The sequence below is a fragment of the Streptoverticillium reticulum genome (assembly GCF_047456005.1).
GTDB classification, from domain to species: Bacteria; Actinomycetota; Actinomycetes; order Streptomycetales; family Streptomycetaceae; genus Streptomyces; species Streptomyces reticulum.
This window is the reverse complement of sequence record NZ_CP179755.1, coordinates 4,588,966-4,701,795: the sequence shown is the minus strand read 5'-3', so window position 1 is coordinate 4,701,795 and position 112,830 is coordinate 4,588,966. Positions and strand designations below refer to the sequence as shown.

Genomic DNA, 112,830 nt, shown 5'->3' with positions numbered 1-112,830 from the left:
GCCTCCCGCGCCCGCCGCGCGGCACGGTCGAACAACGCCTGCTGCGCCTGCTCGCCCTGACGGACCGCGGCATCACGACGGACCCGCTCCTCGCGGACCACGTCCGCGCCGAGGCCCGCCGCATGGCCCGCCGCTGTGCCCTGGCCCTCGGCGACGCCGAGACCCCCGTCCGCGTACGCGGCCGCTGCCCGCACTGCGACTCCGTCTCACTGCGGGTGTTCCCCCACCGCGAGACGGTCCTCTGCATCAACCCCGGCTGCCGCTGCGCGACTCCGTCCTGCGCCTGCACGACGGACGACCGTCACCGGCACGCGTGGCCGCGGGACCAGTGGCAGCAGCTGACGGAGAAGATCACCGCCGATCTGGCGGAGCTGACTGCAGCACAGGACGACGAGGAGGGCTCGGCCCGATGACGACGCTGGTGACGGCGGCCATCGCCGCCCAGGAGGTGGCGGTGTCCCCGGATGCCGTCCGCAAATGGGTCCAGCTCAAACACCTCGCCCCGGCGGGCCGCCGGGGCCGCGCGCACCTGTTCCGCCTGGAGGACGTGTTCGCCGCGGAACGGGCGACACGGAGGGGGCGTGAGAGGGGGCCCTGTATATAGGGGTCACGTATAGGGGCCACGTGTACGGGGGTGACACCTCTGGGGATCGCTTGTGCTGGTGGGGGCCGGCTCCCTACGTTCGGGCGGTGTGGACGACACCGCGGCCGACGCAACTGGCCCCTCCCCACTCATCCCTCAGCCGGCAAGTAATCCGGAGGCCCTCCGGGCCGCACTCACGCTACTGGCCCCTCAGCTGCTGCCCGCCTTCGAAGCGGAGTGGGCGACTGCCCTGAAGCGAGCACGCGAAACGGTGAGTGCAGGCCCCCTGCACCAATTCATCGGGCCATGGGCAATGCACGTGGCCATCCAGCGGCACCCCGACCGAGCCGCGCGGCTGCGCGAGTTGGAAACTCGTGCCGCGGAAACCGACAGCCTTGACGAGGCACGCGCGATGATCTCCGAGATCGGCCGCATCCTTGACTTCGCTGCCGTCGAGGCGGGCATTGCGCAATATCCACGCCCACGCTGACCTCTTCCCCTGTCAGACTGCCCGGATGATCGTCAGACCCGCCCGCGAACAGGACGCCCCCGGATTCCTGGACCTGGCCGCCCAGGTCGAGACCTGGTTCGGCCCGATGGCCGAGGACCCCGGATTCCGCAGTGCCGTGGCCAAGAACATCCGGCGCGGTACGGCACTGGTGGCCTATTCCCCCGAACCAGGCCTACCCGCCCTCCTCGGCGGACTGCTCTTCGGCGCCAAGTCTCCTACGTACCACGTGCATTGGCTCGTCGTAACGGAGCAGGCGCGCGGCCGGGGCGTGGGCCGCGCGCTGATGGCGGAGGCGATGCGCAGGTTCGCGGACGACGGCCCCGGCACCGTCGAGGTCGTCACCTTCGGGGCCGACCACCCGGGTGCCGTGGCCAGTGGCGCCCGGGTCTTCTACGAGCGCCTCGGCTTCACCCCGGCCGAGCCGGCGGAACCGGGCCCGGAGGGCGGGTCGCGGCAGGTCTACCGGCGATCGGTGGATTGACGGGGGTCGGGCAAGTGCGGGCGCACGTCGCCCTGTTCGCCTCGCGCGTCGAGCGAGGTGAGCCCGTGCTCGACCATGCAGCTCGGACACGCATGGACACGTGCCGCCACCTGGTCCCCGTAGACCACCTCGACCGCGGTGGGCTGCGGCGTCGTCCCCTTGTGCCACGCGCACCATCCGCTCACCGCTCTGCCCCGATCAACTTCCGCAGCGCGTCGACGTCGCAGAGCCCCGCGCTGTCGTCCGGCGGCGTCAGCAACCAGTACGCACCGGGCGGCTCGGCCCGGTGCGGGGCGGGTACGCGGACGTAGCCGCGCGGATGGTCCTTGCCCAGGCAGTCGATGCCGGGCACGTGCCACGTGGTGCTCGTGCCCGGCGGTACGAGCACGGTGTAGCCGCGGTTCGGCCGGTCGACGATGACGGCACCGTCGATGCCGGCCACCCGGAAAACGCGCTCGACGGCGGCCATTTCACTGGTACCGGTGAGGCGGTGCACGACGTGGGCGGGCAGCAGGACCGCATCGAAGTGCAGGCCCGCCTGCAGGACGGCGACGGTGTCGCGCATCCATGCTTCCCGGGCCAGGTAGGGGTGCGTCTCCCTGGAGAGGAGCCAACGGCTGGCGGGGGCGTCCAGGTTCAGTGTCAAGTGAGACGAACAGTGGTCGTCCCGCGCCGAAACCAACGACCGAACGCGGGGCGTGTTCTCGTCCTTCGTGTCCATGCTCATGGCCGGAACGTAAAGATGAGGCCCCCACAACCGCGCTCCGATTGCGCGGCATTGCGCGAAGCTCAATGCTGTTGTCTCGGATTGCCTATCTGGAACTCAGCGCAGCCCTCGCACGGACGATCAGGCGGTGGGCCTGAGGGCCGTACACGGCCGCTTCGTTGAGCCGGTCCCAGGCACGCCGGTACAGGGTGACGTCATCGGACGATTCGAAGTGAAGTTCGGTATTGATCGTCTCGATGATCACGCGCGCGTCATCGAAGATCCAGAACCCGTGCTTGGGCGTAAGCCGGAGCGGAGCACCCAGTGGGATCACACCGAAGTTCACTCTGTCCATGCCGATCAAGCCCATGAGGCGATCAAGCTGCGCGGACATGACGTCGCGAGGACAGATCAGCGCATGCAAAGCGCCCTCCCACACCATGACATGGAAGGTCCTGCCAGCCTGATACAGCACCTCCTGGCGCTGCATCCGCGCTCGCACCGCTTCTTCGGTATCGCGCGGCGTCCTCATGAAGTCGGCGTTGTGCACAAGCAAGTGACGGGCGTAGTCCGGGGTTTGGAACAACCCGGGTATGACCGTTGCCTCATAACCTCGGACCGTCGAGGTGTTGCGGTACTCGACGACGTACCTCTCCTGCACGCCGCGGTGGCCGGAGGCGAGCTGGCGTCGCCACGAGCGTTGTTGCGACTCAAGCCCTCGTAACCGGGCTTTGAGGTCCTCGGCCTCGGCCGGAGCGCCGGCTCCGCAAGCCCATGCCTCCAGGTCTTCGGCAGTCGCCGTCTGTTTGCCGTGCTCCAGCCTGGACACCTTCGACGGCTGCCAGCCCAGGAGGGCAGCCATGCCCTTTCCGCTGAGCCCAGCCTCGGTGCGCAGCTCACGGAGCCGCGCACCGAGGGCTACTCGGCCAGCCTGGAAGTCTGTGCTCACACAGTCGAAGGTACCTGCGCCTGGAACTCCGCTGTGGCTACTGCGTAGTGCCAGGCAGCATCTCGCGCCTGGCAGGCGCGTACGACGCTGTGCGGGTCTTCGAGGACGCGCACCCCAAGCGTGTTGCCCTGATCGTCGATGACGAACCGGACGACGGTCCGAGAGTCGAACAGCCAGAAGTCGTAGTCGGGCAGACCCAGGCGCTCGGCATCGGCCCTGTACAGGTTTCGGATGTCCTCTCCGGCCTCGACGTTGCCGAGGCCGCTTGCGAGCAGGAATCGCTGCCCTTCGGTCGGTGGATTGTCGACGAGTCGCACCCTCTCGAACCGCTTGCCTTGCTTCGTCTGCGCCCGCACATTTGCGTGCCAGGAGCTGTCCGGGGTGTAGCCGAAGGCCTCTCCACGCTGGAAGCGCTCCCAGCTGGGGCTGAGTCGGTCCGAGGCATACCCGCGCTGGGTCTCCAGGCGCCAGGCCGTGTGCTCGAAGTCCTCGAAGAGATGCGTGATGTCGTCGAAGGGGACCAGCTCTTCCACGTCACTCCTTGGGGGCGAAGCGGGCAAGAAGCTCGCGCGGTACAACCACGAAAGTCTCGGTTTGCTTGACGTCGCGGAGCTGCGCGAGATGCTCGGGGTCGGTGAGGCGGTCGCCTTGGACGACGATCTCGCCCGTTTCCTCGATCTCGTACAGGGTAGGGCAGTTGCCGTGCTCGGACGTCGTACCGATGAACCTGAGCGCCATGGGTCCTGTCCTCTCATGAGACTGGCGAGACCAAAGAATGGCCTCCGAGCCAACCTCGTGCAGCCTGATTGCTCAAGATTGCCCAGACGAGGCCGACTCCTCCGATTGCGCGCAACGACGCAGAGGTCAAGGCTGACGTGCGTTCACCTCGACGGGTCCTGAAGCGGCTTGGCCTCCTACACCAACCCCACCCCACCTTGCAATACGTGACCCGCCAGTCACGCCCCGTGCGCTACGGTGCCACCAACAAAACGACCCCCGCGCTGGTTGCACCCGGCGCGAGGGTCTTCACCCACAAGGAATCAGAGGTTCCCTGGGATGCTCCGGCATGTTATCGCCCCTGCCCGCTTCTTCTCCCAAGTACCCAACGAGATCATCCGCCATCCGCGCCTCTCCTCTGACGCCGTCAGACTCCTTCTCTGGCAGCTCTCGCTCCCCGAAGGCGCAAACGAACCGCTGTACGAGTCCGCGAAGCGGGCCGGGATCAAGAAGACCGCATTCCTGCGCGCGAAGCGGGAGTTGGCGAGCGAGGGGTACCTGCACGACTGGCGCCGTCAGGACAGAGCAGGCCGCTGGTCGCGGTCGCAGCTCGTCTCCAACGTTCCGTTGACCGCCGAACAGGCCGTCGCCGTACGGGACACGGGGCAGCCGACCCCGCCCCCGACTCCGGCTCCCGCGCCGACTCCGGCTCCGACCGCCCCGGAACCGGCCGTCGGTGTGCCGAGCGCCCGGCCCGTCGGCCGTTCCCAGACCAGTAACACCAAGGAGAACACCCCCCACCCCGACCACCGCCGGGGCGCCCAGCTCCTCGCCGCCGCCGTCCACGGCGACCCCCGGCTCCGGCTCGGCAGCCGGGACGTGCGTCAACTCGCCCCGCTGGCAAGCGAATGGCTGGCGCGCGGGGCTACGCCGCAAGAGTTGCGCGAGGCGCTGACGTCCGGGCTGCCGGAGCCTGTCCACTCCCCCGCCGCGATCACGCGGGACCGGCTGCTGCGGAAGATGCCGGATCCGCTGCCCGAGCGGACCCGGCGGATCCCGGTCCCGGCCCCGGTCCCGCCGCCGGTCTCACCGGCCCCGTACGACACATCGGCCGCCGTCGCGGCCACCGAACGCGGCGCCGCCGCGGCGCGCGAGGCACTACGGCAGAGCCGCCTACTGCTGCACGGCTGACGAACGGCTGACTACTCGTCGCCCTTCCCCGCAGGCCCGCTCTCCAGCGCTCCCGCACCCCACGACGGCATGCGGTACACCTGCGCCCCGGCCGTGCCCGTGCGCTTCTCCTGCATGACCTCGACCGCTTCCTGCCACCCGCTGACGAAGCCACGGACCTCGGCGGCGTCGACGGCCTTCCCGGCGAGCTTCTGCACGACCGAGGTCAGCGCCTTGGCGACCTCGTCGGTGAAGGCCCCGGACTGCCCGGACTCGGCGGCCACTTCCACCGTGGCAGCCACGACATCCGCGAGCTGCTCGCTGCGCATGCTCACTGAGTGGTCCCTCCGCACATCCCGACCTGCTCGCTCATGCCACCCCCAGGTGCCGTCCACCGACTGATTTGCCCCCGCCAAGACTCGTCCGGTGCATCTGTACGGGATACCCGAGAGTGTGTGCGATCGCCCACTTAATCTATCCCGAGGGTCTGACACTCCGTCGCCACATGGGCAGCCGGCCGAAGCGGGGCCGGGGCGCGTGCTGCGAGGCCGCGCTACTTTCCCATGGCGAAGCGGAGCAGGCTGTCCCGGTCGCCCTGCTGGACGGTGCCGCGCTCGTTGACGACCTCCAGCTTCCAGGAGGCGCCGACGCGGTACGCCTTCGCGACGGCGATGGCGTTGCCGGCGCCGAGCAGCGACGGCCAGATGTCGGCAACCTGCGCCGTGCTGCCGCCGGTGCTGTCGTAGATCTTGAAGGAGATGTTGGCGGCGTGCTGGAAGTCGCTGCCCTTCTTGAAGGCGGCGCACACGAACACGATGACGGTCACCTGGGGCGGGACCTTGTCGAAGGTGACCTCGATGAGCTCGTCGTCGCCGTCGCCGCGGCCCGTCCGGTTGTCGCCGGAGTGTGTGATCCCGCCGTTCTTCAGCGGGTCGGTCACGTCCAGACCGGCGAACCGGACCGGTTCGTCGCCGCTCATGAGGATCGCGATCGCGTCGAGGTCGGTGCCACGGGCCTTGCGCAGTGCGCCCATCAGCCCGCCGCCGAGGCCGGCCGTGGTGTCCCACGAGGCACCGACGCCCATCTTTGTCACGCCGTCCAGGTCGGCTGCCCCGTCCGCCTTGGTCAGGGTGATCACAGCAGGGGTGTTGGGCGTGGTCACGGCGCGAACCCTTCGTCGTTTCCGGACGCCGTTTCCAGACGTCGTTTCCAGACACGGGCCGCACTCGGCCCCACTTCTACACAAAACGTAACACGCACATGATCATGGAAAGGAGGGGCCAAGGGGCTCAAAGAGCCCAAAGAGGCAAGGAGACAAGGGGTGGGAGACACCATGTGGGGACGCAGGCGGGCGCGGCGCGCGCAGGAGTACGAGGCGGCTGTCGCCGAGGCGCGGACCGATCTGGCGGAAGTCCTCCGCATCGCCGACGAGACGCACGCGGGCATCGCGGACGTCTTCGACAGGCTCCGTGACGCCTACGCCATGATCGAAGAACTGCTCGACCAGGGGGACGGCCTCCCGGCCAAGTCCGCACGGGCCCAGCTGGCCTGTCACCGGGAGGCGTGGGACGAGATCGAGGAGGGCATGGCTTCGTTCGTGGAGGCGCGGCGCGCCTGGCACGGCGACCGGCCCGATGCAGACCTCCTCGAACTGACCGAAGCGGCCGGGCACTTCGCCGATCATGCCTCCTCCTGCGCGGAGACCATGGAGGAGATGGCCGGCCTCATGAGCTCGTTCCACGACCTCTACCGGAACATGCTCGAACTCCGCGACAAGCTCGCCCCCATCCGCGACCGCGCCCACGCGGCCGTCGCCGCCGCCGCGAACGAACTCGCGTGGGCAGGACCCACGGCCCAGGGCAAGTTCGCCCTCGAAGTCCGCCTCCACACGGTCGGGGACCGGCTCCGGGAACTGGACGCGGGGCGGGTGGAGCTGGAGCCGGGGCGCAAGGTGACGGACTGGTACCGGGACGTCGAGGCGGAGATCGCGGAGATCCGCGAGGCGGTGCTGCGGCTGGGGTACTGACCGACCCCGTTCGAGCGGGCTCGCAACTCCTTGTTGCGCTCGCGCACAATCTCGTTCACAATAGATGCAGCGGCGGAGCTGTGCCCCCAACTCGGGTACGGCGTCCGCCGCTTGGCGTTGAGCCGCCAGTACGCCGGGCCACCTGCACGGCGGCGCCGTCGACAGCGACGGGCCGCAAGGCCGACCGGAGACGACTGCGCGGCTCGACCGCCTGCGCGCGACAGCGCGCCGAATTTCCATCTATTGAGCCCCTCATGGAGGGCGTATATAAAAATGGCCAATACAGCCAAAGCAATGCTCGATGAGGCTGCCAAGCACATCGGGTACAAGGAAGGGCCGAACAACGACAACATGTTCGGCCGTTGGTACGGCGACAACTACCAACCGTGGTGCGCGATGTTCGTCTCGTACTGCGCCAGCAAGTCGGGCAACGACGACATCATTCCTCACTACGAATCCTGCGCGGCAGGCGTCGACTGGTTCCAGAACCGCGGCCTGTGGAGCAGCACACCGTCCGTCGGCGCCATCGTGTTCTACGGCCCCGGCGGCGGGGACCACACCGAAATCGTCGAATCCTTCGACGCCACCACCATCACCACCATCGGCGGCAACACCAACAACGGCGATTCGCCCAACGGTGACGGCGTTTACCGCCACGAAAACCGAAGCCGCAGCAACCCCCGCATCTTCGGATACGGACACCCCAACTACAAGGAAGAAGAGGACATCGACATGCCGAAGCGCGTCAGCCTTGCCCGCAAGACCGAGCTCGTTCTGAAGCGGAACACGGTCACCCAGATCCCGTTCATCGACGAGTACTCCGACGGCGGCGACCAGCACCCCGACAAGGGCGGCCCGGCCTTCATCTCCAGCAACTCGGACTACATCGCCACCGCCGCGGCCACCCTCAAGGACGTCAAGCCCGGCCTGACGATCCAGACCCGCTTCAACGAGATCAACGCCAAGGGCGAGACCGTCAAGGAGGGTCCGATCGAGGAGCACCAGGGCACCGGTGGCAACACCTACATCACCCAGACCCGCGCCGGTGCCGTCTGCGACCCGGGCAACCGTGTCGTCTGGACGATCGAGATCATCAACGGCGACGTCGACCCGACCCTGACCTACGCCGAGGTCCAGGCCAACTACTGGCCGCGATAAGGCTCAGCGACTTTTCTGACTGAGCAATGGGGGGTGCCCCTGCATGCCTGCCATGCGGGGGCACCCCCTTACTCGCATTTCTCCCGAAAGGAAATCATCATGGTTTCGGTCAGTGACCTGCTGCCCTACCCGCTCACGTACAAGCAGGACGATTGGACCTTCGAGCCCGACCAGAAGAGCAATGCGCTGGCCATTCTCGATGAAGCACTGAAGGCCGGCCTCGGCCCGCGCGGCGGTGTCATCGGCGTCGCCACCGCGATGCAGGAATCCACGCTGCACAACGTCCCCGGCGGGGACCGGACGAGCGTCGGCCTTTTCCAGCAGCAGGAGTGGTGGGGCAGCTTCGATCAGCGCATGGACCCCCATTGGTCGTCCTGGAAGTTCTTCTCCGAGATGAAGAAGATCTGCCCGCCGAAGTTCGGCGCAGGCTACCTCACCTCGACCCAGCTTTGGGAGGTCGCCCAGGCGGTCCAGGTCAGCGGGTACCCCACCTACTACGCCAAGCACGAGAGGGCCGCGGCCCAGCTCGTCGCCGAGCTCTACAACAAGAACTTCGACGACGACGCCCCCAAGCGCGTCAGCCTCGCCCGCAAGGCGGACCTCGTCCTGAAGCGGAACACGGTCACCGCGATCCCGTTCATCGACGAGTACTCCGACGGCGGCAACCAGCACCCCGACAAGGCCGACCCCGCCTTCATCACGGGCAACTCCGACTACATCGCGACGGCTGCCGCGACCCTCAAGGACGTTGCCCCCGGCCTCACCGTCCAGACCCGCTTCAACGAGCTGAACGCCAAGGGCGAGACCGTCAAGGAAGGCCCCATCGAGGAGCACCCCGGCACCACCGGCAACACCTACATCACCCAGACCCGCGCCGGTGCCGTCTGCGACCCCGGCAACCACGTCGTCTGGACCATCGAGATCATCAACGGCGACGTCGACCCGACCCTGACCTACGCCGAGGTCCAGGCCAACTACTGGCCGCGGTGACGGCGATGAGCGAGGCCCTGCTGTCGTTCCCCGATGTGGAACGCCTCATCGTCGACAACCTCAAGTACCGGCCGGAGCTCGCGGGCGTCGTCGTCGACAACCGCCCACCGAGCGGATTCGACGGTACGCAGAAGGTGGTGCTGGTCTCCCGGACCGGTGGTGCCTGGGTGGACGACCTTCATCTCGACACGCCGATTGTCGAGATGGAGGTGTACGGCCCCGACAAGACCACCGCGCACGCCGTCTCCCTCGCCATGCGCGCCGCGCTGCTCCAGCTCCGCGGCACCGTCTACGGCACGGCCGTCGTGACCGACGTCGTCGAGACGGAGGCCGTGCGCTGGCTGCCGGACTACAACCGGCCCGCCGGCAACCGCTACCTCACGACGGTGCGCTTCTCCCTCCGCCCGGCGTGACGCGTACCCCTTTCCCCTTTTCCTCCCTCCTAGGAGTTCCTCATGTCCGGAATGAACCCGAGCGAGATCCGCGTTGCCGGCACCGGCCGCATCCTGATCGCCAAGGTCGGCACCGACGCCCCCGCCGACACCACCACCGAGTGGGGTGCCGCCTGGCACGACCTGGGCTACACCAGCACCGACGGCGTGAAGTTCGGCCGCAAGGGCAAGACCGCCAACATCGACACCTGGCAGTCGCTGACCCCGGCCCGCACGATCTACACCGAGCGCGAACTGACCCTGAAGTTCGGCATGCTGCAGCTGAACGAGGACACGCTGCCGTTCTTCTTCGGCGGCGGCGAGGTCGTCGAGACGGCCCCGAACTCGGGCCTGTTCAAGTACGAGATCCACAGCGACCAGGGCGAGGACGAGCGCGCGCTGGGCGTCGAGTTCAGCGACGGCGCGGACGTCCGCTACCGCTTCGTCGTGCCGCGCGGTCTGGTGACCGTCAGCGACGACATGGACCTCAACCGCAAGGGCGCGGTCAAGCTGGGCGTCACCTTCACGGCGATGGCGCCGAAGCCGGGTGCGGCGCTGGCGACGTGGCTGATGAAGGACAAGGCGTTCGCGCCGGCGGCGGCGCCGGCCGGCAAGTAACCGCCCGCACTTCCCCCCGAACCGGGCGCCGCCCTTCCCTGTCCCGGGGCGGCGCCCCACTCCCTTCTTCTCACCTCAAGGAGCAAGCCCCATGCCCGCTTTCGACGTCAACGCGGCCCGCGCCCAGCGCCTGGAGGCCCACGGCCGTTCGTGGTCCTTCGCCCTGGACGGCGACACCTTCGAACTCCCCACGGAGATCGGCCACCGCACGGCGCGCGCCCTGCGCGAGCTCGACGACAACGACGTGGACGGGCTGTTGGGCCTGCTGCTGGGCAAGGAGCAGTTCGCGCGCTTCGTCGAGCACGACGTGACGATGCAGGACATCGCCGCAATCCTGGAGGCGTACGGCAAGGAGACCGGGCTCGGCCTGGGGGAAGACTGAGCCTCGACGCGTTCGTAGACGAACACGCCGAGGCTCTTGAGGCCGATCTGCTGCGGCACTACGGCGTCGACTTGCTGGACTGGCACCGAGGGGCGCTGTCGTCGCGGCGGCTGATGGTGCTGGTCAAGCACATGCCGCGGGACAGTGCGGTGAACCGGGATCTGCACGGCGAGGCCGTGGAGTGGGATGCGGGGACGCACCTGCTGGCGGCGGCAGTTGACCACTTGGCTGTCGCCAACTGGATGACGGCGACGATCAACAGCGGTGAGGATGCCGAGCCGCTGGAGTACCCGGAGCCGGTGCCGAGGCCGACCTCTGCGGCTACCGAGGCACCGGACCTTGCCGAGACCGGAAGCGGAGAAAGCCCGGCTCCTGATCGTCTCCCCACACCGGATGAGCTTGCACGGTTCTTTTCCTGATTCCTGGCCACAGTGCCCAGTGCCGCCGAGCCGACGGGGCAAGGGCTAAATGAAGATCTTGTAGAAGAAGGCATGCATGGCGACCAGCAGCCCGATGCCGCCCCAAAGGTTCCGCCACGCCTCGGACTTCCTCGCGAGCTCACGCTCGGTCCGGGCGCGCTTGGGGTTCCGCGGATCGTACACAAGATCCACCACTTCGCCGTTGTCGGCCACGCGGCTGCCACGCAGAGGGGACCTGTACAGCACAAGGCGCCCCTCTCTGGTCTGAAACTCAAAATGCTCCGAGACCCGGTCCTCCGACCAATGTCCACCCGAACATTGCGCCTTCACCTTCACACCCACAGTGCGCAGACGGCGGTCGATCAGCAATGGCCGGACCCCAAAGGGAAGAACCAGGCCACCGAGGACGAACAACCACATGAACCCGTAAATAAACCATCCGACCACGGGAGGCCCTCCAAGATAAGGCGATCCAAATCTCCGGGATCGATCGACCCCGACCCGAGGAAAGAGCGCACCTCGACGTGTTCGCAGAAGAACTCGCCGAGGATCTCGAAACAGATCTGCTGCACTCAGCCGTCCCGGATCTTTGCCTGACCCAATCGGCTACTGCGCATCAACCCGATATCTTGACGACCCACAGAATCTGCGGAACCAGGAATATCAGCTCCAGGACAACCATTCCCCAGGTGAAAAAACGGCCGCCCGGTTCGCCGTCCAGCCAGTCAGCCACTCGAGCCTTTTTGGGATTTCTCGGGTCATAGACGAGGTCCACCTTGTCGCCCTTTGCGATGGGCAGCACATAGCTTGGATTTGTCTGGTGAAGGAACGCCGCCCCGTTGATCGAGTATTCGATGGAAGCAATCGATGCGTTGTCGTCCTGGGATATGGAAACACATCTTCCCTTCACCTTGATTCCGACCCTCTTCAGTCGCATAGCCCGCACCTTCGGAACGGCGACGAGGGCTATCAATAACACCAGCGGGATGAACAGCATCACAGTGACGATCACGCGAAATTGCATCGCAGATCAGACCTCGCTTCCCCAAGGAACCGTCAAGACAGCCGCATCCTACATCCAGAAACCGACGCCAACACAGAGGATCTGCTCGACAGGGAGAGACAGTGTCGGAACACAGTGACGAAAATCAGCTGCGCGTCGTCGACCCACCCAACCCGAAGAAGATGGCGGACCTTACCGACCCGCGCATCCCATGGTTCTTCAGCGAAGGCGATTGGGACACCTACAAGAGGAAGATCAACGGACTCAGCGTATCCGTTGATTACCTGAAAGCCGGATTCGGTGCGCTGGCACTTGGCTTCACGCCGGTGAAGATCGACGGCGCCCTTTTCAAGATGGACGAGAAGGGCATCAGCTTCGGCGGTGTTCAGAACAGGACTTGGCCCTGGGCGCGCGAAGGAAGCTCCTTCTGGCGAGTGGTCACCTCCAAGAAGGACTTAGCCAAATACGACGAGAAAAAGGCCAGAGAGCAGGCGCAGGAAGGCCTAAACTCAAAGCTCGAAAAAGAGGTCAGGCAGATCAAGAAAAGCCTGACCAAAAATGCCCAGGAAGCAAAAAAGGCGCATCTGCGGATAGACAAGATCCAGGACCGGCTCCGGGTGCAGCGGCAAGGGGTGCGCAAAGTTGCCGCACAGCCCAACGCCTCGGAAGGGAACCCGAGGCGTCTGAAGGGCACCGTGGATCAGGTCAAGGCGTTGGAACAACGCCTGAACACACTCATGGCGGCATTGGGGTAATGCGCCTCGATATTTCCGTCGACAGAGTTGAGGGAGAGAATGTCTCTAGTCCAATCCCTCGGCCGCGCCGGTGGCGCCGCCCGGGAGTTCAGAAGCAGGATCGATGCCGCTGGGAAGGCGGCTGGAGGGCTCGGCCGCCAAGCCGGCACCGCCAACACCAACGTCAGCAAGATCAAGACCTCCGCCCAGCAGTCCACCCGTGAACTCAAGGGCATGAAGACCGCCGCCGATCAGGCCGCCAAGTCCGTGGCCAAGGTCGGCAAGGAGGCCGGCAAGGGCGGCCCCGCCATGACGAAGTTCCAGGGCGGGCTCAAGAAGGCCGACGGCGGGGTCAAGGGGCTCAACAAGTCCATGAAGGGCAACGTCATCGGGATGCTGCTCGGGCTGCTCGCGCCGCTCATCGAGAAGGTCGTCGAGATGGCGTCCCGCTCGAAGGCCATGCAGAAGATCATGAAGGTCGCCTTCGACGTCATCGGCAAGGTCGTCGACACCGTCATGAAGGCCATCGGGCCACTGATGAAGTCCACCGGCGCCCTCATCTCCAAGGTGTGGAACGGGATCAAGGCCGCGATCCTGCCGATCGCGCTCTGGATCGGGTCGGCCATCCCCGACGCCTTCCACACGGTCAGCAGCGCGCTCTCCAGCGCCTGGGGCGGTCTCTCCTCCTTCGCCGGCTCCGTCTTCAACGGCATCCTGTCGGCCGTCAAGGCACCGATCAACGGGGTCATCGGGCTCGTCAACAGCGCCATCGGCGCCCTCAACGGCATCAGCGTCACCATCCCGGGCTGGGTGCCCTTCGTCGGCGGCAAGACCTTCGGCGTGCACATCCCGTCCATCCCCATGCTCGCCGAGGGCGGCATCGTCGCGCCGCGCAGCGGCGGCGTACCGGCGATCGTCGCCGAGGCCGGGGAGTCCGAGGCCGTCATGCCGCTGTCGAAGCTCGACCGGCTGCTGACGCGTACCGCCATCGAAGCGCGCCTCGCCGGCGCGGGAGCCGGTGCCCGGCAGTCCGCCGGTGCCGGGTTCCACATCGAGAACTACTACGCCACCCAGGCCGGCAGCCCCCAGGACACCGCCCGGGCCCTGATGTTCCTGGCCAAGGCCCGTGGGTGAGCCCCGTGCCCGCCGCCGCAGCTCTCCCCCGCGTCCGAAATCCCCTCGCCAACTCGGCCGGCGCGTTCCGCAACTTCGGTTCCGCACTCGGCCAGGCCGCCCGCTCCGTACAGACCAGTCAGCGGGCCATCGCCTCCTCCTCCCACGTCCTCGACCGCGTCAAACAGTCGGCAACGCAAGCAGGCACCGGCATCAAGCAGTTCGGTACCGGCGCCACCACCGCCGGCCGTGCCGCACAGGCCCTCGGCAAGCAGGCCGGCACCGCCAACTCCGGCCTGCTGAGGACCAAGAACGGCTCCCGGCAGTCCGCCCGCCTGCTCAAGAACATCAAGCGGCAGGTCGACGGCACCACCAAGTCCCTCGGCCTGCTCGGCAAGGGCGCCGGCAAGGCAGGCAACCTCGCCGGGAAGCTCGGTGGCCATCTCAAAATCGCCGGCGGCGTGATGAACGTCGTCAACCTGGTGATGAAGACGAACCCCTTCGTCCTCCTTGTCACCCTGCTCGCCCCGTTCGCCGAGCAGCTCATCGAGTTCGCCCTGAACTCCGAGCTCGGTCAGCAGCTGATGGAGCAGGTCTTCACCACCGTCGGATCCCTCATCGACGCCGCACTCACCGTCATCGTGCCCGTCGTCACGGCCTATCTCACGGTCGTCATCGGCTTCTGGAAGGGCGTCTTCAGCGTCGTCAAACCCGTGGCCAAGTGGGTGGGCCAGCACCTCCCCGGCGCGTTCCGCAAAGTCAGCTCCGCCATGGAAGGCGCCCTGCACGGCATGGGCGGCTTCCTCCGGACCGCTTTCCAGGCGGTCGCCGGTGTCATCAAGGGGCCGATCAGCGGGCTCATCGGCTTCGCCAACTGGGTCATCGACGGCCTCAACAGCATCAGCGTCAACATCCTCGGCAAGAAGTTCGACATCCACCTGCCGAAGATCCCGATGCTCGCCCAGGGCGGCGTCGTCCGCCCCCGCGACGGCGGCGTCCCCGTCATCCTCGCCGAGGCCGGTGAGGCCGAGGCCGTGTTGCCGCTGTCCAAGCTCGACCGGCTGCTCGCGCAGACGGCCGAGGCCGCCCGGGCCACCACCACCACGACAGCGGTCCCGCGCATCGACCACTACTACGAGCCCGCAGGCCGCGGCTCCCACGGCATCGCCGCGGACCTGCTCTTCCTCGCACAGGTACGGCAGAGACGACAGACACTCCAGACGAGAAGGTGAGGGCCAACTCCCCATGCCCCCAGCACAAATGAACACCGTGAACACCGACGCCGCCATCGAACCCCCCGGCTCACTGATCACCCAGGACGGGCAGATCCAGTGGGCCGGGCTTCTTTTCGGCCCCGGCACGCCCTACCAGATCGACGCCAAGGGCCTGACCGGCTGGGACGACCTCCCGGAGCTCGACTCCGCCGACGTGCCCAAGCCCGGCCAGCACGGCTCCTGGCCCGGCGCCCAGTGGGCGAAGCCGCGAACGGTCTCCGCGACCGTCTGGCTGCTGCCCGACCGCCCGGACCAGGCGCAGGCCGTCACCCAGGCCTTCCGCGCCGCCACGGGCGTGGGCAGCGGTGAACAGTGGCTGGCCGTGCGCCTGCACGGTCAGACGCTCGCCTGCCGGGCGCGCGTCGACCGCCGCGCGGCCACGACCGACCGCACGTACGTCACCCACGGCATCGCCTCCGTGTCGATCCAGTGGCTGTGCACCGACCCCCGCCGCCTCGGCGTCACCGAACAGCGCGCCCGGACCGCACTGCCCACGCCCGAGCCCGGGCTCCTGTGGGAGCCGGACAGCGGCCTGGAATGGCCCCTGGAGTGGGGTGCGGCCGGAAGCACCGGCACGATCACGGCCGTCAACGCGGGCGACGCCCCGGTGAGTCCCGTGATCGAGTTCCGGGGACCGGTCGAACTGCCCTCCCTCACCCGGCTCGGTGACGGTCGGCAGCTCGAGTACGACATCCAGCTCGCCGAGTCCGACGTGCTGACCGTCGACACCACGGCGGGCACGGTCACGCTCAACGGCACCGCCTCCCGGCTCTACACCGCCACCGCCCGCTCCACCCCGGAGCAGCTCTTCCAACTGGAGCCCGGCGCCACCTCGCTCGCCTTCCGCGCGGGCCCCGCCTCGGACGACTCCCGCGCCTCGGTGGCCGTCCGCTGGCGCGACGCCCACTGGTGACAGCGCCCCCGCTCCGTTCCCCCACCCCTTCACCACCCAACTCTCGGAGGACGAGATGAACAGCGTCCGCAGCGCATGGCTGCTCAACCGCACCGACGCAGGCGGCGGTCAGTCCCGCGTCGACACCCGGCTCGCCCCGCTCGGCACCATGACCCCGACCGGCGTGCTGGCCTCGCGCGACGGCGTGATCCCCGGTTCCCAGTACGGCAAGTACGTCATGGACGGCCTGTACGTCTTCGGCGACCAGGCGGGCATGACCGGCAAGATCGCGCCGGGCCGCGCCGTCGTCCAGAGCACCGAGCAGGCCGGCGCCTACCCGGTGACCGTCACCGACTACCTCCCTCTCGTCTTCGCGGACGGCGACGCGGGCAACCCGCGCGTCGACCTCGTCGTCGTGCGCGTCTACGACGCCCAGCAGGACGCCTCGAACCGCACCGAAGCCGTCATCGAGATCGTCCAGGGCGTTCCCGCCGCCACCCCGGCCGCGCCCTCGACGCCCGCCGGCGCCCTCGCCCTGGCCGAGGTGACCGTTCCCGCCGGCGCCTCCGCCGGCAAGGGCGGCATCAACTGGGACACCGCCGTCCGCGACCGCCGCCGCGCCACCGTCTCCGTGGGCGGCATCATCCCGCGCGGCTGGGGCCTGAACTTCCCCGGCGCCTACCCCGGCCAGTACCGCGACACCGGTGCGGGGCTGGAGCGCTGGGACGGCGCGCAGTGGAAGGCGTACCCGGAGCCGCGGCCGCGCTGGCAGGACTACACGCCCGAGTGGGGCGCGGACAACGGACCGAAACCGGTTCCCGGAAACGGCTCGCTGAACGGCCGGTATCTGCACGACGGCTCGATCGTCCACTTCACCGCGACGCTGAAGATCGGTTCGAGCACGAAGTGGGTCAGCGACAACGGCAATTGGTGGCTCTCCCTGCCGGTCCGCCCGACCGGCCCCGCCATCAACGGCCACTTCCGTGCGCGCCTCGGCAAGGGCTACTACACGGGAACCTGCTTCCTCGACTCCACCCGCCACGCGAACGGCGCCGCGTGCGGCTGGACGACGAGCAAGCTCACCGGCGAAGTTGCCGCCGACTGGGCGGACGGCAACTACCCGGAGACCGCCGCCGACGGCCAGTGGTACACCCTGTGGGGCAGCTACGAGGCCTCCCAGTGACCACGGCCGTCCAGCCCGCCTACCGCGCCCTGTTCTGCGACCTGCGCACCGACCAGGTCGTCGACAGCCTGCCGCTGACCGGCGTCGAGTTCGACGACTACATCGGCAAGGCCGGTTCGCTGCGCGCCACGGTCCCCCTCCCCGACCAGGCGCTCGCCCAGCGGGCCCGTACCGCGCTCCAGCCCGGCCGCACCGCGGTCTGGCTGGAGCGCGGCGGCGAGATCTGGTGGGGCGGCATCCTGTGGACCTGTACGCCGTCCGGCGACGAGCAGGGCCGGATGACGGCAGAGATCCAGGCGGGCACCTTCGACTCGTACCTGGACCACCGGATCCTGTCGAGCAGCCTCGAAGCCAAGGAAGCGGTCGACCAGTTCGACATCGTCCGTACGCTCGTCGACCACATCCAGGCACAGCCCGGCGGCGACCTCGGCATCGAGTACGGGACCGAGACCTCGGGCGTCACCCGCATCCAGAGCTACGCCTACACCGACGTCGCCCGCGTCCGGGAGATCCTGGACGGCCTCGCCGCCCATCAGGACGGCTTCGAGTGGCGGATCCACTGCTACCGCGACCCGGTCACCGCCCGGCGCGTCAAGCGGCTCCAGCTCGGCCACCCGCAGATCCACGTCGGCGCACAGGACATCGTGCTCGACCGGCCCGGGCCGCTGCTGTCCTACTCCCTGCCCGGCGACGCGACCCTGCAGGCCAACGTCTGGGTCGCGCGCGGGGATTCGGCCAACCGCAACCAGGCCGCGGACTCCGTCCCGACGATGTCCGAGCGGAAGGTGGCGATCGCCGACCTGGACGCCGGCTGGCCCCGGCTGGAAGGGACCTCCGACCACAGCTCCGTCAGCGACCGCGCGACCCTCAACAGCCTCGCCGACGCCGGACTCGGCCGCTCCCGCCGTCCTCAGCTCATCCCGGAAGCCACCATCCGGCTGGACGGGCGGCTGACCCCGGCCCATCTCGGTGCCACGGTCCGGCTGCGCATCACCGACCTGTGGCATCCGGAGGGGCTCAACGCCCGATTCCGGGTGGTGGGCATGACCGTGTCGCCTCCGGAACGCGCAAAGGCCGAGACCGCCAAGCTCTATCTGGAAGGAATCTGATGGCTGCCATACCTCTCGATCTCCTCGACCGCATCCGCGATCTGGAGCGTCAGGTGCGGGCCCTGATGGGCAGCGCCAACACCCGTCCGCGGATGGACGAGATCCAGGGCGGCCGGGTCGTCATCGGCGACGGCGGCTCGCTGACGGTGCGCACCCCCGAGGGCAAGGACCTCGCCTACGTCGGCCGGGTCTACCCCGACCGGCCGGGCGGCCAGTACCAGCAGGGTGTCGTCCTCAGGCGCGACGACGGCTCGCTGGCCTTCAGCGTGTGGACGGGCGACGCCGAGGACCTGCCCGTCCAGCCCATCCGGATGTGGGACCGCAACGGCAACATCATCTTCGCCGAGGACTCCAGGAACTTCGGCCTGGCCAAGCCGTTCATCCCGTATCCGCTGCCCACCCCCGAGAACACCGGCAAGTGGGAGTCCACCAGCTCCACCAACTGGACGACCCTGTACAACGGCAACGCCATCGTCCAGCACCCCAAGCTCTACTGCCTGATCGCCGCGACGACGGGGGGCGAGGTCCGGCTGCTGGTCAACGACCGCCAGGTCGGCCCGACTTCGAAGAGCACGCTGGAGTTCACCGACCTCATCGGCGCGGACTACGACAGCCACATCACCTTCAAGGTCCAGGCCCGCGCCATCGGCAGCAACAGCACCGTGTGGTGCTCCCCGCGCGCCCTCTACGGCGTTCTCTCCTGACCCGCTCCCCTCTTCAGCCTTCATCCTTCATCCGCACAACAGGAAGACACCTCCGTGCTCCCCAGTGCCATTCCCACCGTCACCGTGACCGCCCGCTACCTCTCCCCGGACGGCAACGCCCTCACCGGCAGCGTCGTCTTCGAGCCGCCCCCGCTGCTGACCCACAGCGCGAGCGACGTCATGCTCGGCGGCCCCGTCACCGGCGTGCTCGACGCCGACGGGCGGATCTCCGTCACGCTGCCCGCCACGGACACGCCCGGCATGAACCCGCAGAACTGGGCGTACTCCGTCACCGAGAAGCTGTCCGGGGTGCGGGGGCGTGCCCCGTACAAGATCCTGCTGCCGACCGCGCAGCCGAAGGCCGATCTCGCCGACATCGCGCCCACCGACCCCGGCACGCCCGACTACGTCGCCGTGGCCGGTCTCCCGGGCCCGCCCGGGCCGCCCGGACCGGCCGGCCCCGCCGGACCCGTGCGCTCCGTCAACGGCCACGCGGAGACCGACATCCGGCTCGGCGCCAAGGACGTGGGCGCCCTCCCGGCCGACGGCGGCACGGTCGCCGGTCCGCTGGCGGTGACCGGTACGTTCACCGCGCGCGGCGCCGACGTGCAGGACGCGACGGGCGCCACCCGCGTCCGCATCGACCCGGCCGGCCGGTTCACGGCCACCGCCGACGCCCAGTTCACCGGCAACGTGCAGATCGGCGCCGCCGTCACCGACACCGCGGGCGGCCAGGCCGTCCTCGGCATCAAGAACGCCACCGCCGTGCCGAACGGCAAGCCCACGGACGGCATCGTGCTCTACGCCAACGGCGGCACGCTGGCCTACCGCAAGCCCGACGGCACCACCGTCACCCTGGACGAGCGCACCGCAGGCGTGCGCTCGGTCAACACCCGCAGCGGCGACGTGCAACTCACCGCCGCCGACGTGGGCGCGGAGCCCACCGGACGTGCCGTCCTGCTCGCCGGGGCACAGACCGTGGACGGTGCCAAGACGTTCAGCGCCGTGCCTTCTGCGAAGGCCGACCCGACGGCGCCCGAGCACCTGGCGCGTAAGTCCTACGTGGACGGGGTGGCACGCACCAACGACTGGGCCCCGGCCGACCTCGGATTCATCGCCTGGACCTTCGATCCGGGTCTCGGTGACGGCAAGAGCCCCATCAACTCCGCCTCGCCCGGCGACATTCCGGCGAGCGGGCGCATCTACTACAACGCCGTGATCGTACGGTCGCAGGTCACCGTCAAGGAGATCTGCACCCACACGCTCGGCTACTCCGGCGCGTCCGGTGGCATCGGCGCGGGCTCCTTCGCGGGCCTGTACGACGCCACGGGCAAGCGGATCGCCCAGACCGCCGATCTGAGCATGGTCTACCCGGAGGCTCACGACATCGGCGGCTCGACCTCGTTCCTGCCGCTGAGTGCACCTGTGGTGCTCCAGCCCGGCACCTACGTCATCGCCCTGCTGCTCAACTACACCAACTCGGCCAACGCGCCCCGGATCATGACCGGCAACGGCGGCTACGACGTCCCGGGCCGCTTCGGCCGTCCCGGCACCGTCCCCCGCACGGTCATGTCGCCCACGAAGGCCAACACCGCGCTGCCCACCGACGTCGACTGGGCCAACGGAACCATGGCGCTGGGCACCCGGTACTGGTTCGCGCTGGCCTGACAAGAAAGGACCTCACCTCTTATGACCACCCGTTCCCTCAGCGCCGTGGGCGCCATCAAGTCCATCGAGCAGACGACCAAGTCCTTCACGTTCCAGCACGAGTTCGAGGAGCAGCAATTCACGCTCCAGATTCCGGACGGCGCAATGCTGCTCGGCGGCTGGCACTCGCTGATTCTTGACGGGAAGGAAGCGAAGTACTCCCTTTCGAGCGGTCCGACCATGGACGGCAGAGGCTGGTGCCTGCGCATTCCCCGCAACTGGGAGTACAGCGAGACGTCCGAGTACAAGGCACAGCTCACTGTCTCCGTCTCCTACGCCCTGCCCGCCTGACCACCCCCACCCGCCCCGCACCGCTCCCCTCGGTGCGGGGCGTCCGCATACGCACCCCCTGGAGTGAACCCATGGCAACTCCCCTCTCCGCAGACCGCTTCGTCGCCGCCCTCGAAGCCGAAGGCGTTCAGGTAGTCGAAGTTGACGACTGGCGCGACCACAACCGCAACCACAAGGGCGCCTGGGGACCCGTCAACGGCGTGATCATCCACCACACCGTCACCTCCGGCACGGCCTCCTCCGTCGAGCTCTGCTACGACGGCTACGACGAGCTCCCCGGACCGCTCTGCCACGGCGTGATCGACAAGGACGGCGTCGTCCACCTCGTCGGCAACGGCCGCGCCAACCACGCCGGTACGGGCGACAGCGACGTCCTCTCGGCCGTCGTCAACGAGTCCGCGCTCCCCCGCCCCACCGCCAACGACACCGACGGCAACGCCCGGTTCTACGGCTTCGAGTGCATCAACCTCGGCGACGGCGACGACCCGTGGCCCGCCGCCCAGCTGGACGCCATGGAGCGGGTCTCGGCCGCGCTCTGCCGCGCGCACGGCTGGGACGCCGGATCCGTCATCGGCCACAAGGAGTGGACGAACACCAAGATCGACCCCGTCGGCTTCGCGATGTCCGACATGCGCGACCGCGTCGCGGCACGCCTCGGCGGCCACCCCGACGCCGACGGCGGCGGCAACTCCCGCCCCAACACCACCACTTACACCGTCCAGCCCGGCGACACCCTCACCACCATCGCCGAGTCCCACGCCACCACCGTCGACCGGCTCGTCTCCCTCAACGGCCTGACCGACCCCAACGCCCTCCGCCCCGGCCAGGAACTCGACGTCCCCGCCGCCGGCAACAGCTACGAGCCCTTCCCCGGCGCCGACTTCTTCCGCAAGGCCCCGAACTCCCCCGTCGTCACGGCCATGGGGCGCCGCCTCGTCGAAGAAGGCTGCTCCGCCTACTCCCAGGGGCCCGGCCCGCAGTGGACCGACGCCGACCGCCAGTCGTACGGCGCCTGGCAGCGCAAGCAGGGCTTCAGCGGCTCCGACGCCGACGGCTGGCCCGGGCGCGTCACCTGGGACGCGCTGAAGGTCCCGCACTCCTGACCCCTGGCTCCTGCCCCCGAAAGGCCTCCCCCGTGTCCGACGCCGCCAAGCGGACCCTCCGCACCCTCCTCCAGACCGCCGTCGGCCTCGCCGTCGCGCTTCCCGCGATCGTCGACGCCTCCGGCATCCCCGCCTCCCTCCCCTGGGTCGCCGGCGCCCTCGCCGTGGCCGGCGGACTCGCCCGCGTCATGGCGCTGCCCGCCGTCCAGGCGCTCCTGCCCCGTTGGCTGCGCACCGAGCAGCCGACCACGCAGCCGACCCACGACCGGGGCCGCGTATGACCGACAGGCCCACGTCCCCTTCCACCGTCGCCCTGGAACTGGAACGCCTGCGCGGCACCATGGAGGCCGGGTTCGCCCGCGTCGACGGGTCGCTCGCACTGCTCGTCCAGCGCAGCGACCAGACCGACAAGCAACTGGCCGATCATGAAGCGCGGTTGGACGCGCTGGAGCGCAACCGCTGGCCGCTCGCCAGTATCGGGGCGTTGACGGCGGTCGCGGGGGTCGCCATCTCCGTGTTCCAGCTGACCGGCAAATAAAAACAGGGCGGCCACCCCCTCTCGGGGGTGGCCGCCCTGCTCAATCAGCTACTAGCAGCAGCTCACTGGTTGTACGGACCGTAGTCGTAGTCCTCCAGCGGCACCGCCTGGCCCGAACCCGTGCCGAACGGCGAGTAGTCGATGTCGTCGTAGCCGACGGCCGAGTACATCGCGGCCTTGGCCTCCTCGGTCGGCTCGACCCGGATGTTGCGGTAGCGGGACAGGCCCGTACCGGCCGGGATGAGCTTACCGATGATGACGTTCTCCTTGAGGCCGATGAGGCTGTCGGACTTGGCGTTGATCGCCGCATCCGTCAGGACTCGGGTCGTCTCCTGGAAGGAGGCGGCCGACAGCCAGGACTCCGTCGCCAGCGAGGCCTTGGTGATACCCATCAGCTGCGGACGGCCGGAGGCCGGGTGGCCGCCTTCCGTCACGACGCGACGGTTCTCGGACTCGAAGCGCGAGCGCTCCACGAGCTCGCCCGGCAGCAGCTCCGCGTCGCCGGACTCGATGATCGTCACGCGGCGCAGCATCTGCCGGATGATGATCTCGATGTGCTTGTCGTGGATCGACACACCCTGCGAGTTGTAGACCTTCTGGACCTCGCCGACCAGGTGGACCTGGACGGCGCGCTGGCCGAGGATGCGCAGGACGTCGTGCGGGTTGGTGGCACCCACGGTGAGCTTCTGGCCCACCTCGACGTGCTCGCCCTCGGAGACCAGCAGACGGGCACGCTTCGAGATCGCGAACGCGGTCTCGTCGGAGCCGTCGTCCGGAGTGACGACGATCTTCTTGGTCTTCTCGGTCTCCTCGATCCGCACGCGGCCGGCGGCCTCGGAGATCGGGGCGACACCCTTCGGGGTACGGGCCTCGAAGAGCTCGACGACACGGGGCAGACCCTGGGTGATGTCGTCACCGGCCACACCACCGGTGTGGAAGGTACGCATCGTCAGCTGGGTACCGGGCTCACCGATGGACTGGGCGGCGATGATGCCGACCGCCTCACCGATGTCCACCAGCTTGCCGGTCGCCAGCGAGCGGCCGTAGCAGAAGGCACAGGTGCCGACCGCGGACTCACAGGTGAGGACCGAGCGGGTCTTGACCGTCTCGACGCCGTGGGCGACGAGCTGGTCGATGAGCACGTCACCGAGGTCGACGTTGGCCGGCGCGATGACCTTGCCGTCGACGACGACGTCCTCGGCCAGCATGCGGGCGTACACCGACGTCTCGGCGTCCTCGGCCTTGCGCAGGACGCCGTCCTCGCCCTTGGAGGCGATCGTCAGCTTGAGGCCGCGCTCGGTGCCGCAGTCCTCCTCGCGGATGATCACGTCCTGCGAGACGTCCACCAGACGACGGGTCAGGTAACCCGAGTCGGCGGTACGCAGGGCGGTGTCGGCGAGACCCTTACGGGCACCGTGCGTGGCGATGAAGTACTCCAGCACGGAGAGACCCTCGCGGAACGACGCCTTAATGGGTCGCGGGATGGTCTCGTTCTTCGCGTTCGACACCAGACCACGCATACCGGCGATCTGCCGCATCTGCATCATGTTTCCTCGGGCACCCGAGTCAACCATCATGAAGATGGGGTTCGTCTTGGGGAAGTTCGCGTTCATCGCCTCGGCGACCTCGTTGGTCGCCTTGGTCCAGATCGCGATGAGCTCCTGCGTGCGCTCGTCCTTGGTGATCAGACCGCGCTCGTACTGCTTCTGGACCTTCTCGTCCTGGGCCTCGTAGCCCGCCACGATGGCGCGCTTGGCCTCGGGGACGATGATGTCCGAGAACGCGACGGTGACACCGGAACGGGTCGCCCAGTAGAAGCCGGCCGCCTTCAGGTTGTCGAGCGTCGCCGCCACGATGACCTTGGGGTAGCGCTCGGCCAGGTCGTTGACGATCTCGGAGAGCTGCTTCTTGCCCACCGAGTAGTCGACGAACGGGTAGTCCTCGGGCAGCAGCTCGTTGAAGAGCGCGCGGCCCAGCGTGGTGCGCAGGCGGAACGAGTCGCCCTGCTGCCACTCCGGCTCGCCCTCCTCGGCGACCGGGGGAACCCAGCCGCGCGGCGGGACGGTGCCGATCGGGAAGCGGATGTCGACCTTCGCCTGGAGCGAGAGCTCGCGGGCGTCGAACGCCATGATCGCCTCGGCGGCCGAGCCGAAGGACCGGCCCTCACCGATGACCTTGCGCTCTTCCTCGTCGGTGGTGAGGAAGAACAGACCGAGCACCATGTCCTGGGTCGGCATGGTGACCGGACGGCCGTCGGCCGGCTTGAGGATGTTGTTCGAGGACAGCATCAGGATGCGGGCCTCGGCCTGCGCCTCCGCGGAGAGCGGCAGGTGGACGGCCATCTGGTCACCGTCGAAGTCCGCGTTGAACGCGGTGCAGACGAGCGGGTGGATCTGGATGGCCTTGCCCTCGACCAGCTGCGGCTCGAAGGCCTGGATGCCGAGGCGGTGCAGCGTGGGTGCACGGTTCAGCAGCACCGGGTGCTCGGCGATGACCTCTTCGAGCACGTCGTACACGACCGTGCGGCCGCGCTCGACCATGCGCTTCGCCGACTTGATGTTCTGCGCGTGGTTCAGGTCCACCAGGCGCTTCATCACGAACGGCTTGAAGAGCTCCAGCGCCATGGCCTTCGGCAGACCGCACTGGTGCAGCTTGAGCTGCGGGCCGACGACGATGACGGAACGCGCCGAGTAGTCGACACGCTTACCGAGCAGGTTCTGACGGAAGCGACCCTGCTTACCCTTCAGCATGTCGCTGAGGGACTTCAGCGGACGGTTGCCGGGGCCCGTGACCGGGCGGCCACGACGGCCGTTGTCGAAGAGGGCGTCGACCGCCTCCTGGAGCATCCGCTTCTCGTTGTTCACGATGATCTCGGGGGCACCGAGGTCGAGCAGACGCTTCAGACGGTTGTTGCGGTTGATGACACGGCGGTACAGGTCGTTCAGGTCGGAGGTCGCGAAGCGGCCACCGTCCAGCTGCACCATCGGACGCAGGTCCGGCGGGATCACCGGGATGCAGTCCAGCACCATGCCGGTGGGGCTGTTGCGGGTCTGCAGGAAGGCGGAGACGACCTTGAGGCGCTTGAGCGCACGGGTCTTCTTCTGGCCCTTGCCGGTGCGGATGATCTCGCGGAGGCGCTCGGCCTCCTCGTCCAGGTCGAAGGACTCCAGGCGCTTCTGCAGCGCGGCGGCGCCCATCGCACCCATGAAGTAGGTGCCGAAGCGGTCGCGCAGCTCGCGGTAGAGCAGCTCGTCGCCCTCGAGGTCCTGGACCTTGAGGTTCTTGAAGCGGCTCCAGACCTCGTCGAGGCGGTCGATCTCGCGCTGCGCACGGTCGCGCAGCTGCTTCATCTCACGCTCGGCGCCCTCGCGCACCTTGCGGCGCACGTCGGCCTTGGCACCCTCGGCCTCGAGCTCGGCCAGGTCGGACTCGAGCTTCTTGGCACGGGCCTCGAGGTCGGCGTCGCGGCGCTGCTCGACCTGCTGGCGCTCGACGGAGACGTGGGCCTCCAGCGAGGGCAGGTCGCGCGTGCGGCGCTCCTCGTCCACCCACGTGATCATGTAGGCGGCGAAGTAGATGACCTTCTCGAGGTCCTTCGGGGCCAGGTCCAGCAGGTAGCCCAGGCGCGACGGGACGCCCTTGAAGTACCAGATGTGGGTGACGGGAGCGGCAAGCTCGATGTGGCCCATCCGCTCACGGCGCACCTTGGCGCGGGTGACCTCGACGCCACAGCGCTCACAGATGATGCCCTTGAAGCGGACACGCTTGTACTTGCCGCAGTAGCACTCCCAGTCCCGGGTCGGACCGAAGATCTTCTCGCAGAAGAGCCCGTCCTTTTCCGGCTTCAGGGTGCGGTAGTTGATGGTCTCCGGCTTCTTGACCTCGCCGTGGGACCAGGTTCGGATGTCGTCCGCGGTCGCCAGGCCGATCCGCAGCTCGTCGAAGAAGTTGACGTCGAGCACTTTGTCGTCAATCCCTCTTTCAGGGTTCGTGCCCTCCCGCCGTGGCGGGATATGGGCTCTACATCAGTGGTCTGGGGGTCCGGGGACGGTGGGGGGCTTCCCGGGGGAAGCCCCCCACCAGACCCGTCAGACCTCTTCGACGCTGCTCGGCTCGCGCCGGGACAGGTCGATACCGAGCTCCTCCGCAGCGCGGAAGACGTCCTCGTCGGTGTCGCGCATCTCGATGGACATGCCGTCCGAGGACAGCACCTCCACGTTGAGGCACAGAGACTGCATCTCCTTGATGAGCACCTTGAAGGACTCGGGGATGCCGGGCTCGGGGATGTTCTCGCCCTTGACGATCGCCTCGTAGACCTTCACACGGCCGGTGACGTCGTCGGACTTGATGGTCAGCAGCTCCTGGAGGGCGTATGCGGCGCCGTATGCCTCCAGCGCCCACACCTCCATCTCACCGAAGCGCTGGCCACCGAACTGAGCCTTACCACCCAGCGGCTGCTGGGTGATCATGGAGTACGGACCGGTCGAACGCGCGTGCAGCTTGTCGTCGACCAGGTGGTGCAGCTTGAGGATGTACATGTACCCGACCGAGATCGGGTCCGGGAACGGCTCGCCGGAGCGGCCGTCGAACATCCGGGCCTTGCCGGACGGGAGCACCAGACGCTCGCCGTCGCGGTTGGGGATCGTGGACTCGAAGAGACCGTCGATCTCGTCCTCGCGGGCGCCGTCGAAGACCGGGGTCGCGACGTTGGTGCCCGGCGCGACGTCGTCGGCGCCGATCGCCTGCAGACGCTTCATCCAGTCCTCGTCGCCCTCGACCTTCCAGCCGCGGCTGGCGAGCCAGCCGAGGTGGATCTCGAGGACCTGTCCCGGGTTCATTCGGGACGGGACACCGAGCGGGTTGAGGATGATGTCGACCGGGGTGCCGTCCTCGAGGAACGGCATGTCCTCGACCGGCAGGATCTTGGAGATGACACCCTTGTTGCCGTGACGGCCGGCGAGCTTGTCACCATCGGTGATCTTGCGCTTCTGGGCCACGTAGACGCGGACCAGCTGGTTCACGCCCGGGGGCAGCTCGTCGCCCTCTTCGCGGTCGAAGACGCGGACGCCGATGACCTTGCCGATCTCGCCGTGCGGGACCTTGAGCGAGGTGTCACGGACCTCACGGGCCTTCTCACCGAAGATCGCGCGGAGCAGGCGCTCCTCCGGGGTCAGCTCGGTCTCACCCTTCGGGGTGACCTTGCCGACCAGGATGTCGCCGGCCACGACCTCGGCACCGATGCGGATGATGCCGCGCTCGTCGAGGTCGGCGAGGACCTCCTCGGAGACGTTCGGGATGTCCCGGGTGATCTCCTCGGGGCCCAGCTTGGTGTCACGGGCGTCGACCTCGTGCTCCTCGATGTGGATCGAGGAGAGGACGTCGTCCTGCACGAGGCGCTGCGACAGGATGATCGCGTCCTCGTAGTTGTGGCCCTCCCACGGCATGAACGCCACGAGGAGGTTCTTGCCGAGGGCCATCTCGCCCTCGTCCGTGGACGGACCGTCGGCGAGCACCTGGCCGGAGACGACGCGGGCGCCCTCGTCGACGACGACCTTCTGGTTGAAGGAGGTGCCCTGGTTGGACCGGGAGAACTTGGCGACGCGGTACGTGTTGTACGTGCCGTCGTCGTTGGCCACCGTGACGTAGTCGGCGGAGACCTCCTGAACGACACCGTCCTTCTCGGCCTTGATGACGTCACCGGCGTCGACCGCGCAGCGGTACTCCATGCCGGTGCCGACGAGCGGGGCCTCGGCCTTGATCAGCGGCACGGCCTGGCGCATCATGTTCGATCCCATGAGCGCGCGGTTGGCGTCGTCGTGCTCGAGGAACGGGATCATGGCGGTCGCGACCGACACCATCTGGCGCGGCGAGACGTCCATGTAGTCGACCTCGGACGGGTCGACGTAGTCGACCTCGCCGCCACGGCGACGGACCAGGACGCGGGACTCGGCGTACCGCAGTTCCTCGGTGAGGGGGGCGTTCGCCTGGGCGATGACGAAGCGGTCTTCCTCGTCGGCCGTCAGGTAGTTCACCTCGTCGGTGACCTGGCCGTCGACGACCTTGCGGTACGGGGTCTCCACGAAGCCGAACGCGTTGACGCGGCCGTAGGAGGCGAGCGAGCCGATCAGACCGATGTTCGGGCCTTCGGGGGTCTCGATCGGGCACATGCGGCCGTAGTGCGACGGGTGAACGTCACGGACCTCGAAGCCGGCCCGCTCACGGGACAGACCACCCGGGCCCAGCGCCGACAGACGGCGCTTGTGGGTCAGACCCGACAGCGGGTTGGTCTGGTCCATGAACTGGGACAGCTGGCTGGTGCCGAAGAACTCCTTGATGGAGGCGACGACCGGCCGGATGTTGATCAGGGTCTGCGGCGTGATCGCCTCGACGTCCTGGGTGGTCATCCGCTCGCGGACGACGCGCTCCATACGGGCCAGACCGGTGCGGACCTGGTTCTGGATGAGCTCGCCGACGTTGCGCAGACGACGGTTGCCGAAGTGGTCGATGTCGTCGACCTCGACGACGATCGAGGTGCCGTTCTCGCCGGCCGTCTCGACCTCGCCCGCGTGCAGCTTCACCAGGTACCGGATCGTCGCGATGACATCGTCGACGGTCAGCACACCGGCGTCGAGCGGGGCGTCCGCGCCCAGCTTCTTGTTGACCTTGTAGCGGCCGACCTTGGCCAGGTCGTAGCGCTTGGGGTTGAAGTAGAGGTTCTCGAGCAGCGTCTGCGCGGCCTCACGGGTCGGGGGCTCGCCCGGGCGCAGCTTGCGGTAGATGTCGAGCAGCGCGTCGTCCTGGCCCTGGGTGTGGTCCTTCTCCAGGGTGGCGCGCATGGACTCGTACTCGCCGAACTCCTCGAGGATCTGCTCGGTCGTCCAGCCGAGCGCCTTCAGGAGGACGGTGACGGACTGCTTGCGCTTGCGGTCGATGCGGACACCGACCATGTCGCGCTTGTCGACCTCCATCTCCAGCCAGGCACCCCGGGACGGGATGATCTTGGCGGTGAAGATGTCCTTGTCGGAGGTCTTGTCGATCGACGAGTCGAAGTAGACGCCCGGCGAGCGGACCAGCTGCGAGACCACGACACGCTCGGTGCCGTTGATGACGAAGGTGCCCTTGTTCGTCATGAGCGGGAAGTCGCCCATGAAGACCGTCTGGGACTTGATCTCGCCGGTCTCGTTGTTGGTGAACTCGGCCGTGACGAAGAGCGGGGCCGCGTACGTGAAGTCGCGGTCCTTGCACTCGTCGATGGAGTTCTTCGGGGGCTCGAAGCGGTGGTCACGGAAGGTCAGCGACATCGACCCGCTGAAGTCCTCGATCGGGGAGATCTCCTCGAAGATCTCCTCCAGACCGGACTTGGTGGGGACGTCCTGACCACTGTCCAGCGCAGCCTCGACGCGAGCCTTCCAGGCGGCGTTGCCGAGCAGCCAGTCGAAGCTCTCGGTCTGCAGCGCAAGGAGGTTCGGAACCTCGAGGGGCTCCTTGATCTTCGCAAAGGAGATGCGCAGCGGGGCGGTGCTGGCGCCGGTGTTCGTATTGGCGGTCGAGGCGTTGCGCGAGGCGGCCAAGAGGGGGTCCTTCCGAGGGCTCGGACTCACTACGCGCGTACCGGTCCCACTACGTGCAGCACGGGGAGAAATCCCAGGTCAGAGGGTCTCTCTCAGCAATGCTCGGAAGTGGGCATGCCCCTGGTGACGGGCAGGGAGCAGCTAACAGGCAGCGCAAAGGGTCAGTGTAGCCACTTGGCCCACTGATGTCCAGAGCGGATTTCCGGAGACCGGTGCGATACCAATCTCTCCCTCCGGGATCCTGTTGTTCCTCGCCGTCCGCTGCGCCCGACCTGCGCCCGGCCCACGCCTGACGCGAGCCATGCGCCGGAAGCGCATGACGATACTTCCCTGCCCGCCCACGATCCATGCCTCGGACGGAGGATCGATGTGGCGACGCGTCCTGAGAATTGCGCGCGGCGTGCCGTTCGTCAAGGCCCCCGGGCTCCCGGGCGCCCCCTCGAGCACCCCGGACAACGAAGATCACCATACTCGCACCCTCCGACAGTCACACGCATCCGTCCCGGGAACGCCCAAGGGCGACCACCCGCATGGGTGATCGCCCTTGAGTTGTCCGACCGGGGCCGCAGGGGCCCGGGCCGGCAGGTGTTACTTGACCTCGACGGAGGCGCCGGCGCCCTTGAGGGCCTCGGCGGCCTTCTCCGCGGCGTCCTTGGCGACCTTCTCGAGGACCGGCTTCGGGGTGCCGTCGACGAGGTCCTTGGCCTCCTTCAGACCCAGGGAGGTCAGCTCACGCACGACCTTGATGACCTGGATCTTCTTGTCACCGGCGGCGGTGAGGATGACGTCGAACTCGTCCTTCTCCTCGACCTCGGCGGCAGCGGCGCCACCAGCGGCACCGGCAACGACGACCGGCGCGGCGGCGGCGGCGGTGACGTCGAACTTCTCCTCGAAGGCGGAGACGAACTCGGCCAGCTCGATGAGGGTCATCTCCTCGAACTGCGCGAGCAGCTCGTCCTTGGTGAGCTTCGCCATGATGGCGGGTCCTTCCACTAAATCGGCAGGTGCCGGGATGTACATGTCGGCGGGCGGACGGCCCGCTGCGACCAGCGCCTCAGGCGGCGCTGATCAATGCGCGAGCCGAATTACTCGGCACCGCCCTGCTCGGCGAGCTTGGCGCGCAGCGCGTCCGCAGTGCGGACGAGCTTCGTCGGCAGCGCCTGGAAGAGCGAGGCAGCCTGGGACTGCTTGCCCTTCATGGCACCGGCCAGCTTGCTGAGCAGAACCTCGCGGGACTCGAGGTCCGCAAGCTTCTTGATCTCATCGGCGGACAGCGCCTTGCCATCAAGGACACCGCCCTTGATGATCAGGTTGGGGTTGTCCTTGGCGAAGTCACGGAGACCCTTCGCCGACTCCACCGGGTCACCGGTGACGAAGGCGACAGCCGTCGGACCAGCGAAAAGCTGGGCGTCGAGCTGGAACCCGGCCTCTTCGGCCGCGATCTTGGTCAGCGTGTTCTTCACCACGGCGTACTGCGCGTTCTCACCGAGCGAACGGCGCAGCGTCTTGAGCTGCGCCACGGTGAGACCGCGGTACTCGGTCAGCACAGCGGCGTTGGAGCTGCGGAACTTGTCCGTCAGCTCGGCAACCGCGGCGGCCTTGGCGGACGTCGCCATGAGCCTCGGCCTCCTTCCGGGTGATTCGGACCGCATAGGCGCGAGAAGGGACCTGAGGCAAAACGAAACGCCCCGGCGCAGGCGCTCGGGGCGTGACTCGACCACACGGGCTTGCGTCCGTACGGGAGTTGCAACCACAGTCACCTGCGCAGGTCGCCCGCAGCTAGCGGATCCTTCGGCCACTACACCTCCGGGACGGAGGCACAGTAACGACCAGCGGTCTTTGGCTTCCCGGACACGATAGGTGAGCGACCTGCGGTCAGGCAAATCGGCGCCGACCGGGCGTCTCGGAGGCTCGCCTCAGAGGCTCTTCGTGGCCCCGCCCAGGCCACCGGCCAGGCCACCGGCCGGGCGGTCGCCCATGTCGGCCGTGTCGCCGGCGGCCGGGGCCTCGACGGTGACCGGCTTGTCGAAGTCCTTGAAGACCATCGTCATGTCCAGCGGGCCCTTGTCGGCCTGCCCGCGCTCGCGCATCTGCACCGGCCGGTTGTCCTTGTCGATCCACAGGTCGACGTCGAGCTTCTGCACACCCTGCTGCCGGAGCTGCTCGACCGACTTGCGACGGCTCTCCTTGACCGCGTCGCTGCCGCCCTGGCCGGCTGCCTTGTCCATCTCGTCGGCCGTGACGGAGCCCGCGTAGTGCGTGGCCCGCGTGCCGTTGACGGTCTCCTCGCCGACCTTCTTGATGTCCTTGGAGCCGGAGAGCAGGCCCGTCTGGGCGGACGGGTCCTGGTGGGCCGCGCCCATCCCGCCGAGGGCGTCCTTCATCGTGCCGTTCAGGGGCAGCTTCATCCAGTGCTTGCCGTCCAGATGGCCGGCTATCTTCTCGCTGCCGCCCAGGTACATGGCGTCCCCGACGAGCTTGAGCGTGAACCTGCCGTCCTCCCCGTGACCGGCGAGCTCCACGTTCATCTCCATGGCCTTCGGATCCGTGGTCATGGCCAGCTCGGCCTTCATCCGCCCCGGAGCGCCCGGCGCCGTGCCGCTCATCTCGACCCGCAGGGACTTCAGCTCCGCGGCCTTCTTCGCCGCGGTCTGCACGGCGTCCGCAGAGGCCCCGGAGGCGGCCTCCGAGGGGGCCGCGGCGGACGCGGCGGTGCGCTTGCCGTCCGAGGACGAGCAGCCCGTGGCGGCGCCGCAGAGCAGCAGCCCTGCCGCCATGCCGGTGGTGACGCGGAGCGTACGGCGATTCATGAACACGACCCCCCAAAAACGATGTTGTACGGACGATATCCCCGGGCACCGACAGCGCGGCAACCGGATATCCGGCTCCGTCGCGCCACCCCCGGAAACACGCCGGGCCCCGCACCCAGGAAGGGTGCGGGGCCCGGCGGAAGCCCGTTACAGGCGGTCTCAGACGGTCTCGTCCTCGGCCAGCAGGTTGCGGGTGCGGTTCGGGTCCAGGGCGATGCCCGAGCCCATCGTGGTGGCGAGGGTCGCCTTCTTGACGTAGCGGCCCTTGGCGGCCGACGGCTTCAGACGGAGGATCTCCTCCAGGGCCGCGGCGTAGTTCTCCACCAGCTTGGCGTCGTCGAACGACACCTTGCCGATGATGAAGTGCAGGTTCGAGTGCTTGTCGACGCGGAACTCGATCTTGCCGCCCTTGATCTCCGTGACAGCCTTGGCGGTGTCGACGGTGACCGTGCCGGTCTTCGGGTTCGGCATCAGACCACGCGGACCGAGCACGCGGCCGAGGCGGCCGACCTTGCCCATGAGGTCCGGGGTGGCGACGACGGCGTCGAAGTCCAGACGGCCCTTCGCAACCTCGTCGATCAGCTCGTCGGCACCGACGATGTCGGCGCCCGCGGCACGCGCGGCCTCGGCACGGTCGCCGGTCGCGAAGACCAGGACCCGGGCGGTCTTACCGGTGCCGTGCGGAAGGTTCACGGTGCCACGGACCATCTGGTCGGCCTTGCGCGGGTCGACACCCAGGCGGAAGGCAACCTCGACGGTCGCGTCGAACTTGGCGGTGGAGGTCTCCTTCGCCAGACGGACGGCCTCGAGCGGGGCGTACAGACGCTCCGCATCGATCTTGGCGTCCGCAGCGCGGAGGTTCTTGCTGCGCTTCACTGCTTCTCCTCAGTGGCTGTTACATGTGCGGCTTCCGCCGCGTGGGGAGTTCGTGGTGCGGGCCGCGCCGGCCCTCCCACGGGTACTGCGAGGTGGTGGCCGTCAGCCCTCGACCGTGACGCCCATGGAACGCGCGGTGCCGGCGATGATCTTCGCGGCGGCGTCCAGGTCGTTGGCGTTCAGGTCGGGCATCTTGGTCGTGGCGATCTCGCGGACCTGCGCCTCGGTGATCTTGGCGACCTTGGTCTTGTGCGGCTCGCCGGAGCCCTTGTCCACGCCCGCGGCCTTGAGGATCAGCTTCGCGGCCGGCGGAGTCTTCGTGACGAAGGTGAAGGAACGGTCCTCGTAGACCGTGATCTCCACCGGCACGACCATGCCACGCTGCGACTCGGTCGCGGCGTTGTAGGCCTTGCAGAACTCCATGATGTTGACGCCGTGCTGACCCAGCGCGGGGCCGACCGGCGGAGCCGGGTTCGCGGCACCGGCGCTGATCTGGAGCTTGATAAGCCCCGTGACCTTCTTCTTCTTGGGAGGCATTGCTCTCTCCGGGTCCTAGTGAGAGGTTCTTTGCCCGCGCACACTGCACGCAGGCATACCGCACCACGATAACGGGTAACGTGGCGAGGCCAAAAACCGAGAGGCCAGACCGTATGGTCTGGCCTCTCGGAAGCTTGGGGGCTAGTTCTTCTGGATCTGGTCGAAGCTCAGCTCGACCGGGGTCTCGCGACCGAAGATCTCGACGAGGCCCTTGACCTTCTTCGAGTCGGCGTTGATCTCGTTGATCGTCGCCTGCAGCGTCGCGAACGGGCCGTCGGTGACGGTGACCGAGTCGCCCACCTCGAAGTCCAGCACCTGGACCTCGACCTTGCGGGACGGCGCGGGCTTGCCCTCGGCCTCGGCGGCCTCGCGGGCCGCCTTCTCCTCCGCCTCCGGGGCGAGCATCTTGACGATCTCGTCCAGGGTCAGCGGGTACGGGTCGTAGGCGTTGCCGACGAAGCCGGTGACGCCCGGCGTGTTGCGGACGACGCCCCAGGACTCGTTCGTCAGGTCCATGCGCACCAGCACGTAGCCGGGAAGCTTGTTCTGGCGGACGGTGCGGCGGTCGCCGTTCTTGATCTGGACGACCTCTTCCTGCGGCACCTCGGCCTGGAAGATGTAGTCCTCGACGTTCAGCGAGACGGCGCGCTGCTCGAGGTTGGTCTTCACACGGTTCTCGTAGCCCGCGTAGGTGTGGATGACGTACCACTCGCCGGGCAGGCCGCGCAGCTCCTCGCGGAGGGCGGCGATCGGGTCGACCGGGGCGGCCTCCTCGACGGGCAGCTCGGCGGCGGCCTCGTCGGCAGCCTCCGCGGCAGAGGCGGCCTCGTCGCTCTCGACGTGCAGGGCGGCCTGCTCGGCCGGCTCGCCGGCAGCGGCGTCCTCGGCGTCGAGCTCGTCGGCGCCGTCGGCGTTCTCGACGATCTCCTGCGCGGTGTCGTCGCCCTCGACCTCGGCCGAGACGGCCGCCGCGTCCACGTCGGCCTCGGCCTTCTCGACGGAGTCGACGGCGTCGTTCAGGTTCGGGTCAGACACGTGGCTGCTTCTTCCTGGCTTCAAGGGGTGGAACGTGCGAAGAGGCGAACCTCCCTGGAGGCCGCCTTACGCGCGGGCTCAGCCGAAGACGTACTTGACGGCCTGGTTGAACCCATAGTCAATCACGGTCACCAGTCCAATGACGATGACAACGAAGACGATCACCACGGTGGTGTACGTCGACAGCTGGCTCCTGGTGGGCCAGACGACCTTGCGGAGCTCCGCGACGACCTGGCGGTAGAACAGCGCGAGGCGGCCCAGAGGGCCCTTCTTCCCGCGCTTCCCGCCACGGCGGCCCTTCTTGGCGGACAGCTCGTCCTCAGGACGACCGCTCTCAGGTGTCGCGGTGGAGCCGAGGGCTTCCGTCACTACGTCCTCACCTGAATCCGGGTCGTGGCCGTGCCGCGCCCGGTCGAGCCGCACGGCGGTGCATCAGTACATCTGCACGCACGCACCTGGTGACGATGCGTGTAGCAGGGCCGAAGGGACTTGAACCCCCAACCGCTGGTTTTGGAGACCAGTGCTCTACCAATTGAGCTACGACCCTTTGTGGTTCCCCCAACCTACCGCATCCGCCCGGACGCACGGAGTGCGCGGACTGCAGTTGCCGGTGAGGGGCCAACGACGCATGAGTGTACGTGGTCCTGAGCCCAGCGTCGAACGGCTTGCGGTGCAGTGGGCCGGAATGGGCTCTTCCGTAAGCCTCCGGCGGGCCGTTGCGGCAACGTGGGTGACTGCTCTGCGAAACGTATGTGTCCGCCTCCTGCCGGGTCTGCGACGATGCCCCTATGAGCGCTGCGACTCCGCCCGTCCCCCCTGTCCAGTCCGCCACCGAGCGCCGGGTCTCCGCCCGCATCGGTTCGATCTCCGAGTCCGCCACCCTCGCCGTGGACGCCAAGGCCAAGGCCCTCAAGGCCGCCGGGCGCCCGGTGATCGGCTTCGGCGCCGGCGAGCCCGACTTCCCGACGCCCGGCTACATCGTCGAGGCCGCCGTGGAGGCCTGCCGCAACCCCAAGTACCACCGCTACACGCCCGCCGGCGGCCTCCCCGAGCTGAAGGCCGCGATCGCCGCGAAGACGCTGCGCGACTCCGGCTACGAGGTCGAGGCGTCGCAGGTGCTCGTCACCAACGGCGGCAAGCAGGCGATCTACGAGGCGTTCGCCGCCATCCTCGACCCGGGCGACGAGGTCATCGTCCCGGCCCCGTACTGGACCACGTACCCGGAGTCCATCCGCCTGGCCGACGGCGTCCCGGTCCCGGTCGTCGCCGACGAGACCACCGGCTACCGCGTCTCCGTGGAGCAGCTGGAGGCCGCGCGCACCGAGCGCACCAAGGTGCTGCTCTTCGTCTCGCCGTCGAACCCGACCGGTGCGGTCTACAGCCGCGAGCAGATCGAGGCCGTCGGCCGCTGGGCCGCCGAGCACGGCCTGTGGGTGCTGACGGACGAGATCTACGAGCACCTGGTCTACGGCGACGCCGAGTTCCACTCGCTGCCGGTCGTCGTGCCCGAGCTGCGCGACAAGTGCATCGTCGTCAACGGCGTCGCCAAGACGTACGCGATGACCGGCTGGCGCGTCGGGTGGGTCGTCGGCCCGCAGGACGTGATCAAGGCCGCGACCAACCTGCAGTCGCACGCCACGTCCAACGTGAGCAACGTCGCACAGATCGCGGCCCTGGCCGCCGTCTCCGGCGACCTGGAGGCCGTCGAGGAGATGAAGGTCGCCTTCGACCGCCGCCGCCGCAAGATCGTGCAGATGCTCAACGAGATCGACGGCGTCGTCTGCCCCGAGCCCGAGGGCGCGTTCTACGCGTACCCGTCCGTCAAGGGCCTCCTCGGCAAGGAGATCCGCGGCAAGCGGCCCGCCACGTCCGTGGAGCTGGCCGCGCTGATCCTGGACGAGGCCGAGGTCGCGGTCGTCCCGGGCGAGGCCTTCGGCACGCCGGGCTACCTGCGGCTGTCGTACGCCCTGGGCGACGAGGACCTCGTCGAGGGCGTCTCGCGGCTCCAGAAGCTCCTGGCCGAGGCCAAGTAGCCTGCGGCCCGCCCGCGCCCCTCGTCCGGGGGCGCGGGCCCCAGGAAACGTTTTCGGACCCCTCCCCGATCAGGGCGATCGGGAAAAGCGCCTTCCCGTAGGCCGCCCTCCTGCGGCAGGATCGGCCAATGGAACACGTTCGTGACCTCCGCCGGCTGCCGAAGGCCCACCTGCACCTGCACTTCACCGGGTCCATGCGCCCCTCGACCCTGCTGGAGCTGGCCGACAAGTACGGCGTGCACCTGCCCGAGGCGCTGAGCAGCGGGGAGCCGCCGAAGCTGCGGGCCACGGACGAGCGCGGCTGGTTCCGCTTCCAGCGGCTGTACGACATCGCGCGGTCGTGCCTGCGCTCCCCCGAGGACATCCAGCGTCTGGTGCGGGAGGCCGCCGAGGAGGACGTCCGGGACGGCTCCGGATGGCTGGAGATCCAGGTCGACCCCACCTCGTACGCGCCCCGGCTGGGCGGGCTGATCCCCGCGCTGGAGATCATCCTGGACGCGGTGGACACCGCGTCGCGGGAGACGGGCCTGGGGATACGGGTGCTCGTCGCCGCGAACCGGATGAAGCACCCGCTGGACGCCCGCACCCTCGCCCGGCTCGCCGTGCGGTACGCGGACCGGGGCGTGGTCGGCTTCGGGCTCTCCAACGACGAGCGGCGCGGGCTCGCCCGCGACTTCGACCGCGCCTTCGAGATCGCCCGCGAGGGCGGCCTGCTGGCCGCCCCGCACGGCGGCGAGCTGGCCGGGCCGGGCAGCGTGCGCGACTGCCTGGACGACCTGCACGCGGGCCGCGTGGGCCACGGCGTGCGGGCCGCCGAGGACCCGAGGCTGCTGCGCAAGCTCGCCCAGCGCGGCGTGACGTGCGAGGTCTGCCCGGCGTCGAACGTCGCCCTCGGCGTCTACGAGAAGCCCGCCGACGTCCCGCTGCGCACACTGTACGAGGCCGGGGTGCCGATAGCGCTGGGCGCGGACGACCCGCTGCTCTTCGGCTCGCGGCTGGCCGCCCAGTACGAGCTGGTGCGGGAGCACCACGGCTTCACGGACGCGGAGCTGGCCGAGCTGGCCCGCCAGTCCGTCCGGGCCTCCAGGGCACCGGAGGACGTGCGCCGGCGGCTGCTGGCGGGCGTGGACGACTGGCTGGCCGAGGGCTGACGCTTGTGCGGTGTCGCGCCCCGAAGGGGGCGCGGGGCTGTTACACCTGCGGCTCCGCCGCGCGGGCGCGACCAACCAGTACGGTTCCGTGCCCCGAAGGGGCGCGGGGAACTGCGCGACCAGCCACAGCCGACCCGCACCCGAAGGAACGCGCTCCCAGCGGAGCGCTACAGGCTGACGCCGACGGTGACCGGCTCGTTGACGAGGGTCACGCCGAAGGCCGCGTGGACGCCGTCGCGCACCTCGCGGGCGAGGGCGAGGAGCTCCTCGGTGGTCGCGCCGCCACGGTTGGTGAGGGCGAGCGTGTGCTTGGTCGAGATGCGGGCCGCGCCGGTCCCGTAGCCCTTGGTGAAGCCCGCCCGGTCGATCAGCCAGGCGGCCGAGGTCTTGAACATGCCGTCGCCCGCGGGGAACGCGGGCGGCGTGACGTCCGGGCCGAGCCGCTCGGTCACGCGGGCCAGGAAGGCCTCGTGCTCGGCCGCCGTGAGGACGGGGTTGGTGAAGAACGATCCGGCCGACCAGGTGTCGTGGTCCTCGGGGTCGAGGACCATGCCCTTGCCGGAGCGCAGCTTGAGCACCGTCTCGCGGGCGACCGCGGCGGGGACCCGGTCGCCCGCCTCGACGCCGAGGACGCGGGCCGTCTCGGGGTACTTGATCGGTGCCGACAGCCCGCCCGCGTCCTCCAGCTCGAAGCGGACGCGCAGCACGACGTACCGGTCCGGCTCCTGCTTGAAGCGGCTGTGGCGGTAGGAGAAGCCGCACTCGGCGTTGGGAAGGGTGATGGCCTCGCCGGAGCGGCGGTCGTAGGCGACGACCTCGGTGATCGTCGCGGAGACGTCCTGCCCGTAGGCGCCGACGTTCTGGATCGGGGTGGCGCCCGCGGAGCCCGGGATGCCGGCCAGGCACTCGATGCCCGCCAGGCCGGCCTCGACGGTGCGGGCGACGGCGTCGGACCAGTTCTCGCCGGCGGCGAGCTCCAGCGACGTGCCGTCGAGCGCGAAGCCCTCGGTGGCGATGCGCAGGGCGGTGCCCTCGAAGCCCTTGTCGGAGATGACGAGGTTGCTGCCGCCGCCGATGATCAGCAGCGGGGTGCCGCTCGCGTCGGCCTCGCGGACGGCCGAGATCACCTCGTCGTCGGTGACGGCCGTGACGAGGCGGGCGGCGGGCCCGCCGAGCCGGAAGGTGGTCAGGGGCGCGAGGGGGGCATCGTGGTTTTCCTGCACGCGCACAAGAGTACGGGTCCGGCCCGAACGGTCTGGAGGAACGGTAAGGGGCGCCCGCAACTGCGGGCGCCCCTTACCGTTCGTCGTACCGTGCGTCTCAGGCGAGCTTGACGACCGCCCGCGACATGCCCAGGACCTTCTGGTCGGCACACCGCACCACCAGGTCGACACGGACCGTGCGGGCCTCGTCGTCGAGCTTGGCCGCGACCTTGGCGCTGACCTCGAGGAGCGCGCCCTTGTCGTCGTTCGGCACCACGACCGGCTTGGTGAACCGCACGCCGTAGTCGACGACGGCCGCCGGGTCGCCGGCCCAGTCGGTCACCACGCGGATCGCCTCGGCCATGGTGAACATGCCGTGCGCGATGACGTCCGGGAGCCCGACCTCCTTGGCGAACTTCTCGTTCCAGTGGATCGGGTTGAAGTCGCCGGACGCACCCGCGTAGCGGACCAGGGTCTCCCGGGCGACGGGGAAGGTCTGCGACGGCAGCTCCGTACCGACCTCGACGTCGGCGTAAGCGATCTCGGCAGCCATCACGCCTCCTCGGCGGCGCGCGCCACCAGCTTGGTCTCCGCGGTCACCACGTGCTCGCCGTTCTCGTCGTGGACGTCACCACGGATCGTCAGCACGTCGTTGCCCGCGAGGGACTTGATCGACTCGATGGTGGAGACGACCGTCAGCCGGTCGCCCGCACGCACCGGGCGGCTGTAGGCGAACTTCTGGTCGCCGTGCACCACGCGGCTGTAGTCCAGCCCGAGCTGCGGGTCCTCGATGACCTGCCCGGCGGCCTTGTACGTGATGGCAAACACAAAGGTCGGCGGGGCGATCACATCGCGGTGACCGAGCGCCCGGGCGGCCTCGGGGTCGGTGTACGCCGGGTTGGCGTCGCCGATGGCCTCGGCGAATTCGCGGATCTTCTCCCGCCCGACCTCGTACGGGTCGGTGGCCGGATAGGTCCGTCCGACGAAGGACTGGTCGAGCGGCATCGCTCGGCACCTCCTGGACTGGGTGAGTTCGGTACGCCATGGATACACGCCCATGGATACGCCATGAGGCCGCCCCCATCAGGATGGGGACGGCCTCATGCAAATGACGTATGCGTTTAGCGAGTCTCGCGGTGCGCAGTGTGAGAGTTGCAGCGCGGGCAGTGCTTCTTCATCTCAAGACGGTCCGGGTTGTTGCGCCGGTTCTTCTTGGTGATGTAGTTCCGCTCCTTGCACTCCACGCAGGCCAGCGTGATCTTCGGGCGGACGTCGGTGGCAGCCACGTGAGTGCTCCTTGACGGAATGGACGGATTTAACGCAGACAAGAGTAGCCGATCCGAGGACCGACCCCGCAATCGGCTACTGTGTGTAGCGGTGACCGGACTTGAACCGGTGACACAGCGATTATGAGCCGCTTGCTCTACCGACTGAGCTACACCGCTGCGGTGCAGGAGGGGTTCCCCGTCCGAAGACGAGGAAACCTCTCACACCAGAGCCCCAAAACGGAATCGAACCGTTGACCTTCTCCTTACCATGGAGACGCTCTGCCGACTGAGCTATTGGGGCGAGCGAGGAAGACATTACACGGTCTGCCGCCGAAGGTGAAATCCGTATCGGGCCGCCCCCGCGGACCCCGTCCCTGCGCGACGCGCGGGCCACACCGGTACGACTATTCGGCGCCTGCTCGAAGCGGCTGCACAGGCGTCCTACGCTCGGACCACGCTGCGTGATCATGCATGCCCCGGCCCCCGGAGGAGCGCGATGCCCGACAGTCAGCCGCAGCCCGCCAGAAACCCCGACGGCGACGCCAGCAGACCGCCCGGCGGCCTGCCCGTGCCGCTGTCCGCCGGAGACGGTGCACTGCTGCTCTGCGGTGCGCGGCTGGCCGACGGCCGCATCGTGGACGTGCGGCTGAGCGGCGGGCGCATCGAGGCCGTGGGCACGGCGGGCAGCCTCGCGCCCGGCCCCCGCGTCGACCTGGGCGGCTATCTGCTGCTGCCCGCCCCCGCCGAGCCGCACGCCCACTGCGACACCGCGCTGACGGCCGACATCGGCGGCCCCGTCCCGTACTCCGCCGAGGACGTCCAGCGCCGCACCACGGAGGCCGCCCTGCTGCAACTCGGCCACGGCGCAACGGCGGTGCGCACCCACGTCCGCATCGGCGACGTCCAGGGCCTGCGCCCGCTGGAGGGGGTGCTCCAGGCGCGCCGGGCGCTGCGCGGGCTCACGGAGCTGTCCGCCGTGGCCGTGCCCCGGCTGCTGACGGGCGTGGCGGGCGCCGACGGGCTGGCCATGCTGCGGGACGCGGTGAAGATGGGCGCCACGGCCGTCGGCGGCCGCCCCGACCTCGACCCCGACCCCACCGGCTACGCCGAGGCCGTGCTGGACGTCGCCGCCGAGTACGGCTGCGCCGTCGACCTGCACACCGACGGCGAGGACCCCGTCCGCCTGGCCCGGCTGGCCGCCATGGCGGGGAGGCTGCGTCCCGGCGTCGCCCTCGGCCCCTGCGGCGGTCTGGGCCGGCTGCCGTACGACCAGGCCGCACGGGCGGCCGAGCAACTCGCCGCCGCCGGCGTCACGGTGGTGTGCCTGCCGCAGGGCGACTGCCCCGCCGCGCGGGGCGCCGCGGCCGCGCCCGTGCGCCTGCTGCGGGCCGCGGGCGTGCGGATCGCCGCGGGCAGCGGCGCCCTGCGGGACGCGGCCAACCCGGTCGGCCGCGGCGACCCCCTGGAGGCCGCCTTCCTGCTGGCCTCGCGGGGCGAACTGCCGCCCGCCGGGGCGTACGAGGCCGTGGCCGGCCGGGCCCGCGCGGCGATGGGGCTGCCGGAGGTGCGGGTGGAGGCCGGGTTCCCCGCGGAGCTGCTGGCGGTGCGGGGCACGGGGATCGCAGGGGTCCTGTCACTGGGCTACAGCCGGCTCGTGGTGCACCGGGGACGGGTGGTGGCGCGGACGAGCGCGGTGCGGGAGTTCTGCGACGCCCAGGCCGCGGTGGCCCTGGACCTGCCGCGGCAGGCGCCGCGCGGCGCGGACCCGGCCTGACCGCCGGTAGCGGGCTACGGTCGGATCATGCGCATTGTCATCGCAGGTGGACATGGTCAGATCGCGCTGCGGCTGGAGCGGCTGCTCGCCGCGCGCGGTGACGAGGTGGCGGGCGTCATCCGCCGCACGGAACAGGCGGGCGACCTGCTCGCGGCAGGTGCCGAACCGGTCGTGTGCGACCTGGAGTCGGCGACGGTCGGGGACGTGGCACGGCATCTGGAGGGCGCGGACGCCGCGGTGTTCGCGGCCGGCGCGGGTCCGGGCAGCGGCACGGAGCGCAAGGACGCCGTCGACCGCGGGGCGGCCACGCTCTTCGCCGACGCGGCCGAGGCGGCCGGGGTGCGGCGCTTCGTGGTCGTCTCCTCGATGGGCGCCGACCGCGAGCCCCCGGAGGGCACGGATCCGGTCTTCGCCGCGTACCTGCGCGCGAAGGGCGCCGCCGACGCGGACGTCCGCTCCCGGCCCGGCCTGGACTGGACGATTCTGCGCCCGGGACGGCTGACGAACGAGCCGGGCACGGGCCTGGTGGCCCTGGCGGACTCCACGGGCCGGGGCGACGTCACGCGCGACGACGTGGCGGCCGTGCTGGCTGCGCTGCTGGAGGAGCCGGGGACGGCGGGCCGCACGCTGGAGCTGACCGGCGGCGACACGCCGGTGGCGGAAGCGGTCGCGAAAGCGGCGGGAGTCTGATCCGACGGCCGCGCCACAACGCGCCACAAACGGAAAGGCCCCCGATCCGAAGATCGGGGGCCTTGTCCGGTGGCGGCGCCAGGATTCGAACCTGGGTAGGCTAAGCCGACGGATTTACAGTCCGCTCCCATTGGCCACTCGGGCACACCGCCATGGGTGGTCGCCTCTGGGTCCCTTGCGAGATCCCCCGGGGCAACGACGTAAACCATACCCGATGACCAGGGGTGGTCCGCCACTCGGTTCGCAGCACCCCTGCGGGGTCCGGGATGACTAGGCTGGCGGCGCGGCCGTCCCCGGCCACCGGCCCGGGTGCCACCGGGCCGCTCCCCTGATGGATCTACGCACGAGGAGCCAACTCAATATGGCCGACTCCAGTTTCGACATCGTCTCGAAGGTCGAGCGGCAGGAGGTCGACAACGCCCTCAACCAGGCCGCGAAGGAGATCTCGCAGCGCTACGACTTCAAGAACGTCGGAGCGTCGATCGCCTGGTCCGGCGAGAAGATCGAGATGCGCGCCAACTCCGAGGAGCGGGTCAACGCGATTCTCGACGTCTTCCAGTCCAAGCTCATCAAGCGCGGCATCTCGCTGAAGGCCCTGGACGCGGGCGAACCGCAGGCCTCCGGCAAGGAGTACAAGATCTTCGCCTCGCTCGAGGAGGGCATCTCCCAGGAGAACGCGAAGAAGGTCGCCAAGATCATCCGCGATGAGGGCCCCAAGGGCGTCAAGGCCCAGGTCCAGGGCGACGAGCTGCGCGTCTCCTCCAAGAGCCGCGACGACCTCCAGGCCATCATCGCCCTGCTGAAGAGCAAGGACCTGGACTTCGCCCTGCAGTTCGTCAACTACCGCTAGCCGACTGCCGGTTGCGGCGACCAGCCGAAGAGGGCGCGTCAGGGACGGTTCCGCCGTCCCCGACGCGCCCTTTTCCGTGTGCGGGGCGCCGGCCTGCCGTCACCAGCGGCCGAACGCCTCGTCCGTGGACACGATTTCCCGGCCGAGCGGCATCAGCGAAACCGGGATCAGCTTGAAGTTCGCAATGCCCAGCGGAATGCCGATGATCGTGCAGCAGAGCGCGATTCCGGTGAAGATGTGCCCCAACGCGAGCCACCAGCCCGCGAAGACGATCCAGATGACGTTGCCGATGAACGAACCCGCGCCCGCGTCACGCCGCTCGACCGTCGTGCGGCCGAACGGCCACAGGGCGTACGAGGCGATGCGGAAGCTGGCAATGCCGAAGGGGATCGTGACGATGAGCACGCAGCAGATGAGGCCTGCGATGCAATAGCCGATGGCCATCCACAGGCCGCAGAGGACCAGCCAGACGATATTCAGGATGAACCTCATAGTTGACAGCCTTTCACGCGACCGGTTCTCCGGCCACTGAGACGCCGTCGTGCCGCGCTTCGGTTGCTCCTGGTCAGCGGGCCTCCCGGGGAACCTCCTTGACCTCCGCGGCCGGTGCGTTGCGCTTCACGGACTCGATGCCCTTCTCACAGGCGGACTTCGAGTTGTAGGCCTCGCCGACGGCGATGATCTCGCCGTTGCCCGCCTTGAGCCGGTAGCGGTACTTCCCCGCCTTGTCCTCGTACATCTCGAACTTGCCGGACACGGTTCCTCCTCGGTCGCAGGTGTGCTGCTCCCAGGAACGCACCTCGCGAACCTCCCGGCACCCCATGGCCACCGTCCGGGTGAGCGGACACCATGGCCCTGCACACACGAGGGCCTTCCGGAACCAGGCATATCACCAGTCCTGCAAGGGCATTTCCTGGGTAACCCGGCATCGGCATGCACCCAGGGGGAACCTCATGCAGCCCTTCATCGAACACGCCCGCACCCTGAAGCGGCGCATCGCCCGCAACGCCCGCAGGCGCGCCGAGTTCGGGCGGCTCGCCGACGGGCAGTCGCCCACGGCCCTGTTCGTGACGTGCTCGGACTCGCGGGTCGTACCGTCCCTGATAACCGGCGCCCGCCCGGGCGATCTCTTCGAACTGCGGACCGCCGGCAACGCCGTCCCCGCGTACGACGACACCCGGCCCAGCGGCGAGTCCGCGACCGTCGAGTACGCGGTGGACGTGCTGGAGGTGCCCGACATCGTCGTCTGCGGCCACTCGCACTGCGGCGCGGTCGGGGCACGGGTGCGCGGCGAGGACCTGACCGCGGTGCCGGCCGTCGCGGGCTGGCTCAACTCCCAGCTGCCGGACGGCCTGGACCGGCTCGGGCACGACGGCGACCCGGGCGTGCACGCGGCGGTGCAGCGCAACGTGCGCGTGCAGCTGGAGCGGCTGCGCACGTACCCGTCCGTCCGGGAGCGGCTGGCCGACGGGCGGCTGCGGCTGCACGGCTGGTTCTACGAGGTGAACACCGGCCTGGTGCTCGCGCACGACCCCGGACTCGGCGCGTTCCTGCCCCTCTGAGCCTCCGGCTCGCTGCCCCCGAATGGGGTAACGCAGCGAGCCGTCCGGCGGGGCGGCCGGTCATGGTGGGCGTGTCGCAACCCTGCGCATTCCGCGAGGAGTCCCCATGTCCATACGCACATCCACACGCATGTGCACACGCACGTCCATACGCATGCCCGTACGGGCCCGGGCGGCCCGCCCCGCCGCCGTCGCCGCGATGCTGGTCGCCTTCAGCGCACTCGGCGCCTCCGCCTCCGCCGTCGTCCCGGCGGACACGGACTTCAAGAGCTGCCTCAACGGCAAGGGCAGGCTCCACATGTTGGGGGGCGGGCTCATGACTCAGCCCACCTACACGCTGGTCTGCAAGGGGGGCGCCTTCGACGGACAGAGCGTCGTCTTCGCCAGCGGCGACGACTTCACGCTCGTCGACAGCGTCGCCGGTGCCGACGGCTTCACCGGCCTCGACGGCTTCGGCACCGGAAGGGCCTGAGTCCCCGGCTCACGGCCGCTGGTAACCCGCCATCTGCTCCAGGCGGGCGATGCGCTCACCCATCGGCGGGTGCGTGGAGAAGAGCTTCGACATGCCCTCCCCCGCCCGGAACGGGTTCGCGATCATCATGTGGCTCGCGGTCTCCAGGCGCGGCTCCGGCGGGAGCGGCAGGCGCTGGGTGCCCGTCTCCAGCTTGCGCAGGGCCGAGGCCAGGGCCAGGGGGTCGCCCGTGAGGCGGGCGCCGGAGGCGTCGGCCTCGTACTCCCGGGAGCGGCTGACGGCCAGCTGGATGAGCGAGGCCGCGACCGGGCCCAGGATCATGATCAGCAGCATGCCGAGGATGCCGGGACCCTCGTCGTCCTCGTTGCGGCCGAAGGGGATCAGCCAGGCGAAGTTGACCAGGAACATCACCACCGAGGCCAGGGCGCCGGCCACGGAGGAGATGAGGATGTCCCGGTTGTAGACGTGGCTGAGCTCGTGGCCGATGACGCCGCGCAGCTCGCGCTCGTCGAGCAGGCGCAGGATGCCGTCCGTGCAGCAGACGGCCGCGTTGCGCGGATTGCGGCCGGTGGCGAAGGCGTTGGGGGCCTCCGTCGGGGAGATGTAGAGACGCGGCATGGGCTGGCGCGCGGCCGTGGAGAGCTCGCGGACCATCCGGTAGAGCTGGGGGGCCTCGAACTCGCTGACGGGCCTGGCGCGCATCGCGCGCAGGGCCAGCTTGTCGCTGTTCCAGTAGGCGTAGGCGTTGGTGCCGAGCGCCACCAGGACCGCGACGACCAGGCCTCCGCGGCCGAAGAAGCTGCCGATGACGATGATGAGCGCGGACAGTCCCCCGAGGAGTACGGCCGTCCTGAGCCCGTTGTGCCGGCGGTGCACGGTACGCCCTCCAAATGGTGCGGCAGGGGAACCCTTGAACCAGTGGAACCTTTCGAACTGGTCAACGCCAGACGGGGGCCGCTAGTTCCCTTGTGCACGCGCTCCGGCGCTGCCCCGTTCGGGTGAGCGCGCCGGGCGGCCGCCTACAGCAGCGCCCCCGAGGCGAAGCGCAGGACCAGCTGCGGGGCACCGGAGAGGACCACGCCGAGGACGGCCGCCAGGCCGATGGCGGTGGCCAGGGGCAGCGGGATCCGGCCCGCCTGCTGCGGCGCCTCCGCCTCCCCGTCGGCCGCCTTGAACAGCACTGCCGTCCACTGCAGGTAGTAGTAGAGCGCGATCACGACGTTGACGGCCATGACGACCGCCAGCCAGCCGAGCCCCGCGTCCACGGCCGCCGTGAAGACCGTGACCTTCGCGAACAGGCCGATCACGCCCGGCGGCAGACCGGCCAGGCAGAGCAGGAAGAAGCCGAGGGCGAGCGCGGCGAGCGGGCGGCGGGCGTAGAGGCCGCGGTAGTCGGTGATGCGGTTGTCCGGGCTCGTCCGGGCGACGAGCGCGGCGACCGCGAAGGCGCCGAGGTTCACGGCCGCGTACATCAGGGCGTACGCGACGGTGGAGCCGATGGCGTGCCCCGGGCCGCCCGCGTACCCGGCGGCCGCGATCGGCACCAGCAGGTAGCCGGCCTGGCCGACGGAGGACCAGGCGAGCAGGCGCACGGCGCTGCGGTCGCGCTCCGGGCGCTGGCGCACGGCGGCGACGTTGCCGATCGTCATCGTCAGGGCGGCGAGGACGGCGAGGGCCGGGCCCCACACGTCGGCGTACGACGGGAAGCCGAGGACCGTCACGAGGATGAGGCCGGTGAAGCCGACCGCCTTGCCGATGACGGACAGGTACGCGGCGACGGGCAGCGGCGCGCCCGCGTAGGTGTCGGGCACCCAGAAGTGGAACGGGACGGCCGCGGTCTTGAACGCGAAGCCGACGAGGGTGAGGGCGACGCCCGCCTCGGCGAGGGTGGCCAGGCGCGGGTCGACGTGGGTGAGGCCCTCGGCGACCTGGGCGAGGTGCAGGGTGCCGGTGGCCGCGTAGACGAAGCTGACGCCGAGCAGGGTGACGGCGGTCGCGGTGACCGACGACAGGAAGAACTTCAGCGCCGCCTCGGAGGAGCGGCTGTCGCCGCGGCGCAGGCCCACGAGAGCGAAGGCCGGCAGGGAGGCGACCTCCAGGGCCACCACGATCGTGGCGAGGTCGCGGGAGGCGGGCAGCAGCGCGGCTCCGGCGGCGGAGGACAACAGCAGGAACCAGTACTCCCCTCGAGGGAGTTCGAGATCGTCGAGCGCACTGAAGGACAGCAGTGCGGTCAGCAGCGCTCCGCCCAGCACGAGGAACTGGATGACCAGGGTGAAGTGGTCCGCCGTGTAGCTGCACACGCGCGTGCCGGTCGTCAGGCAGAAGGTGGAGCGGTCGCCGCCCAGCAGCGGGAGCAGGCTCAGCCCGGCCAGCACCAGTCCGCCGACGGCGATGCGGCCAAGGAGCGGCTTGCGCTCCTCCGGCAGGAAGAGGTCGGCGACCAGGACGGCCAGCGCCACGAGGGCCGTGACGGTGGGCGGGGCGATGGCGAGCCAGTCGACGGACTGGACGAGGGAGCCCATCAGTTGCCTCCTCGGAGGAGCTGCTGTACGGCCGGGTCGGTGAGGCCGAGGAGGGCCGCGGGCCAGAGTCCGGCGAGGACGGTGAGGGCGACGAGCGGGGTCCAGGCGGCGAACTCGTACGTCCGGACGTCCGCGAGGGCGGGGGTCTCCTGCGCCTTCTCCCCCATGCACACGCGGCGCACGACGACCAGCATGTAGGCGGCCGTGAGCAGGGTGCCGAGGCCGGCGAGGGCCATGAACGTCAGGTAGGCGGGGCGGCTGAGGCCGTCGGCGGGGCGGAACGAGCCGAACATGGCGAGCATCTCGCCCCAGAAGCCGGCCAGTCCGGGCAGCCCGAGGGAGGCGACGGCGCCGAAGGCGAGGAGGCCGCCGAGCCGGGGGGCCCGGCCGTAGAGGGCCGCGCCGGTCGCGCCGGAGAGGGCGTCGAGGTCGCTGGTGCCGTACCGGTCCTTGATCGCGCCGACCAGGAAGAAGAGGAGGCCGGTGATGAGGCCGTGGGCGATGTTGGCGAAGAGGGCGCCGTTGACCCCGGTGGGGGTGAGGGTGGCGATGCCCAGGAGGACGAACCCCATGTGGCCCACGGAGGAGTAGGCGATCAGCCGCTTGAGGTCGCCCTTCGCGCCGGACCGGGCCAGCGAGAGGCAGACCAGGGAGCCGTAGACGATGCCGACGGCCGCGAAGGCGGCGAGGTAGGGCGCCAGCGTGTGGGCCCCGTCGGGGGTGACCGGCAGGATGATGCGGACGAACCCGTACGTGCCCATCTTCAGCAGGACGCCCGCGAGCAGCACCGAACCCGTGGTCGGGGCGGCGGTGTGGGCGTCGGGCAGCCAGCTGTGCAGGGGCCACATCGGGGCCTTGACGGCCAGTCCGACACCGATGGCCAGAGCCGCGACGAGCTGCGTCGTGTGGCTCAGCTTCGAGCCGTTGTCAGTGGCGAGTGCCACCATGTCGAAGGTGCCGCCCTTGATGCCGACGAGGAGGAGGCCGAGCAGCATCACGACCGAGCCGAGCACGGTGTAGAGGATGAACCGCCAGGCCGCGCGCTCGCGGCCATCGCCGCCCCAGCGGGCGACGAGGAAGTACATCGGGACGAGGACCATCTCGAACGCCAGGAAGAACAGCACCAGGTCGAGCACCGCGAAGCTCGCCAGGGTGCCGGACTCCAGCACGAGGATCAGTGCGACGAAGGCTTTCGGATCGGTTCCCCGCTCACGCGGGGGTGAACCGTAGCTGTACAGCGCGCAGAGGAAGGTCAGCAGCGCGGTCAGGACGAGGAGGGGGAGGGAGACGCCGTCCACGCCGAGGTGGATCCGGATGCCGAGGGCCGGGATCCAGCCGATGTCCGTGGTCGCCTGCATCCGCGCCGGGTGACCGTGGTCGAAGCCGGCGGCCAGGGCGACGGACAGCGCGAGGACGGCGCCGGTGACGGTGACGCCGTGCCGGAGCACGGCCTGCTCGGGGCTCCTGCCCTTCAGGCCGGGCGGGGCCGGCAGCAGGGCGGCGACGGCTCCGACGAGGGGGACGACGACGATCGCAGCGAGGAGGATCTGCAGAACGGTATGACTCACGGTCAGGCTCCGGTGGCTACGAGAACGGCGGCGACGGCCAGGACGACGGAGCCGGCGAACAGGGCACCGAGGTAGGTCTGCACATTGCCGGTCTGCGCCCGGCGCACGGCGGCACCGAGCAGCCCGGGGGCGGAGGCGGCACCGCGCACGTAGGTCTCGACGACCTCACGGTCGAGGAACTGTGCCAGGCGGGCGGCGGCGCGGGTGGGCCGGACGAACAGCGCGGAGTACACGGCGTCGAGGTGGAAGCCGGTGGCGGCGTGCCGGTGCAGGGGGCCGAGCAGCAGCCGGCCGGGGTCGCCCGGGTCCTGCGCGCCCGCGACGCTGCCGTAGGCCTGCTCGTGGGTGGCGATGGTCTCCGTCTCGGACACGTAGGGGGCGGCGTCCGGGTCGGCGGCCACGGCGCCCATGGGGACGGCCGCGGTGACCGCGCGGGAGCGGCGCCACGCTGCGTAGACGGCGGCCAGGCCCAGCAGGGCGCAACCGGTACCGAGGACGGAGGTGGTGAGGGTCGGGGTCAGCGCGTGTCCGCCGAACCAGTCGGGCAGCTTCCAGGCGGCCAGGCCCAGCGCGAGGGCCGGCACGAACAGCACCCAGAGCACCGCATTTATGGCGACGGGCTCCCGGCCGTGGTCCGCGGCCTCGGGGCCGGTGCCGCGGAAGGCCATGAGCCAGAGGCGGCCGGCGTAGGCGGCGGTGAGCAGGGCGGTGAGCAGCCCTGCGGCCAGCACGGTCCAGCCGGCCGCGCCGGGGATGCCGTGCGCCTCGCCGCGGGCGGCGTGCTCCGCGGCGCCGAGGACGGCTTCCTTGGAGAAGAAGCCGCTGAACGGAGGGATCGCGGCGAGCGCGAGCAGGGCGACGGTCATCGTCCAGTACGCGTCCGGGATGCGCCGGGCGAGGCCGCCCGTGCGGGCCATCGCGGACAGCGAGTTGGTGCCGGCGGCGTGGATGATCACGCCCGCCCCGAGGAAGAGGAGCGCCTTGAACGCACCGTGCGTGAGGAGGTGGAAGACGGCGGCGCTGCGGTCGCCGACGGCGAGGGCGCCGGTCATGTAGCCGAGCTGGCCGATGGTCGAGTAGGCGAGGACGCGCTTGATGTCGTCCTGCGCGAGCGCGGCGAGCGCCGAGCCGACCATGGTGACGGCGGCCATCACGGCGAGCACGACGAGTGCGGCCGTGGAGGCGGTGAAGACGGGCAGCAGCCGGGCGACGACGTACACACCGGCGGCGACCATCGTCGCGGCGTGGATCAGCGCGGACACCGGGGTGGGGCCGGCCATCGCGTCGGGCAGCCAGGTGTGCAGCGGGAACTGCGCGGACTTGCCCGCGACTCCGGCGAGCAGCAGCAGCGCGACCAGCGTCGGGTGCGCGAGGCCGCCGTTCGCGGCGGCGGTGAGGATGCCGTTGATCCGGAACGTCCCGGCGTCGGCGGCCAGCGCGAAGATGCCGATCAGGAAGGGGACGTCGCCGAGCTTGGTGACCAGGAAGGCCTTGAGGGACGCCTCGCGCGCCTCCTTGGTCTCCCAGTAGTGGCCGACGAGGAAGTACGAGCAGATGCCCATGACCTCCCAGCCGACCAGCAGCACCATCAGGTCGCCGGAGTAGACGACGAGCAGCATCGCGGAGGTGAAGAGGGAGACGAGGGCAGCGTAGGAGGCGTAGCGCGGGTCGTTGCGCAGGTAGGCCGTCGAGTACAGCTGGACGCAGGAGGCGACGACGCCGACGAGGACGGCGGCGAGCACGGAGAAGCCGTCCAGGTGCAGGGCGAGGTCGATGGGCACGGAGCCGGTCGGGGTGAGCCGGGTGGCCGCGTCGATCGCCCTGCCGCCGCCCTGCTGCCAGGCCACGACGACGGCCAGCACGGCCGCGGCCACGGTCGGCAGCACGGCGAGCGGCCGGACGAACCCGGGCGCGCGGCGGCCGGTGAGCAGGCCCGCGACGGCGCCGAGGAAGGGCAGCAGGGGGACGAGAACGGCGGTGGTCGTGGTCGTCACGCGGCGGCCTCCGCCTTCTGCTGGTCCTGCTCGGGTCGTTCGGGGCGGTCGTCCGGCGTCTCCTTGAGGTCGCGGAGCCGGTCGATGTCGGCGGTGCCGCGGTTGCGGTGGACGAGCAGGACGATGGCCAGGCCGATGCCGATCTCGGCGGCGGCGACGGCGATGACGAAGAGGGTGAGCGCCTGCCCGGCGTGGAGCGTGTCGCGCAGCCACACGTCGAAGGCGACGAGGTTGAGGTTGACGGCGTTGAGCATCAGCTCGACGGACATCAGGACCAGGATCGCGTTGCGCCGGGCGAGCACGCCGTAGAGGCCCACACAGAAGAGGAGGGCGGCGAGGACGGCGGGATAGACGAGATGCATCAGGGCTGCTCCCCTTCTCCGCTTTCTCCGCTTTCTCCGCGTCTTTCTTCGCGTCCCTTGCGGGACAGGACGATCGCGCCGACCAGCGCGGCGAGCAGCAGGACGGACAGGGCCTCGAACGGCAGCACCCAGTGCCGGAAGAGGATGTCGCCGGTGACCGCGGTGGTGCCCTGCGGGGATCCGCGCAGATCGATCCAGGTCGTGCGGAAGGCGTCCACGACGACCCAGACGAGCGCGGCGGCGGCCGCGACGGCCACCGTGAGGGCGGCCCACCGGTTGTCCGAATCGGCGTCCGGGGAGCGGCCGATGGGGGCCTTGGTGAGCATCAGCCCGAAGAGGAGGAGCACGACGACGGAGCCGACGTAGATCAACACCTGCACCCAGGCAATGAACTCCGCCGTCAGCAGCAGGTACTCCACGGCGAGCCCACCGAGCGTCACCACCAGCCACAGGGCGGCGTGCACCAGCTGCCGGGTGGTGACGGTGACGAGGGCCGCGCCGAGGGTGACGACGCCGACCAGGAGGAAGGCGACCTCGACGCCGGACGGGGAGAGGAAGCCGGGCGCCTGCGCGGCGAGCGCGGGGGCGGTGGTCATGCGTCTCCCTCCTGCTGTTCCTGTGCTGCCTGTTGCTGTGCCGCCAGTTTCTCGGCCGTTTTGCGGGCGGCCGCGATCTCCTTCGGCTCCTCGGCCGCCGGGTCGAGCGCGGGCGGCTCGGGCACCGTCCACATCCACTCGCGGAGCCGGTCGCGTTCGTGCGTGAGCTCGTGGATGTCCGTCTCGGCGTACTCGAACTCCGGCGACCAGAACAGGGCGTCGAAGGGGCACACCTCGATGCAGATGCCGCAGTACATGCACAGGGCGAAGTCGATCGCGAAGCGGTCGAGGACGTTCCGGCTGCGTTCGCGGCCGCCGGGGGTGGCCGCGGGGACGGTCTCCTTGTGGGAGTCGATGTAGATGCACCAGTCCGGGCACTCGCGGGCGCACAGCATGCAGACGGTGCAGTTCTCCTCGAACAGGCCGATGACCCCGCGGGTGCGGGGGGACAGTTCGGGCTGCACGTCCGGGTACTGGGCGGTGACCGAGCGCCGGGTCATCGTCCGGAGCGTGACGGCGAGGCCCTTGGCGAGGCCGGAGCCGGGGACGGGCATTACTGGATCGCCACCTTCACGATGCCGGTCAGCGCGATCTGCGCGAGCGCGAGCGGGATGAGCACGGTCCAGGCCAGCTTCTGCAGCTGGTCCTCGCGCAGCCGCGGATAGCTCACGCGCAGCCAGATCACGACGAAGGCGAGCACGGCCGTCTTGAGCAGCGTCCACAGCCAGCCGAGGCCGTCGGCCCCGAAGGGGCCGTGCCAGCCGCCGAGGAAGAGGACGGCCGTCAGGGCGCAGAGGACCACGATGCCCGCGAACTCGGCGAGCAGGAACATCGCGAAGCGCAGACCGGTGTACTCGGTGTACGCGCCGAAGATGATCTCCGAGTCGGCGACCGGCATGTCGAACGGGGGCCGCTGCAGCTCGGCCAGGCCGGCCGTGAAGAAGACCAGCCCGCCGACGATCTGCCAGGGCACCCACCACCAGTGGAAGGCCTCCACGATGCCCGGCAGTGACACGGTGCCGGCCGCCATCGCGACCGAGGCCGCGGCGAGCAGCATCGGCAGCTCGTACGCCATCAGCTGGGCGGCGGTGCGCAGACCGCCGAGCAGGGAGAACTTGTTGGCCGACGCCCAGCCGGCCATCAGCGAGCCGAGGACGCCGACGCCCATGACGGCGAGGACGAAGAAGATCCCCGCGTCCACGAACTGCCCCACGGCGTTGCCCGGTCCGACCGGGATCGCGATGAGCACGAGCAGGTACGGCAGGAGCGCGACCACGGGCGCGAGCTGGAAGATCCGCCGGTCCGCTCCCGCGGGGACGACGTCCTCCTTCTGCACGAACTTCACGCCGTCGGCGACGAGCTGCGCCCACCCGTGGAACCCGCCGGCGTACATGGGCCCGAGGCGCCCCTGCATGTGGGCCATGACCTTGTGCTCGGTCTGCCCGACGATCAGCGGCAGCGCGATGAACGCGACGAACACGGCGAGCAGGCGCAGGACGACGTCGAGAGTGCCACTCATACGGTGTCGCCTCCGGCGGGGTTGTGCTGACGGGTTCCGTCCGTACCGGGTTCGCCTGCGGCGGGCCCGGGGTCGGACTCGGGGTCCCGCTCCGGGGGGTTCCCGACCGGTTCGCCTGCGGCGGGCTGGTCGGGGGTGCTCGGCTCCGGCGCCGTGGCGGGGTCGCCTGCGGCGGGCCGGATCGGGGCGCTCGGCTTCACCGGCTCGCCTGCGGCGGGCTGTTCGGCTGCCGCCGGCTCGCCTGCGGCGGGCCGATCCGGGGTTCCCGGCTCCGGCGGCTCGCCGGAGGTACGCGGCTCCGGCGCCGTGGCCGGGTCGCCTGCGGCGGGCCCGGGGGCCGTTGCGGAGCCCCCGGCGGGGGCGTCCTCACGGCGGTTGTCGTCGGGCTCGCCTGCGGTGGGTTCGTCCTGGGCCGGCTCGGACGCCGGGGCGGCGGCCGGGGCCGTGGGCTCCGCCGGTTCGCCTGCGGCTGGCCGGTTCGGGGTACGCGGCTCCGCCGGTTCGCCTGCGGCCGGTTCGGGCGCCGTATCCGGTGCGCCAGCCGACTCGGGTGCGTCGGCAACCGGTTCGGGCGTTGCCGCCGCAGGCTGTTCGGGCTCGTCGAAGGCCGGGCGGGCGTGGTGCCACGGGGCGTCCGACGCCTGCGGGCGGGTCGCAGGGCGCGGTTCTGCCGTGGTGGGCTGCTGACTCGCCGAGCCGTCGGCCGCGCTGCGGGTGCGGCGCGCCGGGGCGGCAGCCGCCTGGCTCGCAGAGCCCTCGCTCGCGCTCCGCGCCCGCCGGGCAGGGGCGGCCGCGCCCTCCGTCGCCTGGCTCGCAGAGCCCTCGCTCGCGCTCCGCGCCCGCCGCGCGGGGGCAGCCGCCTGGCTCGCCGAGCCCTCGCCGGCGCTCCGCGCCCGGCGCACCGGTGCCGCCCCTTCCGCCGAGGCCCCAGCGGCAGCGGTGCGGCGGGCCGGGCGGGCCGGGGCCGGGGGGAGCTGGCCCTTCAGGGGGCCCCATTCGTTGGGGTCGGGGACGCCCGGCGGGAGCATCTGGCGGCGCTTCGGGCCGCCCTCCGCCGCCTCGCCCGGCTCCTTCGCGCCCGGCCAGGCCTTGGCCACCCGTGCCGCCAGGACGAAGTCCTTGCGCAGGGGGTGACCCTCGAAGCCCTCGGGGAGGAGGAGCGGGACCAGGTGCGGGTGGCCCGTGAAGTCCACGCCGAACATTTCGTGCGTCTCGCGCTCGTGCCACTCCGCACCGGCGTACACGCCGATCGCGGTCGGGAGGACCGGCGCCTCGTGCGGCACCGTCGTGCGGACCAGGAGGCGGTGCACCGTGCCCCTGCCCGGCAGGCCGACCACGTGCGCGGACACGCGGAAGCCCGTGCCGGGCTCGTCCACGGCGCTCAGCCAGTCGAAGAACGTGCAGCCCAGCCGGTCGCGGGCGGTCTCCAGCGCGGTGATCCAGGACTCCGCGGGAACGTCCACCGTGAGCAGGCCGTACGCCTCCTCCGCGGTCGCACCCGCGCCGAAGAGCTCCTCGGGGGCTTCCGGCAGCCAGCCGACGGCCGTCATCAGGACCGCCCCCCGGTGCCCGGGGCCGGCGGCGGGGTCACCAGGCCGCTGCGCAGCGCCGCGACCGGCGCGTCGGTGGTGTACCGCTTGCCGAGCGACTCCTCGGCGATCTTCTCCTGGAGCTTGAGGATGCCCTGCAGCAGCGCCTCGGGGCGCGGCGGGCAGCCGGGCACGTAGACGTCGACGGGGATGATCTGGTCCACGCCCTTCGTCACGGAGTACGAGTCCCAGTACGGGCCGCCGCAGTTCGAACAGGCGCCGAAGGAGATCACGTACTTCGGCTCGGGCATCTGCTCGTACAGCCGCTTCACGGCCGGGGCCATCTTGTCCGTCACCGTGCCGGAGACGATCATGAGGTCCGCCTGCCGCGGGCCGGGCGCGAACGGGATGACGCCGAGGCGGATGAAGTCGTGCCGGGCCATCGACGCGGCGATGAACTCGATCGCGCAGCAGGCCAGGCCGAAGTTGAAGACCCAGAGGCTGTAGCGGCGGCCCCAGTTCAGGATCACCTTCATGGGTTCGGGCGCCAGCCGGGCCAGGGTCCCCAGACGGCGGGGCTCGGGGAGGTCGACGGAGGTCACAGGTGTCACGTCCATTCCAGGACGCCCTTCTTCCATGCATACAGCAGACCGACGGCGAGGAAGCCGAGGAAGACGAACATCTCCACGAGCGTGGCGCCGCCGAAGCCCGGCGCGGCGAAGACCGTCGCCCACGGGAACAGGAAGACCGAGTCCACCGCGAAGATCACGTACAGGAAGGCGTACACGTAATAGCGCACCTGTGTGTGCGCCCAGCCCTCGCCGACGGGGTCCACCCCGCACTCGTACGTCAGCAGTTTCTCCGGCGTCGGCACCACGGGCCGCAACAGCCGTCCGGCGCCGAAGGCCACGGCGACGAAGAGGACTCCGATCACCGCGAGGAGGCCGACGACGGAATAGCTGTGGAAGTAGTCGGCGGCAAGCCGGACGTCGGCACCACCGGCGCGCACGGTCGTCTCCGGCACGTCCGCCCCTCGCTCCCTGTCCTGTTTGTTCGACGATCTGTACGCCTGGGAGTCTAGGCCCTGGTGGGGTTCTCCCCACCCCTCACCACCCGCGGCCCCCATGGCGACAGGCCACTCGGGACGTGCAGGCTAAGGGGCATGAGCACCGACGACGACCGCCTGCCCCCGCCCCGCTTCGCGTTCGACGCGCGGACGTGGAAGGAAATCGCACACCTCCTGGTCAACCTGCCGGAGGCCGTCGTCGCCTTCGTCTACGTCTCGCTGTGGCTCTACGCGGGCATCGGCCTCTCGATCACCGTCGTGGGCCTGCCGCTGCTGGCCGTCGGCCTGATGGGCGCCCGGCAGCTGGGCCGGCTGGAACGGCGCCGGGCCCGCAGCCTGCTGGGCCTGCGCATCGACGAGCCGAGCCCGCTGGCCCGCTCGCGCGGCCGCACGAACCGCGGGTTCTTCGGCTGGTTGTGGACGACCCTGAAGGACCCGGTCGCCTGGCGCGGCACCTTGTACGCGTTCATCCGGCTGCCCTGGGGCGTCCTCACGTTCAGCGTCACCCTGGTCTCGCTCTTCGTCGCCTGGCCGCTCCTGGGACACCTCGCCCGGCTGCTGACCAACGTCGACCGGGCCATGGTGCGCGGCCTGCTGTGCCCGTCGGGCGAGCTGGAGCGGCGCATCGCGGAGCTGGAGCAGGACCGCGGCGTGGTCGTCGACACCGCGGCCGCCGACCTGCGCCGCATCGAGCGCGACCTGCACGACGGCGCCCAGGCCCGCCTCGTCGCCCTCGCGATGGGGCTGGGTCTGGCCAAGGAGAAGCTGCTGGAGGACCCGGAGGTGGCGGCGCAGATGGTCGACGAGGCGCACGGCGAGGTGAAGCTCGCCCTGCAGGAGCTGCGCGACCTCGCCCGCGGCATCCACCCGGCCGTGCTCACCGACCGCGGCCTGGACGCGGCCCTGTCCTCGGTGGCGGGCCGCTGCACGGTACCGGTGACCGTCTCCGTCGACCTGGAGACCCGGCCCGCGCCCGCCGTCGAGGGCATCGCCTACTTCACCGTCTCCGAACTCCTGCAGAACATCAGCAAGCACAGCGGGGCGCGCACGGCGCGGGTGGAGGTGTGGCGGTCGGGCAAGCGGCTGATGGTGCAGGTGCGGGACGACGGGCAGGGCGGTGCCAGCACCGCGACCGGCTCCGGCCTCGCCGGGCTCGCCGAGCGGCTGGGATCGGTGGACGGGGTGTTCGTCGTCGACTCGCCCGTCGGCGGGCCGACGGTCGTCACCGCCGAGCTGCCCTGGCGGGATCGTTGATCACTGCGGGTTCGTCGTGGCTGGTCGCGCCCACGCGGCGGAGCCGCACGATGAAACTGCCCCGCGCCCCTTACGGGGCGCGGCCCCCGTGAAGGTCCGCGAAGGTAGGGACATCCCCACCCCCGGTCCACCGACCTACCGGATGGTTCCCGCCCCCTCCTCCCGGGAGGCTGGACGGTATGGCGATCCACCACGCAACCACCCCCCGCCCCCGGGTGCCCGCCGCGCTGCGCGCACCGCTGGAGGGCCGCACCTGGCGGGAGTTCCTCCACCTGCTGCTCGGCCTCCCGCTGGCCGTCGTCTTCTTCTCCTACGCCGTCACGATGACCGCCCTCGGCGCGGGCCTGCTGATCACGTTCCTCGGGGTGCCGGTGCTGGCGCTGGCCCTCGCGGGCGCGCGCGGGTTCGGCGTGCTGGAGCGCGCGCGGGCCCGGGCGCTGCTGCGCCTGGAGATCGCGGAGCCCGAGCCGGTGAAGCCGCGCGTCCAGGACGGGCGCAGCAGCCCGATGGCCTGGGTGGGGGCCCTGCTCAAGAGCGGTACGTCGTGGCGGCACCTGCTCTACGCGGTGCTGCACCTCCCGTGGGCGGTGTTCGCGTTCTCCGTCTCGGTGGTGCTGTGGACGTACAGCTGGGCGTTGTTCCTGTACCCGGCCTGGCAGTGGGTCTTCCCCACCTACGTCGGCCGGCCCGGCATCCAGCTCTACGGCAACTCCAGCGGGCACGCCGTCTACCTCGGCGGCCCCTTCGCGATCGGGATGACCTGCGCGCTCGGCCTGCTGCTGGTGCTCGGCACCCCGTGGGTGATCCGCGGCCTCGCCCACGTGGACCGGCTGCTGGTGACGGGGCTGCTGGGCCCGTCCCGGCTGGCGACCCGGGTGGCGGAGCTGGAGCAGGACCGCGGCGTCGCCGTCGACACCGCCGCCGCCGACCTGCGCCGCATCGAGCGCGACCTGCACGACGGCGCCCAGGCCCGCCTCGTCGCCCTCGCCATGGACCTCGGCCTGGCCAAGGAGAAGCTGGCGGCCGACCCCGAGGCCGCCGCGAGGATGGTCGACGAGGCGCACGGCGAGGTGAAGCTCGCCCTGCAGGAGCTGCGCGACCTCGCCCGCGGCATCCACCCCGCCATCCTCACCGACCGCGGCCTGGGCCCCGCCCTGTCGGCGCTGGCCGCGCGCTGCACCGTCCCCGTGAGCGTCTCGGCCGACCTGGACACCCGGCCCGCGCCCGCCATCGAGGGCATCGCCTACTTCACCGCCTCCGAACTCCTGCAGAACGTCAGCAAGCACAGCCGGGCACGCGCGGGGCGCGTGGAGATATGGCGGTCCGGGGAGCGGCTCATGCTGCAGGTGCGGGACGACGGGCAGGGTGGCGCCGGTACCGCCGGGGGCGGCGGACTTTCCGGGCTGGCCGAGCGGCTCGGATCCGTCGACGGGGTGCTCGTCGTCGATTCGCCTGTCGGCGGGCCGACCGTTGTCACGGCCGAGCTGCCCTGGCGGGATCGTTAGTCACTGCGGGTTCGTCGTGGCTGGTCGCGCCCACGCGGCGGAGCCGCACGATGAAACTGCCCCGCGCCCCTTAACGGGGCGCGGCCCCCGTCCGGGATGCGATTGCTGCGATGCTGGAAGCGTGACGGAGATCGTGGAGGACAGGGTGCGGGTGGTCATCGCCGAGGATTCGGTGCTGCTTCGGGAGGGCCTGACCCGGCTGCTGACCGACCGGGGGCACGAGGTGGTCGCGGGTGTGGGGGACGCCGAGGCGCTGCTGAAGGCCATCAAGGAGTTCGCGGACGAGAACGCCCTGCCCGATGTGGTGGTCGCCGACGTCCGCATGCCGCCGACGCATACGGATGAAGGAGTGCGCGCGGCCGTCCAGCTGCGTCGCGAGCACCCGGACCTGGGTGTACTGGTGCTCTCGCAGTACGTGGAGGAGCAGTACGCGACCGAGCTGCTGGCCGGCAGCACGCGGGGCGTGGGCTATCTGCTGAAGGACCGGGTCGCCGAGGTCCGCGAGTTCGTGGACGCGGTGGTGCGCGTGGCCCGGGGCGGCACGGCTCTGGACCCCGAGGTCGTCGCCCAGTTGCTGGGCCGCAGCCGCAAACAGGATGTGCTGGCCGGGCTCACGCCGCGGGAGCGCGAGGTGCTGGGGCTGATGGCCGAGGGGCGGACGAACTCCGCGATCGCACGGCAGTTGGTGGTGAGCGACGGCGCCGTGGAGAAGCACGTCAGCAACATCTTCCTGAAGCTGGGCCTGTCGCCGAGTGACGGGGATCACCGGCGCGTGCTCGCGGTGCTGACCTATCTCCGGTCCTGAGCGGGGCGGGCGCCCGCCCCGCATCCGGTTGACGGAATGTCACATTGCAGCCGCAACCCCTGGTCGGACGCACCGCCCGGCGCCAAGCGGAAAGGCCGGTTCAGGGCTTACGTCCAGGGGACCGGGACCAAAGGACCAGCGGGGCAGCCCGCCGGTCCGGGGGCGCGGGGCACAAGGAGACCGCGATAAATGCGGACAAAGCCCCACCGATCACCACCCTTGGTCACGTGATCCTCCCCCGTCGGCCAAGGCCTGCCCACGTACGATGGCCATGGGAACGCCGCTCGGCACCACCACCGGCGCGGCGCCGCCATGAGGGAGGTCCGAAGCAGTGACCAGCCAGGTCAGCAGCCCGGCCGGAGAGGCCGAATCCGCCGAGCCCCGCGGGGACTCCCCGCCCGGGGCGAACCCGGTCATCAAGGAGATCCGCCGGCTGGACCGGGTGATCATCCGGTTCGCGGGCGACTCGGGTGACGGCATGCAGCTCACGGGGGACCGTTTCACATCGGAGACGGCCTCCTTCGGCAACGACCTGTCGACGCTGCCGAACTTCCCCGCCGAGATCCGCGCCCCCGCAGGCACCCTGCCGGGAGTGTCCTCGTTCCAGCTGCACTTCGCCGACCACGACATCCTCACCCCGGGCGACGCGCCCAACGTGCTGGTGGCGATGAACCCGGCCGCGCTCAAGGCCAATCTGGGCGACGTGCCGCGCGGCGGCGAGATCATCGTCAACACCGACGAGTTCGCCAAGCGGGCGATGGCGAAGGTGGGTTACGACTCCAGTCCGCTGGAGGACGGCACCCTGGACGGCTACAGCGTCCACCCCGTGCCGCTGACGACGCTGACGATCGAGGCGCTCAAGGAGTTCGGGCTCTCCCGCAAGGAGGCGGAGCGCAGCAAGAACATGTTCGCGCTCGGTCTGCTGTCGTGGATGTACCACCGGCCGACCGAGAGCACCGAGGCGTTCCTGCGGAAGAAGTTCGCGAAGAAGCCGGACATCGCCGAGGCGAACGTGACGGCCTTCCGGGCAGGCTGGAACTTCGGTGAGACCACGGAGGACTTCGCGGTCTCCTACGAGGTCGCCCCGGCGACCTCCGCGTTCCCCGCGGGCACCTACCGCAACATCTCCGGCAACCTGGCACTCGCGTACGGCCTGATCGCCGCGGGCCGCCAGGCGGACCTGCCGCTCTACCTCGGCTCGTACCCGATCACCCCGGCCTCCGACATCCTCCACGAGCTGTCGAAGCACAAGAACTTCGGCGTGCGCACCTTCCAGGCCGAGGACGAGATCGCGGGCATCGGCGCGGCCCTGGGCGCGGCGTTCGGCGGCTCGCTCGCGGTGACCACCACCTCCGGCCCGGGCGTCGCCCTGAAGTCGGAGACCATCGGTCTCGCGGTCTCGCTCGAACTGCCGCTGCTGATCGTCGACATCCAGCGCGGCGGCCCCTCCACCGGCCTGCCGACCAAGACCGAGCAGGCCGACCTGCTGCAGGCGATGTACGGGCGCAACGGCGAGGCGCCGGTGCCCGTCGTGGCGCCGCGCACCCCGGCCGACTGCTTCGACGCCGCCATCGACGCAGCCCGCATCGCGCTCACCTACCGCACCCCGGTCTTCCTGCTCTCCGACGGCTACCTGGCCAACGGCTCGGAGCCGTGGCGGATCCCGGAGATGGACGAACTCCCGGATCTCCGGGTGCAGTTCGCCGTCTCCCCCAACCACGAGCTCGCCGACGGCACCGAGGTCTTCTGGCCGTACAAGCGCGACCCGCAGACCCTCGCCCGCCCCTGGGCCGTGCCCGGCACCCCGGGCCTGGAGCACCGCATCGGCGGCATCGAGAAGCAGGACGGCACGGGCAACATCTCCTACGACCCGGCCAACCACGACTTCATGGTCCGCACCCGCCAGGCCAAGATCGACGGCATCACCGTCCCCGACATCGAAGTCGACGACCCGGGCCAGGCCACCACACTGGTACTGGGATGGGGCTCCACCTACGGGCCGATCACGGCGGCCGTGCGCCGCGTGCGCGCCGCGGGCGGCACCGTCGCCCAGGCCCACCTGCGCCACCTCAACCCCTTCCCGGGGAACCTCGGGGACGTGCTGGGGCGTTACGAGAAGGTGGTCGTGCCGGAGATGAACCTCGGTCAGCTCGCCACCCTGCTGCGAGCGAAGTACCTGAAGGACATCCGCTCCTACACCCAGGTGAGCGGAATGCCGTTCAAGGCCGAGCAGCTCGCCGATGTGCTCAAGGAGGCCATCAATGACTGAGACGCTCTCGGAGGGCGTGTCCTCCGTCTCCTCCGTCGAGGCGCTCAAGCTGGTGCCCAAGGCCGAAGCCGCGCAGTCCATGAAGGACTTCAAGTCCGACCAGGAAGTGCGCTGGTGCCCCGGCTGCGGCGACTACGCCATCCTCGCCGCCGTGCAGGGCTTCATGCCCCAACTCGGCCTGGCGAAGGAGAACATCGTCTTCGTCTCCGGCATCGGCTGCTCCTCCCGCTTCCCGTACTACATGAACACCTACGGGATGCACTCCATCCACGGCCGCGCCCCGGCCATCGCCACGGGCCTGGCCTCCTCCCGGCGGGACCTGAGCGTCTGGGTGGTCACGGGTGACGGCGACGCGCTGTCCATCGGCGGCAACCACCTCATCCACGCCCTCCGGCGCAACGTCAACCTCAAGATCCTGCTCTTCAACAACCGGATCTACGGCCTGACCAAGGGCCAGTACAGCCCCACCTCCGAGGTCGGCAAGATCACCAAGTCGACGCCGATGGGCTCGCTGGACGCCCCGTTCAACCCGGTGTCGCTGGCGATCGGCGCGGAGGCCTCCTTCGTCGCCCGCACCGTCGACTCCGACCGCAAGCACCTCACCGAGGTGCTGCGCCAGGCGGCCGCCCACCCGGGCACCGCGCTGGTGGAGATCTACCAGAACTGCAACATCTTCAACGACGGTGCCTTCGAAGCGCTGAAGGACAGGCAACAGGCGCAGGAGGCGGTCATCCGCCTCGAACACGGGCAGCCCATCCGCTTCGGCACCGACGGCGCGAAGGGCGTCGTCCGCGATGCGGCCACCGGCGACCTGAAGGTCGTCGACGTGACGGCGGAGAACGAGACGCAGATCCTGGTGCACGACGCCCACACGGCGTCCCCCACCACCGCGTTCGCGCTCTCCCGCCTCGCGGACCCGACCACGCTGCACCACACGCCCATCGGCGTCTTCCGCAGCGTCGACCGGCCCGTCTACGACACCCTCATGGCCGACCAGCTGGAGGCCGCCGTCGAACAGCAGGGCAAGGGCGACCTCGCCACGCTCCTCGCGGGCAACGACACATGGACCGTCGTCGGTTAGTCCGTACCACTGCCGTGCTCCGGCCGGGCACCCGAATCGGGTGCCCGGCCGGGGCGTCTGACGGTGTTTCGGCCCGGGAACCGTTCTGATATGGCCATGGCCGACTCAAAAGCGCCCCTCGACGGGGACGGCGCACCCGTCGTCATCCGCGACCGGTTCGCCTACCGCGTCAAACGCCGTCTCCTCGGCCCCCCGCTCGTCACCGAGCAGCTCGCCGCGGAGAAACTCTCCAACCCCCTGGCACTCGGCGTCCTCGCCTCCGACTGCATCTCCTCCACCGCGTACGGCACCGAGGAGATGCTGCGCATCCTCGTACCCGTCGTCGGCGTGGCGGCCTTCACGCTGCTGATGCCGGTGACCGGCGCGATCCTGCTCGTCCTGCTCCTCCTGACGCTCTCCTACCGGGACGTCGTCTCCGTCTACACCCGCGCCGGCGGCTCGTACGTCGTCGCCCGCGAGAACTTCGGGCCGCGCATCGCCCAGATCGCGGCCGTCGCCCTGCTCGTCGACTACATCGTCACCGTCGCCGTCCAGACCGCCGCCGGGACCGACGCACTGATCTCCCTCGCCCACCTCGTCGGCAACGGCTACACGGGCATGGACCACCTCAAACTCCCCATCACCGTGGGCGTCGTGGTGGTCCTGATGTACGGCAACCTGCGCGGCATCCGCGAGGCGGGCAGAGCGTTCGCCGCCCCGGCCTACCTCTTCATGGTGGCCGTCGCCCTGATACTGGCCGTCGGCCTGGTCCGCGCCCTGACCACCGGCCTGCCGCACGCCAATGTGCACGCGCACGGCGCCATCCCGCTCGGCACGTCCGGCAGCGGCTGGCTGTACGGCACCTCGCTGTTCATGGTGCTGCGCTCGTTCGCCAACGGCGGCTCCTCGCTCACCGGCCTGGAGGCGATCTCCAACGGCGTCTCCGCCTTCCGCAGCCCGCAGGGCATCAACGCCCGCCGCACGCTGACCGCGATGAGCATCATCCTCGGCATCATGGTGCTGGGCGTCTCCACGCTCGCGCACTTCACGCACGCGATCCCCTACGTCGACGGCAACCCGACCGTCATCGCCCAGGAGGCCCACCTCATCTTCGGCAGCAGCTGGGCGGGCACGGCGGGCCTGGTGTACGTCCAGCTGGCGACGGCCCTGATCCTCTACACGGGCGCCAACACCCCTTTCACGGGCTTCCCGTTCCTCGCCAGCTTCGTCGCCGAGGACCGCTTCCTCCCCCGCCAACTGACCCGGCGCGGCCACCGCCTCGCCTTCTCCAACGGCATCATCTGCCTCACGGTCGTCTCCCTGGCGCTGCTCTTCGTCACGGGCAGCAGCGTGGACAAGCTCGTCGCGCTGTACGCCATCGGCGTCTTCACCGGCTTCACCATGGCGGCCGCCGGCATGACCGCCCACCACTGGCGGCTCGACGAGCCGTACCGCCGCATCAAGATCGGCGTGAACCTGGCCGCGGCCGTGACCTCCGCGATGGTGGTCGTGATCTTCGCGATCACCAAGTTCACGGAAGGCGCCTGGCTGGTGGTCGTGGTGTTCCCGATCGGCGTCTGGGCGCTGATCCGCATCAACCGCCAGTACCGCGAGGAGGCCGAGGCGCTGGAGAACGTCCCCACGTTCACGACGGACCGCCCGCGGTGGCGCCGGCACGTGGTGTACGTCCTCGTGGACGGCCTCGACCTGGCCACTGTCAAGGCCCTGCGCTACGCCCACGAGCTGCGCCCGGACGAGGTCCGGGCCGTCCACTTCATGATCGACGAATCGCGGGCCCGGCGCCTGGTGTCCCGCTGGGACGAGACCCCCGGCACGACGGTCCCCCTGGAACTCGTCAACTGCCCCGACCGCCGCCTGCGCCGCGCCGTGGCGGACCTGGCGGCCCGCACGACGGAGGACGGCACGACGGCCCTGACGCTGCTGATCCCACGGCGCACCCATTCGACGCCCCTGGGACGGCTGTTGCACCGCGACACGGGCAACGAGATCGCCCGCGTGCTGGAGCAACTGCCGAACGTGGCGGTGACGATCCTGCCGTTCGACGTGACACGGGCGATGGAGCTGTTGCGCTCCGCGCGGGGGGAGGAGTTTGAGGCAGATGTGTGAGGCGGCGGGGCGGTATGTCCGGCACGTCACCCGAACAGGGGAGTCATGAGGGGAAGGGCATCAGACCCCGCCGACGGTTCGGCAAAGCTGGTCTTCGCCTGGAAGGGAGGGCACCATGACGGTTATGGCCGAGCGCACATCTCACATGCTGGTGGAGGAGTTCGAGCAGATCGCCTCCACGGCACCCGAGACCGTCACGTTGGAGTTCATCAACGGACGGATCGAGGAGAAGCTGGTGGCGGACGGGGATCACGGGGAGATCATCATGTGGCTGATCCGGCAGTGCATGCAGACCCGCCCCGGCCTCAACCTGAATCCGACGCAGGGCTTGAAGGTCGGGGAATACCGCAAGGGCCGGGCCCGCCCGGACTGCGTCCTCGCACCGGTCGGCCACTTTGCCGGACAGGGGGAGTGGGCCGATCCAGACGGTGCCCTGATGACCGTCGAGATCACCTCGTTCGACGGTGACACCAACAACCGCGACCGGCTGGAGAAGCCGGCCGCGTACGCCGCCGCAGGAATCCCCGTCTATCTCCTCGTCGATCGCAACTCCTGCGAAGCCGTGGTCCACATCAACCCCGACCGGGAGAGCGGTTGTTACCGCGACATCCACCGCGCGCCCTTCGGTGAGCAGGTGATGCTCCCCGACCCGGTCGGCATCACGCTCGACACGGAGGCCCTCAAGAACTACGTCCGCTGAGGCCTCACACGTGCCGCGGGGGCGGCCCCTGATAGAAATTCCCGGTTACTTTGCACGCTCAACAAAACCGGGGGATATCAGTGGCCACCCCGCCGCAACCACAACCTCAGCCGCAACCTCAGCCGCAGCCGGGCCCGTTCCAAGGGCAGCAACCCGTTCAGCCGGGCTGGGGGCAGGCTGCCCAGGCCCCCAACCCGCACCTCTCCTGCCGGCTCTGTGGTGGCATACCCGCCGTCGACGCCACCGTGCGCGGGCACCAGGGCATCCTCATCGTGATGCGGTTCCTGAGCCTGCGCGGCCCTTTCTGCCGGAACTGCGGTACGGCCGTGCTGCGCGACATGACCGGGAAGACGCTGTGGCAGGGGTGGTGGAGTCCGATATCCCTGGTCGCCATCACCCCTTTCACGCTCATCTGGAATCTCACGGTCAGGGCCAAGCTGAACAAGCTGCCGCCGCCGGTTCCGGGGCAGCCCGGACCGCAGCTCGACCCGGGGGTGCCGCTGCGTCGACGACCCGTCGTGCTGGCGGCGTTGATCCCCGTCGCCTGGGTGCTGTTCCTGGTCTTCCAGATCGTGACCCACGCCGGGGATTCCTCGGCCGACGCGAGCGGCGGGAGCAGCAGCAGCGTGAGCGGCGGTCACCCGAACTCCGCGGGCGACGACAAACCGCAGAAGCCGCTGAAGCTCGGGCAGCCGAGCGCCGAGGCGCAGACCGTCGAACGCAGCGGAAAAGCAGGCAAGTTCACCATCACGCCGCAGAAGGTCGTCATGGGCAAGCCGTCGGATCTCGACGAGCTGAAGGACAAGGACAAGTACGCGGGCCGGACCATTGCCTGGGTGTACGTGAACGCCAAGCTCGTCGGCGGTGACGCACCGGTCCAGGGCCCCATGATCATGACCAGTGTGGGGACGCTCTCCGGAAGCGCTCCCGGCACCAAGCTGCTGGTCATGTTCGGCGATCTGAGCAGCAGGCCGTCGGACTGCAAGAGCGAGGACCTCGACGCCACCTGGCAGAAGGGCGACGAGCACACGCTCTGCACCCCCTACCTTGTGCCGGACGGGCAGAAGCTGACGACGGTGACGTACTCCCGGGGCTGGTACAAGGACCCGCTGAAGTGGACCGTGGATTAGCCGAGGTTCCGGCAGCGGAAACCCCGAATCCGAAGGCCTGAAATTCAGGGTTTCCGCTGCCGGAGGCGAGTGTCATGACCGTCACGCGAGACGCGAATGACATACCCCCGCCCACGGCGCTAACTTCGCTGGGTCGCATCCATCCACCGCCGCCCAGGGAGGGACCTTGACGTCGAACCCGCCGTCCGCACGGAGTGAGACCCGTACGGGCATGATCTGCAGCGTCGCCGCTTACACGATCTGGGGTCTCTTCCCGCTCTACTGGCCGCTGCTCAAGCCCGCCGGTGCGGCCGAGATCCTCGCGCAGCGCATGGTGTGGTCGCTCGTGGCCGTCGTCGCCGTGCTGGCCGTGACGCGGCACTGGGGGTGGATACGGCCGCTGCTGCGGCAGCCCAAACGGATCGGGATGATCGCGCTCGGTGCCGCCTTCATCTCCGTGAACTGGGCCGTCTACATCTGGGGCGTGAACTCCGGGCACGTCGTCGAGACGTCCATGGGGTACTTCATCAACCCCCTCGTGAGCATCGCCTTCGGCGTTCTCATCCTGCGCGAGCGGCTGCGGACCCTGCAGTGGGTGGCCGTCGGGGTGGGGGCGGCCGCGGTGGTCGTGATGACCGTGGCCTACGGCAAGCCGCCGTGGATCTCCCTCGCCCTCGCCGCCACGTTCAGCTCGTACAGCCTGGTGAAGAAGCGGGTCGGGCTGGGCGGGCTGGAGTCGCTCGCCGCCGAGACGGCGGTGCAGTTCCTGCCCGCGCTCGGTTTCCTCGTCTTCCTCGGGGCGCAGGGCCACAGCACCTTCACGAACCACGGCACCGGGCACGCGCTGCTGCTGATGTGCTCGGGCGCCCTCACCGCGGTGCCGCTCATCTGCTTCGGCGTGGCCGCCGTGCGACTGCCGCTCACCGTGATCGGGATGGTGCAGTACCTCGCGCCGGTCTTCCAGTTCGCCCTGGGGCTGGCCGTCTTCCACGAGGCGATGCCGGCCGAGCGCTGGGCGGGCTTCGCCCTGGTCTGGCTGGCGCTGGCGCTGCTCGTCGGGGATGCGCTGCGGACGGCGCGGAAGGCGCAGGTCGCGTTGCGCCGTGCGGAGGAGAAGGCCACGGCGTCGTCCGAGTCCCCCGCCACCACACCCTCCGATAAGCGGAATTCGGTGTCCGAAATCCGCTCTTGACGCACGTCAGGGGGGCCACCCAGCATCATGCTCACGTCAAGCACTGAGTTGGGAGCCCCCCACATGCGTCCCAGAAACCACCTTGCTGCGGCGTTGCTCGCCGCTGCCCTCATCGGCTCGTCCGCCGTACCAGCCTCCGCGACGCGACCCGCAACGGCCGCCGACGCGCCCGGGATACCCGTCGCCAACATCAAGGCCCATCTCAACCAGCTCCAGTCCATAGCCGACGCCAACGGCGGCAACCGCGCCCACGGGCGCAGCGGCTACAAGGCCTCGCTCGACTACGTCAAGAGCAAGCTGGACGCGGCCGGATACACCACCACCGTCCAGCAGTTCACGTCCAACGGGTCCACCGGCTACAACCTCGTCGCCGACTGGCCGGGCGGCGACGCCAACCACGTCGTCTTCGCCGGCGCGCACCTCGACTCCGTCAACCGCGGCCCCGGCATCAACGACAACGGCTCCGGCTCGGCCGGCGTCCTGGAGGTCGCCCTCGCCGTCGCCCGCTCCGGCTACAAGCCGGACAAGCACCTGCGGTTCGGGTGGTGGGGAGCGGAGGAGCTCGGGATGGTCGGCTCGACGAACTACGTCAACAAGCTGTCCGGCGCCGACCGTTCGAAGATCGACGAGTATCTGAACTTCGACATGATCGGCTCGCCGAACCCCGGGTACTTCGTCTACGGGTACGACTCCCGTCTGCAGGGGCTCTTCGAGAACTGGTTCGCGGCGAAGAACATCGCGACCGAGGTCGATCACGAAGGGGACGGGCGGTCCGATCACGCGCCCTTCCAGGACGCCGGGATTCCCGTGGGCGGTCTGTTCAGCGGGGCCGACTACATCAAGACCGATGCGCAGGCCGCCCAGTGGGGCGGGACGGCGGGGCAGGCGTTCGACGCGTGCTACCACCAGTCGTGCGACACGTCGGCGAATCTTGACGACACCGCGCTCGGAACCAACACGGCGGCCATCGCCTCCGCCGTGTGGAAGCTGAGCGGTTCGTAAGCCCGTAGGCCCGTAGGCCCGTGAGGGGGTTGCCCGGCCCGGCAACCCCCCTTACGCCGTCACGTCCCGCGTCGTGAACCTCGCCCACGCCGCCGAACCGAACACCGCCGCGTACAGCGCCTGCAGCCCCAGGTTCCGGAGCAGCTGTTCGCCCCACACCGGGTCCCGCAGCAGGTCCGCAAAGCTCTGCCAGTAGTGCGGGAAGAGGTACGGCTGCACCGCGTGCAGCTGCGGGAACTGGTCCAGGATCTGCACCGTGATCAGCAGGCCCACCGTCGTCGCCATCGCCGCGATGCCGCTGTCGGTGAGCGTCGAGACGAACAGGCCGAGCGCCGCCAGGCCCGTCAGCGACACCGCCACGACGCCCGCGATCGCCAGGGCCCGCAGCAGGCCGTTCCCGAAGGACACCGTCGTCCCGCTGATCAGCGTCACGTCGCCCAGCGGGAAGAGCAGCGCCCCGACCGTCAGGGCCGACACCGCCACCACGAGCGTCGCCGCCAGGCAGAAGACCAGCGTGGAGGCGTACTTGGCGAGCAGCAGCCTGGTCCGGCCCGCGGGGGCCACCAGCAGGTAGCGCAGGGTGCCGGCGGACGCCTCACCGGCGACGGAGTCGCCCGCCACGACGCCCACGGCCATCGGGAGGAAGAAGGGGAGCGTCACTGCCAGCGACGTGAAGACCAGGAACAGGCCGTTGTTGGTGACCTGGTTGATGAAGGCGGGGTCTCCCCCGCCTCCGCTGCTGCCGCCGCCCCGTCCCGTCTCCATCTTCACCGCGATGCCCACCAGCACCGGCACCCCCGCCAGCACGCCCAGCAGCGCCAGGGTGCGCCAGCGCCGGAACACGGTGAGGGTCTCGTTGCGGAAGAGGGAGAGGCTCCACAGGGGGTTCGGGCGCCCGGACCGTATCGACAGCACCTCGGTCTGCGACACCTCAGCCTGCGACATCGAAACCCTCCCCGGTGAGTGCCACGAACGCGTCTTCCAGCGACGCCCGTTGAGCGCCGAAGGCCCGTACCCGGACGTCCGCGCGGACCAGTGCGGCGTTGAGGTCCGCCAGGTCGGCAGCGGGCAGTTCGCCCGTCACGCGGTCGTCGGTGACCACGAGGTCGTTCACACCGTGCTCCTTCAGGACGCGCACGGCCTCGGCCGTGTCGGGCGTGGTGACGGACAGCCGGCCGCGCGCGGAGGCGGCCAGTTCGGCCACCGTGCCCTGCGTGAGCAGCCGGCCCTGGGACATCACCGCGACGTGCGTGCAGACCTGCTCGATCTCGTCCAGGAGGTGGGAGGAGAGGAAGACCGTGGTGCCCTCGGCGGCCAGGCCGCGCACCAGGGTGCGGATCTCGCGCATGCCCTGCGGGTCGAGGCCGTTGGTCGGCTCGTCCAGCACCAGCAGCTCGCGCGGCTGCAACAGGGCTGATGCCAGGCCGAGTCGCTGCTTCATGCCGAGCGAGTACGCCCGCGCCTTCTTGCCCGCGGCGGCCGCGAGGCCCACCCGGTCCAGCGCCGCGCCGACCCGGGCGGCCCGGGTGCGGGGGTCCGCGGCGGGGTCGGCGGCGTCGAACCGGACGAGGTTGTCGCGGCCGTCGAGGAAGCCGTAGAGCGCGGGGCCCTCGATCAGGGCCCCCACCCGGGGCAGCACCCGCCGCCCCGCCTTCGGCATCGGCTCGCCGAGGACCCGCGCGACGCCGGACGTCGGCTCGATCAGGCCCATGAGCATGCGGATCGTGGTCGTCTTCCCGGAGCCGTTGGGGCCGAGGAAGCCGAAGACGCTGCCGCGCGGCACGACGAGGCCGAGGCCGTCGACGGCCGGGCGGCCGCGGCCGTAGCGCTTGGTGAGCGCGTGTGTCTCGATCACCGGTTCCGGCTCCATGGCCGCTCCCCCCTGTTCCCTTCACCGACGCGCACGTCACCCCGGCCTGGCGTCGGCCGGGGTGACGATCAGGGCCGACGCCCGGCCTACTTGGCCGCGTTCGCCGCCTTGACCAGTGCGTCCTTGGAGACCGCCCCGACGTAGACCCTGCCGTCGTCCGTCATCAGGGCGTTGACCACCCGGGTGCTGAAGACGCGGCCCGAGCCGAAGTCGCCCGTCACCTTGGTGCCGAAGCTGTCCAGGAGCTTGGAGGCGTCGCCGTTCTTGTCGGCGCCCTGGCTCTTGCCCTTGCCCGGGACCGCGGCCTTGTCGCCCTTGAACTCGGCGATGGACGCCCAGCCCTTGCCGATGACCTTCGAGCCGCCCTGGTGGCCGGCGCCGCCGGTCAGGCCGTCGAGGCCGTTCATGCCCTCGGGGAGCCTGCCGCCCTTCTCCTCCTTGTCGCCGCCCTTGCCGCCCTTGGCGTCCTTGCCGGCCTCGGTCACCTTGGCGCCCTTGGGCGGGGTGAACGAGAAGGTGTCCGCCGCCGGCTTGCCGAAGTCCACCTTGGTGAACGAGGCGTCGACCACGGCCTTGCCGCCGCCCTTCGGCGCGAGCGTGAACTTCAGCGGCACACCGTTCTTCGCGTCCACCGCGATGCGGATCGAATCCACCGTCGTCTCGGACTGCTTGGGCTTGATCAGCAGCTGGTAGGCGTCCCGCCCGGCCACCTTCGCCGTGCCGTCGACCGTGACCGCCGTGGTGTCGTCCGCCGCGGCGAGGGCCTTCTTGGCCATCTCCTGCGGCGAGGCGTCCTTCACGTCGCCGGGCATCCCGCCGTGGGGCCCCTTGCCGCCGTGCTGCTCCTGCTGAGCCTTCGAGTGGTAGGCGGTGTTGCTCGCGCTGTCGTACGCCCAGACCTGGTCGCCGTTGCGGACGACGCTGTACTCGGCGGACTGCTCGACGATCGACAGCCGCTGCCTGTCCGGACCGTCGGCGGCCACGCGCAGCGTGTGCGTACCGGAGGCGAGTTCGGTGAGCTTGGCCTGCGGGGAGGCCCCCTCCTTCGCCTTGCCCTTCGTGTCGCCGCCCATCGAGAGCCCCGAGGGCAGGGCGGGCAGGCCGAGATCCGTGCTGATCTTGACCGTGCCCGACATCTGCTGGGTGTCCGACGCGGCCATCTTGGCTATGAGGTCCTGCGCGCTGATCTTCGGAAGGTCGGGGGCGCCGGAGCTCGCGAGGGCGGAGCCGATTCCGATGGCCGACGCGGCGACTCCCGCCACCACGACCGGCACCGCGTAGCGGACGGCCTTGCGGCGGCCCGTGGCCCCGCCGGGCAGGGTGCCCGCGCCGTCGGCGCCCTCGGCCCCTGGTGTCGGCTGGATCCGTGCCATGTGCTCTACCTCCGTCGTCTGCGGCGGTCTTGTGCGACTGTGCACGTCATGCACCGTGTCCGCACCGAAGGCTCAACAGTGGCCCGACCGCTCGGTGGTGGGGACGTCTTCCATTCCACCAAAGCGGCCGTGGACGGTCATCAGCCGACGGGATCAACTCTGCGTACGTCTCGGGTATGACGCTGCATGAGAACGAGCCCGCCATGCGGCGGAACGCGGTCAGCCCGCGCGGTGCACCACGGCGTCGCACAGCTCCTCCAGCGCGGCCTTCGCCGGGCAGGCGGGCAGCGGCGACAGGATCGCGCGGGCCTCCTGCGCGTAGCGCACGGTGTCGCGCCGCGCCTGCTCCAGCGCCGGGTGGGCGCGCAGCCTGCGCAGCACCTCGGCGTGGACCGCATCGTCGGTGAGGTCGCCGTCGAGCAGCGCGCACAGCTCCAGGTCCTCGGGCGCGCCGGTGGCCGCGGCGTGGGCCCGCAGGTGCAGCACGGGCAGGGTGGGGATGCCCTCGCGCAGGTCCGTGCCGGGCGTCTTGCCGGACTCGTGGGAGTCGCTGGCGATGTCCAGGACGTCGTCGGCGAGCTGGAAGGCGGTGCCGAGCCGCTCCCCGTAGTGGGTGAGGATCTCGACGACGCCCTCGTCCGCGCCGGACATCATGGCGCCGTAGCGGCCGGAGACGGCGATCAGCGAGCCGGTCTTGCCGGCGATGACGTCCAGGTAGTGCTCGACCGGGTCGCGCCCGTCGCGCGGGCCCGCCGTCTCCAGGATCTGGCCGGTCACCAGGCGCTCGAAGGCCTCGGCCTGGATGCGGACGGCTTCCGGGCCCAGATCGGCGAGTATCCGCGAGGCGCGGGAGAAGAGGAAGTCGCCGGTGAGGACGGCCACCGAGTTGTCCCAGCGGGAATTGGCGCTGGCCACGCCGCGGCGCACGGCGGCCTCGTCCATGACGTCGTCGTGGTAGAGCGTGGCCAGGTGGGTGAGCTCGACGACGACGGCCGAGGGCACCACGCCGGGGGCGTACGGGTCGCCGAACTGCGCGGCGAGCGACACCAGCAGCGGCCGGAACCGCTTGCCGCCGGCCCGGACCAGGTGCTGGGCGGCCTCGGTGATGAAGGGCACGTCGCTCTTGGTGGCCTCCAGGAGGCCCTCCTCGACGGCGGCCAACCCGGCCTGGACATCGGCTTCAAGAGCCTGGTCCCGCACGCTCAGCCCGAAAGGCCCGACGACGGTCACGAGGGGTACTCCTGTCTGCCTGCGACTACGGGGTTTGTCGATGTGTCGCTGTCTCCACCGAAAGTCAGCGTATCCGGTCGGCTGTCGATCACCCTCGGCGCCCGTCCTTTCCGGCCCGGCCGTCCGGTGGCGCGATCCTTTCGCTCACCGCCGGGGAGCGGCTCCGGCGCCCGGCCACGCAAACGCCGGACGGGCCTGAAACTGCCCGTCCGGCGTCCCTGGATGCGGGTCTGCTACAACGCCGCCACCGCCCGCGCGAGGCGCGGCGATGCGTACTCCGTCCCGCACACGAACCGCATCACCGGCCCGTAGCTGGCCGCCGCGGGCAGCCCGGTGAAGAAGAGCCCCGGTACCGAGGACCGGTATCCGGCCCCCAGCCGCGGCCCGCCCGCCGCCACCGTCAGCCGGGCGCGCAGCCCGGCCCCGAGGAAGTCGAGCGCGCCGATGTCCACGCGGTAGCCGGTGGCGGCGATGACGTGGTCGGCGCGCATCTCGCTCCCGACGCCCCCGTCACCCGTGAGCGTGAGCACCGCGCGGCCGTCCTCCGTCCGGGCCCCGGTGATCCGCCGCCCCTCGCTGACCCGGACGCGGCCGACGAACCGGTCGCGCAGCCACCAGGCCCCCAGCGGCCCGAGCACCCGGTGCACCAGGAACCTCCGGGTCGGCGGGGGCAGATGGCGGAAGCGGTCCGCGTGGTACGAGAAGGCGTACAGCGACCAGGCGCGCCCGAAGGGGGTGTCGGGCTTCAGCGGCGACTGCCCGTCCGGCGCCGCCCCGAAGCGCACCGCGCCCCGCCGGCGGGCGACCACGCGCACGGCTGCGGCCCCCGCGTCGGCCAGCAGCACCGCGGTCTCCAGCGCGGACTGGCCGGCGCCGACGACCACGACCTCGCGCCCCGCGAAGCCGGACAGGTCGCGGTGCTGGGAGCTGTGCGAGAAGGCGGCGCCCGGCGCGGGCCCGTCCGGTGCCGCCGCGGCCAGTTCGGGCGGCAGGTGGGCCAGGCCGCTCAGCCCGGTGGCGACGACCACCGCACGGGCGGCGAACTGCTCGCCCGAGTCCAGTTTCAGCTCGAAGCCGGAGCCGTGGTCGCGCCGCTCGACGGACACCACGCGCACCTGCTCCAGCGCGGGCACCAGCCGCTCCTGGAACCACAGCCCGTACCGGGCGAAGGTCTCGACGGGGATGACGTCCCAGTCGGACTCGTAGCGGCCCTCTCCCGTGTCCAGGCAGAAGTCGGACAGCGTGTGCCCGGGCTGCGGGGCGTCGATACTGGAGGCGACCGGGGTGGATTTCAGCAGCATCCCGGCGGGCATGTGCTCGCGCCAGCTCACCATCGGGGCGCCGAAGACCCGCGTGGGGACGTTGCGCGCTTTGAGGTGGGCCGCGGTCGAGAGGCCGTACGGGCCGGCCCCGATGACTGCTACCGGAAGTGTCACGTGCTTCCCCTCCAGGGCGTTCCTCGCTCCAGGGCCTCGAAGGCCAGGGGCTATCGGGCGGACTGCTCGGCTGACCGGTCGGCGGTCTGTTCCCCGGCCGCCGCGGCGGCGGCGCGGCGCCGGGAGCGCCACAGCTGCCGCAGGTGCCGGACGCCCGGCCGTACGAACCGGGCGAGCATGGTGAAGAAGGGCTTGATGTCGTCGCGGGCGGCCCACGCCAGCTCGGTGCCGTTCGCGCGGGCGGGGGCGTGCGGGGTGGTGTAGCCGCTGCGGCGGTACGCGGCCAGGGCGGGCAGGTCGATGTTCTCGACGACGAAGCGGCGGCCCGTGAGCTGCTCGCCCTCGGGCACCTTGCGGCCGGTGAGGTCGAGGTGCTGGGCGCGGACGACGTCGATGCCCGCCTCGTTCTCGAACATGCGGAACTGGGCGCCCATCCGCGGGTTGAAGTCCAGCAGCTTGTACTGCCCGTCGCGGCGGTCGAAGCGCCAGTCCAGGTCGATGATCCCGCAGAAGCCGATGCGCTTGATGAACTGCTCGGCCATGGCGGCCAGTTCGGGGTTGTCGACGATGTAGGAGTTGGCCGTCATGCCCGCGTGCGGCGGCCAGGAGCGCACCTTCACCCCGGTGAACAGCGCCAGCGGCGCGGACTCGGCGTCGAAGTAGGCGTGGACGATCCAGTCCTCCGCCTCCTCGCGCGGCAGGTACTCCTGCACGATCACGCCGGGCTCCGGCCCCCACTCCCGGGCCAGGTCCAGCAGTTCGCGGGGGCCGCCGATGCGGGTCGTGCCGTGCACGGCGGGCCGGCGGCGCCGCTCGAAGGCCTCGCGGTTCTTGGCGACCACGGGGAAGCGGGCGACGGACGCGTACTTCTCGATCTCCTCGAACGAGTCCGGGAACAGCGTTGCCGGGGTGGGCACCCCGTGCTCCGTGCACAGCTCGTGCAGGCCCTGCTTGCTCGCGAGTCTGCGGGGCAGCCCCTGCTCGACCGGGGGAAAGAGGAACGTGCCGGAGAGCCGGTCGGCGTGTTCGGCGATGAGAACGGCCGCCTCCTCGTCCGTGGGCACCAGCACCGCGGGCCTGCCGATCCGCCGCCCGATCCCGAGCAGGCCCGTGACCAGATCCTCCGCGGGCTCGGTGCCCGTGGTGGGCCAGACGAAGCCGGCGGTGAGATAGCGGGAGAGCGCAGCGGGGGTCCAGCGGTCCTCGGTGATCGCGTACATCGGGACCCCCAGCCGGCCGAGGCTGCGGATCGCACCCACCCCGCCGTGGTGCAGGGGATAGTCGCCGATCTTCACAATCAACCCTGGTACGGACCGGTCCGCCGCTACGGGCGCGCGCCTGATCGCCACCAGCACCCCCCTCGGCCACCCAGCCTCAGCGGCCCCCCAATGAGTGTGACCCGACTTAGGACGCTACTTCGGAATCGCCGCCTCCAGCAAGGAGTTACCGGACATTGCTCCCCCTTTAGTCAGCGATCGGGCGCCCCTCGAACACCCCTTGCCCTGCGGCATTCACCACGCTGCACATTCCCGGGGGACAACCCCCGGACCCCCGGCCCGGAACCACAGGCAGGCGGGATCACGCCCCTGGCATTGCAAGGCGAGATCAGTAAGGTGTGGACCGGCCCCCAGGGGCCGAACCGGAGCGTCCGGACGTCCAGGAGAAGGCGAGGCAGCATCACCATGCACGTGCAGAGCCCCAGCGAGCTGTCCGAAGGCGACCCCTTCGGCGCGGCCACCCTTCCGTACGGCATCTTCAGCACGCCCGACGCGCCCGACCGCCCCCGCGTCGGCGTCCGCTACGGCGACCACGTCCTCGACGCGGCGGCCGCGGCGGCCGCTCACGGCTCCGTGCACGCGGAGCTGCTGGCGCAGCCCACGCTCAACGCGCTGATGGCCGCCGGGCGTCCGGTGTGGGAGGCCGTACGGCGGGAGATCCGCGGCTGGCTGCAGGAGCCGTACTTCCTCCCCCTGGACGGCGTGACGCTCCACCTGCCGTTCGAGGTCGCCGACTACGTCGACTTCTACGCCAGCGAGCACCACGCCACCAACGTGGGACGCATCTTCCGCCCCGGCATGGACCCGCTCACGCCCAACTGGAAGCACCTGCCCATCGGTTACCACGGGCGCGCGGGCACGGTCGTGGTGTCCGGCACCGACGTCGTGCGCCCCCAGGGCCAGCGCAAGGCCCCCGACGCCGAACTGCCCTCCTTCGGGCCGTCGTTGCGCCTCGACATCGAGGCCGAGGTCGGCTTCGTCGTCGGCACCCCGGCACCGGCCGGAACCCCCGTGACGATCGGCGAGTTCCGCGAGCACGTCTTCGGCGTCTGCCTCGTGAACGACTGGTCGGCGCGCGACGTCCAGGCGTGGGAGTACGTGCCGCTCGGCCCGTTCCTCGGCAAGTCCTTCGCGACGTCCGTCTCGGCGTGGATCACCCCGCTGGAGGCCTTCGACACGGCACGCACGGCGCCGCCGGAGCGTACGTACCCGCTGCTGCCGTACCTGGACGACAGCGCGGCCGAGCCGGGCGGCATCGACCTGCGGATCGAGGTGCGCATCAACGGAGAGGCCGTCTCGCGGCCGCCGTTCGCGTCCATGTACTGGACCGCGGCCCAGCAGCTGGCCCATATGACCGTCAACGGCGCCTCGTTGCGCACCGGCGACCTCTACGCGTCCGGCACGGTGAGCGGCCCCGAGCCGGACCAGCTGGGCTGCCTGCTCGAACTCACGCAGGGCAAGGGGCCGTACCTCGCGGACGGCGACGAGGTCGTGCTGACGGCGTGGGCGCCGGGCGCCGACGGCGCTCGCATCGGACTGGGCGAGGTCAGGGGGCGCATCCTCCCGGCGCGCACGGCGTAGCGACGGGCCCGGGGCACGTACCGGAGTCACGCTGCTAACTTGTCGTGTCCAGTTCCACCGAGGACAACAGAAGGGCACGCAGTGCGCAAGGCAGTACAGATCACGGGGGCGGCGTGCATCGCCGCTGTGCTGATGACGGGTTGCAGCAGTAGCAGTGACGGCGGCGGTGACAAGAAGGCGGACGGCGACAAGGCCACCGCCAGCGCCCAGCCGGCTGCGCCGGGCAGCAACGCCCCCGCCCCGGACCCCGGTTCCAACAACAAGGCCGACGCCGCCGCGCTCAACGGCGGCTGGGCCGACCTCAAGTCGCCCGACGGCGCCGTCGGCCTCTACATCAGCGGCACCAAGGCCGCCGTCGTCAACGGCACCCACAAGTGCAGCGGCGGCATCAACCAGGCCAAGCCCGCTGCGCTCGACCTGACCTGTGCCGACGGTGACACCAAGCGCACGCACGGCACGGTCGAGAAGGCGGATGGATCGTCGCTGACGATCTCTTGGGCGTCCGGCACCAAGGAGACCTTCACCAAGGCCGGGGTGCCTGGCGGCGCCTCCGGGGGGCAGATGCCTCAGATGCCGGACCTCAGCAAGATCGGGCACTGAGCGGGTCGTTCTTCGACTGCCGGCCGGATTGGGCTGATCGCGCAGCTCCCCGCGCCCCTTACGGGCGCGGGGAAACCGCTCAGCGCACGAACGTCCCCGCCTGGCCTGCCAAGTCCAGGAAGTACTGCGGCGCCACGCCCAGGACCAGGGTCACCGCCACTCCGATCGCGATCGCCGCCGACGTCAGCGGGCTCGGCACCGCGACCGTCGGGCCCTCCGCCTTCGGCTCGCTGAAGAACATCAGCACGATCACCCGGATGTAGAAGAACGCGGCGATCGCGGACGCCACCACACCCACGATGACCAGCGGCGCCGCCCCGCCCTGCGCCGCTGCCTTGAAGACCGCGAACTTCCCCGCGAACCCGCTCGTCAGCGGAATGCCCGCGAACGCCAGCAGGAACACCGCGAACACCGCCGCGACCAGCGGCGAACGCCGCCCGAGACCCGCCCACTTGGACAGGTGCGTGGCCTCACCGCCCGCGTCCCGCACCAGCGTCACCACCGCGAACGCGCCCAGCGTCACGAAGGAGTACGCGGCGAGGTAGAACAGCACCGAGGAGACACCGTCGGGCGTCACCGCGATGACACCGGCCAGGATGAAGCCCGCGTGCGCGATGGACGAGTAGGCCAGCAGCCGCTTCACGTCCGTCTGCGTGACGGCGACGACGGCGCCGATCAGCATCGTGACGATCGCGACGCCCCACATCACCGGCCGCCAGTCCCAGCGCAGGCCCGGCAGCACCACGTACAGCAGCCGCAGCAGGGCGCCGAAGGCGGCGACCTTCGTCGCCGCCGCCATGAAGCCCGTCACCGGCGTGGGGGCGCCCTGGTAGACGTCCGGGGTCCACATGTGGAACGGCACCGCGCCGACCTTGAACAGCAGGCCCATCAGCACCATCGCGCCGCCGGTCAGCAGCAGCGCGTCGTTGCCCATGGTCGCGGCGAGGGCCGGGTCGACCGTCGGCGTCGTGCCGCCGACGACCTGGGCGATGCCCGCGTAGGTGACCGTGCCGGCGTAGCCGTAGAGCAGCGCGATCCCGAAGAGCAGGAAGGCCGAGGAGAAGGCGCCGAGGAGGAAGTACTTGACGGCCGACTCCTGCGAGAGCAGCCGCTGGCGGCGGGCCAGCCCGCACAGCACGTACAGCGGGAGGGAGAAGACCTCCAGGGCGATGAAGAGCGTCAACAGGTCGTTGGCGGCGGGGAAGACGAGCATGCCCGCGACCGCGAAGAGCAGCACCGGAAAGACCTCGGTGGTGGTCAGGCCCGCCTTCACCGCCCTGCACTCGGCGTCGCCGCCGGGCACCGCGGCGCCCTGGGCGGCGAAGGAGTCCACCGGGCGGCCGTGCGCTGCCGGGTCGAGCCGACGCTCGGCGAAGGTGAACACCGCGATCAGGGAGACGAGAATGATCACGCCCTGCAGGAACAGTGCCGGACCGTCGACGGCCAGCGCCCCCATGGCCGCGATGTGCGCCTTGTCGGTGCCGTAACCGGCGGCGGCGAGGGCGACGACGGCGGCGAAGGCCGCGGCCAGCCCGACGACGGCGAGGGCGACTTGGGAGGCGTAGCGGGCACGGCGCGGCAGGAACGCCTCGACGAGGACGCCCAGGACCGCGACGCCGAGGACGATCAGCGTCGGGGACAGCTGGGCGTACTCGATGTGCGGGCCGGGGATCTTCCGCGGCGCCTCGGCCGCCGCACTTGTCCACAGGCTGTGGACAGTGTGCGCGGCGTGGACGGCTGGCACGGATGCCGGGTGACTCACTTCGCGGCCTCCACATCGTTCGCGTGCACGGGGGGCTTGGGGTCGGTCCGGTCCAGCTGCGCCATGGTGTGCGCGACGGCCGGCTCGATCATCCGGGTCAGTGGCTTGGGGTAGACGCCGAGGAACAGCAGCAGCGCGATCAGCGGTGCCACGACGGCCAGTTCGCGCACCCTGAGGTCCGGCATGCCGCGCACGGGCTCGCGCACCGGGCCGGCCATGGTGCGCTGGTAGAGCACGAGCACGTAGAGCGCGGCCAGCACGATGCCGACGGTCGCCACCACGCCGACCGCCGGGTAGCGGCTGAACGTGCCGACGAGCACCAGGAATTCGGAGACGAAGGGCGCCAGGCCCGGCAGGGACAGCGTGGCCAGACCGGCGACCAGGAAGGTGCCGGCGAGGACCGGCGCCACCTTCTGCACGCCGCCGTAGTCCGCGATGAGCCGCGAGCCGCGGCGCGAGATCAGGAACCCGGCGATGAGCATCAGCGCCGCCGTGGAGATCCCGTGGTTGACCATGTAGAGCGTGGCGCCGCCCTGCCCCTGGGTGGTCATCGCGAAGATGCCCAGGATGATGAAGCCGAAGTGCGAGACCGACGCGTAGGCGATCAGCCGCTTGATGTCCCGCTGGCCGACGGCCAGCAGCGCGCCGTAGAGGATGCTGATCAGCGACAGCACCAGGATCGCGGGCGTCGCCCACTTCGAGGCCTCGGGGAAGAGCTGGAGGCAGAAGCGCAGCATCGCGAACGTGCCGACCTTGTCGACCACCGCGGTGATGAGCACGGCGACCGGGGCCGTGGACTCCGTCATGGCGTTGGGCAGCCAGGTGTGCACCGGCCACAGCGGCGCCTTCACCGCGAAGGCGAAGAAGAAGCCGAGGAACAGGGCGCGTTCGGTGACGGTCGCGAAGTGCAGCCTGCCCGCGGCGCGCGCCTGGAGGATCTCCTGGAGGGAGAAGGTGCCGGTGCCCAGCTGGTGGGCGGTGACCGCGTACAGCCCGACGACCGCGGCCAGCATGATCAGACCGCCGGCCAGGTTGTAGAGCAGGAACTTGACGGCGGCGTACGAGCGTTGGGCCGCCGCCTCCTCCTCGGACCGCTCCCCCGCCCGGTCCCCGAAGCCGCCGATGAGGAAGTACATCGGGATGAGCATGGCTTCGAAGAAGATGTAGAAGACGAACACGTCGGTGGCCTCGAAGGCGATCACCACCATCGCCTCGACCATCAGGATGAGCGCGAAGAAGCCCTGTGTAGGCCGCCAGCGCTTCGAGTGCGTCTCCAGGGGGTCGGCATCGTGCCAGCCGGCCAGGACGACGAAGGGCACCAGCAGTGCGGTGAGCGCGATGAGCACCACCGCGATGCCGTCGACACCCAGCTCGTACCGCACCCCGAAGTCCTTGATCCAGGCGTGGGATTCGGTGAGCTGGAAGGGCCCTTGCGCATGCGGGTCGAACTGCGCCAGCTGCACGCCCGCGAGGCCGAGCGTGGCGAGCGAGAAGGCCAGCGCGAGCCACTTGGCGGCGGTGCGGCGCGCGGCGGGGACCGCCGCCGTGGCGACCGCGCCGAGCGCGGGCACCGCCGCCGTGACCGTCAGCAGAGAAGTCATGGCTTATACCGCCCTCATCAGCAGGGTCGCGGCGATCAGCACCGCCGCGCCGCCGAACATCGAGACCGCGTACGACCGCGCGAAGCCGTTCTGCAGCCGGCGCATCCGGCCCGACAGCCCGCCGACGGAGGCGGCGGTGCCGTTGACCACGCCGTCGACGAGCTTGTGGTCGACGTAGACCAGGCTGCGCGTGAGGTGTTCGCCGCCGCGCACCAGCACGACGTGGTTGAAGTCGTCCTGCAGCAGGTCGCGCCGGGCCACCCGGGTGAGCAGTGTGCCGCGCGGCGCCGTGACGGGCACGGGCGCGCGCCCGTACTGCTGCCAGGCGACGGCGGCGCCGACCACGAGGACGACCATGGTGGCCGCGGTGACCTGCCCGGCGCCGACCGGCGAGTGGCCCTCGGCGTGCCCGGTGACGGGCTCCAGCCACTTCAGGAAGGTGCTGTTGATGCTGAACAGGCCACCGGCGAAGACCGATCCGACGGCGAGGAGGATCATCGGGACGGTCATGGTCTTCGGCGACTCGTGCGGCTGCGGCAGGTTGCCGTCGGCATCGGGCTGCCAGCGCTTCTCGCCGAAGAACGTCAGGAGCATCACGCGCGTCATGTAGTACGCGGTGATGGCCGCGCCCAACAGGGCGGCGGCGCCCAGGATCCAGCCCTCGGTGCCGCCCTTGGCGAAGGCGGCCTCGATGATCTTGTCCTTGGAGAAGAAGCCGGACAGGCCCGGGAAGCCGATGATCGCGAGGTAGCCGAGGCCGAACGTCCAGAACGTGACCGGCATGTACGTCCGCAGGCCGCCGTAACGGCGCATGTCCACCTCGTCGTTCATGCCGTGCATCACCGAACCGGCACCGAGGAAGAGCCCGGCCTTGAAGAAGCCGTGGGTGACCAGGTGCATGATCGCGAAGACGTAGCCGACCGGGCCGAGCCCCGCGGCGAGGATCATGTAGCCGATCTGGGACATCGTCGAGCCCGCCAGGGCCTTCTTGATGTCGTCCTTCGCGCAACCGACGATCGCACCGAAGAGGAGCGTGACCGCGCCGACCGTCACCACGGCCGTCTGCGCGTCCGGCGCGCCATTGAAGATCGCGGAGGACCGGGTGATGAGGTACACCCCGGCCGTCACCATCGTGGCCGCGTGGATCAGGGCCGAGACGGGCGTCGGGCCCTCCATCGCGTCCCCGAGCCAGGACTGCAGCGGCACCTGGGCCGACTTGCCGCACGCACCGAGCAGGAGCAGCAGCCCGATGGCCGTGAGCTTCCCCTCGCCGGCCTGGTCCGCGTGGGCGAAGACCGGGGCGAAGGCGAAGGTGCCGAAGGTGGTGAACATGACCATGATCGCGATCGACAGGCCCATGTCGCCGACGCGGTTGACGAGGAAGGCCTTCTTCGCGGCCGTCGCCGCGCTGGGCTTGTGCTGCCAGAAGCCGATCAGCAGGTAGGAGGCGAGGCCGACGCCCTCCCAGCCGGCGTAGAGCAGGAGGTAGTTGTCGGCGAGGACGAGCAGCAGCATCGCGGCGAGGAAGAGGTTGAGATAGCCGAAGAAGCGCCGCGGCCGCTCGTCGTGCGCCATGTAGCCGACCGAGTAGAGGTGGATCAGCGAGCCCACACCCGTGATCAGCAGGACGAAGGTCATCGACAGCTGGTCGAGGTGGAAGCCGACGTCCGCCCGGAAGCCGCCGACCGGCACCCAGCTGAACACCGTGACGTCCAGCGCCCGGTTGTCGCCCTTGCGGCCCAGCATGTCGGCGAAGAGCCACAGACCGAGCACGAAGGACACGGCCGCGAGCCCGGTGCCCACCCACGGCCCGCTGCGATCGAGCCTGCGCCCGCCGCACAACAGCACGCCCGCGCCCAGCAAGGGCGCCAGGACGAGCAATCCGATGAGGTTCTCCACGTCTGCGTCCCCTTACAGCTTCAGCAGGCTGGCGTCGTCGACCGAGGCCGAGTGGCGGGAGCGGAAGATGCTCACGATGATCGCGAGGCCGATCACGACCTCGGCGGCCGCCACGACCATCGTGAAGAAGGCGATGATCTGGCCGTCGAGCGTGCCGTGCATCCGGGAGAAGGTGACGAACGCCAGGTTGCACGCGTTCAGCATCAGCTCGATGCACATGAAGACGACGATCGCGTTCCGCCGGATGAGCACTCCGGCCGCCCCGATGGTGAACAACAGGGCCGCGAGGTAGAGGTAGTTGACCGGGTTCACTTGGCGGCTCCCTGTCCGTGCGCGCTCTCCTCGCTGCGGCCGCTCTCCAGCCGGTCCTGCGCGCGCTGCTCCAGCGCGGCGAGCTCGGCGAGGGCCTCGCCGGACACGTCGCGGACCTGGCCGCGGGCGCGCAGCGTCGGGCTGACGGTGAGCTCGGACGGCGTGCCGTCGGGCAGCAGGCCGGGGACGTCGACCGCGTTGTGCCGGGCGTAGACGCCGGGTGCGGGGAGCGGGGGGACCTGCGTGCCCGCGCGGACGCGCGCCTCGGACCGCTCGCGCTGGGTGGCGGCGCGCTCGGTGCGCTCGCGGTGGGTGAGCACCATCGCGCCGACGACCGCGGTGATGAGCAGCGCGCCGGTGAGCTCGAAGGCGAAGACGTACTTGGTGAAGATCAGTGCCGCCAACCCCTGGACGTTTCCGCTGGAGTTGGCCTGGCCGAGCCCGTTGAACCGGTGCAGTGAGGCGTTGGCGATGCCCGCGGCGAGCAGGATGCCGAAGCCCAGGACGCACAGTCCGGCGAGCACGCGCTGGCCCTTGATGGTCTCCTTCAGAGAGTCCGCCGCGGTGACGCCGACCAGCATGACGACGAAGAGGAACAGCATCATGATCGCGCCGGTGTAGACGACGATCTGGACGATGCCGAGGAAGTAGGCGCCGTTGGCGAGGTAGAAGACCGCGAGGACGATCATCGTCCCGGCGAGGCACAGCGCGCTGTGCACGGCCTTCCTTATCAACACCGTGCCGAGCGCCCCGGCCACGGCGATCACGGCCAGGATCCAGAACTGCACGGCCTCACCGGTGGACGTGGACGAGACGGCGTCCGCGAGGGCGCTCATGCGTCCGCCCCCTCTTCCTCGGCCTTTTCGCCCTTGGACACCGCGACCTGCCGGACCGTGCCCGGCGCGGCCTCCGTCACCAGCCCCCGGTAGTAGTCCTGTTCGGTCATGCCGGGGAAGATCGCGTGCGGGGTGTCGACCATGCCCTCCTCAAGGCCGGCCAGCAGCTGCTCCTTGGTGTAGATCAGCGACTCGCGGCTCTCGTCGGCCAGTTCGTACTGATTGGTCATCGTCAGCGCGCGCGTGGGGCACGCCTCGACGCACAGGCCGCACAGGATGCAGCGCAGGTAGTTGATCTGGTAGACGCGGCCGTAGCGCTCGCCCGGGGAGTAGCGCTCCTCGTCGGTGTTGTCCGCGCCCTCCACGTAGATGGCGTCCGCCGGGCAGGCCCAGGCGCACAGCTCGCAGCCGATGCACTTCTCCAGGCCGTCGGGGTGCCGGTTGAGCTGGTGGCGGCCGTGGAAGCGCGGCGCGGTCGGCTTCTTGTACTCCGGATACTGCTCGGTGAGCCGCCTCTTGAACATGGCCTTGAAGGTCACGCCGAAGCCGGCCACGGGGTTCTGGATGGGGGTCCGGGGGGCTTCCCCCCGGGAAGGTACGTCAGACACCGTCACCCGCCTCCTTTCCGTCACTCAGAGTGTCCACCCCGCCACTGACAACGAACTCCCGCTCCTGGCGCGGCCGTCGGCGCGGCACCGGCGGCACCTCCTGGCCGGGCAGCGGCGGCACGGGGAAGCCGCCCGCCATCGGGTCGAACGGCCCGGGCTCCGGCCCCGCCGTCCCGGCGGGCACCCCGCCCGCGTGCTTCCCGCCGCCGTCCCGCTCCCGGAAGACGTCGACGAGGAAGGACAGCAGCAGCACCGCGAGCACCGCGCCGCCGACGTAGAGCACGATGTCCTGGAAGTCGTAGTTCTCGTTCCGCAGCGCCCGCACGGTCGCGACCAGCATCAGCCAGACCACCGAGACCGGGATGAGCACCTTCCAGCCCAGCTTCATCAGCTGGTCGTAGCGCACCCGGGGCAGCGTGCCGCGCAGCCAGATGAAGAAGAACAGCAGCACCTGGACCTTGATGACGAACCACAGCATCGGCCACCAGCCGTGGTTCGCCCCCGGCCACACCGCGGAGAGCGGGTACGGGGCCTGCCAGCCGCCCAGGAAGAGCGTGGTCGCCACGGCCGAGACCGTGACCATGTTGACGTACTCGGCGAGCATGAACATCGCGAACTTGATCGACGAGTACTCGGTGTTGAAGCCGCCGACCAGGTCGCCCTCGGACTCCGGCATGTCGAACGGGGCCCGGTTGGTCTCGCCGACCATCGTCGCGATGTAGACGAGGAAGGAGACCGGCAGCAGCAGGACGTACCAGCGGTCGTGCTGCGCCTCGACGATCGTCGACGTCGACATCGAGCCGGAGTAGAGGAAGACCGAGGCGAACGCCGCGCCCATCGCGATCTCGTAGGAGATCATCTGCGCGCAGGAGCGCAGCCCGCCGAGCAGCGGGTAGGTCGAGCCGGAGGACCAGCCGGCCAGCACGATCCCGTAGATGCCCACCGAGGCGACGGCGAGGATGTAGAGCACCGCGATCGGCAGGTCGGTGAGCTGCATGGTGGTGCGGTGGCCGAGGATCGAGATCTCGTCGTGCGCGGGCCCGAAGGGGATCACGGCGATGGCCATGAACGCGGGGATCGCGGCGACGACCGGGGCCAGCACGTAGACGACCTTGTCCGCGCGGCGGACGACGACGTCCTCCTTGAGCATCAGCTTGATGCCGTCGGCCAGCGACTGCAGCATGCCCCACGGGCCGTGCCGGTTGGGGCCGATGCGCAGCTGCATCCAGGCCACGACCTTGCGCTCCCAGACGATCGAGAACAGCACGGTGACCATGAGGAACGCGAAGCAGAACACGGCCTTGACCAGCACCAGCCACCACGGGTCGGAGCCGAACATGGACAGGTCCTCCGCGGCGAGGACCGTGTGCGGGACGTTCACGACTGCACCTCCGGGGTCGTCGCGGGGCCGATGCGGACCACCGCGCCGGGCTGGGCGCCGGTGTCCGAGGCGACGCCCCCGCCCGTGGAGTTCAGCGGCAGCCACACCACCCGGTCCGGCATCGCGGTGACCTTCAGCGGCAGCCGGACGGAGCCGGCCGGGCCGGTCACCTGCAGGACGTCGCCGTCCTTGACCCCCGCCTCCTCCGCCGTCGCCGCCGACACCCGGGCGAGGGCCGCGTGCCGCGTGGCGGCCAGCGCGTCGTCGCCCTCCTGGAGCCGGCCCCGGTCCAGCAGCAGCCGGTGCCCGGCGAGCACCGCCTCCCCGGCCTGCGGCCGCGGCACCGGGCGCGCGGGCTCGGAGGGGCCGGCCGCCCACTCGCCCTGCCAGCGGCCCAGCCGCTCCAACTCGGCTCGCGCGGACGGGACATCGGGCAGGGCCAGGTCCACGTCCATGGCGGCGGCCAGCATGTGCAGCACGCGCGCGTCGGGCATGGGCTGCCGGGTCGTCGCCTGGTCCGGCCGGACCGCCGCCTCGAACGGGCGGGCCCTGCCTTCCCAGTTGAGATACGTTCCTGCCTTCTCGGTCACGGCCGCGACCGGCAGCACCACGTCGGCCCGCCCGGTCACCTCGCCCGGCCGCTGCTCCAGGCTCACCAGGAACCCGACCGCGTCCAGGGCCTCCCGCGCCCGCGCCGGGTCCGGCAGGTCCGCCGGCTCCAGCCCGGCCACCACCAGCGCGCCCAGCTCGCCCGTGGCGGCGGCCTCGACGATCTGGCCGGTGTCCCGCCCGGGGCTGCGCGGCAGTTCGCCGATGCCCCAGGCGGCGGCCGTCTCCTCGCGCGCCCGCGGGTCCGTCGCCGGGCGCCCGCCCGGCAGCAGCCCCGGCAGGGCGCCCGCTTCGAGCGCGCCCCGCTCGCCGGCCCGGCGCGGGATCCACACCAGCGCCGCACCGGTCGCCCCGGCGGCGGCGACGGCCGCGGTCAACGCGCCCGGCACGGCCGCCAGCCGCTCGCCCACGGCGATCACCGCGCCCTCGGCGCGCAGCCCCTCGGCGGCCGCGCGGCCCGCCGTGTCCAGCCCGGCCGACAGCCCCGCCGTGTCGGCGAGCGCCTGCAGCCACTCGGTCTCGGTGCCGGGCGCCGCGGGCAGCAGCGTGCCGCCCGCCTTCTCCAGGCCGCGCGTGGCGTGCGTGGCGAGCGCGAACACCCGCAGCCCGCGCTTGCGCCAGGCCTTGCGCAGCCGCAGGAAGACGCCGGGCGCCTCCTCCTCCGCCTCCAGCCCGACGAGCAGCACCGCGGGCGCCTTCTCCAGCGCCGTGTACGTCACGCCACTGCCGTCCAGATCACGGCCCCGCCCGGCGACCCTGGCCGCGAGGAAGTCGGCCTCCTCGCCGCTGTGCACCCGCGCCCGGAAGTCGATGTCGTTGGTGTCGAGCGCGACCCGCGCGAACTTCGCGTAGGCGTAGGCGTCTTCGAGCGTCAGCCGCCCGCCCGTCAGCACGCCCGCCCGGCCGCGGGCCGCAGCCAGTCCGCGGGCCGCCGCATCCAGCGCCTCGGGCCAACTGGCCGTCTGCAGCTCACCGTTCGCGTCCCGCACGAGCGGCGTGCCCAGCCGGTCGGGCCGCTGCGCGTAGCGGAACGCGAAGCGGCCCTTGTCGCAGAGCCATTCCTCGTTGACCTCGGGGTCGGGCGAGGCGAGCCTGCGCATCACCTTGCCGCGCCGGTGGTCCGTACGCGTCGCACAGCCTCCCGCGCAGTGCTCGCACACGGACGGCGAGGAGACCAGGTCGAACGGCCGCGCACGGAACCGGTACGCCGCCGACGTCAGCGCGCCCACCGGGCAGATCTGGATGGTGTTGCCGGAGAAGTACGACTCGAAGGGGTCGCCCTCGCCGATGCCGACCTGCTCCAGCGCCCCGCGCTCCAGCAGCTCGATCATCGGGTCGCCCGCGATCTCCTGGGAGAAGCGGGTGCAGCGCGCGCACAGCACGCACCGCTCCCGGTCCAGCAGCACCTGTGCGGAGACGGGAACCGGCTTCTCGTAGGTCCGCTTGCGGCCCTCGAACCGGGAGTCGGCCTGCCCGGCGGTCATCGCCTGGTTCTGCAGCGGGCACTCGCCGCCCTTGTCGCAGACCGGGCAGTCGAGCGGGTGGTTGATGAGCAGCAGCTCCATCACCCCGCGCTGCGCCTTCTCCGCGACGGGCGAGGTCAGTTGGGTCCTGACGACCATGCCGTCCGTGCACGTGATCGTGCAGGAGGCCATGGGCTTGCGCTGGCCCTCGACCTCGACGATGCACTGCCGGCAGGCACCGGCCGGCTCCAGCAGCGGGTGGTCACAGAACCGCGGGATCTCGATCCCGATCATCTCCGCCGCACGGATGACCAGGGTGCCTTTCGGCACCGAAAGCGCGATTCCGTCAATGGTGACGGAGACCAGGTCCTCGGCCGGGACGGCCGCATCCCCTCCTCCGGAGGGGGCAGACGCGGCGACGGTCATGCATGCACCTCCAGGTGCGAGTGGTCGGGAATCGGCGCGTCGTCGGCCGCGCGCACGGCGACCGGGCCGCCCGGCCCGAATGCGACGGTCATGCGGTCACCCCTGCACTGTTCGGCCCGTCGGCCCACGCAGTGGACGCCGCGGGATCGAAGGGGCAGCCCTTGCCCTTGACGTGCTGCTCGTACTCGGCGCGGAAGTACTGCAGCGAGGAGAAGATCGGGCTCGCCGCGCCGTCGCCGAGGGCGCAGAAGGACTTGCCGTTGATGTTGTCCGCGATGTCGGCGAGCTTGTCGAGGTCCGCCATGCGGCCCTTGCCGGCCTCGATGTCGCGCAGCAACTGCACCAGCCAGTACGTTCCTTCGCGGCAGGGCGTGCACTTGCCGCACGACTCGTGCGCGTAGAACTCCGTCCACCGCGTCACCGCGCGCACCACGCACGTCGTCTCGTCGAAGCACTGCAGCGCCTTGGTGCCCAGCATCGACCCGGCGGCACCCACGGCCTCGTAGTCCAGCGGCACGTCCAGGTGCTCGTCGGTGAGCAGCGGCGTCGAAGAGCCGCCCGGCGTCCAGAACTTGAGCGTGTGGCCCGGCCGCATCCCGCCGCTCATGCCGAGCAGCTGGCGCAGCGTGATGCCCAACGGGGCCTCGTACTGGCCCGGGCTCGCGACATGTCCGCTCAGCGAGTACAGCGTGAAGCCCGGTGACTTCTCGCTGCCCATCGAACGGAACCATTCCTTGCCCCGGTTGAGGATCGCCGGAACCGAAGCGATGGATTCGACGTTGTTCACCACAGTGGGGCACGCGTACAGGCCCGCGACCGCCGGGAAGGGGGGCCGGAGCCGGGGCTGGCCGCGGCGGCCTTCGAGGGAGTCCAGCAGTGCGGTCTCCTCGCCGCAGATGTACGCGCCCGCCCCCGCGTGCACGGTGATGTCGAGGTCGAGTCCGCTGCCGAGGATGTTGCGGCCGAGATAGCCCGCCGCGTACGCCTCGCGCACGGCCTCGTGCAGCCGCCGCAGCACGGGGACGGTCTCGCCGCGCAGATAGATGAAGGCGTGGTTGCAGCGGATCGCGTAACTGGCGATCAGCATCCCCTCGACGAGGGAGTGCGGGTTGGCGAAGAGGAGGGGGATGTCCTTGCAGGTGCCGGGCTCGGACTCGTCGGCGTTGACGACGAGGTAGTGCGGCTTGCCGTCGCCCTGCGGAATGAACTGCCACTTCATGCCCGTTGGGAAGCCGGCGCCGCCGCGGCCGCGCAGCCCGGAGTCCTTGACGTACGCGATCACTTCGTCGGGCTGCATGGCGAAGGCCTTGCGCGCGCCCTCGTAACCCTCGTGCCGCAGATAGGTCTCCAGGGTCCAGGAGCGGGGCTCGTCCCAGAAGGCGCTCAGCACGGGCGCGAGCAGTTTCTCCGGACTCACGTCGTGGATCTCGGGTGCCACGGTCATCCCTCCCCCTCCTCGGATGTCTGCGCGGGCGGTGCGGGGCGCGGGGGGCCGACGCGGGGGGCGCCCTCGCCCTTGGCCAGCCGCAGACCGGCCAGCGTGGCGGGGCCGGCGCCGCCGCTCGCCTCGACCGCGCCCGGGCGTTCGTCGGGGAAGCCGGCGAGGATGCGTTCGGTCTCGCGGTACGTGCAGAGCGGGGCGCCGCGCGTGGGCTCGACGGTGCGTCCGGCGCGGAGGTCGTCGACGAGCTTCTTGGCGCTCTCGACCGTCTGGTTGTCGAAGAACTCCCAGTTGACCATCACCACGGGCGCGAAGTCGCAGGCCGCGTTGCACTCGATGTGCTCCAGGGTGACCTTGCCGTCCCCGGTGGTCTCCCCGTTGCCCACGCCCAGGTGCTGCTGCAGCGCGCCGAAGATCGCGTCGCCGCCCAGCACCGCGCACAGGGTGTTGGTGCAGACCCCCACCTGGTAGTCGCCGCCCTGCTTGCGGCGGTACATGGTGTAGAAGGTCGACACCGCGGTCACCTCGGCCGTGGTGAGCCCCAGCAGCTCGGCGCAGAAGCGGATGCCGGTGCGGGTGACGTACCCCTCCTCGGCCTGCACCAGGTGCAGCAGCGGCAGCAGGGCGCTGCGCCGGTCCGGATAGCGGCCGACGAGCTGCGCGGCATCGGCCTCCAGCCGGGCCCGCACCTCGGCGGGGTAGTCGGGAGCGGGCAGCTGCGGCATGCCCAACTGGACGCCGTGGCCGCCTGTTTCGGCACTGCTCACCGGTCGACGCCTCCCATCACGGGATCGATGGACGCCACGGCGACGATGACGTCGGCCACTTGACCGCCTTCGCACATGGCCGCCACGGCCTGGAGGTTGGTGAAGGAGGGGTCGCGGAAGTGGACCCGGTGGGGCCGGGTGCCGCCGTCGCTGACGACGTGCACGCCCAGCTCCCCCTTGGGCGACTCCACGGCCGCGTAGACCTGGCCCGGCGGCACCCGGAAGCCCTCGGTCACCAGCTTGAAGTGGTGGATCAGGGCCTCCATCGAGGTGCCCATGATCTTCTTGATGTGGTCGAGGGAATTGCCGAGCCCGTCCGGGCCGAGGGCCAGCTGGGCGGGCCAGGCGATCTTCTTGTCGGCGACCATCACGGGCCCGGGCGCGAGCCGGTCCAGGCACTGCTCGACGATCCGCAGCGACTGGTGCATCTCCGCGATGCGGATCAGGAAGCGCCCGTAGGCGTCGCAGGTGTCGGCGGTGGCGACCTCGAAGTCGTAGCCCTCGTAGCCGCAGTAGGGCTGCGCCTTGCGCAGGTCGTGCGGCAGGCCCGTGGCGCGCAGTATGGGGCCGGTCACGCCAAGGGACATGCAGCCGGCCAGGTCGAGGTGACCGACGTCCTGCAGACGGGCCTTGAAGATGGGGTTGCCGGTGGCGAGCTTGTCGTACTCGGGCAGGTTCCGGCGCATCTTCTTCACGAACTCGCGCACCTGGTCCACCGCGCCGGGCGGCAGGTCCTGGGCGAGCCCGCCGGGGCGGACGTAGGCGTGGTTCATCCGCAGGCCGGTGATCAGCTCGAAGACGTCGAGGACGAGCTCGCGGTCCCGGAACCCGTAGATCATGATCGTGGTGGCGCCGAGCTCCATGCCGCCGGTGGCGATGGCCACCAGGTGCGAGGAGATTCGGTTCAGCTCCATGAGCATGACGCGGATGACGGAGGCCCGCTCGGGGATCTGCTCCTCGATGCCGAGCAGCCTCTCGACGCCCAGGCAGTACGCCGTCTCGTTGAAGAACGGCGTCAGGTAGTCCATGCGCGTCACGAACGTGGTGCCCTGGGTCCAGTTCCGGTACTCGAGGTTCTTCTCGATGCCGGTGTGGAGATAGCCGATACCGCAGCGGGCCTCGGTGACGGTCTCGCCGTCGATCTCCAGGATCAGCCGGAGCACTCCGTGGGTGGAGGGGTGCTGGGGACCCATGTTGACGACGATGCGCTCGTCGTCGCCCTTCCGGACGGCGTCGGCGATCTCGTCCCAGTCGCCACCGGTGACCGTGTAGACGGTGCCCTCGGTGGTCTCGCGGGGGCTGGTCGGTGTGGACATCAGGAGTACGACCTCCGCTGGTCCGGAGCCGGGATCTGGGCGCCCTTGTATTCGACGGGGATGCCGCCGAGGGGGTAGTCCTTGCGCTGCGGGAAGCCCTGCCAGTCGTCGGGCATCATGATCCGCGTGAGGGCCGGGTGGCCGTCGAAGACGAGGCCGAAGAAGTCGTAGGCCTCGCGCTCGTGCCAGTCGTTGGTCGGGTAGACCGCGACGAGGGACGGGAGGTGCGGATCGGCGTCGGGGACGCCCACCTCCAGCCGGACCAGCCGGTTGTGGGTGATCGAGCGCAGGTGGTAGACGGCGTGCAGCTCGCGGCCCTTGTCGCCGGGGAGGTGCACGCCGCTGACGCCCGTGCAGAGTTCGAAGCGCAGCGCCGGGTCGTCGCGCAGGATGGCTGCGACGCGGGGCAGGTGCTCGCGGGCGATGTGGAAGGTGAGTTCGCCGCGGTCGACGACCGTCTTCTCGATCGCGTTCTCCGGGACGAGCCCCTGTTCCTCCAGGGCGCCTTCCAGTTCGTCGGCCACCTCGTCGAACCACCCGCCGTAGGGCCGGACCGCCTGGCCGGGCATCCGCACGGTGCGCACGAGGCCGCCGTAGCCGCTGGTGTCACCGCCGTTGGCGGCGCCGAACATGCCGCGGCGGACGCCGATGACCTCGCCGGAGTCCTCGCGCTGGGCCGGGACCTGCTCCTCGGGGGCCTGTCCGGTCCCGCCGGTGGTCTCGCTCACTGCAGCAGCCCCTTCATCTCGATGAGCGGCAGGGACTTCAGCGCCGCCTCCTCCGCGGTGCGCTCGGCCTCCTCGCGGTGGGCGCCGAGCTTCTCGCCCTGGATCTTGCGGTGCAGCTTGAGGATCGCGTCGAGCAGCATCTCGGGGCGCGGCGGGCAGCCGGGCAGATAGATGTCGACGGGGACGATGTGGTCGACGCCCTGGACGATCGCGTAGTTGTTGAACATGCCGCCGCTGGAGGCGCAGACGCCCATGGAGATCACCCACTTGGGGTTGGGCATCTGGTCGTAGACCTGCCGCAGCACGGGCGCCATCTTCTGGCTGACCCGGCCGGCCACGATCATCAGGTCGGCCTGCCGGGGCGAGCCGCGGAAGACCTCCATGCCGAAGCGGGCCATGTCGTAGCGGCCGGCACCGGTCGTCATCATCTCGATGGCGCAGCAGGCCAGGCCGAAGGTGGCCGGGAAGACGGACGACTTGCGCACCCAGCCGGCGGCCTGTTCGACGGTGGTCAGCAGAAAGCCGCTGGGCAGCTTCTCCTCGATTCCCATGGCGCGCCCCCTAGTCCCATTCCAGGCCGCCGCGACGCCATACATAGGCGTAGGCGACGAAGACGGTGAGCACGAAGAGGAGCATCTCCACGAGCCCGAACAGCCCCAGGGAGTCGAAGGTGACGGCCCAGGGGTAGAGGAAGACGATCTCGATGTCGAAGACGATGAAGAGCATCGCCGTCAGGTAGTACTTGATCGGAAAGCGCCCGCCTCCGGCCGGGTGCGGGGTCGGTTCGATGCCGCATTCGTAGGCCTCGAGCTTGGCGCGGTTGTACCGCTTGGGCCCGATGAGCGATGCCATGACCACGGAGAAGACCGCGAAGCCGGCACCGAGGGCTCCCAGTACGAGGATGGGCGCGTACGCGTTCACCGCTCCTCGCTCCTTCCAGTCTGTCGACGCTGACTGCTGGCTGACCGGACCCGGCGGGCTCACCGCCCTCCCTGGGCCGCCCGAAGATCGGCCGCATGTGAGGCAGTTCACAAGCCCGGGTCGCGTGCATCCTATGCCCGCCGGTCTGTGATCTGCGACACGGGGTACGCAACCGTGTTTGTGATCTTCACCACCTGACGAACGATCATCAAGTCGGATGAGCGGTGAGTTACGCACACGAAGCGCGCGACTGATCACGACAGGTGACATTCGGCCGTGTCGGCGCTGGTGGCGGAGGTGATCCACTATCAAGCGGGGGCCGCTATGGGCAAATTGGCTTCATAGGATGTCAACTGATAAGAGGGCTCGACCCGATGGGGCGAAGGGGGTCGGCGACGCCCCTCCGTCACACTCCGCGCCCGTCCTCACGTTCGGTGCACAAAGTTCCAGCAGGGGCGGCGGGGGCGTGAGCTCTGCCACGCGCCGGGGGGTTTGGTGGCTGGATTTTTCGGACAGCCTCGACGGGCGGCCCGGAAAGGTGATAGGGCGGCCGCCGGTCGGCCGACGGGCCCAAACGCCGTGCTGAGGCGCCGGATCGGGGGTGCGGCGGGGTTGTGCGCCGTGACCCTCTCGTGATCAATAAGCTCGAATTCTGAGCGCGTACACGCCAATTGTGGTGCACGTCACGCTTCTTGAACTGAACCTGTGCGGACTGATAGTCCGTTGTCCCATGTCCCCGAACGCGCATATAACCAGCCACCGGAAGCCCCGTCCCGCGACGCAGTCGTGGGTCATCCGCACGGGTGTTGCCGGTGGCGTCCTCAGCACCCTGGCCGTCGCCGGTGCGGGTTCCGCCACCGCCGTCGAGAAGCCCGCCGAGGCGACCATGGAGATGCCGGCGTTCAACGCCGAGATCTCCACCTCCATCGCGCAGAGCGCGGTCGCCACGCAGCAGGCAGCTGTGGACTACCAGGTCCGCGCACAGGTGGAAGACGCGATCGACCACGCCAAGGCCGACGCCAAGAAGGCCAAGGAGGAGGCGGACCGCAAGGCGGAGGCCGAGCGCAAGGCCGCCGAGCAGGAGAAGCGCGACGCCGATGCGCGTGCCTCGCGCTCCTCGGACCGCGGCTCGCTGAGCACCAAGTCGGAGTCCTCGTCCTCCGCCACGGGCAGCACCGCCACCCTGGTGAGCTTCCTGGAGGCCCAGCTCGGCAAGGCGTACGTCATGGGCGCCACCGGCTCCTCCTCGTACGACTGCTCGGGCCTGGTCATGGCCGCGTACAACCAGATCGGCATCGATCTGCCGCGCGTCTCCCAGGACCAGTCGACGGCCGGCACCCAGGTGGGCCTCGACAACCTGAAGACGGGCGACATCCTCTACTGGGGCTCCGCGGGCAGCGCCTACCACGTCGCCGTCTACATCGGCGGGGGCAAGTTCATCGGTGCGCAGAACCCGAGCTCCGGCGTCGTCGAGCGCGACCTGAGCTACTCGCCGCCCACCGGCGCGGTGCGCGTTCTGTAAACAGGGCTTCACGGCTTTTCACGAAGGGCCGCCGCTCCCCCCGCTCGGGAGCGGCGGCCCTTCGCTTTTCACGACATGCAGGCCACCTTGACGGCGTCGGCCACCCCCTCGGTGTCCTCCCGGACCGTCCGCGCGATGTCGCACCCGGCGTCGGCGACGATCGTGTCCGTCTCCCTGACGCCGGGGATGCCGGCGTGGCCGGTCATCCTGGAGTGCCGGGTGAGGTGGATGGTGTCACCGCCTTGGCCGCCGCGGATCCTGCCGTCGACGGTCCCGTCGATGTCGATGCGGTCGTCGTCGCCCTGACCGTCGACGGACCCGGTCCCGCCGATGCGGCCCGACCGCGTCACGGTGATGCTGTCCTCACCGCCGCCGGCCCGGATGTCGCCGTCCATCTCCCCGGTGACGGTGATGGTGTCGTCCCCGCCCTTCGCGTCGACGACCGTGCCGGGTTCGACGTGGGAGCAGACGATCGTGTCGTCCCCCGGCGTCCCCTCGATCAACCGGCCCGAGCGGTGCACCCCGTTGACCGTGCAGTCCGTCACCGCATGCGCGGGCGTCGCCGCGAGCGCGGCGGCGGGAAGTATGACGGCCGTCGCGACGACGGCGATACGCGCGGTACGGGCACTGACGGCTCGGGCGGCGAGACGGGCGGTGCGGCTGAGATCCACGGATGCGCTCCCCCTTCGGGATGAACCGGACTATTGCGGTATCTCCCCTGAAATGCGGCCCGCAAAGCGGGAGTTAGGGGACACGAAGGGGTGATTCGGGGCCTTCGGCCCCGCTCTCGTCGCGGGGTGCGCCCCGTCAGGGGCGCGGGGAACTGCGCGACCAGCCACCGACGGCCTGCAGCCGAACGCACCACCCCAGGGGCCCGGGGCGCAGCCCCGAGCACCTCGACTGCGGGCGCGTCGTGGCCGATCGCGCAGTTCCCCGCGCCCCTGACGGGGCGCTACGAGCGGGGCGCCACCTTGCTCAGCCCGTTGATGATGCGGTCCATCGCGTCGCCGCCCGTCGGATCCGTCAGGTTCGCCAGCATCTTGAGCGTGAACTTCATCAACAGCGGGTGCGTCAGGCCCCGTTCCGCCGCCAGCTTCATGATCTTCGGGTTGCCGATGAGCTTCACGAAGGCGCGGCCCAGGGTGTAGTAGCCGCCGTAGGTGTCCTTGAGGATCTTCGGGTAGCGCTGCAGGGCGAGCTCGCGCTGGGCGTACGAGGAGCGGGCGTGGGCCTGGACGATGACGTCCGCGGCGAGCTGCCCGGACTCCATCGCGTAGGCGATGCCCTCGCCGTTGAAGGGGTTGACCAGGCCGCCCGCGTCGCCGACGAGGAGCAGGCCACGGGTGTAGTGGGGCTGGCGGTTGAAGGCCATGGGGAGGGCGGCGCCGCGGATCGGGCCCGTCATGTTCTCGGGGGTGTAGCCCCAGTCCTCCGGCATCGAGGCGCACCAGGCCTTGAGGATCTCGCGCCAGTCGAGCTCCTTGAAGGCGGCGGAGGTGTTGAGGACGCCGAGGCCGACGTTGCTGGTGCCGTCGCCCATGCCGAAGATCCAGCCGTAGCCGGGCAGGAGGCGGTGCTGCGGGCCGCGGCGGTCCCAGAGTTCGAGCCAGGACTCGAGGTAGTCGTCGTCGTGGCGCGGGGAGGTGAAGTAGGTGCGCACGGCGACGCCCATCGGGCGGTCCTCGCGGCGGTGCAGGCCCATCGCCAGCGAGAGCCGCGTGGAGTTGCCGTCGGCCGCGACGACGAGGGGGGCGTGGAAGGTGACGGGCGTCTTCTCCTCGCCCAGCTTCGCCTCGACGCCGGTGATCCGGCCGGTGCGGTCGTCGACGACCGGCGCGCCGACGTTGCAGCGCTCGTACAGCCGGGCGCCGGCCTTCACCGCCTGGCGGGCGAGCTGCTCGTCGAAGTCGTCGCGCTTGCGGACGAGGCCGTAGTCGGGGAAGGAGGCGAGGTCCGGCCAGTCGAGCTGGAGGCGCACGCCGCCGCCGATGATGCGCAGGCCCTTGTTGCGCATCCAGCCGGCTTCCTCGGAGATGTCCATGCCCATCGCCACGAGCTGCTTGGTGGCGCGCGGGGTGAGGCCGTCGCCGCAGACCTTCTCGCGCGGGAACGCGGTCTTCTCCAGGAGGAGGACGTCGAGACCCGCCTTTGCCAGGTAGTACGCGGTGGTGGAGCCCGCCGGGCCCGCACCGACGACGATCACATCGGCAGTGTGTTCGGTACGCGACTCGGTCACGGAGAGCTCTCCCGATGGGTTCGATTGAGGCTGACTTGTGCAGTCTAGGGGGGTGGCCCGGGCCTCCTCCGGCCGGTTCAGCCGAAATCGACGGGCATCGTCGACCACGTCGACAAGGCCGTCTCGAAGACCTGCGGCGAGCCGGTCCAGTAGTCGTCGCGGCCCTGGAAATAGACGGCGTATTCGGTGCCCGCCTCGTTCACGTACGCCTGGTCGACGGCGTGCATCGTGCGGCCGGTCGCCTTGTCGGTCCAGGTGAACTCCCAGCGGGCGCCGGGGTGTCCCTGGAAGGTGTTGGCGGTCAGGGCGACGCGCCGGTAGCTGCCGGTGCGCTGCTGCAGGGTCTTCTCGAGGTCGGTGAAGTGGTCGTACGCGGACTGCGGGGACTTGAGGAGCAGGCCGACGCGGAGGTACGAACCGCCCGTCGGGGCCGAGTAGTCGATCTGGTGGACGCCGGACTCCGTGCGGATCCAGCGGTCGGGGACGGCGAGGGCGAAGCCGAGCGGGTCGTGCTGCATGACGTAGCCGGCGGGGGCGCCGGCCTGCGGGGCGGCGGGGGTCGGCGGGGGCATGGGGGCGGGCCCGTCCGACGGGCTGTCCGGCTCGTCCGACGGGCCGATGACGACGCGCTTGTCGTCGTGCCGGGCGCTCTCCACGCCCCGGGCCTGCGCGGCGCTCTCGTGCCGGTGCAGCATCAGCCCGGCCGTCGCGGCGCCGCCGACGACGAAGGCGGCGAGGCCCGCGGCCGCGAACAGGGCCGCGCGACGGCCCGGCACCGGCACCCGGGCGGGCCGCACCGCCCGGCCCAGGGCTCCCGACAGCACGCCGGCCAGCAGCACCGCCCCCGCCGTCCACAGCGTCCCGAACAGCAGCAGCTCCCCCGCGTTCGTCGCCACGCGCGCGTCCACGGTGGTGTGCGCCCCGAGCGCGAACCGGGTGCCGGCCGACATGTGCAGCGACGCCCCGGCGGCGAACGACAGCAGCCACAGCGCGGCCAGGAAGAACGCGCCAGCGAGGGCCTGTTCGCGGCGGTCGGCCGAGCGGCGGGCCGCCAGGACGGCGAGGAGCAGCGCGCACACCGCGCCCACCGCCAGCGCTCCGGCCTGGGCCCAGCCGCCCGCGGAACCGGCCACGTGGCCGAGCTCGGAGAGGCCGAAGGCGCCGCCCTCCTCGCGGCCGCGCGTGGTGACGGAGCCCTCGACTCCCGCGCCCCAGACCAGTCCCAGCCCCATCAGCCCCAGATTGACCAGTATCAGGAGCGAGGCGAGCAGGCCCGTGCCGCCGCCGGCCTGGCGCTCGTGCACGGCCAGCACCGCGAACACGACAACGGCGCACAGCGCCACCGACAGGCCGAGGGCGCGCAGGGCCGTGCCCCACGCCCGTGCGACCCGCAGCGCGCCCGGTCCGAGCCGTGCGCGCAGGCGTTCACGGCACAGCACCGCCCCGCTCACCGCACCCGCGGCCGCGCACGCGAACAGTGCCGCCGTCACCGGGCCGCTGTCGACGGACAGCAGCGGCACCTCCGGCTGCCCGTAGAGGCCGAGCGCCAGCACGGCCGCGCCCGACAGCAGGGCGATCCGCACCGCGGCCTCCGCGCCGCCGCCCTGCGCACGGCGCAGCGGCCGGGCGCCGAGGGCCACGGCGCCCGCCCACAGAACGGTCACGGTCAACGGCCAGACCGACAGCGAGCCGTGGCCCCGCACGAGCAGCGAGAGCAGCCCGCCGCTGCTGCGCGTCTCGACGTCGAGGCTGCCGCCGAGGCCCTGCACCAGCAGCGCGAGGGCGGCCTGGAAGCGGTCGGACCAGTGGGTGAACTGGCCGCGGTCGTACTTCCCGTAGGACGGGAGCGAGAGGACGAGCGCGAGCACGAGCAGCAGGGCCGCGGGCCACAGCGCGGCCCGCGCCGCCCCCGCCCAGCCGGCGCCGAAGGTGCGGCGCACGAACAGCGCGGCGGGTGACGGCGGGGCGTACGCAGCGGGGTGCGCGCCCGGCGCATACGAAGGCAAGGGCGGCGCGGGCGGCAGCGAGGGCCGCGGCGGTACGGACGGCCTCGGCGGCTCGGACGACGACGGCGGCATAGGGGCGCTCCGGGCTCGGGCGGGAGGTGATCAAGATCGTACCGACCGAGCCTGCTTGCCCATGACAAACGGCCAACCCACGTCCCGCCCGGGGCATTTACCCCTTATACAGGCTTGGTTCCCCGGTGCAGCGCAACGACCCCGCCCGTCAGGTTCCGCCACGCGACCTTCGACCAGCCGACCTGCTGGAGCCGCGCCGCGAGGGCGGGCTGGTCCGGCCAGGAACGGATCGACTCGGCCAGATAGACATAGGCGTCCGGGTTGCTGCTGACGGCCCGCGCGACCGGCGGCAGGGCGCGCATCAGGTACTCGGTGTAGACCGTGCGGAACGGGGCCCAGGTCGGCGTGCTGAACTCGCAGATCACCACGCGGCCGCCCGGCTTCGTCACCCGCAGCAGCTCGCGCAGCGCGGTGTCGGTCTCCTGCACGTTGCGCAGTCCGAAGGAGATGGTGACCGCGTCGAAGACGCCGTCCGCGAACGGCAGCCGCGTCGCGTCCCCGGCGGTCAGCGGGAGCCAGGGGTGGCGCTTCTTGCCCTCGCGCAGCATGCCGGTCGAGAAGTCGCACGGCACGACGTACGCGCCGTCGGCGGTGAAGGGGATCGAGGACGTCCCGGTGCCGGCCGCCAGGTCCAGCACCTTCTCCCCGGGCCGCCCGCCCACGGCCTCCGCCACGGCCTTGCGCCACAGCCGCGCCTGGCCGAGCGAGAGCACGTCGTTGGTCAGGTCGTACTTCGCCGCCACGTCGTCGAACATCGCGGCGACTTCGTGCGGCTGCTTGTCCAGGGATGCTCGCGTCACGCGCCCATTGTTCACCACGGCCCCACGGCACCTTTGGACGGGGACGGCTCGCCGGGGAAGGACGGGCCGCGTGGGCGGTGCCGACTGCGCCTTCCCATGGGGCCCCCGCACCCACGGAACCGCCGGTCCCCCCGCCTGTCGCCCCCTCGGCAACCAGGCGTCCTACCGGCGGTGCGCGTCTTTGTGACCCGCCGTGTGTCCGTTCGACAGGGTCCTCCAGTTCGCACCGCGGAACGGCATTCGACAGCCGTCCCCGCAGTGATCATCCTGCCGGGTAAACGGACCGGGGGCGTCCGCGTTGACGGGGTCCTGACGTGAGGGGTTGCGGCCCTTACGGGTCATTGACGGAGCGGACGAACCAAGCCCTCCAGATCGATCGTGATCGGGAAAGGCCGGTCGGTCTCCAGCTTTCCGACGTGCCGGGGGCACTCCGGTGCCGAGATGTACTGACCCGTCTCGCGGTGGAGCCAGTACTCGTGCACCTCGGGAAGGCCGTCCTCCCCTCGCTCCACACGCCAGTAGTACTTCACCCCTGCCGCTGCATACATGGCCGGCTTGCGGACGCGGTCATCCTGACGCGATCCCCGGGACACCACCTCGACGATGAGGACAGCCTTCTCCACAGGAACGTACTTCGCCTTGAACAGGTCGAAGTCTCGCTCGTCGAAGACGACAATGTCAGGAACTGGCGCATTCTGTACGTCGACGAGCACGCACTGCTCGGAGAGGACGCCATGCGGCTCGCGCAGGGCATCCTCCAGACACCTTTCGATCTTCCGGCGAACGTGGTTGTGCCACGGCACCGTCCTCCCCCGGACCACGATCTCTCCGTCCACGAGTTCCCAGTCGACCGGCAGCTCCAGGTCTTCCACCTGGTCCGCCGTCCACCCCTCTGCAGGCGGGAACATCCAGTTCTCAGGAGTGGCCTTGTCCAGCCGTTCTGCGATCATCACTGCTCCCATGGACGCAAGTGTGGACGCGGGTGCGGATCGCGACCCCGTATACGACGGTAGCGTCACTCGAAGTGGTGGACGACGACCAAACCGCTGGCGCCCGCGCTCACCGCCCCCGGAACACCAGCCGCCCCGCCAGCACCGTCGCCACGCACGCACCCGCGCCCTGCGCCAGCAGCGCCTCCTCGTCCGACACCGCGAAGGCGGCGAGGTCGGCCCGCCCGCCCACAACCAGCGGAGCCGCCACGGCGGCCGCCAACTCCCGCACGCCGCACAGCGGATCGAGGTCCGCCTCGCCGACCACCGCCGGGCCCGGCACGACCCGCAACCCCGACCGTGCCACCGCCGTCGAGATCACCGGGTCGTCGAAGGGACCCGCGACCGCCGTCGTCCCGTGCCGCAGCATCAGCTGCAGCCCGCGCCGGACGCTGCCCGACCAGCGGGTCTCCGGCAGGTCCAGCGCCGCCAGGCGGTCACCGGTCAGCATCGCGTCCCCGAGCTCGGCGTACTCGCGGGGATCGGGGTGGTAGGCGTGCGCCAGCAGCCACGCCGCGCGCGCCTGCCGCAGCCCGGGCGCGAGCACGCCCGGCCAGCGGCGCACGCGGGCAGCGGGGTGCGCCGCGGCGAGCTCCTCGTACGGGCCGAGCGCCGCGATCGTGCCGCCGTCCACCACGACGGCCCCGCCGGGCACGGGAGCCGCGCCGGGGACGGCCGTCAGCAGCAGGTCCGCCGCATGGATCGTCAGCACGAGCGGACCGGCCGTCAGCGGGCGTCGATGATCTGCAGCTCGGGGTGGGCCGTGCCGCCCTCGATCGCCGTCGACGACAGGTGCGAGACGACGCGGTCGTCCACCGGGTCGTTCGCCGGGTCGTCGTGCACGAGCAGGTGCTCGTACGTCGTGGCGCGCTGCGCCGGGACGCGGCCGGCCTTGCGGATCAGCTCGATGATCTCCATGCGGTTGGAGCGGTGCTTGGCACCGGCCGAGGAGACCACGTTCTCCTCGAGCATGATCGAGCCCAGGTCGTCGGCGCCGTAGTGCAGCGACAGCTGGCCGATCTCCTTGCCCGTGGTCAGCCACGAGCCCTGGATGTGGGCCACGTTGTCCAGGAAGAGCCGCGCGATGGCGATCATCCGCAGGTACTCGAAGATCGTCGCCTGCGTACGGCCCTTCAGAGCGTTGTTCTGCGGCTGGTAGGTGTACGGGATGAACGCGCGGAAGCCGCCCGTGCGGTCCTGGACGTCGCGGATCATCCGCAGGTGCTCGATGCGCTCGGCGTTGGTCTCGCCCGTGCCCATCAGCATGGTGGAGGTCGACTCCACGCCCAGCCCGTGGGCGAGCTCCATGATCTCCAGCCAGCGCTCGCCGGACTCCTTCAGCGGCGCGATGGCCTTGCGCGGCCGCTCCGGCAGCAGCTCGGCGCCCGCGCCCGCGAAGGAGTCGAGGCCGGCGGCGTGGATCCGGCGGATCGCCTCCTCGGCGCTCACGCCGGAGATCCGCGCCATGTGCTCGACCTCGGACGCGCCGAGGGAGTGGATGACGAGCTGCGGGAACGCCTTCTTGATCGCCGCGAAGTGCTCCTCGTAGTACTCCACGCCGTAGTCGGGGTGGTGCCCGCCCTGGAACATGATCTGCGTGCCGCCCAGTTCGACGGTCTCCGCGCAGCGGCGCAGGATGTCGTCCAGCGGGCGGGTCCAGACCTTGTCGCTCTTCGGCGGGGCGAAGAAGGCGCAGAACTTGCACGCGGTGACGCACGAGTTCGTGTAGTTGATGTTGCGCTCGATGATGTACGTCGCGATGTGCTCGGTGCCCGCGTAGCGCCGGCGGCGCACGGCGTCCGCGGCGGCGCCCAGCGCGTGCAGCGGCGCGGAACGGTACAGCTCGAGGGCCTCCTCCGGGGTGATCCGGCCGCCTGCGGCGGCGCGGTCGAGGACGGACTGAAGGTCGGCGTTCTCGGTCACCGGGCGTCCCTTCCGGAGGGTGTCGTGTACGACGATCCACCCTACGCCAGGGGTCCGGCGGCACCGCTGGCGGCCGGTCAGCCGCGGCCCCGGGAGAGGGTCGCCGTCGGTCTGCCGCCGGTGGGGTCGCCGGAGGCGAAGGCCAGCCTCCCGCCCGGGGCCAGCGTGTAGGTGACGGTCGCGGTGACGCCCGTGCAGCCGAACCTGAGCTCGCCGTCCGTCACCTCCTCCAGCGTGATCTTCGAGGCGCTCGCCGACAGCAGCTTGGCCTTGCTGTCGCACTCCACGACGCCCAGCGCCCCGTACCGGGTGCGGACCACGTAGGCGCCCGTGCCGCCCGCGGTGATGGTGCTGGTCATCGTGCCGTTGGCGGTGCCGTCGGACTGGACGACGTCGCCGCTCCAGGTGCCGAGGAACGCCTCGGGGACCGAACTCGCCGGACTCCGGTCCGGCGGGGCGCTCGTGGCGGGGCGCCCGGCCGACGTGGTGCCCCCGCCCCCGCCCTTGCCCGGCAGCAGGTCGAAGACGAACGCCGCGGTCGTGGCGGCGGCCAGCACGCCCGCGACGGACAGGACGAGTGTGCAGCTCGCCCGGCGCGAGCGCCGGCCGCCCAGGACGGCGGAGAGCGCGACCCGGCGCGGGCGCGCGGGCCGGGGCGCGGGCACGGCTTCCGGCGCCGGCGCAACGCCCGCCCCGTACGAGGGATCCGGCGGCCCGAACGCCCCGGCGCCGGCCGCCGGCTCCGCCTCCAGGTCGAGCAGCTCGACCGCCCGCCGGCTCACCTCCTCCACCACCGGCCCCGGCAGCCACCCCGACCGCAGCAGCGCCCGCGCGCCGCCGTCCGCGGGGGCGAGGCGGCGGGCGAGGTCCTGCGGGGACGGCCGGGCGGCGGCCTCCTTGGCGAGGCAGTCCGCGACCAGCGACCGCAGTTCGCCCGTGAGCGCCGGGCCGAGCACCGGCGGCTCGTGGACGACCTTGTAGAGGAGAGCGGCGGAGCTGTCCCCGGGGAACGGCGGCGCGCCCGTGGCCGCGTAGGCGAGGACCGCGCCCAGCGAGAAGACGTCGGCCGCGCCCGTCACGTCCCGGCCGAGGATCTGCTCGGGCGCCATGTAGCCGGGCGAGCCGACGGAGACCCCGGTGGAGGTGAGCGAGGCCGTGGCCTCCGTGGCCCGCGCGATGCCGAAGTCGACGATGCGGGGGCCGTCCAGGGCCAGCAGCACGTTCGACGGTTTGACGTCCCGGTGCACCAGTCCCTGCCCGTGCACCGCCGTCAGCGCCTCCGCGAGCCCGGCCCCCAGGGCCCGTACCGCGGCCGCGGGCAACGGGCCCGCGGTGGCGACGGCCTCGGAGAGCGAGGGGCCGGCCACGTAGCCCGTCGCCACCCAGGGCACCGCGGCCTCCGGGTCCGCGTCCAGCACGGGCGCCGTCCACGCGCCGCCCACGCTGCGGGCCGCCCGCACCTCGCGCCGGAATCGCTCCCGGAATTGGTCGTCCGCGGCGAAATGCGGATGGACGATCTTAACGGCGACCGTGCGGCCTCCCGCACTGCGCCCGAGATACACCCGGCCCATCCCGCCGGCCCCGAGCCGGCCCAGCAGCCGATAGGCGCCGACGACCTGCGGATCTTCTGGCAAAAGCGGTTGCATTCGGGCTCTTCGCCTCCCCCCGGACGGGGCTGCGCGCCCCCCGATTAGCCTATGACGCAATTCACCGGCCGATCGGGAACCCGGGCTCGAGGTTTGCCCATCACCTAGGTCGGAACACCCACCGTCATGTCCTTCGGGGCAGCAAATCGTCCGGAGCGACGCGATGACGCACTCAGCCAACGGGGCCTACCAGTCCCAGGGCCACCGCCGGGCCTCCCGCGCCAAACGATGGATCCTCGTCGTGGCGTGCATAGCCGTGCTCGGCGCGATCGCCTACCCCGTCCTGAACTATTTCGACGTGTTCTCGGACAAGGGCGAGTCGGTCTCCTTCGGCCAGGGTGCTCCGGGCGGCGCGGCCGCAGGCGGCGGGCAGGCGGGCGGCAACAACGGTGCGCCGGCCGACTCCAAGACGGTGATGCCGACGGGTCCGGCGGCCGACTTCAAGGTCGCCAACACCATCGAGGACGGCACCAAGATCGCCGTCACGACCTACACCGGCAAGAAGTCCGGCTTCACCGGCAAGGTGTGGGTCTGGGCCCCGAAGCAGTACAACGACCCGAAGTACAAGAACAGCGGCTTCCCGGTCCTCGTCGCGCTCCCCGGCGGCAACGGCTACCCGATGAACTACTGGATGGGCACCGACCTCAAGCTCGAGTCGTCGATCGCCCAGTGGTCGCAGGAGGGCAAGTCGCAGCCCTTCATCGTCGTGATGCCGGTGCTCAACCCGGACAACAAGAACTACTACGACGGCAGTGACATCCCGAACCAGCCCAAGATGGGCACCTGGCTGTCCGAGGACGTCCCGGACCTGGTGCGGGAGAACTTCCGCACGCTGAAGTCGCGTGACGGCTGGGCGTTCATGGGCTCCTCCTCCGGCGGCTTCTCCGGTCTGAAGGCCGTGCTGCAGAAGCCCGACAAGTTCAAGGCCGTGATCGCCTCCGGCCCGGACATCGTCCCGGACTCCCCGCTGTGGGCCGGCCACGACCAGGAGAAGGCCGCCAACAACCCCGAGCTGCTGGCCCAGAAGCTGATCGACACCAAGGGACCGGACGTCTACCTCGCCTTCCAGTACGGCACCAAGGAGACGTCGGTGATCCCGAAGGTGGACAAGTTCATCGCCACCTACGGCAAGGGCCCGGTCCACACCCACCTGCAGGTCATCCAGGGCGGCGAGCACAACGCCAAGACGTATGTGAAGGGCATGGGCGACAGCTCCATGAAGTGGATCAGCGACCACATGGAGGGGCCGACGCCCTCCTCCTGATCCGCACAGGCTGATTTTCCGCACAGGACATGACGCGGCGGAGCCCCCGGGGAACGTTCCCCGGGGGCTCCGCCGCGTCGTACGGTCCTGCGTCGTACGGTCCTGTCGGTCAGCTCTCCAGCAGCTGCACCCGCACGTCCGCGGGGTAGCCCGTCGTGGGTCCCGTGCGGCGCGCGAACTCGGTCACGCCGGCCAGCTGGTCCGGGCCGAAGCGGAAGTCCAGCGTGGTGAAGTACCGCTCCAGCAGCCCGGCGTCGAAGGCCTCCCAGCGCGCCGCCTGCTCGGCCACCTTGGTGACCTCCTCCAGGGACACGTCCCGGGACTCCAGGAAGGCCTGGTGCACCTTGGCGACGATGTGCGGCTCACGGGCGAGGTAGTCGCGGCGCGCGGCCCACACGGCGAAGACGAACGGCAGGCCCGTCCAGTCCTTCCACATCTGTCCCAGGTCGTGCACCTCGAGCCCGAGCCGCGGGGCGTCGTGCAGCGAGGCCCGCAGCGCGGCGTCGCCGATCAGGACGGCGGCGTCCGCCTCCTGCATCATCAGGCTGAGGTCCGGCGGGCAGGTGTAGTAGTCCGGCTGCACGCCGTACCGCTCCGCGAGCAGCAGCTCGGCCAGGCGCACGGAGGTGCGCGAGGTGGAGCCGAGGGCGACGCGCGCCCCGTCCAGCCGGTCCAGGGGCAGCTGGGAGACGATGATGCAGGACATCACGGGGCCGTCGCAGCCCACGGCGATGTCCGGCAGCGCGACGAGGTCGTCCGCGTTCTTCAGGAACTCGATCAGCGAGATGGGCGCAATGTCCAGGTCACCACGGACCAGCTGGTCGTTGAGGTTGTCGGGGGTGTCCTTGGTCAGATCCAGATCGAGCAGCGTGCCGGTCCGGGCGAGGCCCCAGTAGAGGGGCAGGCAGTTGAGAAACTGGATGTGGCCGACGCGCGGGCGGCTGCGCAGGCTCCGGGGCCCGTCCTGCGGGTCCGCCGCGATCGCTACATCCGAGGCTGAATTGTCCACATCCGGAGGCTAGCCCCGCCTCCCCGGGGGCGTTGTGCCGGGGTCCCCCCGGGCACTGGACCGAAGAGGGATCTTTTCCGGCCGGACGGCCCCGAAAACCCACCTTGGGCGTGATCTTCAACTCTTTCCCCGCGAGAAGCCCGCGTGCTAGGCTCGCCGCAAGTTGCAGTTTGGTTTCCCTTGCAGTACAGAGCCTGCGGAGCATGTGACCCGCAGGCTTTTGTAGTTTTCAGACTTCTCGCAGGTTCTGGAGCAGGGCAACCCTTTGGCCCATAGGAGGGCTTATGGCTACCGGAACCGTGAAGTGGTTCAACGCTGAAAAGGGCTTTGGCTTCATCGCCCAGGACGGCGGGGGCCCCGACGTCTTCGTCCACTACTCCGCGATCAACGCCGCCGGCTTCCGCTCCCTCGAGGAGAACCAGCTGGTCAGCTTCGACGTCACGCAGGGCCCGAAGGGCCCGCAGGCGGAGAACGTCACTCCGCAGGGCTGACCTCCTGCGGACCGTTCGCGGTCTACGTGCAGTACCCAAGGAGCCCTGCCCCCGCTTCGGCGAGGGGCGGGGCTCCTGCCTTTTTCCGGGCAGGCCTGGCGGCGACTTTCCGGCTTTCCCCGCTATTCACCCACTGGTGTCACTGCTTTCACCGGTTTCCCCGGACGCTTTTGTACCTCCTTTTGTTCGCCGTTTCTCCGTACGTTCGTACAACGTATCGATTTCGGCCGCATGGCGTTCCGTGATCGCCGCCCGGCGGAGTTTCAGGGACGGGGTCAGCATCCCGTTCTCCACGGAGAAGTCCTCGTCCAGGATGTGGAACGCACGGATCCGGGCGGGCCGGGAGAGCTGCCCGTTCGCCGCCCGTACCGCCTCCTCGCACAGCCGCCGCACCGCCGGGTGCCGGGCAGCGGGCGCGGTGAGCCGCACGCCCTGCCGGGCGGCCCAGGCCGTGATCTCGTCCGCGTCGAGGGTGAGCAGGGCGACGGGGTACGGGCGGCGGTCGCCGATCATGACCGCGCGGGAGATCCAGCGCGACTGCTGCAGGGCGAACTCGGCCAGTGACGGGGTGAGGTTCTTGCCGCCCGACGTGATGACGATGTCCTTCTTACGGCCGGTGATGCGCAGGTAGCCGTCCTCGTCGAGGCTGCCGAGGTCGCCCGTGTGCAGCCAGCCGTCCGCGTCCAGCACCTCGGCGGTCGCGGCGGGGTCGCCGTGGTAGCCCGGGAACACCCCGGGCCCCCGGGCCAGCACCTCGCCGTCCGCGGCGATCCGCACCTCGACGCCCTCGATCGGCCGCCCGACCGTGCCGGGGCGGACGGCGCCGGGATGGTTGAGGCTGATGACCCCGCCGGACTCGGTCATGCCGTAGCCCTCGAAGATCTGCAGCCCGCACGCGCGCAGGAAGTCCATCGTCTGCGGGGCGATGGGGGCGGCCCCGGTGACGCCCCAGCGCAGCCGCCCGCCGAAGGCCGCCCGGACGAGCGGGAACAGGCCGGCCTCCGCCGCCTCCCACGCGGCTTTCGCCTCTCCCGTGAGCTCCTCACCCCGCTCGCGGGCGTCGGCCGCCGCGAGCCCGGCCCGCACGGCCGCCTCGACGCGCTCCCGGCCGTCCGGGCCGCGGGACTCCGCGAGCGCGAGGACGGAGGCGTGCACCTTCTCGAACAGCCGGGGCACGGACGGCAGATGCGTGGGCCGCACCTCGGCCAGCTCGTCCACGACGTTCTCGATCCGGCCGCCGAAGTAGCACAGCGTGCTGCCGCGGCGCAGCGCGGTCAACTGGACGAGCTGCGCGAGCATATGGGCGAGCGGCAGGTAGAGGTACGTGAGGTCGCCGGGACCGCCCTCGTGGAGGGGCAGGGTGGCGTCCAGGACGGCGACGAGGTTGCCGTGCGTGAGTTGACAGCCCTTGGGCAGGCCGGTGGTGCCGGAGGTGTAGACGATGGCGCACAGGTCGTCCGGGGTGCGGCGAGCGCCCCGCGCGAGGAGTTCCGGCAGGGGCGCGGTGGCGGGCAGCGCGCCCCACTCGTCCATCCGCACCACGTGCCGCACCCCGGGTGCCTTCACCCGCACGCCCGCCACGCGGTCCGCCTGCGCGGCGTTCTCGCAGACGACGACGCCCGCGCCCGAGTCGTCCAGCACCCAGGCCAGTTCGTCCTCGCCCGCCGTCGGGTAGACCGGCACCACGACGGCCCCCGCGGCCAGCGCCGCGAAGTACGTGTACGTCCACTCCGGGCGGGTCTCGGCCAGGACGGCCACCCGGTCGCCGGGGCACACCCCCAGAGCGATCAGTGCACGTCCGCCCGTCCGTACGGTCTCGCGCAGCTGCGCGTAGCCCACCTCCGTCCAGCCGTCCCCCGCCGGTGACTTGAAGCGCAGGGCGGGCAGCTCCCCGTACTGCGCCCCCGCCCATTCCGTGAACTCCGCGAGCGTGCCGGGCCGTTGCCGCATGAGCATCCGCCTCCCCGGGAACCGTGGAACCGTGAAACCGTGCGCAGGAACACCCGACGCTAGGAAGCGGCGGCCCGCCCCGCGATGACCGGAACGGTCGGCGCCACTGACGTGAACGCTCAACGGCGCTACCGTGCCCGCATGAGCGGGCGGACGATCACCGTGCACTGCGTACGGGCCGCGCTGGGCGGGGCGCAGCGGCTCGGGATCGACACCGTGCCCCTGCTGCAGGAGGCGCGGATCGCGCCGCTGCTGCTGGGGGACGAACGGGCGCACGTGACGCCCGAGCAGTTCGCGCGGCTGGTGCACGGGCTGCACCGGGCGACCGGCGACGAGTTCATCGGACTCGGCACGGCGCCGAGCCGGCCCGGGACGTTCGCCATGATGTGCCACACCTGCATCGGCTGCCGGGACCTGGGCGCGGCGCTGGAGCGGGCCGCGCGGTTCTACGGGCTCTTCCCCGGCGGACCGGACCTGGCCCTCGAACACCACGGCGGGGAGGCCGTCTTCGCGGTCCGCAGCGACCTGCGGGAGCGGGCGGAAGGCCGCTTCCTCGCGGAGTGCCTGATGATCATCTGGCACCGGCTGGCGAGCTGGCTGATCGGCCACCGGATCGTCCTGCACTGGGCCGCCTTCGCGCACGCCGCCCCGCCCTACGCGGCGGACTACGGGACGATGTT

Annotated in this window: 111 protein-coding genes and 4 tRNA genes (2 of these 115 cut by a window edge); 47 read left to right on the top strand and 68 right to left on the bottom strand. The window is 70.5% G+C overall.

All coding sequences use genetic code 11. The features are described from left to right. The 4 genes from ACMATS_RS21475 to ACMATS_RS21460 all read left to right on the top strand — a co-directional run. Window positions 1-413, top strand: partial view of a hypothetical protein gene (locus tag ACMATS_RS21475; RefSeq protein WP_390780816.1) — the 3' portion only. The gene continues 229 nt to the left of window position 1, outside the view; the window shows 413 of its 642 coding nt (coding positions 230-642); its start codon lies beyond the left edge, outside the window; it ends in the stop codon at window positions 411-413. Continuing rightward, the gene (locus tag ACMATS_RS21470; RefSeq protein ID WP_414168751.1) at window positions 410-604 is read left to right on the top strand and encodes a hypothetical protein; all 195 of its coding nucleotides are present in this window, start codon (window positions 410-412) and stop codon (window positions 602-604) included. Before ACMATS_RS21475 ends, ACMATS_RS21470 begins: the two co-directional genes overlap by 4 nt. Before the next feature lie 88 nt (window positions 605-692). Further along, window positions 693-1,073, top strand: coding sequence for a DUF6247 family protein (locus ACMATS_RS21465; RefSeq protein ID WP_390780814.1), 381 nt, complete (start codon window positions 693-695; stop codon window positions 1,071-1,073). A 25-nt stretch (window positions 1,074-1,098) separates the two neighbouring features. Continuing rightward, a complete protein-coding gene (locus tag ACMATS_RS21460; RefSeq protein ID WP_414168750.1) occupies window positions 1,099-1,575 on the top strand; it encodes a GNAT family N-acetyltransferase in 477 nt (158 codons plus the stop codon). Between the two features lie 181 nt (window positions 1,576-1,756). Here the strand turns inward: ACMATS_RS21460 and ACMATS_RS21455 are convergent, their stop codons facing one another. From ACMATS_RS21455 to ACMATS_RS21440, 4 genes are all read right to left on the bottom strand, one after another. Beyond that, a complete protein-coding gene (locus tag ACMATS_RS21455; RefSeq protein ID WP_414168749.1) occupies window positions 1,757-2,302 on the bottom strand; it encodes a hypothetical protein in 546 nt (181 codons plus the stop codon). 85 nt (window positions 2,303-2,387) lie between these two features. Further along, the gene (locus tag ACMATS_RS21450) at window positions 2,388-3,230 is read right to left on the bottom strand and encodes a helix-turn-helix domain-containing protein (protein ID WP_414168748.1); all 843 of its coding nucleotides are present in this window, start codon (window positions 3,228-3,230) and stop codon (window positions 2,388-2,390) included. Beyond that, entirely contained in the window at window positions 3,227-3,763 is a 537-nt protein-coding gene (locus tag ACMATS_RS21445) for a DUF6879 family protein (RefSeq protein WP_414168747.1), read from the bottom strand. The genes ACMATS_RS21450 and ACMATS_RS21445 overlap by 4 nt, the downstream gene beginning before the upstream one ends. A 1-nt stretch (window position 3,764) precedes the next feature. Continuing rightward, window positions 3,765-3,968, bottom strand: coding sequence for a hypothetical protein (locus ACMATS_RS21440; protein WP_414168746.1), 204 nt, complete (start codon window positions 3,966-3,968; stop codon window positions 3,765-3,767). Window positions 3,969-4,286: 318 nt separating this feature from the next. Between ACMATS_RS21440 and ACMATS_RS21435 the strand changes: the two genes are divergently transcribed. Then, window positions 4,287-5,138, top strand: a complete 852-nt coding sequence (locus ACMATS_RS21435; RefSeq protein ID WP_414168745.1) for a hypothetical protein — start codon at window positions 4,287-4,289, stop codon at window positions 5,136-5,138. 11 nt (window positions 5,139-5,149) lie between these two features. Here ACMATS_RS21435 and ACMATS_RS21430 read toward each other — a convergent pair whose 3' ends face one another. Next, window positions 5,150-5,446: a hypothetical protein gene (locus tag ACMATS_RS21430; RefSeq protein WP_336413198.1), complete on the bottom strand. Its 297-nt coding sequence runs from the start codon at window positions 5,444-5,446 to the stop codon at window positions 5,150-5,152. 224 nt (window positions 5,447-5,670) lie between these two features. After that, on the bottom strand, window positions 5,671-6,255 hold the full coding sequence (locus ACMATS_RS21425; protein ID WP_414170757.1) for a TerD family protein: 585 nt from the start codon (window positions 6,253-6,255) through the stop codon (window positions 5,671-5,673). A gap of 183 nt (window positions 6,256-6,438) precedes the next feature. Here ACMATS_RS21425 and ACMATS_RS21420 point away from each other — a divergent pair, with 183 nt between their 5' ends. The 7 genes from ACMATS_RS21420 to ACMATS_RS21390 all read left to right on the top strand — a co-directional run bounded on the left by ACMATS_RS21420 (window position 6,439) and on the right by ACMATS_RS21390 (window position 11,141). Then, on the top strand, window positions 6,439-7,143 hold the full coding sequence (locus ACMATS_RS21420; protein WP_414168744.1) for a hypothetical protein: 705 nt from the start codon (window positions 6,439-6,441) through the stop codon (window positions 7,141-7,143). 294 nt (window positions 7,144-7,437) lie between these two features. Then, entirely contained in the window at window positions 7,438-8,301 is an 864-nt protein-coding gene (locus ACMATS_RS21415) for a CHAP domain-containing protein (RefSeq protein WP_390780806.1), read from the top strand. Between the two features lie 99 nt (window positions 8,302-8,400). Continuing rightward, the gene (locus ACMATS_RS21410) at window positions 8,401-9,291 is read left to right on the top strand and encodes a hypothetical protein (protein ID WP_414168743.1); all 891 of its coding nucleotides are present in this window, start codon (window positions 8,401-8,403) and stop codon (window positions 9,289-9,291) included. 5 nt (window positions 9,292-9,296) lie between these two features. Further along, entirely contained in the window at window positions 9,297-9,704 is a 408-nt protein-coding gene (locus ACMATS_RS21405; RefSeq protein WP_414168742.1) for a hypothetical protein, read from the top strand. Window positions 9,705-9,746: 42 nt separating this feature from the next. Further along, the gene (locus ACMATS_RS21400) at window positions 9,747-10,340 is read left to right on the top strand and encodes a phage tail protein (RefSeq protein WP_336413057.1); all 594 of its coding nucleotides are present in this window, start codon (window positions 9,747-9,749) and stop codon (window positions 10,338-10,340) included. A gap of 91 nt (window positions 10,341-10,431) precedes the next feature. Further along, window positions 10,432-10,722, top strand: a complete 291-nt coding sequence (locus ACMATS_RS21395) for a hypothetical protein (protein WP_391155748.1) — start codon at window positions 10,432-10,434, stop codon at window positions 10,720-10,722. Between the two features lie 113 nt (window positions 10,723-10,835). Then, a complete protein-coding gene (locus ACMATS_RS21390) occupies window positions 10,836-11,141 on the top strand; it encodes a hypothetical protein (RefSeq protein WP_414170756.1) in 306 nt (101 codons plus the stop codon). Between the two features lie 45 nt (window positions 11,142-11,186). Here the strand turns inward: ACMATS_RS21390 and ACMATS_RS21385 are convergent, their stop codons facing one another. Both ACMATS_RS21385 and ACMATS_RS21380 read right to left on the bottom strand, forming a co-directional pair. Then, window positions 11,187-11,588, bottom strand: coding sequence for a DUF3592 domain-containing protein (locus ACMATS_RS21385; protein WP_414168741.1), 402 nt, complete (start codon window positions 11,586-11,588; stop codon window positions 11,187-11,189). 169 nt (window positions 11,589-11,757) lie between these two features. Next, window positions 11,758-12,153, bottom strand: a complete 396-nt coding sequence (locus ACMATS_RS21380) for a DUF3592 domain-containing protein (protein WP_414168740.1) — start codon at window positions 12,151-12,153, stop codon at window positions 11,758-11,760. A gap of 113 nt (window positions 12,154-12,266) precedes the next feature. Between ACMATS_RS21380 and ACMATS_RS21375 the strand changes: the two genes are divergently transcribed. From ACMATS_RS21375 to ACMATS_RS21320, 12 genes are all read left to right on the top strand, one after another. Beyond that, entirely contained in the window at window positions 12,267-12,899 is a 633-nt protein-coding gene (locus tag ACMATS_RS21375) for a hypothetical protein (protein WP_414168739.1), read from the top strand. Window positions 12,900-12,938: 39 nt separating this feature from the next. Continuing rightward, on the top strand, window positions 12,939-14,012 hold the full coding sequence (locus ACMATS_RS21370; protein WP_414168738.1) for a phage tail protein: 1,074 nt from the start codon (window positions 12,939-12,941) through the stop codon (window positions 14,010-14,012). A 5-nt stretch (window positions 14,013-14,017) separates the two neighbouring features. After that, window positions 14,018-15,223 (top strand): hypothetical protein, encoded by a 1,206-nt coding sequence (locus ACMATS_RS21365; protein ID WP_414168737.1) that lies wholly within the window; start codon window positions 14,018-14,020, stop codon window positions 15,221-15,223. A gap of 13 nt (window positions 15,224-15,236) precedes the next feature. Beyond that, window positions 15,237-16,178 (top strand): phage distal tail protein, encoded by a 942-nt coding sequence (locus ACMATS_RS21360; protein WP_414168736.1) that lies wholly within the window; start codon window positions 15,237-15,239, stop codon window positions 16,176-16,178. A 55-nt stretch (window positions 16,179-16,233) separates the two neighbouring features. Further along, complete coding sequence (locus ACMATS_RS21355) at window positions 16,234-17,340, top strand: hypothetical protein (protein ID WP_414168735.1); 1,107 nt, start codon at window positions 16,234-16,236, stop codon at window positions 17,338-17,340. Next, complete coding sequence (locus tag ACMATS_RS21350) at window positions 17,337-18,449, top strand: hypothetical protein (protein WP_390780795.1); 1,113 nt, start codon at window positions 17,337-17,339, stop codon at window positions 18,447-18,449. Before ACMATS_RS21355 ends, ACMATS_RS21350 begins: the two co-directional genes overlap by 4 nt. Further along, complete coding sequence (locus ACMATS_RS21345; RefSeq protein WP_414168734.1) at window positions 18,449-19,153, top strand: hypothetical protein; 705 nt, start codon at window positions 18,449-18,451, stop codon at window positions 19,151-19,153. The genes ACMATS_RS21350 and ACMATS_RS21345 overlap by 1 nt, the downstream gene beginning before the upstream one ends. A 54-nt stretch (window positions 19,154-19,207) precedes the next feature. Further along, window positions 19,208-20,821: a phage tail protein gene (locus ACMATS_RS21340; protein WP_414168733.1), complete on the top strand. Its 1,614-nt coding sequence runs from the start codon at window positions 19,208-19,210 to the stop codon at window positions 20,819-20,821. 21 nt (window positions 20,822-20,842) lie between these two features. Then, the gene (locus tag ACMATS_RS21335; protein ID WP_414168732.1) at window positions 20,843-21,151 is read left to right on the top strand and encodes a hypothetical protein; all 309 of its coding nucleotides are present in this window, start codon (window positions 20,843-20,845) and stop codon (window positions 21,149-21,151) included. 71 nt (window positions 21,152-21,222) lie between these two features. Further along, on the top strand, window positions 21,223-22,254 hold the full coding sequence (locus tag ACMATS_RS21330; protein ID WP_414168731.1) for a peptidoglycan-binding protein: 1,032 nt from the start codon (window positions 21,223-21,225) through the stop codon (window positions 22,252-22,254). Between the two features lie 32 nt (window positions 22,255-22,286). Beyond that, a complete protein-coding gene (locus ACMATS_RS21325) occupies window positions 22,287-22,535 on the top strand; it encodes a hypothetical protein (protein WP_414168730.1) in 249 nt (82 codons plus the stop codon). Next, window positions 22,532-22,792, top strand: coding sequence for a hypothetical protein (locus tag ACMATS_RS21320; RefSeq protein ID WP_414168729.1), 261 nt, complete (start codon window positions 22,532-22,534; stop codon window positions 22,790-22,792). Before ACMATS_RS21325 ends, ACMATS_RS21320 begins: the two co-directional genes overlap by 4 nt. Window positions 22,793-22,854: 62 nt before the next feature. On the opposite strand, the gene ACMATS_RS21315 is transcribed toward ACMATS_RS21320, so the two are convergent. The 10 genes from ACMATS_RS21315 to ACMATS_RS21270 all read right to left on the bottom strand — a co-directional run bounded on the left by ACMATS_RS21315 (window position 22,855) and on the right by ACMATS_RS21270 (window position 36,168). Continuing rightward, window positions 22,855-26,754 (bottom strand): DNA-directed RNA polymerase subunit beta', encoded by a 3,900-nt coding sequence (locus tag ACMATS_RS21315; protein WP_390780788.1) that lies wholly within the window; start codon window positions 26,752-26,754, stop codon window positions 22,855-22,857. 126 nt (window positions 26,755-26,880) lie between these two features. After that, window positions 26,881-30,363: a DNA-directed RNA polymerase subunit beta gene (gene rpoB / locus ACMATS_RS21310; RefSeq protein WP_390780787.1), complete on the bottom strand. Its 3,483-nt coding sequence runs from the start codon at window positions 30,361-30,363 to the stop codon at window positions 26,881-26,883. 588 nt (window positions 30,364-30,951) lie between these two features. Beyond that, complete coding sequence (gene rplL / locus ACMATS_RS21305) at window positions 30,952-31,338, bottom strand: 50S ribosomal protein L7/L12 (protein WP_229352338.1); 387 nt, start codon at window positions 31,336-31,338, stop codon at window positions 30,952-30,954. Between the two features lie 110 nt (window positions 31,339-31,448). Continuing rightward, entirely contained in the window at window positions 31,449-31,979 is a 531-nt protein-coding gene (gene rplJ, locus ACMATS_RS21300; protein WP_336413076.1) for a 50S ribosomal protein L10, read from the bottom strand. Window positions 31,980-32,279: 300 nt separating this feature from the next. Further along, window positions 32,280-33,173, bottom strand: coding sequence for a DUF1396 domain-containing protein (locus tag ACMATS_RS21295; RefSeq protein WP_414168728.1), 894 nt, complete (start codon window positions 33,171-33,173; stop codon window positions 32,280-32,282). 159 nt (window positions 33,174-33,332) lie between these two features. Beyond that, the gene (gene rplA / locus ACMATS_RS21290) at window positions 33,333-34,049 is read right to left on the bottom strand and encodes a 50S ribosomal protein L1 (protein WP_336413078.1); all 717 of its coding nucleotides are present in this window, start codon (window positions 34,047-34,049) and stop codon (window positions 33,333-33,335) included. A 102-nt stretch (window positions 34,050-34,151) separates the two neighbouring features. Next, window positions 34,152-34,586 carry a 50S ribosomal protein L11 gene (gene rplK, locus ACMATS_RS21285; protein WP_336413079.1) on the bottom strand — a complete coding sequence of 145 codons (435 nt, stop codon included), beginning with the start codon at window positions 34,584-34,586 and terminating at the stop codon, window positions 34,152-34,154. A gap of 141 nt (window positions 34,587-34,727) precedes the next feature. Further along, a complete protein-coding gene (gene nusG / locus ACMATS_RS21280; protein WP_390780785.1) occupies window positions 34,728-35,621 on the bottom strand; it encodes a transcription termination/antitermination protein NusG in 894 nt (297 codons plus the stop codon). A 78-nt stretch (window positions 35,622-35,699) separates the two neighbouring features. Beyond that, the gene (secE, locus tag ACMATS_RS21275; protein WP_336413081.1) at window positions 35,700-35,990 is read right to left on the bottom strand and encodes a preprotein translocase subunit SecE; all 291 of its coding nucleotides are present in this window, start codon (window positions 35,988-35,990) and stop codon (window positions 35,700-35,702) included. A gap of 105 nt (window positions 35,991-36,095) precedes the next feature. Continuing rightward, window positions 36,096-36,168: transfer RNA gene (locus ACMATS_RS21270), tRNA-Trp, on the bottom strand. A gap of 241 nt (window positions 36,169-36,409) precedes the next feature. Between ACMATS_RS21270 and ACMATS_RS21265 the strand changes: the two genes are divergently transcribed. Beyond that, window positions 36,410-37,654: a pyridoxal phosphate-dependent aminotransferase gene (locus ACMATS_RS21265; protein ID WP_414168727.1), complete on the top strand. Its 1,245-nt coding sequence runs from the start codon at window positions 36,410-36,412 to the stop codon at window positions 37,652-37,654. 128 nt (window positions 37,655-37,782) lie between these two features. After that, window positions 37,783-38,805, top strand: coding sequence for an adenosine deaminase (locus ACMATS_RS21260; protein ID WP_391155712.1), 1,023 nt, complete (start codon window positions 37,783-37,785; stop codon window positions 38,803-38,805). A gap of 167 nt (window positions 38,806-38,972) precedes the next feature. On the opposite strand, the gene ACMATS_RS21255 is transcribed toward ACMATS_RS21260, so the two are convergent. The 6 genes from ACMATS_RS21255 to ACMATS_RS21230 form a co-directional block, all read right to left on the bottom strand. Next, the gene (locus ACMATS_RS21255) at window positions 38,973-40,034 is read right to left on the bottom strand and encodes a UDP-N-acetylmuramate dehydrogenase (protein ID WP_390780782.1); all 1,062 of its coding nucleotides are present in this window, start codon (window positions 40,032-40,034) and stop codon (window positions 38,973-38,975) included. A gap of 91 nt (window positions 40,035-40,125) precedes the next feature. Beyond that, window positions 40,126-40,560: a MaoC family dehydratase gene (locus ACMATS_RS21250; protein ID WP_336413085.1), complete on the bottom strand. Its 435-nt coding sequence runs from the start codon at window positions 40,558-40,560 to the stop codon at window positions 40,126-40,128. Next, complete coding sequence (locus tag ACMATS_RS21245) at window positions 40,560-41,012, bottom strand: MaoC family dehydratase N-terminal domain-containing protein (protein ID WP_390780781.1); 453 nt, start codon at window positions 41,010-41,012, stop codon at window positions 40,560-40,562. The genes ACMATS_RS21250 and ACMATS_RS21245 overlap by 1 nt, the downstream gene beginning before the upstream one ends. Window positions 41,013-41,128: 116 nt before the next feature. After that, a complete protein-coding gene (rpmG, locus tag ACMATS_RS21240) occupies window positions 41,129-41,293 on the bottom strand; it encodes a 50S ribosomal protein L33 (RefSeq protein WP_003956487.1) in 165 nt (54 codons plus the stop codon). A gap of 86 nt (window positions 41,294-41,379) precedes the next feature. Further along, window positions 41,380-41,452: transfer RNA gene (locus ACMATS_RS21235), tRNA-Met, on the bottom strand. 51 nt (window positions 41,453-41,503) lie between these two features. Further along, a tRNA-Thr gene (locus ACMATS_RS21230) sits at window positions 41,504-41,576 on the bottom strand. A gap of 195 nt (window positions 41,577-41,771) precedes the next feature. Here ACMATS_RS21230 and ACMATS_RS21225 point away from each other — a divergent pair. Both ACMATS_RS21225 and ACMATS_RS21220 read left to right on the top strand, forming a co-directional pair. Further along, the gene (locus tag ACMATS_RS21225) at window positions 41,772-43,049 is read left to right on the top strand and encodes a hydrolase (RefSeq protein ID WP_390780780.1); all 1,278 of its coding nucleotides are present in this window, start codon (window positions 41,772-41,774) and stop codon (window positions 43,047-43,049) included. Between the two features lie 27 nt (window positions 43,050-43,076). Beyond that, complete coding sequence (locus ACMATS_RS21220; protein ID WP_390780779.1) at window positions 43,077-43,739, top strand: SDR family oxidoreductase; 663 nt, start codon at window positions 43,077-43,079, stop codon at window positions 43,737-43,739. 70 nt (window positions 43,740-43,809) lie between these two features. On the opposite strand, the gene ACMATS_RS21215 is transcribed toward ACMATS_RS21220, so the two are convergent. Beyond that, window positions 43,810-43,891, bottom strand: a tRNA-Tyr gene (locus tag ACMATS_RS21215). Window positions 43,892-44,100: 209 nt separating this feature from the next. Here ACMATS_RS21215 and ACMATS_RS21210 point away from each other — a divergent pair. Further along, window positions 44,101-44,589: a YajQ family cyclic di-GMP-binding protein gene (locus tag ACMATS_RS21210; RefSeq protein WP_414168726.1), complete on the top strand. Its 489-nt coding sequence runs from the start codon at window positions 44,101-44,103 to the stop codon at window positions 44,587-44,589. Between the two features lie 99 nt (window positions 44,590-44,688). Here the strand turns inward: ACMATS_RS21210 and ACMATS_RS21205 are convergent, their stop codons facing one another. Both ACMATS_RS21205 and ACMATS_RS21200 read right to left on the bottom strand, forming a co-directional pair. Further along, a complete protein-coding gene (locus ACMATS_RS21205; RefSeq protein WP_336413090.1) occupies window positions 44,689-45,081 on the bottom strand; it encodes a YccF domain-containing protein in 393 nt (130 codons plus the stop codon). 73 nt (window positions 45,082-45,154) lie between these two features. Then, entirely contained in the window at window positions 45,155-45,346 is a 192-nt protein-coding gene (locus ACMATS_RS21200; RefSeq protein WP_390780778.1) for a YegP family protein, read from the bottom strand. A 196-nt stretch (window positions 45,347-45,542) separates the two neighbouring features. Between ACMATS_RS21200 and ACMATS_RS21195 the strand changes: the two genes are divergently transcribed. Next, the gene (locus tag ACMATS_RS21195; RefSeq protein ID WP_414168725.1) at window positions 45,543-46,151 is read left to right on the top strand and encodes a carbonic anhydrase; all 609 of its coding nucleotides are present in this window, start codon (window positions 45,543-45,545) and stop codon (window positions 46,149-46,151) included. A 106-nt stretch (window positions 46,152-46,257) separates the two neighbouring features. Next, the gene (locus ACMATS_RS21190; RefSeq protein ID WP_414168724.1) at window positions 46,258-46,623 is read left to right on the top strand and encodes a hypothetical protein; all 366 of its coding nucleotides are present in this window, start codon (window positions 46,258-46,260) and stop codon (window positions 46,621-46,623) included. 9 nt (window positions 46,624-46,632) lie between these two features. Here ACMATS_RS21190 and htpX read toward each other — a convergent pair whose 3' ends face one another. The 11 genes from htpX to ACMATS_RS21135 all read right to left on the bottom strand — a co-directional run bounded on the left by htpX (window position 46,633) and on the right by ACMATS_RS21135 (window position 57,740). Next, on the bottom strand, window positions 46,633-47,499 hold the full coding sequence (gene htpX / locus ACMATS_RS21185; RefSeq protein WP_390780775.1) for a zinc metalloprotease HtpX: 867 nt from the start codon (window positions 47,497-47,499) through the stop codon (window positions 46,633-46,635). A gap of 143 nt (window positions 47,500-47,642) precedes the next feature. Then, entirely contained in the window at window positions 47,643-49,148 is a 1,506-nt protein-coding gene (locus ACMATS_RS21180) for an NADH-quinone oxidoreductase subunit N (RefSeq protein WP_414168723.1), read from the bottom strand. Then, entirely contained in the window at window positions 49,148-50,716 is a 1,569-nt protein-coding gene (locus ACMATS_RS21175) for a complex I subunit 4 family protein (protein ID WP_414168722.1), read from the bottom strand. The genes ACMATS_RS21180 and ACMATS_RS21175 overlap by 1 nt, the downstream gene beginning before the upstream one ends. A gap of 2 nt (window positions 50,717-50,718) precedes the next feature. Beyond that, entirely contained in the window at window positions 50,719-52,710 is a 1,992-nt protein-coding gene (locus ACMATS_RS21170) for an NADH-quinone oxidoreductase subunit L (RefSeq protein WP_414168721.1), read from the bottom strand. After that, the gene (nuoK, locus tag ACMATS_RS21165; protein WP_171082652.1) at window positions 52,707-53,072 is read right to left on the bottom strand and encodes an NADH-quinone oxidoreductase subunit NuoK; all 366 of its coding nucleotides are present in this window, start codon (window positions 53,070-53,072) and stop codon (window positions 52,707-52,709) included. The genes ACMATS_RS21170 and nuoK (ACMATS_RS21165) overlap by 4 nt, the downstream gene beginning before the upstream one ends. Continuing rightward, window positions 53,072-53,668 carry an NADH-quinone oxidoreductase subunit J gene (locus ACMATS_RS21160; RefSeq protein ID WP_414168720.1) on the bottom strand — a complete coding sequence of 199 codons (597 nt, stop codon included), beginning with the start codon at window positions 53,666-53,668 and terminating at the stop codon, window positions 53,072-53,074. Before ACMATS_RS21160 ends, nuoK (ACMATS_RS21165) begins: the two co-directional genes overlap by 1 nt. Next, on the bottom strand, window positions 53,665-54,222 hold the full coding sequence (locus tag ACMATS_RS21155) for a NuoI/complex I 23 kDa subunit family protein (protein ID WP_414168719.1): 558 nt from the start codon (window positions 54,220-54,222) through the stop codon (window positions 53,665-53,667). Before ACMATS_RS21155 ends, ACMATS_RS21160 begins: the two co-directional genes overlap by 4 nt. Beyond that, window positions 54,222-55,187 carry a complex I subunit 1/NuoH family protein gene (locus ACMATS_RS21150; RefSeq protein WP_390780769.1) on the bottom strand — a complete coding sequence of 322 codons (966 nt, stop codon included), beginning with the start codon at window positions 55,185-55,187 and terminating at the stop codon, window positions 54,222-54,224. The genes ACMATS_RS21155 and ACMATS_RS21150 overlap by 1 nt, the downstream gene beginning before the upstream one ends. Beyond that, on the bottom strand, window positions 55,184-56,737 hold the full coding sequence (locus ACMATS_RS21145; protein ID WP_414168718.1) for an NADH-quinone oxidoreductase subunit C: 1,554 nt from the start codon (window positions 56,735-56,737) through the stop codon (window positions 55,184-55,186). Before ACMATS_RS21145 ends, ACMATS_RS21150 begins: the two co-directional genes overlap by 4 nt. Beyond that, window positions 56,737-57,333 (bottom strand): NADH-quinone oxidoreductase subunit B, encoded by a 597-nt coding sequence (locus tag ACMATS_RS21140; protein WP_336413103.1) that lies wholly within the window; start codon window positions 57,331-57,333, stop codon window positions 56,737-56,739. The genes ACMATS_RS21145 and ACMATS_RS21140 overlap by 1 nt, the downstream gene beginning before the upstream one ends. After that, a complete protein-coding gene (locus ACMATS_RS21135; RefSeq protein WP_336413104.1) occupies window positions 57,324-57,740 on the bottom strand; it encodes an NADH-quinone oxidoreductase subunit A in 417 nt (138 codons plus the stop codon). Before ACMATS_RS21135 ends, ACMATS_RS21140 begins: the two co-directional genes overlap by 10 nt. A 138-nt stretch (window positions 57,741-57,878) precedes the next feature. On the opposite strand from ACMATS_RS21135, the gene ACMATS_RS21130 reads away from it, so the two are divergent. From ACMATS_RS21130 to ACMATS_RS21085, 10 genes are all read left to right on the top strand, one after another. Further along, window positions 57,879-59,036, top strand: a complete 1,158-nt coding sequence (locus ACMATS_RS21130; protein ID WP_390780767.1) for a sensor histidine kinase — start codon at window positions 57,879-57,881, stop codon at window positions 59,034-59,036. Between the two features lie 179 nt (window positions 59,037-59,215). After that, window positions 59,216-60,541, top strand: coding sequence for a sensor histidine kinase (locus tag ACMATS_RS21125; RefSeq protein WP_414168717.1), 1,326 nt, complete (start codon window positions 59,216-59,218; stop codon window positions 60,539-60,541). A gap of 133 nt (window positions 60,542-60,674) precedes the next feature. After that, on the top strand, window positions 60,675-61,346 hold the full coding sequence (locus tag ACMATS_RS21120) for a response regulator (protein ID WP_390780834.1): 672 nt from the start codon (window positions 60,675-60,677) through the stop codon (window positions 61,344-61,346). A gap of 331 nt (window positions 61,347-61,677) precedes the next feature. After that, on the top strand, window positions 61,678-63,615 hold the full coding sequence (locus ACMATS_RS21115) for a 2-oxoacid:acceptor oxidoreductase subunit alpha (RefSeq protein WP_414168716.1): 1,938 nt from the start codon (window positions 61,678-61,680) through the stop codon (window positions 63,613-63,615). After that, on the top strand, window positions 63,608-64,696 hold the full coding sequence (locus tag ACMATS_RS21110; protein WP_414168715.1) for a 2-oxoacid:ferredoxin oxidoreductase subunit beta: 1,089 nt from the start codon (window positions 63,608-63,610) through the stop codon (window positions 64,694-64,696). The genes ACMATS_RS21115 and ACMATS_RS21110 overlap by 8 nt, the downstream gene beginning before the upstream one ends. Before the next feature lie 96 nt (window positions 64,697-64,792). Continuing rightward, on the top strand, window positions 64,793-66,802 hold the full coding sequence (locus ACMATS_RS21105) for an APC family permease (protein ID WP_414168714.1): 2,010 nt from the start codon (window positions 64,793-64,795) through the stop codon (window positions 66,800-66,802). A gap of 115 nt (window positions 66,803-66,917) precedes the next feature. Further along, window positions 66,918-67,502 carry a Uma2 family endonuclease gene (locus ACMATS_RS21100; RefSeq protein WP_414168713.1) on the top strand — a complete coding sequence of 195 codons (585 nt, stop codon included), beginning with the start codon at window positions 66,918-66,920 and terminating at the stop codon, window positions 67,500-67,502. Between the two features lie 275 nt (window positions 67,503-67,777). Next, a complete protein-coding gene (locus ACMATS_RS21095; RefSeq protein ID WP_414168712.1) occupies window positions 67,778-68,632 on the top strand; it encodes a hypothetical protein in 855 nt (284 codons plus the stop codon). Window positions 68,633-68,843: 211 nt separating this feature from the next. Continuing rightward, on the top strand, window positions 68,844-69,803 hold the full coding sequence (gene rarD, locus ACMATS_RS21090) for an EamA family transporter RarD (protein WP_414170755.1): 960 nt from the start codon (window positions 68,844-68,846) through the stop codon (window positions 69,801-69,803). A gap of 63 nt (window positions 69,804-69,866) precedes the next feature. After that, a complete protein-coding gene (locus ACMATS_RS21085) occupies window positions 69,867-70,805 on the top strand; it encodes a M28 family metallopeptidase (protein WP_414168711.1) in 939 nt (312 codons plus the stop codon). 51 nt (window positions 70,806-70,856) lie between these two features. Here ACMATS_RS21085 and ACMATS_RS21080 read toward each other — a convergent pair whose 3' ends face one another. The 6 genes from ACMATS_RS21080 to ACMATS_RS21055 form a co-directional block, all read right to left on the bottom strand. Then, on the bottom strand, window positions 70,857-71,750 hold the full coding sequence (locus ACMATS_RS21080) for an ABC transporter permease (RefSeq protein WP_414168710.1): 894 nt from the start codon (window positions 71,748-71,750) through the stop codon (window positions 70,857-70,859). Beyond that, window positions 71,737-72,675 carry an ABC transporter ATP-binding protein gene (locus tag ACMATS_RS21075; RefSeq protein WP_390780749.1) on the bottom strand — a complete coding sequence of 313 codons (939 nt, stop codon included), beginning with the start codon at window positions 72,673-72,675 and terminating at the stop codon, window positions 71,737-71,739. Before ACMATS_RS21075 ends, ACMATS_RS21080 begins: the two co-directional genes overlap by 14 nt. An 86-nt stretch (window positions 72,676-72,761) precedes the next feature. After that, window positions 72,762-74,048: a LolA family protein gene (locus tag ACMATS_RS21070; RefSeq protein ID WP_414168709.1), complete on the bottom strand. Its 1,287-nt coding sequence runs from the start codon at window positions 74,046-74,048 to the stop codon at window positions 72,762-72,764. Between the two features lie 219 nt (window positions 74,049-74,267). Then, window positions 74,268-75,278 carry a polyprenyl synthetase family protein gene (locus tag ACMATS_RS21065; RefSeq protein WP_390780747.1) on the bottom strand — a complete coding sequence of 337 codons (1,011 nt, stop codon included), beginning with the start codon at window positions 75,276-75,278 and terminating at the stop codon, window positions 74,268-74,270. 233 nt (window positions 75,279-75,511) lie between these two features. After that, entirely contained in the window at window positions 75,512-76,714 is a 1,203-nt protein-coding gene (locus ACMATS_RS21060) for an FAD-dependent oxidoreductase (RefSeq protein WP_390780746.1), read from the bottom strand. A gap of 50 nt (window positions 76,715-76,764) precedes the next feature. After that, a complete protein-coding gene (locus ACMATS_RS21055; protein ID WP_414170754.1) occupies window positions 76,765-78,057 on the bottom strand; it encodes an ATP-grasp domain-containing protein in 1,293 nt (430 codons plus the stop codon). Between the two features lie 339 nt (window positions 78,058-78,396). Between ACMATS_RS21055 and fahA the strand changes: the two genes are divergently transcribed. Further along, window positions 78,397-79,572 (top strand): fumarylacetoacetase, encoded by a 1,176-nt coding sequence (fahA, locus tag ACMATS_RS21050; protein WP_414168708.1) that lies wholly within the window; start codon window positions 78,397-78,399, stop codon window positions 79,570-79,572. Between the two features lie 81 nt (window positions 79,573-79,653). After that, window positions 79,654-80,172 carry a hypothetical protein gene (locus ACMATS_RS21045; protein WP_390780744.1) on the top strand — a complete coding sequence of 173 codons (519 nt, stop codon included), beginning with the start codon at window positions 79,654-79,656 and terminating at the stop codon, window positions 80,170-80,172. A gap of 79 nt (window positions 80,173-80,251) precedes the next feature. On the opposite strand, the gene nuoN is transcribed toward ACMATS_RS21045, so the two are convergent. The 14 genes from nuoN to ACMATS_RS20975 form a co-directional block, all read right to left on the bottom strand. Continuing rightward, complete coding sequence (nuoN, locus tag ACMATS_RS21040) at window positions 80,252-81,916, bottom strand: NADH-quinone oxidoreductase subunit NuoN (RefSeq protein WP_414168707.1); 1,665 nt, start codon at window positions 81,914-81,916, stop codon at window positions 80,252-80,254. A 14-nt stretch (window positions 81,917-81,930) separates the two neighbouring features. Next, window positions 81,931-83,535, bottom strand: a complete 1,605-nt coding sequence (locus tag ACMATS_RS21035) for an NADH-quinone oxidoreductase subunit M (protein ID WP_414168706.1) — start codon at window positions 83,533-83,535, stop codon at window positions 81,931-81,933. Window positions 83,536-83,538: 3 nt separating this feature from the next. Continuing rightward, window positions 83,539-85,434, bottom strand: coding sequence for an NADH-quinone oxidoreductase subunit L (gene nuoL, locus ACMATS_RS21030; protein ID WP_414168705.1), 1,896 nt, complete (start codon window positions 85,432-85,434; stop codon window positions 83,539-83,541). A gap of 12 nt (window positions 85,435-85,446) precedes the next feature. Then, complete coding sequence (gene nuoK / locus ACMATS_RS21025) at window positions 85,447-85,746, bottom strand: NADH-quinone oxidoreductase subunit NuoK (protein WP_390780740.1); 300 nt, start codon at window positions 85,744-85,746, stop codon at window positions 85,447-85,449. After that, window positions 85,743-86,582, bottom strand: coding sequence for an NADH-quinone oxidoreductase subunit J (locus ACMATS_RS21020; protein WP_390780739.1), 840 nt, complete (start codon window positions 86,580-86,582; stop codon window positions 85,743-85,745). The genes nuoK (ACMATS_RS21025) and ACMATS_RS21020 overlap by 4 nt, the downstream gene beginning before the upstream one ends. Further along, window positions 86,579-87,190: an NADH-quinone oxidoreductase subunit NuoI gene (nuoI, locus tag ACMATS_RS21015; protein ID WP_414168704.1), complete on the bottom strand. Its 612-nt coding sequence runs from the start codon at window positions 87,188-87,190 to the stop codon at window positions 86,579-86,581. The genes ACMATS_RS21020 and nuoI overlap by 4 nt, the downstream gene beginning before the upstream one ends. After that, window positions 87,183-88,529, bottom strand: coding sequence for an NADH-quinone oxidoreductase subunit NuoH (gene nuoH, locus ACMATS_RS21010; RefSeq protein ID WP_390780831.1), 1,347 nt, complete (start codon window positions 88,527-88,529; stop codon window positions 87,183-87,185). The genes nuoI and nuoH overlap by 8 nt, the downstream gene beginning before the upstream one ends. A 38-nt stretch (window positions 88,530-88,567) precedes the next feature. Next, a complete protein-coding gene (locus tag ACMATS_RS21005; protein WP_414168703.1) occupies window positions 88,568-91,069 on the bottom strand; it encodes an NADH-quinone oxidoreductase subunit G in 2,502 nt (833 codons plus the stop codon). A gap of 88 nt (window positions 91,070-91,157) precedes the next feature. Next, window positions 91,158-92,513, bottom strand: a complete 1,356-nt coding sequence (gene nuoF / locus ACMATS_RS21000) for an NADH-quinone oxidoreductase subunit NuoF (protein ID WP_414168702.1) — start codon at window positions 92,511-92,513, stop codon at window positions 91,158-91,160. After that, window positions 92,510-93,235 carry an NADH-quinone oxidoreductase subunit NuoE gene (gene nuoE, locus ACMATS_RS20995; protein WP_390780830.1) on the bottom strand — a complete coding sequence of 242 codons (726 nt, stop codon included), beginning with the start codon at window positions 93,233-93,235 and terminating at the stop codon, window positions 92,510-92,512. The genes nuoF and nuoE overlap by 4 nt, the downstream gene beginning before the upstream one ends. A 38-nt stretch (window positions 93,236-93,273) precedes the next feature. Continuing rightward, window positions 93,274-94,593, bottom strand: a complete 1,320-nt coding sequence (locus tag ACMATS_RS20990) for an NADH-quinone oxidoreductase subunit D (RefSeq protein WP_390780735.1) — start codon at window positions 94,591-94,593, stop codon at window positions 93,274-93,276. Further along, the gene (locus ACMATS_RS20985) at window positions 94,593-95,321 is read right to left on the bottom strand and encodes an NADH-quinone oxidoreductase subunit C (protein WP_414168701.1); all 729 of its coding nucleotides are present in this window, start codon (window positions 95,319-95,321) and stop codon (window positions 94,593-94,595) included. Before ACMATS_RS20985 ends, ACMATS_RS20990 begins: the two co-directional genes overlap by 1 nt. Beyond that, a complete protein-coding gene (locus ACMATS_RS20980; protein ID WP_390780733.1) occupies window positions 95,318-95,872 on the bottom strand; it encodes a NuoB/complex I 20 kDa subunit family protein in 555 nt (184 codons plus the stop codon). Before ACMATS_RS20980 ends, ACMATS_RS20985 begins: the two co-directional genes overlap by 4 nt. A gap of 10 nt (window positions 95,873-95,882) precedes the next feature. Then, window positions 95,883-96,242 (bottom strand): NADH-quinone oxidoreductase subunit A, encoded by a 360-nt coding sequence (locus ACMATS_RS20975; protein WP_171085587.1) that lies wholly within the window; start codon window positions 96,240-96,242, stop codon window positions 95,883-95,885. 730 nt (window positions 96,243-96,972) lie between these two features. Here ACMATS_RS20975 and ACMATS_RS20970 point away from each other — a divergent pair. Further along, entirely contained in the window at window positions 96,973-97,764 is a 792-nt protein-coding gene (locus tag ACMATS_RS20970) for a C40 family peptidase (RefSeq protein ID WP_390780732.1), read from the top strand. A 68-nt stretch (window positions 97,765-97,832) separates the two neighbouring features. Here ACMATS_RS20970 and ACMATS_RS20965 read toward each other — a convergent pair whose 3' ends face one another. The 8 genes from ACMATS_RS20965 to ACMATS_RS20930 form a co-directional block, all read right to left on the bottom strand. After that, entirely contained in the window at window positions 97,833-98,435 is a 603-nt protein-coding gene (locus tag ACMATS_RS20965) for a hypothetical protein (protein WP_390780731.1), read from the bottom strand. A 281-nt stretch (window positions 98,436-98,716) separates the two neighbouring features. After that, window positions 98,717-100,000 (bottom strand): geranylgeranyl reductase family protein, encoded by a 1,284-nt coding sequence (locus ACMATS_RS20960; protein WP_336413140.1) that lies wholly within the window; start codon window positions 99,998-100,000, stop codon window positions 98,717-98,719. A gap of 77 nt (window positions 100,001-100,077) precedes the next feature. Beyond that, window positions 100,078-102,078 carry a hypothetical protein gene (locus tag ACMATS_RS20955; RefSeq protein WP_414168700.1) on the bottom strand — a complete coding sequence of 667 codons (2,001 nt, stop codon included), beginning with the start codon at window positions 102,076-102,078 and terminating at the stop codon, window positions 100,078-100,080. A gap of 104 nt (window positions 102,079-102,182) precedes the next feature. Continuing rightward, window positions 102,183-102,878, bottom strand: a complete 696-nt coding sequence (locus ACMATS_RS20950) for a demethylmenaquinone methyltransferase (protein WP_414168699.1) — start codon at window positions 102,876-102,878, stop codon at window positions 102,183-102,185. Between the two features lie 338 nt (window positions 102,879-103,216). Then, window positions 103,217-103,840 (bottom strand): Uma2 family endonuclease, encoded by a 624-nt coding sequence (locus ACMATS_RS20945; protein WP_390780728.1) that lies wholly within the window; start codon window positions 103,838-103,840, stop codon window positions 103,217-103,219. 97 nt (window positions 103,841-103,937) lie between these two features. Beyond that, a complete protein-coding gene (locus ACMATS_RS20940) occupies window positions 103,938-104,579 on the bottom strand; it encodes an imidazolonepropionase-like domain-containing protein (RefSeq protein ID WP_414168698.1) in 642 nt (213 codons plus the stop codon). A gap of 14 nt (window positions 104,580-104,593) precedes the next feature. After that, window positions 104,594-105,790 (bottom strand): cyclic dehypoxanthinyl futalosine synthase, encoded by a 1,197-nt coding sequence (gene mqnC, locus ACMATS_RS20935; RefSeq protein ID WP_390780726.1) that lies wholly within the window; start codon window positions 105,788-105,790, stop codon window positions 104,594-104,596. Between the two features lie 77 nt (window positions 105,791-105,867). Next, a complete protein-coding gene (locus tag ACMATS_RS20930; protein ID WP_414168697.1) occupies window positions 105,868-107,436 on the bottom strand; it encodes a serine/threonine-protein kinase in 1,569 nt (522 codons plus the stop codon). 163 nt (window positions 107,437-107,599) lie between these two features. Between ACMATS_RS20930 and ACMATS_RS20925 the strand changes: the two genes are divergently transcribed. Continuing rightward, window positions 107,600-108,700: an alpha/beta hydrolase gene (locus ACMATS_RS20925; protein WP_390780724.1), complete on the top strand. Its 1,101-nt coding sequence runs from the start codon at window positions 107,600-107,602 to the stop codon at window positions 108,698-108,700. A gap of 109 nt (window positions 108,701-108,809) precedes the next feature. On the opposite strand, the gene ACMATS_RS20920 is transcribed toward ACMATS_RS20925, so the two are convergent. Continuing rightward, the gene (locus tag ACMATS_RS20920; protein WP_390780829.1) at window positions 108,810-109,682 is read right to left on the bottom strand and encodes a menaquinone biosynthetic enzyme MqnA/MqnD family protein; all 873 of its coding nucleotides are present in this window, start codon (window positions 109,680-109,682) and stop codon (window positions 108,810-108,812) included. A 311-nt stretch (window positions 109,683-109,993) separates the two neighbouring features. Here ACMATS_RS20920 and ACMATS_RS20915 point away from each other — a divergent pair, with 311 nt between their 5' ends. After that, entirely contained in the window at window positions 109,994-110,200 is a 207-nt protein-coding gene (locus ACMATS_RS20915) for a cold-shock protein (protein WP_171085604.1), read from the top strand. A 126-nt stretch (window positions 110,201-110,326) separates the two neighbouring features. On the opposite strand, the gene ACMATS_RS20910 is transcribed toward ACMATS_RS20915, so the two are convergent. Beyond that, entirely contained in the window at window positions 110,327-112,150 is a 1,824-nt protein-coding gene (locus ACMATS_RS20910) for an AMP-dependent synthetase/ligase (RefSeq protein WP_414168696.1), read from the bottom strand. Window positions 112,151-112,291: 141 nt separating this feature from the next. Here ACMATS_RS20910 and ACMATS_RS20905 point away from each other — a divergent pair, with 141 nt between their 5' ends. After that, a protein-coding gene (locus ACMATS_RS20905; protein WP_391155628.1) for an AraC family transcriptional regulator crosses the window boundary here: on the top strand, window positions 112,292-112,830 show its 5' portion. Its footprint extends 487 nt past the window's final position; 539 of the gene's 1,026 nt are visible here — the first part of the coding sequence; its start codon is at window positions 112,292-112,294; the stop codon falls past the right edge of the window.

Excerpts from the sequence above, each read along its gene's own strand:
- ACMATS_RS21400 (WP_336413057.1), top strand. The coding sequence starts at position 9,747 with ATGTCCGGAATGAACCCGAGCGAGATCCGCGTTGCCGGCACCGGCCGC.
- fahA (WP_414168708.1), top strand. The coding sequence starts at position 78,397 with ATGCACGTGCAGAGCCCCAGCGAGCTGTCCGAAGGCGACCCCTTCGGC.
- ACMATS_RS20930 (WP_414168697.1), bottom strand. The coding sequence starts at position 107,436 with ATGCAACCGCTTTTGCCAGAAGATCCGCAGGTCGTCGGCGCCTATCGG.
- ACMATS_RS20915 (WP_171085604.1), top strand. The coding sequence starts at position 109,994 with ATGGCTACCGGAACCGTGAAGTGGTTCAACGCTGAAAAGGGCTTTGGC.
- rplK (WP_336413079.1), bottom strand. The coding sequence starts at position 34,586 with ATGCCTCCCAAGAAGAAGAAGGTCACGGGGCTTATCAAGCTCCAGATC.
- ACMATS_RS21210 (WP_414168726.1), top strand. The coding sequence starts at position 44,101 with ATGGCCGACTCCAGTTTCGACATCGTCTCGAAGGTCGAGCGGCAGGAG.
- ACMATS_RS21095 (WP_414168712.1), top strand. The coding sequence starts at position 67,778 with ATGCGGTTCCTGAGCCTGCGCGGCCCTTTCTGCCGGAACTGCGGTACG.
- ACMATS_RS21405 (WP_414168742.1), top strand. The coding sequence starts at position 9,297 with ATGAGCGAGGCCCTGCTGTCGTTCCCCGATGTGGAACGCCTCATCGTC.
- ACMATS_RS21070 (WP_414168709.1), bottom strand. The coding sequence starts at position 74,048 with ATGGCACGGATCCAGCCGACACCAGGGGCCGAGGGCGCCGACGGCGCG.
- ACMATS_RS21105 (WP_414168714.1), top strand. The coding sequence starts at position 64,793 with ATGGCCGACTCAAAAGCGCCCCTCGACGGGGACGGCGCACCCGTCGTC.
- ACMATS_RS21435 (WP_414168745.1), top strand. The coding sequence starts at position 4,287 with ATGCTCCGGCATGTTATCGCCCCTGCCCGCTTCTTCTCCCAAGTACCC.
- rplJ (WP_336413076.1), bottom strand. The coding sequence starts at position 31,979 with ATGGCGACGTCCGCCAAGGCCGCCGCGGTTGCCGAGCTGACGGACAAG.
- nuoK (WP_171082652.1), bottom strand. The coding sequence starts at position 53,072 with ATGCATCTCGTCTATCCCGCCGTCCTCGCCGCCCTCCTCTTCTGTGTG.
- ACMATS_RS21225 (WP_390780780.1), top strand. The coding sequence starts at position 41,772 with ATGCCCGACAGTCAGCCGCAGCCCGCCAGAAACCCCGACGGCGACGCC.
- ACMATS_RS21190 (WP_414168724.1), top strand. The coding sequence starts at position 46,258 with ATGTCCATACGCACATCCACACGCATGTGCACACGCACGTCCATACGC.
- ACMATS_RS21205 (WP_336413090.1), bottom strand. The coding sequence starts at position 45,081 with ATGAGGTTCATCCTGAATATCGTCTGGCTGGTCCTCTGCGGCCTGTGG.
- ACMATS_RS21335 (WP_414168732.1), top strand. The coding sequence starts at position 20,843 with ATGACCACCCGTTCCCTCAGCGCCGTGGGCGCCATCAAGTCCATCGAG.
- ACMATS_RS21320 (WP_414168729.1), top strand. The coding sequence starts at position 22,532 with ATGACCGACAGGCCCACGTCCCCTTCCACCGTCGCCCTGGAACTGGAA.
- ACMATS_RS20970 (WP_390780732.1), top strand. The coding sequence starts at position 96,973 with ATGTCCCCGAACGCGCATATAACCAGCCACCGGAAGCCCCGTCCCGCG.
- ACMATS_RS21100 (WP_414168713.1), top strand. The coding sequence starts at position 66,918 with ATGACGGTTATGGCCGAGCGCACATCTCACATGCTGGTGGAGGAGTTC.
- ACMATS_RS21195 (WP_414168725.1), top strand. The coding sequence starts at position 45,543 with ATGCAGCCCTTCATCGAACACGCCCGCACCCTGAAGCGGCGCATCGCC.
- ACMATS_RS21250 (WP_336413085.1), bottom strand. The coding sequence starts at position 40,560 with ATGGCTGCCGAGATCGCTTACGCCGACGTCGAGGTCGGTACGGAGCTG.
- ACMATS_RS21470 (WP_414168751.1), top strand. The coding sequence starts at position 410 with ATGACGACGCTGGTGACGGCGGCCATCGCCGCCCAGGAGGTGGCGGTG.
- rplL (WP_229352338.1), bottom strand. The coding sequence starts at position 31,338 with ATGGCGAAGCTCACCAAGGACGAGCTGCTCGCGCAGTTCGAGGAGATG.
- ACMATS_RS21260 (WP_391155712.1), top strand. The coding sequence starts at position 37,783 with ATGGAACACGTTCGTGACCTCCGCCGGCTGCCGAAGGCCCACCTGCAC.
- ACMATS_RS21330 (WP_414168731.1), top strand. The coding sequence starts at position 21,223 with ATGGCAACTCCCCTCTCCGCAGACCGCTTCGTCGCCGCCCTCGAAGCC.
- ACMATS_RS21085 (WP_414168711.1), top strand. The coding sequence starts at position 69,867 with ATGCGTCCCAGAAACCACCTTGCTGCGGCGTTGCTCGCCGCTGCCCTC.
- ACMATS_RS21075 (WP_390780749.1), bottom strand. The coding sequence starts at position 72,675 with ATGGAGCCGGAACCGGTGATCGAGACACACGCGCTCACCAAGCGCTAC.
- ACMATS_RS21145 (WP_414168718.1), bottom strand. The coding sequence starts at position 56,737 with ATGACGGCCGTCGGCTGGCTGCCGGAAGCCCCCGAGGAGCTCTTCGGC.
- ACMATS_RS20910 (WP_414168696.1), bottom strand. The coding sequence starts at position 112,150 with ATGCGGCAACGGCCCGGCACGCTCGCGGAGTTCACGGAATGGGCGGGG.
- ACMATS_RS21360 (WP_414168736.1), top strand. The coding sequence starts at position 15,237 with ATGCCCCCAGCACAAATGAACACCGTGAACACCGACGCCGCCATCGAA.
- ACMATS_RS20945 (WP_390780728.1), bottom strand. The coding sequence starts at position 103,840 with ATGGGAGCAGTGATGATCGCAGAACGGCTGGACAAGGCCACTCCTGAG.
- ACMATS_RS21265 (WP_414168727.1), top strand. The coding sequence starts at position 36,410 with ATGAGCGCTGCGACTCCGCCCGTCCCCCCTGTCCAGTCCGCCACCGAG.
- ACMATS_RS20990 (WP_390780735.1), bottom strand. The coding sequence starts at position 94,593 with ATGTCCACACCGACCAGCCCCCGCGAGACCACCGAGGGCACCGTCTAC.
- ACMATS_RS21415 (WP_390780806.1), top strand. The coding sequence starts at position 7,438 with ATGCTCGATGAGGCTGCCAAGCACATCGGGTACAAGGAAGGGCCGAAC.
- ACMATS_RS21390 (WP_414170756.1), top strand. The coding sequence starts at position 10,836 with ATGGTGCTGGTCAAGCACATGCCGCGGGACAGTGCGGTGAACCGGGAT.
- ACMATS_RS21245 (WP_390780781.1), bottom strand. The coding sequence starts at position 41,012 with ATGCCGCTCGACCAGTCCTTCGTCGGACGGACCTATCCGGCCACCGAC.
- ACMATS_RS21110 (WP_414168715.1), top strand. The coding sequence starts at position 63,608 with ATGACTGAGACGCTCTCGGAGGGCGTGTCCTCCGTCTCCTCCGTCGAG.
- ACMATS_RS21455 (WP_414168749.1), bottom strand. The coding sequence starts at position 2,302 with ATGAGCATGGACACGAAGGACGAGAACACGCCCCGCGTTCGGTCGTTG.
- ACMATS_RS21395 (WP_391155748.1), top strand. The coding sequence starts at position 10,432 with ATGCCCGCTTTCGACGTCAACGCGGCCCGCGCCCAGCGCCTGGAGGCC.
- ACMATS_RS21035 (WP_414168706.1), bottom strand. The coding sequence starts at position 83,535 with ATGACTTCTCTGCTGACGGTCACGGCGGCGGTGCCCGCGCTCGGCGCG.
- ACMATS_RS21345 (WP_414168734.1), top strand. The coding sequence starts at position 18,449 with ATGGCTGCCATACCTCTCGATCTCCTCGACCGCATCCGCGATCTGGAG.
- ACMATS_RS21180 (WP_414168723.1), bottom strand. The coding sequence starts at position 49,148 with ATGGGCTCCCTCGTCCAGTCCGTCGACTGGCTCGCCATCGCCCCGCCC.
- ACMATS_RS21155 (WP_414168719.1), bottom strand. The coding sequence starts at position 54,222 with ATGCCCGTCCCCGGCTCCGGCCTCGCCAAGGGCCTCGCCGTCACGCTC.
- rarD (WP_414170755.1), top strand. The coding sequence starts at position 68,844 with ATGATCTGCAGCGTCGCCGCTTACACGATCTGGGGTCTCTTCCCGCTC.
- nuoF (WP_414168702.1), bottom strand. The coding sequence starts at position 92,513 with ATGACCGTGGCACCCGAGATCCACGACGTGAGTCCGGAGAAACTGCTC.
- ACMATS_RS21005 (WP_414168703.1), bottom strand. The coding sequence starts at position 91,069 with ATGACCGTCGCCGCGTCTGCCCCCTCCGGAGGAGGGGATGCGGCCGTC.
- ACMATS_RS21220 (WP_390780779.1), top strand. The coding sequence starts at position 43,077 with ATGCGCATTGTCATCGCAGGTGGACATGGTCAGATCGCGCTGCGGCTG.
- ACMATS_RS21125 (WP_414168717.1), top strand. The coding sequence starts at position 59,216 with ATGGCGATCCACCACGCAACCACCCCCCGCCCCCGGGTGCCCGCCGCG.
- ACMATS_RS21440 (WP_414168746.1), bottom strand. The coding sequence starts at position 3,968 with ATGGCGCTCAGGTTCATCGGTACGACGTCCGAGCACGGCAACTGCCCT.
- nuoH (WP_390780831.1), bottom strand. The coding sequence starts at position 88,529 with ATGTTCGGCTCCGACCCGTGGTGGCTGGTGCTGGTCAAGGCCGTGTTC.
- ACMATS_RS21355 (WP_414168735.1), top strand. The coding sequence starts at position 16,234 with ATGAACAGCGTCCGCAGCGCATGGCTGCTCAACCGCACCGACGCAGGC.
- ACMATS_RS21020 (WP_390780739.1), bottom strand. The coding sequence starts at position 86,582 with ATGAGCGCCCTCGCGGACGCCGTCTCGTCCACGTCCACCGGTGAGGCC.
- ACMATS_RS21080 (WP_414168710.1), bottom strand. The coding sequence starts at position 71,750 with ATGTCGCAGGCTGAGGTGTCGCAGACCGAGGTGCTGTCGATACGGTCC.
- ACMATS_RS21130 (WP_390780767.1), top strand. The coding sequence starts at position 57,879 with ATGAGCACCGACGACGACCGCCTGCCCCCGCCCCGCTTCGCGTTCGAC.
- ACMATS_RS21150 (WP_390780769.1), bottom strand. The coding sequence starts at position 55,187 with ATGAGTGGCACTCTCGACGTCGTCCTGCGCCTGCTCGCCGTGTTCGTC.
- ACMATS_RS21460 (WP_414168750.1), top strand. The coding sequence starts at position 1,099 with ATGATCGTCAGACCCGCCCGCGAACAGGACGCCCCCGGATTCCTGGAC.
- ACMATS_RS21140 (WP_336413103.1), bottom strand. The coding sequence starts at position 57,333 with ATGGACGTGACACCTGTGACCTCCGTCGACCTCCCCGAGCCCCGCCGT.
- ACMATS_RS20925 (WP_390780724.1), top strand. The coding sequence starts at position 107,600 with ATGACGCACTCAGCCAACGGGGCCTACCAGTCCCAGGGCCACCGCCGG.
- nuoE (WP_390780830.1), bottom strand. The coding sequence starts at position 93,235 with ATGCCGCAGCTGCCCGCTCCCGACTACCCCGCCGAGGTGCGGGCCCGG.
- ACMATS_RS20980 (WP_390780733.1), bottom strand. The coding sequence starts at position 95,872 with ATGGGAATCGAGGAGAAGCTGCCCAGCGGCTTTCTGCTGACCACCGTC.
- ACMATS_RS21430 (WP_336413198.1), bottom strand. The coding sequence starts at position 5,446 with ATGCGCAGCGAGCAGCTCGCGGATGTCGTGGCTGCCACGGTGGAAGTG.
- ACMATS_RS21370 (WP_414168738.1), top strand. The coding sequence starts at position 12,939 with ATGTCTCTAGTCCAATCCCTCGGCCGCGCCGGTGGCGCCGCCCGGGAG.
- ACMATS_RS21160 (WP_414168720.1), bottom strand. The coding sequence starts at position 53,668 with ATGACCACCGCCCCCGCGCTCGCCGCGCAGGCGCCCGGCTTCCTCTCC.
- ACMATS_RS21410 (WP_414168743.1), top strand. The coding sequence starts at position 8,401 with ATGGTTTCGGTCAGTGACCTGCTGCCCTACCCGCTCACGTACAAGCAG.
- ACMATS_RS21295 (WP_414168728.1), bottom strand. The coding sequence starts at position 33,173 with ATGAATCGCCGTACGCTCCGCGTCACCACCGGCATGGCGGCAGGGCTG.
- ACMATS_RS20955 (WP_414168700.1), bottom strand. The coding sequence starts at position 102,078 with ATGCCGCCGTCGTCGTCCGAGCCGCCGAGGCCGTCCGTACCGCCGCGG.